Source organism: Ruegeria sp. HKCCD7559, from assembly GCF_013110575.1.
Taxonomy (GTDB): domain Bacteria; phylum Pseudomonadota; class Alphaproteobacteria; order Rhodobacterales; family Rhodobacteraceae; genus Ruegeria.
The window spans coordinates 1,364,867-1,476,819 of record NZ_WVQU01000001.1; the positions used below are offsets into that span (position 1 = coordinate 1,364,867).

A 111,953-nucleotide genomic window follows, 5' to 3' on the forward strand; every position below is an offset into this window, starting at 1 on the left:
TGTGCTGCTCGTCCGGGCATGCGGCACAGATCATGGCGCTGTTTCCGCTGATGGGGCCCGGCTGCAACGTGGTCGCCTCGACCCGTTTGTATGGCGGCACGGTCACGCAGTTCAGCCAGACGATCAAACGCTTTGGCTGGTCCGCCAAATTCGTGGACACCGATGATCTGGACGCCGTGAAGGATGCCATCGACGAAAACACCCGCGCCGTGTTCTGCGAATCCATCGCCAATCCGGGCGGTTATGTGTCTGATATCCGCGCGTTGGCGGATGTTGCTGATGCTGCGGGCATCCCGCTGATTGTCGACAACACCTCGGCCACGCCCTACCTGTGCCGTCCGATCGAGCATGGCGCGACACTGGTTGTGCATTCCACCACCAAATACCTGACCGGCAACGGCACCGTCACCGGCGGGTGCATCGTGGATTCTGGCAAGTTCGACTGGTCCGCGAATGACAAATTCCCGTCACTGAGCGAACCCGAGCCTGCCTATCACGGCCTGAAATTCCATGAGACTTTTGGCCCGCTGGCCTTCACCTTCCACGGCATTGCCATCGGTCTGCGTGATCTGGGCATGACCATGAACCCGCAGGCAGCTCATTACACGCTGATGGGGATCGAAACACTGTCGCTGCGTATGGAGCGCCACGTGGAGAACGCCCAGAAAATCGCGACGTGGCTGGAAGCGGATGACCGGGTGGAATACGTCACCTATGCGGGATTGCCGTCATCACCTTACAAGGACCGGGTCAAATCGCAGTATCCACGTGGCGCTGGCGCATTGTTCACTTTTGCGGTGAAGGGCGGCTATGACGCCTGTATCAAACTGGTCAACGCGCTGGAAATCTTCAGCCACGTGGCCAATTTGGGCGATGCCCGCTCGTTGATCATCCACTCGGCCTCGACCACCCACCGACAACTGACGCCGGAACAACAGGAAGCCGCGGGCGCAGGCCCCGGTGTCGTGCGGGTGTCAATCGGCATCGAAGACGTGAACGACCTGATCGCGGACCTTGATCAGGCCCTCGCCAAGGCCAGCGCCTGACTATGGCCGGGCACGACACAAACGACCTTGGCCAGCCCATCGGTTTGCCGGTGTCGGGTGACTTTCCGCGCCCGACGCCGCCTTACACACCGATGGAAGGCCGGTACTGTTCTGTCGTGCCACTGGATGTGAATCGCCATGCGCCCGGACTTTTTCGGGCGTTTGCCAATAACAGGGATGGCCGTAACTGGACTTACCTGCCCTATGGCCCGTTTGTCAGCGAACCGGAATTTGAAGACTGGGCCCGCGCCAACTGCATGGATGCGGACCCGATGTTTCATTCCGTATTGGATGCGGACGAAGTGCCAGTCGGCATGGCCTCTTATCTTCGGATCGAACCCGCAGCGGGTGCCATCGAAGTCGGCCACATCCACTTTTCACCGCTGCTGCAACGCAAGCCGCAATCGACCGAGGTCATGTACCTCATGATGAAGCGGGTTTTCGACGAGCTCGGCTATCGTCGGTACGAGTGGAAATGCGACGCACTGAATACACCGTCACGCAATGCCGCTGAACGGCTGGGATTTACTTTCGAAGGGGTGTTTCGACAGGCGACCCACTACAAGGGCCGCAATCGGGATACGGCGTGGTACGCGATCATCGACACTGAATGGCCGCGCATTCGCGATGCATTCGAAGCCTGGCTGTCGCCCGACAATTTTGACGGCACGGGCCAGCAGCGCAAACCGCTGATGGCCCGTGTGAAAGCGTGATCTTAGTCTGAAATCTCGAATTCCATCGAGACACTGACGGAAACCGACACCTCGCCGCCCGCGACGGGAACACCACCCGCATCCGCCATGCTCAGCGCGCGCATTTCTGCCATCGGACGAATGCCAGTTGTTTGCTCCGAGATCGACTGAACCGGACCAAGCGTCACGCCCGCTGCCTCTGCCAACTGCTGTGCTTTGGCCGTGGCTTCGCCAACGGCCTTGGCACGCGCCTGCGCCTCGATCGGTTTGGGATCCTGTACGCCAAAGCTCAAGCCCCCGAAATCATTGGCGCCGTCCTGAATGACCGCGTCCATGATCTTCCCCAGTTGGGTCAGGTCGCGTACGCGCACAAACACGCGGTTGGACGCCGTAAAGCCGGTGATTTCGGGCGTCTCCCCATTCTGTCCATGACGACCCGACCAGACGGGCGACAATGACAGGTCCCGTGTCTGGACGTCACGATCTTCGATACCCATCTCGGTCAGGCGCGCCAAGACTTTGGAAACGGCATCTGACGTCGCCCGCATCGCAGCCGAGGCTTCGGCGTCTTCGTTGGTCACGCCCAAGGTTATCGTCGCCATATCAGGCGCAATCTGCACTGTTCCGGTTGCATCAACGTTGATGCGACGTTCTTCCGCATGAGCGGCCCCGGCAGCCGTAGCCGCCATCATCGCGGCCAGAAAAGCGAATGTCTTCAAGGTTATCACTCCAAATTACTCTGCTTTTAGATGGGTTGACGGGCCCTTGCGATACAAGAGGAGATACCGCCTTTTTCTTTCCCTCGGCGGGTTCCTGCTTTAATGTCGGTCTGCAAACGCAAAGTCGTTTGCATTGACATTGATAATTATGGTTCCTCCGGAATATGAAACCCGCCTTTGCGCTGTCTTTTTCTGCGACCGGAATAACACTGCACCACCGTTCCGATGACGACTGGTTTGTTGTCGGTACGATTCCGCTGGATGTTCCGGACTTGTCCGCACAGATGCAGGCGTTGCGGGAAAAGGCATTTGCGCTGGAAAATGATCTGAGCTGCAAGCTTGTGCTGCCAGAGGATCAGATTCGGTTTCTAGAGCTTTCCACCAATAGGTTGCCGCCGGAAGACCGGGCTGAACGTATCGAAACTGCTCTGACCGAGGCCACGCCTTACGCCCTGTCGGAACTGAGTTATGACAGCCAGACCGAAGGCGACACGACCTTTGTTGCCGCCGTGGCGGTTGAAACTCTGGCCGAAGCGCGGACCTTTGCCTCGGAAAATGGTTTTGTGGTGGTGGCGTTCACCGCCGAAGACAAAGAGGGCGCGTTCCCGCGTGAGGCGTTGTTTCGCGAAACCTCGGACGCTTCCGATCTGTCACACCCGGAAAACCAGCCATCTCCGGTGGAAACGGACGCAGTTAAACAGGCTGATGATTCCGACCTGCCCACCCATCCGATTGCCGGAACCGCCGCGCCCGAGGCTTTCCGAGCACCCCGGGAAACAACGAACAATCTTGATGCATCTTCAGGGGTAAACCGGTCTGTCATTCCGGTCTTTGCCGCCTTGCTTCTCGTTGGTGGACTTGTTGGCGTTTGGCTGGCATCGGGGTCCGACCCTGAACAGGATCAGGCGGAAAAGAGCCCGGCTCAGGTTGCGGTTCCCGCCACTGAACCCGCCGTAGAGCCCCTGCCTGAATCGGAGCTGGACACGGCTGCGCTGGAAGCCCCGCAACAAACCGTTCCGGACCTTGCGACCGATGAAGCCGAAGTGCCTGCGAACGAGGCCTCGGAAACCGAGACCGGCACGCAGCCGGATCTGACTGCCACAGATGCAGCCATTCTGGAGGCCCTCAAAGTTGCCCCTACCGCGGTGGACTCCGTCGCTCAGGACCCCGAAACACAAAAAGGTGTCGAGGCCGTTACGGGCATAAGCACGACAGCGCCTGCGGCACCGGAAATACCTGAGACCGTGGAACCGCAGGAATTGTATCTGGCATCGCTGGACCACGCCGATCTGTTCGAGGATGCGGTTGCCTTACCGCCCGACCCCAGTTTTGACACCGACGCTCCTTTTGAACCCGACGTATCCCCCAACATTGCGGGCACTCGGTTTGATCTGGATGAGAACGGCCTGGTCGTGCCTACACCGGAAGGCACCGTGAATCCGGCGGGGGTCGTTGTTTATCTGGGGCGCCCTTCCAAGGTTCCACCTGAAACTCCAGTTCGTTTCGAAGAAGAACCTGTGGTTGACGAGGTCGACGACAGATTGGCAGGCATTCGGCCCAAGCCGCGCCCCGCTGATCTGGTCGAGAATTTCGAGCGCGGTCAACTGGGTGGCCGGTCATTAGAGGAATTGGCATCCAAGCGACCGAAAGCGCGCCCGGAAAACCTTCAGACCGAACCACAGGTCGATGAGGCACCAACGGCCTTGGCTGTCGTAAGAGTCCCGCGGCCCAAATCCCGCCCCGCCGGATTGGCCCCTGCCAAATCACCTGCTTCAAACAGTTCGAATCTTGGGTCCACAGCAGCATTGGATCAGAAATCCGATGACGCAGGATCGTTCCAACCAAAGACCGTCGCGCCCAAAATCCCTTCGACCGCGTCGGTCGCACGACAAGCCACGATCGACAACGCAATCAACCTGCGCAGGCTGAACCTGATCGGGGTCTACGGAACGCCGGCCAACAGACGCGCATTGGTGCGGCTTCCCAGCGGGCGTTACAAAAAGCTGAAAGTCGGAGACCGCCTTGATGGCGGGAAAGTCATCGCGATCAGCGACAGTGAGCTCCGATATCAGAAAAAGGGCCGCAACGTGACCCTGGCGATGCCGCGCAGCTGAAAACCGGCAATCGATCTTCTGACGCACCAACCGTCACATAAAAGCGCCGAAGGCAGATGAACTGCCCCCGGCGTGTCAGTGCGTTGCAATCAGGCTGCGGAAATCTCGCCGCTTTCGATCTGTTCGCGTTCGATGGATTCGAATAGCGCCTGAAAATTTCCCTCGCCGAAACCGTCGTCGCCCTTGCGCTGAATGAACTCGAAGAAGATCGGTCCGATGACGGTTTTCGAGAAAATCTGTAGCAGAATCCGGGTCTCACCACCGTCGACAACGCCTTCACCATCGATCAGGATGCCGTGTTTCATCATCCGGTCCAGCGGCTCCTCGTGGCCGGCCACGCGGGTCCTGGACATCTCGTAATATGCCTTGTTCGGGCCCGGCATGAATTTCAGACCGTTTTCCGCAATTGCATCGGTCGAGGCGTAAATATCGTCACTGCCGACAGCAATATGCTGAATGCCTTCACCTTTGTATTTCTTCAGGTAGGATACGATTTGCCCCGTCTCACCGCGGTCTTCGTTGATGGGGATGCGGATACGACCGCAAGGAGACGTCAGCGCCCGGCTGTACAACCCGGTGAACTTGCCCTGAATGTCAAAGAAACGAATTTCACGGAAGTTGAACAGGTCGCCGTAGAACTTGAACCACTTGTCCATGTTGCCCTTGTAGACGTTGTGCGTCAGGTGATCGAGATAGAAGAACCCCTCGCCCCGAGGTTTGGATTCTTTGATCCACTCGAATTCCTGATTGTATGGCGATGTGTCGTAATATTGATCGACGAAATAGATCAACGATCCGCCGATGCCCTTGATCGCAGGCACATTCATGGTTTTGTCAGCGCCGTCGTAAGGTTCCGCACCTTTTGATACGGCATGGTCATAGGCCTTTTGCGCGTCAACAACTCGCCACCCCATGGATGGCGCGCAAGGTCCGTGCTCGTCCACGAACCTCGCGGCAAAGCTGTCGGGATCCGCGTTCAGGATATAGGTGACATCCCCTTGCTGCCACAGCTCGACGGCGGGCTTTTCCTTGTGGTGGGCCACCAGGTCAAACCCCATCTTCGCGAACAGATCACGCAGCTCCTGCGGCTCAGGATGGGCAAACTCGACGAACTCAAACCCATCGGTACCGGCAGGGTTTTCTTCGCTGATAACAGATTTCGGGGCGTTGTGTGGGAAAGGACCCATGGCGCGTCTCCTTCGAAAACAGGAATTTCTTTGCTGATTCAAAAATATGACTTTTATGACGCTGTTTCTGCGCATTGTTTTCGTGTAAACTGCCGATAGGCGCGCAAAACGCGCATAAAAGTTAATAATGGCAGGATTTTTCCGCACATGCTGGACGCGACCGACAAGCGATTGCTTTCCGCCCTGCAAAAGGACGCACACCTGACCGCGCACCAACTGGGCGAAATGCTGAACCTGTCACCCAGTCAGGCAGGACGCCGCCGCCAGCGGCTTGAAGCCGAAGGGTACATAACCGGGTATGCCGCGCGGCTGGACCCGTTGAAACTGGGTCTGCAAGTGCAAGGCTTTGTTCAGGTCCATCTGGGAACTCATGGCCCTGAACAATCTGCAAGCTTCGCCCGCATGGTCGACACCCGCCCCGAAATTACCAGCGCATGGACGATGACCGGTGAGGCAGATTACCTGCTGCACATCTATTGTGACGATCTTTCCGCGCTCAACAGCTTGCTACATTCGGTCATCCTGCCGCATCCTGCCGTTGCAAGAGTTCAGAGCCAGATCGTAATGGACCAACTGAAACGCGACGCCCCCCTGCCCACCTGAACGGGCCCGAGAGGACACCTATGGACGTATTCCTATATCAGGCTTCAATCTATCTGGCAGCCGCAGTCATCGCCGTTCCCCTGTCTGCACGGCTGGGGTTGGGGTCGGTTCTGGGGTATCTGGCCGCTGGGATTATCATTGGTCCTGTTCTTGGCCTTGTCGGCGCGGAAACGGAAAACCTTCAGCACGTTGCCGAATTCGGTGTGGTGATGATGCTGTTCCTGATCGGTCTGGAACTGGAGCCGCGCGCTCTTTGGGATATGCGCGATAAGTTGCTGGGGTTGGGCGGGTTGCAGGTTGCGTTGTCGACGGCTGCGATTGCTGCCGTGGCAATGTACGCCAACCACCCCTGGTCGGTCGCCCTGGCCGTAGGGCTGACTTTGTCGCTGTCATCCACGGCAATCGTTCTTCAGACCCTTTCCGAAAAGGGCCTGATGCGAACAAATGGCGGTCGAGCTACGTTTTCGGTGCTGTTAACGCAGGACATAGCGGTCATTCCGATCTTGGCCTTGCTTCCACTTCTGGCCTTGCCGGCCATGCCTCAGATCAAATCGGATGGTTCGATTGACCGCGGGGCCGGAGGACTTCACGGCGCGGACCATCACAGCCTTTCTCTGGTCGAAGGTCTGCCGGGTTGGGCCGTCACGCTGGTTACGATCGGGGCAGTGGTGTTTGTCATTCTGGCCGGTGTCTACCTGACCCGTCCGCTGTTTCGCTTCATTCACGCGACCCGCCTGCGCGAGATGTATACCGCTCTGGCGCTTATGATCGTGGTCGGGATTTCCTTCCTGATGACCCTCGTCGGACTTTCCCCTGCCCTGGGCGCCTTCCTGGCGGGCGTGGTTCTGGCCAGTTCCGAGTTCAGACATGAAATGGAAAGCGACCTTGAGCCATTCAAAGGGCTTTTGCTTGGGCTTTTCTTCATCACGGTCGGTGCCGGGATCGATGTTGCCTATTTCTTTGATGACCCCCTTGACCTGATCGGTCTGGCGCTTCTTTTGATCCTTGCAAAAGGGATCATCCTGTATCTTGTGGGCAAGGCCTTCAAGTTGCGTGGGCGCGATCACTGGCTGTTTACCTTGGGCTTGGCGCAAGCGGGTGAGTTTGGCTTTGTTCTGCTGGCATTTTCCACGCAACAGAATGTCATCCCCCCCGACCTGTCCCAAAAACTGCTGATGATCATCGCTTTGACGATGCTGATCACACCGCTTCTGTTTATCATCTACGATCTTCTGTCGCGAAAGATCGGCGACACTTCCAAAGAACCCGAGCCGGATGAAATTGACGAAAAAGGCCCCGTCATCATTGCCGGGATCGGTCGGTTCGGGCAGATTGTAAACCGGCTGGTGCGGGCCAGCGGGTTCAAGACGGTTGTGCTGGACCACAACATCGAAACTATTCAGCTGATGCGCCGTTTCGGCGTCAAAGGGTTTCTGGGCGATCCAACACGCCCTGAATTGCTGCGCGCTGCGGGATTGGAAAAAGCGTCGGTCCTTGTCGCTGCCATGGATGACCACAAACAAGTCACGCGGCTTGTCGGGTATGCCAGACGGCAGCGCCCTGACCTGCACATCATCGCACGCGCCCGCGACCGGACTCATGTGTACGAGCTCTATCAGGCTGGTGCCAACGACATCGTGCGGGAACTTTTCGACAGCTCATTGCGCGCAGGCCGCTATGTTCTGGAGAATATCGGGCTGAGTGAGTACGAGGCCGCACAGGCGGAACAGACTTTTTATCATCATGACCGGATGTCTGTTCGCGATCTCGCCGAGCTGTGGGTCCCGGGTCTGCCAACTGCCGAAAACAAGAAATACATCGAGCGTGCACAGCAGCTGGAAAAGGATCTGGAAACCGCGCTGCTGGAACTGGCCGAAAAACACGCCAAGAAGTCCGCCTGACCCAAGCCTGTGCCCGGGTCAGGCAATGAATCAACCGTCAGACACTCCTGCCTCGGCAAAGGTTGCCATACCGGAATGGCAGGCCACGGCGCTTTTGAGAATATTGATCGCCAGCGCCCCGCCCGAGCCTTCGCCCAGCCGAAGACCAAGGCTCAGCAGCGGTTCCTTGCCCAGCTTCACCAATACGGCACCGTGTGCGGCCTCGGCGCTTTGGTGGCCGGCCACGGCGTGATCCAGCGCGGTGTCCGACAGCCTCCACAGGCAGGCAGCAGCAGCGGTACAGATGAAACCGTCCAGGATCACAGGAATGCGCAATATCCGCGCGGCGGCAATCGCCCCGGCCATCGCCGCAATCTCACGACCTCCGAGGCAGCGCAGAATTTCAAGGCCATCCTCTGACCTGTGCAACGCTACACCTTCGGCCACAACACGGGTCTTGTTGGTCAGCCCCGCATCATCGACGCCCGTCCCGCGACCTGTCCAATCGGCCGCGTCACCACCGAACAGCGCGCAGGCAATCGCGGCTGCCGGGGTGGTGTTGCCAATGCCCATCTCGCCCACGACCAACAGATCAGCCTGCGGATCCACGGCCTGCCAGCCAGTGCGCAGCGCGTCCAGCAATTCGGCTTCCGTCATGGCCGGTGCCCGGGTGAAATCTGCGGTCGGGTTGTCCAGATCCAGCGCGTGAACATCCATTGTTGCACCCGCCGCCCGGGCCAGCTGGTTGATCGCCGCACCGCCATGTTCGAAGTTCATCACCATCTGCACGGTCACTTCCGACGGAAAAGCCGAGACCCCCTGTGCGGTGACTCCGTGGTTTCCGGCAAAGACGATGACCTGTGGCGCCGCGATCTTTGGACGGGCATCTCCGCGCCATCCTGCGTACCAGATTGCCAAATCTTCAAGTCGCCCCAGCGCGCCCGGGGGTTTCGTCAGTTGTCCGTTTCGCTCTGCCGCGCCCTGCGCCGCGGTGGCATCCGGCCCCGGAGCCGCTGCAAGCGCAGCACGGAACGCGTTCAAATCATTCAGTTCAGGCAACATGAAAGCCTCATTGCATCAGAGTGGTCCTGTGTGTTTAACCGAAGCATCGAAACCAACAAGACCCCGAAAGGCACGGGCGTGCAGAAAAACGACACCAATCCCTTTTCCCTGTGGGATATTCCGCTGGCTCTGGTGCTGTTGACCCGCCTGCCCCTGCCCCGATTGCCGGAACCTGTATTCAAGCGGCAGGCACAGGCGGCATGGGCCTTCCCCATCGCCGGGCTGGCCGTCGGAGCGATCGCCTGTCTGGTCGGATGGTTGGCAATGGTCTTTCATCTGCCCCCTTTTGTTGCCGCGACACTGTTGGTTGCAATGTTGATCATGACGACGGGCGCGATGCACGAGGACGGTCTGGCCGATACGTTCGACGGCCTCTGGGGCGGGTTCACTGCTGAACGTCGACTTGAAATCATGAAAGACAGCCAGATCGGAACCTATGGTGTTCTCGCTTTGGTTGTTTCCCAGCTTGCTCGGGTTTCGGCAGTTGCCACGATTTTGGCAACCGGGTCGATTTGGGCGATTCTGGCAGCCTGCGTGTTCTCACGCGCCCTGATGCCGGTTTTGATGGCATCCCTGCCAAACGCCAGAAAATCGGGGCTGAGCCATTCGGTGGGAACCCCCGGCGCGATTTCGGTCAGCATGTCCTTGGGCCTGGCCGTTACAATCGCCGTTTTCATGTGCGGGGGTTCGGCGATCACCGCCATATTCTCTGCTGCCTTGGTTGCCGCCATCTTGGCGTTGACAGCGCGCAAGAAGATCGGCGGCCAGACCGGGGACATACTTGGGGCATCGCAACAACTGGCCGAGATCGCGTTTCTGCTTGCCATCAGCGCGCAGATTTAGGACGCGCCGCCTGTTTCGATCCGCAGTGTTCCACCGCAGTGCTTGCAATGCACGGCATCCGGATCATGCCGATACAACCCGCAGCTTGGGCATTTGTGACGTACCTTCTGCGGCATGAATATCGCCTGCGCCAAACGGACAAACAACGCGACGCCCACGACCATGATGAAGACCGAAAACAGCTTGCCCCAAGGTGTGCTCAGCGTGATGTCGCCGAACCCGGTTGTGGTCAGGGTGGCCATGGTGAAATACAGCGCGTCTATGTAAGGCGTCTGGGCGTCTTCCGGAATGAAGAACACCAATACCGCCGTAGAGGTGGCAAAGACGAAAACCATCAGATTGATTGCTGCAATCACCGCGTCTTCATGGGTGCGAAAAAAGGTACTGTCGCGTCGCAAGTCCCTGAGCAGGTGGTATGAATGGATCAGGCGCAAGGCCCGCAGAATCCTCAGGAAAGCCAGGTTGCCCGTCAGAAACGGATCCAGAACCAGCGAGACGATGACGACAATATCCGCCAGCGTATAAATCTGGCGCAGCAGCTTCCAACGATCCTTTGAAATCCAAAGCCGCGCTGAAAAGTCCAAGAAAATTAAAAAACCGATCAACTGGCTTGCAAGGATCAAGCCGGGACCATGAGGGACGTGAGCCGTTGCGACAAAGAAAATGATTGTCGCAACATCGAACAGGATCAGAGCGTACCGAAACCAGACCGAAATCGGGTCATGTCCGATATACAGATATCTAACTGTCTGCTTCATGTCCGCCCTGTAGCTTGTTGCATATACAGTAGAATTAGCGGTACTTGCGGAATTCACCAAGCCACGAAAAAGGCCGCCCCGATGGTGGAGCGGCCTGTTGTCATATCGAACTCGCTGTCAGGCAGCGCGAGAGGTCAGAACTTCGTCCACCTGTTTGGCGGCGGATACTTCGCCGGTGCCGGAAACCGCCGCAACCTCGCGGGTCAGGCGTTCCAGCGCAGCTTCGTACAGCTGACGTTCGGAATAGCTCTGCTCGCGCTGGTCGTCCGTGCGATGCAGATCGCGGACCACTTCCGCAATCGAAATCAAATCGCCCGAGTTGATTTTCTGCTCGTATTCCTGAGCACGGCGCGACCACATGGCGCGTTTGACCTTTGCCTTTCCCTTCAGCGTTTTCATTGCCTGACTGATCACGTCGGGCGAGCTGAGCGACCGCAGACCGGATTCGGTAACCTTGTTGGTCGGCACGCGCAGAGTCATCTTGTCTTTCTCAAATGAGATGACGAACAGCTCCAGAGAGAATCCCGCGACTTCCTGTTCTTCGATCGAGATGATCTGGCCTACGCCATGAGCGGGGTAGACAACATAGTCGTTCGGGCGGAACTCGAGCTTTTTCGACTTTGTCATTCAGTTTTTTCCTTGCTTGCGGACGGGACACAGACAACAAAAGCACCACATGCGGGGACTTTCTCAGCCCCGACAGGCGGCGATATTGTCACAAATTCAAATCTCCAAAGCGAGCATACTTGTGGAGCGCATCCCAATCTCGGTCATCATACAAGAACCAAGTATATCACAAAAATACGACACCCGAAAGTTTACCCGGCGGTAAATTTTCATATTAAACCTGTTTTCAACAGGTTGAGCCGCGTTCTTTTCGCATCAAACAGAGGTTTGAGCGCGAATCGTTCAACCACCCTCGCCCGGTGCTTCCGAGAAATACTTCTCCATCTTGCCTTCTTCACCGTCGCGTTCTTCCGCATCGGGAAGCGGATCTTTCTTGGTGACGATCACGGGCCACATTTCCGAGTACTTGCGATTGAATTCGACCCATTGATCCATGCCCGGTTCAGTATCGGGGCGGATCGCGTCGGCCGGGCATTCTGGTTCGCAAACACCGCAGTCGATGCATTCGTCGGGATGGATGACCAACGTGTTCTCACCTTCATAGAAACAGTCCACCGGACATACTTCGACACAGTCGGTATATTTGCAGGCGATACAGTTTTCGGTGACAACATAGGTCATGATCGGATTCCCGTTTGCGGTTTGAGCGTTTAGCTAATTCAGTCTGGCCTACTCTTCAAGATATGATCAGCGATCTTCGGTGCGAGAAAGATCAAGAGAACGGCGATCTTTCTTTGTCGGGCGACCTTTTCCCTCAAACCCCGGATTTTTGGGCGGAACGTCCTGTTTTTCGGTCATATCGAAATACAGCGTTTGCGCTTCGGGGGCCGGACCACGGCGATCCCCGATTTTTTCGATGCGCACAACGCGGACGATACGGCCCTGAGGAAAGGTCAGAACGTCGCCCGGGGCCACGGCCTGCGCCGGTTTTTGCACCCGGCTTCCGTTCAACCTGACATGGCCCCCGCTGACCTGTTTGGCGGCCAGGCTGCGGGTCTTGAAGAACCGCGCCTGCCACAACCATTTGTCAATCCGCAGCTTGGCCTCGGCCATTTCGGATCAGTTGCCGTCCTTCAAACCCATCAGCGCGGCTGCAAACGGGTTGTCGGGATCAATCGCCTTTTCCTTTTTCGGCGGCCGGGACGAGAAGGTCTTGGCGCCCTGAGGCTTGCCGCCCTTCTTGCCATGCGGTTTGCCACGGCCATCCTGCGGCTTGCCGCGCGGTTTGCCCTTGCCCTGCCCCTGCTCGCGGCGCGGACCTCGGTTGGGCTGTCGCTGACGGGCCCAGGTGAAGGTGTAGAACACTTCAACCTCGGGTTCGTCTGACACTGGTTCTGCGGGAAGGCTGTCCGCACCAGCCTCGGCTGCCGCCTCGGTGCCGTCGGTGGCCTCGGCTGCCGCCTCGGCGGGTGCGGCGACGTCTTCTGCCGCGACTTCACTTGCCGGGGCTTCTTCGGCGGTCGGTTTGTCCGCTTCAGCTGCCGCCGGCTGTTCGGCCGGTGCAGGTTTGACTTTCGGCCGCTCGCCGCGTTCCGCCTTGTATCCCAGCCCCTGCATAAGGTCTGCGAACTGATCCAGCGTCATACCGGTGATCGACAGCATATCGGGTTTGGCTTCGAAACCGCCGCGGCTGTCTTCTGCGCGCAGCATGTCCGCCAAACGTTCCAGCATGTCGATACGGATCGAACGCTCGCCTGCATCGCGGTAGCCACACATGGTGTCATAGCCCTGCGGCGCATCCTTGGCGACCGGCACGGTCACCAGGCCCGGAGGCGGCGCTTCGGGGAATTCCTGCAACCCGCTGGACAGCGCCCAAAGCACGAGACGCAGACGCGTCGGGGCCGGTTTCAGCAGCAGCGGCATGAAAATGGTGAACTGGCCGAACCGGATACCATGCTTGCGCAAGGCGCCGCGGGCGTCCTGATCAAGATCCTTGACCTCTTGTGCGACCTGTGCGCGGGGCAGGATACCCAGCGCTTCGACCATGCGGAAAGCAAAGCCTTTGGCAAGGCCGCTGAGTTCCTCATCGCGGGACAGGTTCAGCAGCGGCTCGAACAGAGCGGCCACCTTGCGGTCAATGAAGTGCTGCAAACGGCGCTGCACTTTCTGCTCGACATCCGGCCCCGCCGCTTCGTCAACGAACACTTCGACCATAGGTTTGAGAGGTTCCGCCCCGGCAACCAGCTTGCCAACGGCGTATTCACCCCACATCAGGCCACCCTGATCAGTGAAATCAATTTCAGTATCGGGCGCGTTGTAGAAGCGATCGGCGCGCAGATGGAATTGCGGCGCGAGTGCTTGCAGAGACGCCGATTTTAGAGCTTTTGCCTCGGTTCCCTGCGCGCTTTTGTCCGGGATGAACCGGAACCCTTCCAGACGACCGACGAATTCGCCTTCGACGGTCACTTCACCCTTGTCATTTACTTCGGCCAAAAGGGCCTCCTTCTGTTTGAGCCGGCGCAACAAAACGGATGTGCGCCGATCCACAAATCTTTGCGTGAGACGCTCATGCAGAGCGTCGGACAGTCTGTCTTCTACAGTGCGGGTTTCGTTACGCCAATGTGATTCGTCACGAACCCACCCTTTCCGCTGCGCAACATATGTCCACGTGCGAATATATGCCAATCTTTTAGATAAAGCGTCGATATCGCCGTGGGTCTGATCGATCCGTCTGATCTGCCGTGCCATAAACTCGTCGGGAATGGATCCCCGTTCATGCAGATGGCCATAGATCACCTCCAGCAAGCTGGCATGTTCCGCATGGCTGATACCGCGAAAATCAGGGATTCTGCACACATCCCACAGCAACCGGATGGACGGGCCGTCGCTTGCACGGGCAACAACTTCGGTCACTTGCGACAGCGATTTCAACGCGTTCAGGTCATCAGCAGGGCGGGCCTTGATCAGGTGTTCATCATCCGGGCCGACCTCAAGCGAGTCGATCAGCGCATCAATCGAGCCGAACCGAAGGGCGGCATTTCGCCAGTTCAGCTTTTTCATCGGCGTAAACCGGCTGTCCATGATCGCCTGCGCCACGCCCTCGTCCAGCGGCGGGGCCTCTCCGGTTACGCCGAATGTGCCATCCGACATCCCGCGACCTGCCCGGCCCGCGATCTGCGCCAGCTCGTTCGGCGCAAGCGGACGCATCCTGCGCCCGTCGAATTTGGACAGGGATGAAAACGCAACGTGGTTCACATCCAGGTTCAACCCCATCCCGATAGCGTCCGTGGCAACCAGGTAATCAACCTCACCGTTTTGGTACAGGTCCACCTGTGCATTCCGGGTCCGCGGGCTGAGCGCCCCCATGACCACCGCAGCTCCACCTTTCTGGCGGCGCAGCAATTCGGCAATGGCATAGACGTTTTCAACCGAGAACCCCACGATGGCGCTCCGCGCAGGCATCCGGCTGATCTTTCTGGAGCCCGAGTAAACCAGCTGCGACATCCGCTCTCGCCGCACGAACTGCGCCTGGGGGACCAGCGCCGAAATAGGGCCACGCATTGTGTCCGAGCCCAGGAACAGTGTCTCGTTCGTGCCGCGAGACCTAAGCAGACGGTCGGTGAAGACGTGACCCCGTTCCGGATCGGCACAAAGCTGAATCTCATCGATGGCAACGAAATCAGCACCCATGCCTTCCGGCATCGCCTCAACCGTACACACCCAATACTGGGCGCGAGGCGGTACGATCCGTTCTTCGCCCGTGACCAGCGCCACCACCGACGGCCCACGGATAGCAACGATCTTGTCATAGACCTCGCGCGCCAGCAGGCGCAGCGGCAGACCGATCACGCCGGTCCGATGGCCCAGCATGCGTTCGATAGCGTAATGGGTTTTACCAGTGTTGGTCGGGCCAAGTACGGCCACGATTCGGGATGACCCGCTCACATTCGCCCCCTGCCCCGAGCCTTACAGCGCCTTGCCTTCAACCTGAGGCTTCAGCCGATTCACGGCATTGGTTACTTCTTCGTGATGGGGATGTATAGCCAAGGCCCGAGAATAAGCCTCGTAGGCTTTCCGAGGTTCCCCGATAACCTCAAAGATCAGACCCAGACCGTAAATCGCCTCATAGTGATTTGGATTCAGCGTCAGCACATGTTCCAGATCGGCGGCCGCCATACCAAATCGCTCGACCCCGAAAAAGGCAGAGGCGCGCAGATGCCAGCCTTCGGCAAAATCAGGCGCGTGATCCGTCAGCGCGGTCAGGTGATCCAGAGCAGCGCCGACGTCGCCCTCATCCAAGGCTTCGCGTCCCCGCTCCAGCAGCAGATCAGCCGACGCAGACCCCGATTGCGACCACAGCGCCTGCAACTGCCGATCCAGTGCAATTGCCTGTTCCGGGGTCGACTGCGCCAGTTTTTGCACCAACTCATCCTCGTCCCGTGAATCCGCCTGCTGCGCGAAACAATTGGAGGAAAACGTGACTAGGACAAAAAGTGCCGCAACGGTACCTTTGAGATTGTGAATTGCAATGCTCATAACAATAGTCAGTGTAGCGTTGCGACCGGGGATGTCCATTCACGGCGCACTAACAATATGAGGAAAAGCATGAGCGAGACTCTTGAAAAGGCGGCTGCCGCACTTAACGAAAAACTGGATGGCGGCGCGTTTGATGACACGGCCAAGTTTGCCATCACCGATCTGGGTTCGATCGTTCTGGACGAAAACGGTGCGCGGGTCAGCGATGAAGAGGCCAGTGTCACCATGAGCGCTGATGCAGAGACGTTCGAACAGATCCTCAGCGGTGAGCTGAATCCGACCGGCGCGTTCATGTCCGGAAAGCTGAGCATTGACGGCGACATGGGTGTTGCCATGAAGCTTGCCTCGGTACTGGCCTGATGGAGTTGTCGCCGGCCCCCTTTTTTGAAGACGTGGCCGGCGGACCTGCCGGTGGAAAGGCCCACTGGTTGACGACGTCTGACCAAACACGCATTCGCGTGGGTCACTGGCTTCCGGATGATGGTGCACATGGCACCGTCATGATGTTCCCCGGACGCACCGAATATATCGAAAAATATGGCAGTACAGCCGGTGAATTCACGAAACGCGGCTTTGCGATGCTGGCCGTGGACTGGCGCGGTCAGGGTCTTTCGGATCGGCTGCTGGACAACCCACGCATCGGCCATGTCGATCATTTCACCGATTACCAATACGATGTTCAGTCAACCCTGGACCTTGCGAACGCTCTGGATCTGCCCAAGCCGTGGTATGTCGTCGGGCATTCGATGGGCGGTGCCATCGGGTTGCGTGCCGTCATCGAAAAAGGGTGTTTTGCCGCGTGCGCGTTCACCGGCCCAATGTGGGGAATTTTCTTCACTCCGGTCATGAAACCTCTGAGCCGCGTTACAGCGTATTGGGGCACCGCGCTTGGCCTTGGCGAACGCACCCCCCCGACCACAACGCTTGAAAGCTATGTCCTGTCGCAACCTTTCGATGGGAATATGCTGACCCGCGACCCGGACATGTACCGGATGATGCAAAATCAGCTGAATGCGCATCCCGAACTGGCTCTTGGTGCCCCTTCCAACCGCTGGCTGCGCGAGTCGCTGGACGAATGCGAATGGTTGATGGAACAGCCCGCCCCGAAGACACCCTGTCTGACTTTTCTGGGCAGCCACGAACAGATCGTCGATCGCAAGGCCATACGGGCGCGCATGGCCAATTGGCCGAATGGTACATTGATCGAAATCCCGAACGGTGAACATGAAGTGCTGATGGAAGCACCGGACGTTCGGGGCCCGGTTCTGGACCAGCTTGCCAGGCATTTCCGGGCCAACCAATCAAATGGGGCGTCCGAGCTGGTTTCCACGTAAACCTTTTCACCTTGGGATTGGCCGCTTGTGATCCGCGCGCGCCACCCCTAGATGTTTGCAAAAGCAGTCTACAAAAGGTGATCCATGCGCGACCTTCCCTTTCCCGTCCGTGACGCAAACGCAATGGGCGGCGCCGACAATCTGGGCAATCTCCCCGAATGGGATCTGACGGATCTCTACACATCCGAAGAAGCGCCCGAACTGGCGCGCGACCTGGACTGGCTGGAAGGCGGATGTGCCGCCTTTGCTGCCGAATATGAAGGCAAGCTGGCAGAGCTGGACGCCGCGGCCCTTTTGGCCTGCGTTCAGCGCAATGAAAAGATCAACGCCGTCGCGGGCCGTATCATGTCCTTTGCCGGTCTGCGTTATTACCAACTGACCACCGACGCAGAGCGGGCCAAGTTCCTGTCGGACATGCAGGAAAAGATCACCGTGTTCACAACGCCTCTGGTGTTTTTCACGCTCGAGATCAACCGGATCGAAGATGATGTGCTTGGGGCGCATTTTGCTGCCAACCCGGATCTTGCCCGATACGAGCCCGTGTTCCGGCGTATCCGCGCGATGAAGCCCTATCAGCTGTCTGACGAGCTGGAAAAATTCCTGCACGATCTGGGCGTTGTCGGCGACGCGTGGGAGCGTCTGTTCGACGAAACCATCGCCGGTCTGACGTTCAATGTGGATGGCAATGAACTGAACATCGAGGGCACCCTGAACCTGCTGACCGAACAGGACCGCTCCAAGCGCGAGGCAGCGGCGCGGGAACTGGCCCGCGTGTTTCAAGAGAACATTAAAACATTTGCCCGTGTCCACAACACGCAGGCCAAAGAGAAAGAAATCGTCGATCGCTGGCGCAAGATGCCGACCGCGCAAACAGGGCGTCACTTGTCGAACGATGTCGAACCCGAAGTGGTCGAAGCCCTGCGCGAGGCGGTCGTGGCCGCCTACCCCAAACTCAGCCATCGGTACTATGAGCTCAAGCGCAAGTGGCTGGGGCTGGATGTGATGCAGGTCTGGGACCGCAACGCGCCGCTGCCGATGGAAGACACCCGCACCGTGTCGTGGGAGGACGCCGAGAAAACCGTGATGGAGGCTTACGCCGCCTTCGATCCCCGTATGGCCGACATCGCGGCGCCGTTCTTCTCGAAAGGCTGGATCGACGCGGCGGTGAAGCCCGGCAAGGCCCCGGGCGCCTTCGCACATCCCACCGTGACCGAGGTGCATCCTTACGTGATGCTCAACTACCTGGGCAAACCGCGCGACGTGATGACCCTGGCGCACGAGCTGGGCCACGGCGTGCATCAGGTGCTGGCCGCCGATCAGGGCGAGATGCTGTCCTCGACGCCCCTGACACTGGCCGAAACCGCCAGCGTCTTCGGCGAGATGCTGACCTTCCGCAAGATGCTGGATCAGGCCGAAACGCCCGAACAGCGCAAGGTTCTGCTGGCCGGCAAGGTCGAGGACATGATCAACACGGTGGTCCGCCAGATCGCCTTCTATGACTTTGAATGCAAACTGCACGCCGCACGCCGCGAGGGGGAACTGACTCCGGATGACATCAACGCCCTGTGGATGAGCGTTCAGGCCGAAAGCCTTGGCCCCGCGTTTGAATTCATGGACGGGTACGAGACCTTCTGGGCCTATATCCCGCACTTTGTTCACTCGCCCTTCTACGTTTACGCCTATGCCTTTGGCGACGGGTTGGTGAACGCGCTATACTCGGTCTATGAAAGCGGCGCCGAAGGTTTCGAGGACAAGTATTTCGAAATGCTGCGCGCAGGTGGATCAAAGCACCACACGGAATTGCTGGCCCCGTTCGGGCTGGATGCCAGCGACCCGAACTTCTGGGACAAGGGCCTGTCGATGATCTCGGGCTTTATCGACGAGTTGGAGGCGATGGAGGGGTGACTGACCCGGGCGACAAGGGTCGCTGGCGGGCCATCCAGCACCGCCTGCACCCTGTCTTGGCCCGGATCCGCCGCAACGTCCCGCGGGGGCTGCGGTTTGTCGTGGGGCTATTGTTGATCGTCGCGGGCGTCTTCGGTTTTCTTCCTGTCCTGGGCTTTTGGATGATCCCTTTGGGCATCATGGTGGCCGCCATGGACGTCAACCTGCTGCGACGTTGGTGGCGCCGCCGGTAACTCGGGTTTGGCTTTCACCTAGTTTTTCCCGGTCGCCAGAAACACTGCGAAACGATCAAAGTCGCCCCCAGAGCGGCCACTTGGGATGATCGGTGCCCGTAGAAAAATAGCCGGATTGACGAAGGTGAACACCACTGAGGTGGCGACCAATCAGGTGGCCGTCAGGATCGAGACACGTGCGGCGGCCTCTTACCAAAGCAAATAGGCCAGCGCAGTCGACAATACGCCCAGAAAGGTCAGGAAGACCACATCGTTGACGGTTGGTTTTTGCTGCTAAAAAGCCGGTGGGTGGGATCATGCAGATTAGCAATGATCATGCATCGATGTGACAGTTCTGTTTAAAGTCTTGATTACTGACGCGATCGAAGCCCATGTACGTTTGGCTCATCGCGGCCATACCCAAGATCACTTCAACTGACTGTCCTTCGACCCCCGCCGATTGACGCCGCCGCGCGCCTTGAACGCGCCGTCCCGTTCCTGCTGGCAATCCAGGCAGAGCTTTACTCCGGGCAACGCGACGCGACGCTTTTCCGGGATAGGTTCCTCGCATTCGGCACAATGGGTCAAGCTTTCGCCCTGGGGCCGCTTTTGCGCCTGCATCCGCGCCAGTTCATCTGAGATCGACGCTTCGATCTGTTCGCTCACAGCGCCGTCGCGTGCCCAACCTCCGGCCATCGGTCATCTCCTGAAATTGTGACACTCAGGATAGCTTAGCCGTTGGCCGCAACGCAAGTTACAGCGAAATCGCGCCTTCGAATACACGATCAATCACCTCTTGCGTCCCGCGTGAGAATTCCAAAGGACAGGGATACTCCGCCCCGTCCCTGATTGATCGGCAAAAGGCCTCGACCTGCAACTTGTAATGGTCTGCTCCGGGGAAGCGGGTGACCTGAACTTCAAGCCCCGGCCGGTGCAGCTCGACCCGAGCCTCTCCGAACACACGTGCATTGAACGGGGTCGTCAGACGGATCAAACCGCTTTCGCCGTGAAACACCATCTCCTGATGGGGATGCATCCGTATGGAAACATAGCTGGAATAGGTAAATCCGGGGAACTGCGCGCGAATTTCAGTGAAGATGTCGATATCATCCTGCCAACGGATCGCGGATTGCACCGACACAGGCTCTTGCCCGGTTGCAAAGCGCGCCCCGCCGATCACGTAGACCCCGATGTCACGCAATCCGCCGCCGCCCGTTTCAGCGCGGTTTCGAATATTCTGGGTATCTGCCCGATTGTCGAAACTGAACGCCCCGGTCACATGTACCAAATTGCCGATGGCACCATCAGCGATCAGTTTCCTTGCAAGCTGCCATTGAGGGTGATGGACGATCATGTAGGCCTCGGCGGCCAGCAGGCCGCTTTGGTCCCGCTTTTGGATCAATGCGTCGAATTCATCCGCCTTCATGGTCATGGGCTTTTCGCACAGAACATGCTTGCCAGCGCTCAAAGCCTTAAGGCTCCATTCCGCATGCATATGGTTGGGCAACGGGATGTAGATTGCGTCGATTCCGGCGTCTGCCAACAACGCATCATAGCTGTCAAATACTTGCAAATCCGGGCAAAAGGACTGAAACGGTTCTGCTTTCGCTGCATCCGAGGTTGCCAGCGCGGCCAAGCGCGCCCCATTTGCAGCATGTATCGCCGGGGCCATGTATTCGCGGGCAAATTTCGCGGCACCCAATACACCAAATTGAACCGGTCTTTGCATTGCGCCCTCCGTACTCGGCTTGTTTCAAATTACGCGCTTCCCGAGGGGTCACCAGCGCTCGTTCTGCTGCGAAATCAAAGACAAAACACGTCTTTTCCTAACACAGCTTTCGACCTTCAGCCATTGATTTAGGCCTTTGGTTCAGTTTCCGCCAACATTCGCAAAAAACGCCCCCTGATCATCAGAAGGCGTTTTCCGTCATTGCTTGAACGCGAAGAATCTTCCTGCGAGGCAAGAAGGGCGCAACTGTTAGCTGACGCCCAACATGCCTTTTTCCCGCGCCAGATCCCGCATTTTCTTTTGCAGCTTCTCGAACGCGCGCACTTCGATCTGGCGAATGCGCTCTCGGCTTACGTTATACTGAGTGCTCAACTCTTCGAGCGTGACCGGCTGATCCATCAAACGACGCTGGGTCAGGATATCCTTTTCCCGATCATTCAGCACATCCAGAGCCGCCGCCAGCAATTCCCGACGCGCTTCCAGTTCATCGCGTGCTTCGTAGTCACCGGCCTGATCAGCATCCTCATCCTCAAGCCAGTCCTGCCATTGCATGGTGCCTTCGCCTTCGGACCCGACCGTGGCGTTCAGGGACGCATCGCCACCGGACATCCGGCGGTTCATGCTGATCACTTCTTCTTCGGTCACACCCAGATCAGTGGCGATCTTCTTGACGTTTTCAGGGCGCAGGTCGCCCTCTTCCAGTGCACCGATGCGGGCCTTGGCCTTGCGCAGATTGAAGAACAGCTTTTTCTGCGCCGAGGTCGTGCCCAGCTTCACCAATGACCACGACCGCAGGATGTATTCCTGGATCGAGGCACGTATCCACCACATGGCATAGGTCGCCAGACGGAAGCCTTTTTCAGGGTCAAACCGTTTGACAGCCTGCATCAGGCCCACATTGGCCTCGGAAATCACTTCGGCCTGCGGTAGACCATAGCCGCGATAGCCCATGGCGATCTTGGCCGCCAGACGCAGGTGAGACGTCACCATCTTGTGCGCGGCTTCGGTGTCCTGCTCTTCGACCCAGCGTTTGGCCAGCATGTATTCTTCTTCCGGCTCCAGCAGAGGAAACTTGCGGATTTCCTGCATATAGCGATTCAGGCCGCCCTCGGGCGTCGGTGCGGGAAGATTTGCGTAGTTTGCCATTATTGTGTCCCTCCGACAAATGTTTAGATGTTTAACATAGGATATGGGTAAGGAGCCCTTCCCATTCAAGAGGTGCTGCTAACAGTCTGGAATTAATCTTCCGTTAAGGAAAGGTGAAAAGCCCTTTTTCACAGGAGTTTGCTTATTATGACAGCGGTGTCCGCAGACGTTCGACAAGGCATTGCATATCTTGCGGTAAACCGGCCTCGAACCGCAGGGATTCACCGGTGACAGGGTGCTCGAATCCCAAAACGGCGGCATGAAGTGCCTGACGGGGAAAAGCGCCTGCAAAACCGGCGGCAGCGGCAGAGAACGCTTTGGCGGACAGCTTTCGCTTGCCGCCATAAACCGGGTCGCCCACCAGCCCGTGCCCCGCGTGGGCCATATGAACGCGGATCTGATGCGTTCGGCCGGTTTCAAGCCAGCACTCGATCAGGGCAAGACCCGCAGGCACTCCAAATGTCTCGACAACGCGCGCGCGTGTCACGGCATGCCGCCCGCCATGGAACAGAACCGCCTGTCTCTGACGGTCGGTCTTGTGTCGCGCAAGTTGCGTCGTAACGCGCATGATGTTGCCGGGTTCAAAGCTGATCCCTTTGACACCGCGCAACCGAGGATCGTTGGCATCCGGCACCCCGTAACACACCGCACGGTAATACCGCTCGACGCTATGCGCCGCGAACTGCTCGGCCAGCCCGTGATGCGCCGCGTCTGACTTTGCGACCACCAGAAGGCCACTGGTTTCCTTGTCGATGCGATGCACGATACCGGGGCGTTTCACCCCGCCGACGCCCGACAGATCGTCTCCGCAATGGTGGAGCAAAGCATTCACCAAAGTCCCGCTGGGTGATCCCGGCGCGGGGTGTACGACCATGCCTGCGGGTTTGTTGACGACGATTACGTCCGCATCCTCGAAGACGATCTCGAGCGGGATGTCCTCGGGGCCGATATGGCTGTCTTCGGCCTCGGCCACGACAATCGTGACACGCGCCCCTTCGGCCACCTTGGCCTTGGGGTCGCGTACCTCGGCACCGTCGATCTGTACCGCGCCCTCTTCGATCAGACGCGCAAGTCGGGTGCGCGACAGGCTTTCCCCGTCTGGCACATCGCGGGAAAGCGCCTTATCAAGGCGAGGCGGCGGATCGGCCGCGATCTGAAACTCAATCTGGCGGGTGCCCATGACTGTCCCTTCCGAACCTCAAGAACCGCAGGAAACTCCGCAACTGCGATTGCTGCGGCGGATGGTCATGCTGTTGACCACGGTGATGATTGGCGGGGTTCTAGTGACATTCGCCCTGATTGTCATCCGCCTATCGGACCGCACACCCACCTTGCCGGATCAGATCGCGCTGCCCGACGGCGCCCGGGCGCAGGCCCTGACCATCGGGGCAAACTGGTATGCCGTCGCAACCGATGACAATCGCATTCTGATCTTTGACAAAACAACTGGAAAACTGCGCCAGGAAATCGCGGTCGAATAGGCCCTGCCACCTGTTCCGGCGGCATGAAAGATCCGGGGATTGTCCAGCCTCAGCCGGGGAACAGCCGAGTTCCGGTCCACGCAGCACCCAGACGCTGATCCAGCGCATCCGACCGCATCTTGTGCTTGCCTGACACCGGCGCCAACATGATGTCACCCAAGCAAACTCTGTCACCAACCGGGAAAAGCTCTACGCTTGCGCATTCAAGGTCTTGCCCCAGGGTTTCAGCGACCCGGATCATGTCTTCAAAGCGCTCGGGTCGGGGTTCGACGGTGTTGCTGGTTGGTGAATACAACTCATCTGCAAGGTAATCGTAGTCGCGATCATGGAGCATCTGGATACGCCCACGCCCCCGGTCACGGTCAACCTGCACCAGCTGCACGCGTCCGGCGATCACCCAGAATTTCCAGGTGCCGGCCTGTCGATCCCCGGCGGACAAGTCTTCTTCGATGCAATAGAGGGGCTTTTGCTTGGCGCGCCACCATTCGCTTGTCCAGAAACCTTCGGGCGTTTTTGTCTTGTGCCACGCTGCCAGTTTCTGGTTGGCATCATCGCGCTGCGTGGCATCCAGCGGGAACGACAGGGCCAGCTTGTGACCATGGCTCATCGTTCCTTTCAACCAATACTGGCCGGGCCCGAGGTCGAGTGTTTCGGGCAATGCCGGAATGTGCGCCTCCCACATGCGCTGTGGGCAGGCGAGCAATTCAGAGGCGCTGCCCACGTATTTGGACCGGTCAGAAATCAACGCATCAGGGACTTCGCCAAACAGCTTCATGACCACCAGCTTTTCGGCAAATGTCTTTGGCGCGCGCAGGTCGGGTAAAAACCGATGACTATCCGCATAGTTGTACAAAGCCATACCAAGCGCATTCAGCCTAGCAGGGTCACTATCATAGTGTTCCCAACCGCGCGAAAAACCGACGCGTGGCGGGGTGTTGGCACCGTACAGGTTGTCAGTTGCAATCGCGTCGAGATCAGCCTGCGCCGCCTTGAGATAGTCTTCCCGGTCAGAGAGCAGAGCAACGGAAACAACGCCGCCGGTGGCGTCGTGGATTTCTTCGGTCGTAGCGCGCAACGTGGGCAGGTTTGCCGGAAACTCCACCGGTTTCAGGCCCCCTCGGCCGTGGCGCGGCAAAGGCGCGTCGCCCGGTCTAACCCCCAGGTTCCGCAAACGTCGATCCAGAAACGAATGCCGCTTGATACCGTTTGCAATCCACCATCGCATCCGACGCCCCCACAGATGTACGGCAAGCGTTTCCTCTTTGATATACGCGTCCCTGAACTCTCGGACGTGAATATCATTGGCCTGTCCTGCCCGTCTGAACGGCAAAGGATAAAAGACCGGTATGGGGCTGGCATGCTTCAACTCGTTAAAATGGCGCAGAAACCACGTCATGACACCGGGGCCGTACACGCTGTGTTCCTGATCTGACGCATGAGGCAACTCACCAGCCTGTTTCAGGCGTTCCAGTTCCTTCCGCTCCTCCCCTTCAACCCAAGGGCGGATCGGATAGGGGTCCTGGCAGTATTCGGAATACGCGTTCAACGTGGGGCTGTCGAAAGGCAGCCGCATAACAGCATTGCAGATGGTATCGCGGTTGAAATACCCAAAAACATGATCGGCCCTTGGGATCGGGGCAAGCGCCAAAACATCCGTGTCGCACCACAGAAAATCCGTTTTCTTCATCAGGTGCAATCTGAAGATATCGGATTGGGGCACCGGCGTCTTGAACTGGTTGTTCACGATGAACTGCCTGGGTTCGTGGATTTCATTTGCCGACACCAGTTCGATACCATCCGGAACGTTGTCGACTTGCCCATAGTGGAACAAAACGACCCTGTGACCGCATTCGACGAATGACAGCATGCACATCTGCTCCAGAAAGCTCAGGCTTCCTTCCATCCACAGCATCCCAATCGTCGGAAGAGAGTGATCCGCAACCATTCGTCTATTTCTCCAGGGGCTGTTTTGTCAGGACTCTGTCCGGTTTTCGTCAGTCGAAGACGGCGCGCTGGCCGACAGGCGTTCCCTTACGCCACGGTCCTTTGCGACAAAATCCACGGCCGGTTTTTCAAGAAGTTTCTGGTACAGCTCATCATACTCTGGCAGTTTCAGCAGATCGTTGATCAGGGCCTTGTGCCAGCGGAACGCTCTTCTATGTAGCCGTCGAAGCCTGTCGTCAGCGCGAAACTCTTCCAGCACCGCATCCACTTCGTCCTTGTACCGCAGGATTGTTTCATCCTTGGCACCGCCACGGTTCCAGCGGTCCCAATATTCGGTTCCAAGTGTCTGCGCGGAATGATTTGCCCGACCTCGGCTGCGCTTGGCCAAATAGGCCTGCGTGGATCTGACGGCATAGTGGTTGATCTGTGCGACTTCAAATCCAAACGGAGGCGAGACATGGTTGCCGAAGGGCGCAGGTTCCGTGGCGTGCCCTCCGGGCACGGACCGGAACACGCCGGCCTGAAGTTCGGGACGGGGGTGCGGGTTGTGCAACCCGAAACGAAGATAGAAATCGCCCTGCCTGAACAGGGATTTGACAAACCGGCGCCCTGCCCCGCCTTGTTCGAAATCCAGCTCACAATCGAAGAACTGCCGCGTCACCAGCGTATCGCGCATAACATGCCGACCACCGTTCGAGAATATCTTCCAGGGTATGGAAATAACGTCAACGCCGGGCGTTGCCTCGATCAGATCATCAACCCTGTTATTTCCAACGTGAATATTCAGGAACTCATCCGCGTCCCCGACGTATATCCACTTTGCGTCTTTCACTACCGGCAAGCGCCGTGCCTGCCTCAGCGCAGACCGGTGTATCCCTCCGGTTCCAACCCGGTTCCTGTGAAATTCCACATGGCCCAAGTCCTGCAACCGTCTCAGAATCTGGTTGGTGCCGTCTGTACAATCATTGGTGTAGACAATGATCCGGTCAAACCCCAGCACCTTGTGATGGGCCACCCATTCCAGAATATAGGGACCCTCGTTCTTCATCGCGGTGATGAGGACTTTTTCAGGCTTTTCCATCGCTGCCACTTATCCCCGCCGCCTAGTCGTTCTGACCTTTGCTGTCATCTTGCGGGACAATCTTTTCGATGGCGATCTGCGCGCCGGCAATCGCGCGGATGCGCAACTCTCGGGGGTGCTGGCCCAGAAACTCGTTGACCGCACGGATCACCCCGTCGCCCCACCAGCCGCGGCGGTGGTAGTCGTCGAATGCCATGATCCCACCGGGTTTGATCTTGGGAAACAAAGCGGCCAGATCAGCGGTCACGCCTTCGTATGAATGGTCTCCGTCGACATAGGCGAACGAGATGCTTTCATCATCAAAAAGCTTCAACGCAGGTACCGAAAAATCGCGTATAATACCAACCTTGCCTTCTTCGATCTCGGCCTCGAAAGTCTTTACGACCTTCTGGAAGATGGCCTCCATCTTTTCGTCTTCGGTCCGACCCACAAACGCGGTTGTGTGCGATTCCTCACCGATATGCTTCCATGGATCGATCAGAAAAAGCTGACTGGGCTCGATCAGTTTCAGAATGGTCGGAGAGAACTCACCCTGCCAGACACCGATTTCTACGGCTAGGCCCCCCTTTGGCAAACGGGAAAGGAATGTGCGGCGGATTGCGTCTTTGCTGTTTTTGCGCTTGGTCGCTTTGTCAGCCTTCGGTTTCTTCTGGCTGCCGGGCGCAACACCGATAACCTTGGATTCGTTTGACATCTCGACCTCACTCGCAGACGGGTATCCCATTTACTCAGAACCCGTTTTGTTCATTGCGCCATGGCTACCACGCCACAGCCTCAAGAACCAGAAGCTATGTGTCCTTTTTGCCAAGCGGTGGCAACTTGTCGATACCAAGCCACGGTGGCTGCAAGCTGGTTATCCGGTATCGTGCAGCATTACGCCCGAGGAAACTGTTTATCGCCGCATTCATACCCGTATACGACCCGCCTCCGTGACGGCGATAAGATGTGAACGCGATACTCCCCCCGGGCGCAAGAACCCGGTCGATCCGACGCAACAGCTGGTTCATCACCTGCTCTGCCCGCACCCCGCGGATGATGACGACGCCGACGCTTTCGTCTTCAAACAGCTTCAGCATCAAGGGGGGCAGCGCCCGGTAGACACGCAATTGTCCGGCAAGAATGGGGGCGCGGAAGTATTCCAGCAATGCATAAAACGTGCGATCCAAAGCCTGTAGCTCGGGATCCTGAGTTGCATCCGGACATGTGAAACCGTCCCATGACAGCCCCCACGGTCCTATGACCGTCAATTTCTCGACAGCGTCCAGATCAAGTATTTCTTCGATGATTTCAATCTCAACATGTCCGATCAGCACCCAATTCTTCTTACCACTGATTGATCGAAGAAAACTCTGCCGCTGGTCTTTTGTTCTTTCAACCTCCGGAGGGGCAGAAGGCAGGTAGACAGGATCCTTGGGGTCGAACGGCACCGAAACCTGTTTGGCATCCGTAATTTGCGCATGCTGCGCGGCGGCCTCTTCGTAATCAAACGAGGTTTCGAGGGCGTCGAGCCGAACGAACCAAGGAAAATTGTATGGCTTGGAGTTCTCGGGCTTGGACATCTTGCCGAGCCGCGTCCATTTCGCGACCTGGGCAAATGTGATGTCCGGATCCTTATACATTTCGGCGTTGAAAGACAGATCGCCATCTTCCATCACGCCGAGTTCCAGCGCCTTGACATAGCGCCCGCTGCGAAAGCGGCTGAACTTAGCGATAAAATCCTGCGCCACCTCGGTTTTTCTGAGGCTTGCGATGCGTTCCTTGTGAAATGCAACTGCCTGATTATGCAATTGCCCCAGAACAGTATCGGATCGCAGCTTTTCATAAACCTCCCGAAGTCGTGCAACTTTGGACAGGATCGAGGTTTCTTCGATGTCGTTATAGCAATGCAGCTTCCAGTAGGCCTGACCTGTTGCCTCCATCTTCGGATGAAAACTCGAGGTATTCACATCCCCACGCAACCGCTTCATCAGATAGCTTTCCACGGACCTCACCGCATAGTGGTTCATCCGAAAAAGCCTGCGCCCAAACCCGGCGCCCGTTGATGAATACGCCCACCCTCGTCTTCGCATGGCCGGCGGCAACGGATCACCGTCCCCGTCGACCCAGGCAAATCGATCCGCCTTGTTGGGTATCGGGCCGCGCGGTCGATGCGTGCTGATTGTGCGATACGATCCGTTGTTGCGAAAGAGCGATTTGAACGCCCGCAAGTTATGGGGGCTGACGGCGCCAAGCTCGCCCGCACGGGTGAATTGCTCGACAACGAACCTGTCTTCGAACTCGACGATTCCGTTGTGTCCGAACAACTGCCAGATTGCGGCAAATCCGTCCGCATGCGGCAATGCACGAAACAAATCGTCCAGTGTTCCGTCGCCGACGCGAATATCAAGAAATTCATCCACGTCGCAGACCAATATCCATTCGGCTTCTTTGCACCAGGGGTGTTCCATGGCGTTTACATAAGCTGAAGCCTGAGGTCCAAATTCCCACGGGCCGGGATTGTCGATATGCGCCAGAAACCCCAGTTCCTGGCACCGCTGAAGGATCGTGTCGGTGCCATCGGAACAATCGTTCGAATTGACGATAAAATGGGTGAAGCCGATCGAAAGATAGTATGCAATCCATTCCAGGATGAACGGCCCCTCGTCTTTCATCGTGGATATGACAAGTCTCATCGCGTCTACCTGTACCCGTGGCCCGCAAATTCAGGATAGCGGGAAAAAACGCATCTTTGCAGATGTATAGCGCGCATCCCTGCCTGCGGCTTTGTTACGGGCCCCGGAAATGCATTGCAAGTGGACGAGCCCGCCGGTTCAGCGACTGCCAACTCCAGATCCCGCAGACGGCCACGGCCCCGCAGGCAGCGATCACCAGCGTGTCTTCGCCTTGAAACCGTCATTCGGATTGCCATCGCGCGCCAACCATCTATAGCTGGTATTCACTGCTGCCGAAGTCATATGGCAGCAAAGGCGCGGCATCTCGAGTGGATCATGACAGGTAATCTTAAAGATCAAAGGGCACATGGCCTTGATGCATTGCGCGGTATCGCTGCGTCTGCGGTCGTGTTTGTACACGCGGTGCAAATTCATCCGCTTGGTGTCAGCTACAATAAGTGGATTGTCGACTATTTTTTGATGGGAGTGCCGCTGTTCTTCATAATCAGCGCAATGTCCATGTCGCTGGCTTATCCAAAAGGGATTTCTTTTGATCGAAGCTGGGCCTATGCCTTGCGCAGGTTTTTTCGAATTGCCCCACTCTTCTACGTGATGCTCTTTGCTTGGCTCTACGTAGGTCTCCAAGCTGAAACGGGTACGATCATCAGGAATATGACATTTTTGTTTGGTTTTTTCCCCAGTGAACAAACCAGTCTCGTTCCTGCGGGATGGTCAATTGGCGTCGAAGCTATCTTCTATCTTCTGTTCCCCTTCCTTTGGGTTTGGCGGAACATATGGGCGGCAGTGTTTCTCTTATTAATCACCTGCTTGGGATGGACGGCAGTAAACGCAAATGGCCAGGGCGAAGTTCCCGACTATTACTATTGGACCAGCTTTTTCACGAACGCCCCATATTTTGCGTTGGGCCTGATCATCTGGTGCATCTACCGTTCGACACCCACGTCGTTAAAGCGGCTAATTGGCTATTTGACCCTCGCTGCGGGAATGGCCGGATTGATTTGCCTATACTTGTATGGGCCAGTCGTTGATCAGACGCAAACGCAATACAAACCGGTTTCGCTCGTACTGGTTCTGGGTTGGGGCTTCGCCTTTGCAAGCCTTGCGCTATCGCAGGCACTTCGACCCGTTTCTTTTCTCTATAACCCTTTTACCCGCTTTCTTGGCAAGATCAGTTACAGCCTATATCTGATGCATCCGTTTCTTATCTATAATACTAACCTGACCCGATGGGCCGCAACGCTAACGGACAACCCGGATCTTGTGGTGCCCGTGGTCTGCGCAGTTACCCTTGCCGTAGCGATACCCATTGCAACTGTTATCTATTATGCTGTCGAAGTTCCGTTCATGCGTCTGGCCCGCCGGATAACCAAGCCAGATCTGAGAGAGACAATGTCACAACGACAGACCTCGTGACGGCAGAGCACACCCGCCGACACAATGCGGATTTATAGTACCAGGGGAATAATCTCGCCTCGATTGCGGGCGATCTCGGTAATGTCAAAAGCACCGCTTTTCAGTTCAGCCTCGCCCCGAACAACCATTGCAGAGTGATTTTTCACGATGACTTCGCGAACGATATCTGGCCGGCAGGCGCAGGACATGACGCATTGAAGCACCAGATTCGCCAGCGCCTTTTTCCCTTCGAAATAGTTGGAATTGTAATGTTCTTCCATCGTGGACCATTGCCAGTCTTCAAGGACGAAGACGCCGCCTTCCGACATGCGCGGAAAAACGAGGTTGAACGACAACAACGTTTCCAAATACTGGTGCGATGCGTCATCTATGACGAGATCAATCTTCTCGTCGCTGAACTCTGCGTCCAGCAATTCTCCGAACCGATTGATGTCCGCTTGACTTATCCCCTTGTACAGCCGCACGTTATCCTGCCGCGAGTACCTTTCGATATAGGCGTCAAGGTGAGGCAGTTCGCGCGTCGAATATTCAACTGCAACCAGTTTGTCAGGCTGAAATACACGATCGAGAAGCGCCACGCTCCCACCCTGCCATACTCCGATATCGACGATATTGTTAACATCTATCTTCGAGGTGCAATCCAGTTCAGCCTCGATCATTTCGCGGGTTTTCACCAGCAGAAACTCGTTATCGTTCGATGTGATTTCGTGGTATTCCGCAATATCGACCGTGGCGAAAAAATTGACGCCGTCAACGGTACATCTGTTCCGCTCGGACCAGGCTATCGGTTGAATTTTCTTCTGTTGCGAACCGCCTGAAACTGAGCGCAAGACAGTCGAGACAACTTCCGTAAATTTGCTCACCACTATGCCCTTACCTGATGGCTGGTGTGCTTCATCTCCTGAAAGGCACAGGTTTACAAGCTTCCTTTACATCAAACGCAGAAAGAAAGTGCGAGGCAGCCATTTCACGGCCTAACAAATGAGTTGGGTCCGACCATATTCGCCAAGACTGATGCTGAAGTCGGCGCAAACATTCGCGTAATTCGTAGCGTCAAAAAAGATATGTTTCATTCTGGACGTCAAAGCTGAGAGTTAAGGCACGTCTGAGTTGAAAAAAACGCAGTTCACAGGAAATGTGCCTCCATTTGACCAACCCTATAGGCGATTTCCAGCGAATCTTGTTGAAACTTCACAGCTGAGAGGTCAGAACCAGCCAGACATCTATGCAAGGTTATAATCTATGCTCGCGGAACTTCGGGAACAATATCTGACCACGGTTGCCCGTGCCCTGGATGGCACGATCTATGAAGACCCACCAATTCTGTTTGGAGACACCAAACCGGATTATGACTCCAAAAACCGTGAATACGGCTGGGATTGGCCGTCTGTTGCTTTCACTATGGTGGGCAGCAAGAGATTGGCCAATGTTCGCGCCATGGTGGAATCCGTCATCGGCAACCAGGTTCCCGGCGATTTTGTCGAAACCGGAGTATGGCGTGGCGGTGCCAGCATCTTTGCGAAAGCAGTTCTCTTTGCATATGGCCAGAATGACAGACGTGTCGTTCTGTGTGACTCTTTCAAGGGGCTGCCCGAGCCGAACGAGGAACTTTACCCTCACGACAAGGGGTCTGATTTCCACAAGTACGATGCCCTAGCCGTGTCAGCCGATTCTGTAAGGGCGAATTTTGAAAAGTTCGGGCTTTTGGACGATAATGTTGTGTTCATCGAGGGCTTTTTCAAGGACACCATGCCACTGGTGCCCAGTGAGCAGATTGCAGTGCTGCGTCTTGACGGCGACATGTATGAATCAACCATAGATCCTTTGCGGCACCTTTTTGGCAAGGTCTCGAAAGGTGGTTGGATCATCGTTGACGACTATCACGTGGTTCCCGCAGCCAAAGCTGCCGTTCATGACTATCTTGACGACGTGGGCTATCAGCCACCCGCGATCAACGAAATCGATGGTGTGGGCGTCTATTTCCAAAAGGTCTAGAGAGGACCGGGCCTTGGGTTCAGGTCACGGGTCAGGTTGCGCCCGTCACCTGAACACCTGAAATGTCACACTCAGCGAGACTGCGGCCTGTTCGTGTTTCAGAATGGCCGACCAAGAAAATACCCTAGGGGTGCTACCGGGCAGAAACCTCGGCATTCCGATGAACGTCCAAAATGCGGAACTGATTCAAGTTCTGAAAGCGGATCTTTCACATGGCACCTCTGTCTTCGGCAACCCTTTCGGACGTCGCACAGTGGGCACCACACCGAATGCAATCTTCGCACCCGCCCTAAACTACCTGTTCTTTCACTAAAAGTTGGTGCGGTCGAGAAGACTCGAACTTCCACGGGAGTTACCCCACAGCGACCTCAACGCTGCGCGTCTACCAATTCCGCCACGACCGCACTGCCAATGACTTGGTAACGCGGCGTATAGACGTTGGTGCGCGCGATGTGAAGAGGCAAAAACGCAGTGGTTTAAATTCCTTCGCCACGGGCATATCTCTCCAGTGGACAACACGCTATTGACCTGACAGGAGCCACACAATGCCACCGCCCGATAACCGCCCGATCGTTCAGATCGATATCGTCTCGGATGTTGTGTGTCCCTGGTGCGTTGTCGGGTTTCGACAGCTTGACATGGCGTTGCAGCAACAAGGTGTCCTTGCCCGGCTTCGCTGGCATCCGTTCGAGTTGAACCCGGACATGCCACCCGAAGGCCAAAACCTGCGTGAACATATCATGGCGAAATACGGCTCGACCGCCGAGCAAAGTCAGCAGGCACGGGACAAGCTTACCTCGATCGGGGCCAAGCTCGGCTTTGCCTTCAACTTCGACGATGACAGCAGAATGGTGAACACATTCGCGGCGCATCAGTTGCTGGATTGGGCGGAATCAGTCGGCCGACAGCATCCTTTGAAACTGGCTCTGTTCGACGCATATTTCACAGCGCAGCGGGATGTTTCCGATATGGATGTTCTGCTGGAGGCTGTTCGATCCATCGGGCTGGACGCGGATACGGCGCGACAAGCGCTTGAAAGCGGAGAACACATGGCCCCGGTGCGTGAAAAGCAGCTGTTCTGGACCAGCCGGGGCATTTCAGGCGTGCCATCCATGGTTTTTGGCGGGAAATACCTGCTGACCGGCGCGCAGGGGTCTGAAACCTATACCCAGGTGCTGCAACGTTGCCTGTCCGAGGCCGCCTGACCCCTTTTCTTGACCGATCCAGACGGATATGAGACCGGCATGGAATGGAAAATCACCGATGGTCTGACCAGCTATGACGACGCCGTTGCCTTTATGGAGGCGCGCGTCGCCGCAATCGCAAATGGCGAAGCCGAAGAATGTGTCTGGCTGCTGGAACACCCGCCGCTGTATACGGCCGGCACTTCGGCCAAGATCGAGGATCTGACCGACCCCGATCGTTTTCCGGTTTACGCAAGCAAACGCGGCGGCGAATACACCTATCACGGGCCCGGTCAACGTGTGGCCTATGTCATGCTGGACTTGAACAAACGTGGTCGCGACGTGCGTCAGTTTGTGAAACAGCTGGAGACCTGGGTGATCTCGGCGCTGGCGGAATTCAACGTGCAAGGCGAGATCCGTGATGGGCGCGTAGGGGTTTGGGTTCGGCGTGATGACAAGCCGTTGACAGTGACCGGCAAACCGGCAGAAGACAAGATCGCCGCCATTGGACTGCGCCTGCGCAAATGGGTCAGTTTTCACGGAATCTCGGTGAATGTCGAACCGGATCTGGAACATTTTTCCGGCATCGTCCCTTGCGGGATCAGCGAATACGGCGTGACCTCATTGGTCGATCTGGGCTTGCCGGTAACGATGGCAGACCTTGATGCCGCGCTGAAAAAGACATTCGCAGACGTTTTTGGCCCTGTGGCGCCCTGAATCCATCTGTCGATCACTGCGCAGCGAATCGCTGCGCGCCTCTGTTGCAAACAACAATCCCTGTGGCCGGCTGGCTCTGTTTCCCATGCGTAAGGCAATTAACCCTGAATTCGATGGATTTATGGAAGTCTTTAAGCATTTTTTAACTCAGGTAGATACAAAGGCCCTGTTAACGAGTAATATGGAACTGCCAATCAAGAGTGAGTGGTATGTTAACCGGTGATCCAGGGCTCGCCCTCGAAATCCGAGAAGTGTTTGGTTACGAGTCTGCCGTTCCGACCCCAAATCGGAACGGCAATTCTCTTTCAGACACTGCTATTCTTCCTGATGGCCAAATCGGGACGAACCGACGCAGGCGCGGTCGGCCTGTTCCAGTTCGAGCGTCGCATGCCCCACCCCGAAACGAACTTGCAGCGTCTGCCTGACACTGTCCCGTACCATTTCGGCATCTGCCCACGCGTTCGCATCGATGACCAGATGCGCCGTCAGCGCGGGCTGCCGTTCCTGCATGCTCCACAAATGCACGTGATGCACTTCGGCCACCCCATCCGTTTCTTCGATCGCCGCGGCAACCTGCTCTGGCTCTAGGTCGGGCGGAGCGCCCAGCATCAGAACGCGGACCGTCTCGCCTATCTCTTCTTTGACATGCCACATGATGTAGACCGAGATCAGGATCGTCACCGCCGGGTCCACCCATGTCCAGCCGAACAGGATCACTGCGGTGCCCGCTACGATCACGGCGATTGATCCCAAGGCGTCCGCAACATTATGGATGAATGCGGCCCGGATATTCATGCTGTCCTTGGCCATAGTATACGTCAGAGCAGCGGTTATGAGATCGACCACCAATGCCAGCGCGGCGACCCAGACCACAAGCCATCCGTTGATCGGCTCGGGTTCAAAAAACCGCATGACGCCTTCGTAGAACAGATAGACCGACAACACGATCAACGTGGTGTAATTGACCAAGGCCGCAACGACTTCGGCCCGGCCATAGCCAAAGCTCATCCGTGGATCGGCCGGACGCCGTGCAATCTTGCGGGCAAAAAACGCGATGATCAACGCAACAGCATCCGAAAAATTGTGCAGCGCATCGGCAATCAACGCCAGAGAACCCGAAATGATGCCCCCGATGACCTGAGCCAATGTCAGGAACATGTTCACCGCAATCGCCCAGGCGACGCGCGCATCGCCAGCGTCTGGATCAATGTGGTTGTGTTGGTGACCATGACCGGTGTGGGAATGCTGGTGTGCCATATCGTTTCATGTCCCTTGTTACGGCTTCCCAGAGCATGTAATTCCTCTAGCCACTAGAGGTTCAAGAGGTCAAAACCGAAAAATGTATTCGATCGGGGACTTATCGCGCCGAACCGGAGTGAAAATTCCGACAATCCGGTTCTATGAAGACAAAGGCCTGTTGCCCAAGCCAGAGCGAACGGCGGGCAATCAACGCCGGTATGACGATACCGCGTTGAAACGGCTGATCTTCATTCGCCATTGCCGTGATCTGGGATTGCCACTGGCCGACGTCGTGGGCTTGCTGTCCCTAGAAGGCGCGTCTGGCAGCGACCTTAACCGGGCGCACGAAATTGCCCAAAAACAACTGGCCGATCTCCGGGACCGGATCGCCCGTCTGCAAAACCTCCAGGCTGAACTGACCCGAATTACAGCGGCCTGCGACGGGCAGCACGATCATGTCTGTGCCGTGCTGCACGCGTTTCAGGATCATGGCGCATGCATGGGGCCCCATGGCGCCGAATGATCAGACGAGAGCGGCGCTGATCTTTTTCGCGTGTTCACCGATAAGCTCGAAATCCCCCATCTTGCCCGGCGGGCGCATGGAAACCCCTTCGTGGCGCGGCAGGACGTGGAAATGCAGGTGGAAGACTTCCTGCCCGCCTGCCGCCTCGTTGAATTGCTGAATCGTCACCCCGTCCGCGTCGAATGCAGACTTGACCGCCCGGGCCATCTTCTGCACCGTTTTTGTAACCGCCGTCAGTTGCTCGGGCGTGGCATCCAGTACGTTGCGGCATGGTGTTTTGGGGATCACCAAAAGATGCCCGTCCACGCGCGGCATGATATCCATGAAAGCCAGCGTTTCATCATCCTCGTACACGCGCATGCACGGGATTTCTTCGCGCAGGATTTTGGCAAAGATATTGTCGGGGTCGTAATCAGCCATCTCAAACCTCTGGATTGCGGGTGTTGGCACAGTTCTGAGACGCACGCGGGCAACGGTCAAGGCGGAACTCTGCCTACGCCCATGCCGCATCGACAGACTGGGCTTGAATTCTCATCCGCCATGCCCAGATACCCCACGTTCAAGGCCGGAAAGTCGTGCAGCACCCGCGTGCCCGCGACAATTAATCTTGATCCAGATCAAACTCGGCCATTGAAGGTGCCCTCTTCACATTCTAAAACCAGCAGGAATCCCGCGCGTTGGAGAGGTCCGACTGCGCGGTGCAGTTGCAACAGGAGGCACCTATAATGGCAGACGCAGCCATTCACGGTCACGACCATGAAGATCAGCGCAGCTTTTTCCAGCGCTGGTTCATGTCGACCAACCACAAGGACATCGGGATTCTGTACCTGGTCGTTTCGGCCCTTGCCGGTCTGATCTCGGTGGCGATGACCGTTTACATGCGGCTCGAGCTGATGCACCCGGGCGTTCAGTACATGTGCCTGGAAGGCTTCATGGCCGACCCATGTACCCCCAACGGACACTTGTGGAACGTGATGATCACCTATCACGGTGTTCTGATGATGTTCTTCGTTGTCATCCCTGCCCTGTTCGGCGGATTTGGCAACTATTTCATGCCGTTGCAGATCGGTGCGCCGGACATGGCGTTCCCGCGGATGAACAACCTGTCCTTCTGGCTGTATGTCGCCGGCACCTCGCTGGGTGTTGCCTCGCTGCTCAGCCCGGGTGGTAACGATCAGCTCGGCTCGGGTGTGGGCTGGGTTCTGTATCCGCCGCTGTCGACGACCGAAGGCGGCATGTCCATGGACCTGGCGATTTTCGCCGTGCACGTATCGGGTGCCTCCTCGATCCTCGGCGCGATCAACATGATCACCACCTTCCTGAACATGCGTGCCCCGGGCATGACCCTGTTCAAGGTACCGCTGTTCAGCTGGTCGATCTTCGTCACCTCATGGCTGATTCTGCTGTCGCTGCCGGTTCTGGCAGGCGCGATCACCATGCTGCTGATGGACCGCAACTTTGGCTTCACCTTCTTTGATCCGGCCGGTGGCGGTGACCCGATCCTGTATCAGCACATCCTGTGGTTCTTTGGTCACCCGGAAGTGTACATCGTGATCCTGCCCGGTTTCGGCATCATCAGCCACGTGATCGCCACCTTCTCGCGCAAGCCGATCTTCGGCTATCTGCCGATGGTCTGGGCGATCATCGCAATCGGCGTGCTGGGCTTTGTCGTGTGGGCGCACCACATGTACACCGTCGGCATGTCGCTGCGTCAGCAGGCCTATTTCATGCTGGCAACGATGGTCATCGCGGTTCCGACGGGGGTCAAGGTGTTCTCGTGGATCGCCACCATGTGGGGCGGCTCGATCGAGTTCAAGACACCGATGCTATTCGCCTTCGGCTTCCTGTTCCTGTTCACCGTCGGCGGTGTGACCGGTGTGGTTCTGTCGCAGGCCGGTGTCGACCGTGCCTATCATGACACTTACTATGTTGTGGCACACTTCCACTACGTGATGTCGCTGGGTGCTGTCTTCGCGATCTTTGCTGGGGTGTACTTCTACTTCAGCAAGATGACGGGCCGTCAGTACTCTGAGTTCTGGGGCAAGGTTCACTTCTGGCTGTTCTTCATCGGCGCCAACCTGACCTTCTTCCCGCAGCACTTCCTGGGCCGTCAGGGCATGCCGCGCCGCTACATCGACTACCCCGAGGCATTCGCCCAGTGGAACTTCGTTTCGTCGATCGGCGCATTTATCTCGTTCGCCTCGTTCCTGCTGTTCTTCGGTATCGTGTTCTACGCCCTGTTCCGTGGCGCGAAAGAGACACGTCCGAACCCGTGGAACGAATACGCGGATACGCTGGAATGGACCCTGCCGACGCCGCCGCCCGAACACACGTTCGAGCAGCTGCCCAAGCAGGAAGACTGGGACAAAGGCCACGCGCACTGATCCCGATCTGATCCAAGGAAACCCCGCCCACGTGGCGGGGTTTTTTCGTTTCCACCTCTGCCGGTTCGCCAAGTGTACCAAAATCCGCTATGATACCCGCACAGAACAGTCGGAGGATCGGCAATGCCGGAAATCGACTTTTGGTATTCAATCGGCAGCACTTACAGCTTCCTTACCGTGATGCGTCTGGACGACTGGTGCGCTGAACATGACGCCACCGTTAACTGGCGGCCCTTTAATGTGCGCACGGTCATGTCAGCCCAGCAGAATATCCCGTTCGCCGGAAAACCCGAAAAATCCGCATATATGTGGCGTGATATCGAACGGCGCTGTGCCAAGTATCACATCCACGCCAGCCTGCCCGCACCCTATCCGATTTCCGATCTTGCCCTGGCCAATCAGGTCGCTTTGCTTGGTATGACGGATGGGTGGGGCAAGTCATTTACCCAGAACCTATACCGCATCTGGTTCGAGGATGGCGTCGAGGCGGGCAGCGAAAGCGCCCTGTCCGAAGCTTTGCTACGGTGCCAGCAGGACCCTCGTCTGACACTGGCCCGCGCGCGCAGCCCGGATATCGTCACCGCGCTGGAAGCTGAAACAGACATCGCCGTGAAACTGGGTGTTTTCGGCGCCCCCAGCTTCGTGGTGAGGCAAGAGGTGTTCTGGGGCGACGACCGTTTGGATGACGCCTTGTCCTGGGCGCGTGTGGGCCACGTGGTCTGATCAAAATCCGTCGACATGAGGCGGCACTGCGATATGTTTCCGGTATGCCATACAAATGGAATCAGACATCCGAAACCGAACAGGAACTGCGCCTCTGGCCGCATAACTCTCTGCCGCGACGTGGGGCAATGATTGCCATCCTGTCTGTATTTCTGTTCGGTTTGATCCCATTGTTGGCCGTGCTTGGGTCGGTCGTGTTGTGGGGCCTGTTACCGTTTCTGCTGTTGACGGTGCTTGGGCTTTGGCTGGGGATTCAGGCGAACTATCGCGCGCGCAGTGCGTTTGAGGTTTTCACCTTGTCCGGTTCACAAGCCCGCCTGGTGCATCACACCCCGGGCAAGGACCAACAGGAATGGTCGTGCAATCGCTATTGGGCACGACCTGAGATGTACGAAAAAGGTGGTCCGGTGCCACACTACGTCACGCTCGTCGGAGACGGGCGTGAGGTCGAAATCGGGGCGTTTTTGTCGGAAGACGAGCGTATCACGCTCTACGACGACCTGGCCAGAAAACTGCGCGATCCTGTCGCGCAGTAGGTGTCTCAGCAGTCGCCGTTTGATGCGGCGCAGAGTTGGTCCTTGACCATGGGTCCGACCTTGCCGAAGTCCATCTGTCCGGTATAGCGGGTCTTCAGCTCGCCCATGACCTTGCCCATGTCCCGAATGGAACCGGCACCGGTTGAAGTAATCGCGGCATGAATCGCCTTTGACACTTCATCATCATCCAGCTGCTTCGGCAGAAACTCTTCGATGACGGTGACTTCCTGCATCTCGCGCTCGGCCAGGTCCAGGCGTCCGCCCTCTTCATAGGCGCGCGCACTTTCCTTACGTTGCTTGGTCATTTTACCAAGTATTTCAAGCACCTCTGCATCACCGCAGCCCTTGACCTCTTCATTGTCCGAGGCGCGCGCGGCGATGTCGCGGTCCTTGATGGCCGCGTTGATCAACCGCAGTGTCGACAGACGCTCGGCTGCTTTGTCTTTCATTGCTTGCTTCAGGGCGGCATTCACCCGTGATCGCATGTCCATTTGGCTTGTCCATCCCCATGACAACGGAACCCCGAACATATCTAAACAAAAAGCGTGTTACAACCGGGGGCGACCAAGCTTAACCCATTGAAAAATAACAATAGCCCAAAAATTGAACAGACTTGACCCAAGCGCTTAACCCCCTTAGGTATGCGCCGGTTTACCTTGCAGGAGAGTCGCGCCATGGCCCAGAACGCCCCGTCCAAGCCCACCGCATGTCTGGCTTTGGCCGACGGAACGCTGTTTTACGGCATCGGTTTCGGAGCAACCGGACAGACCGTGGCTGAGCTCTGCTTCAACACAGCGATGACCGGATATCAGGAAATCATGACCGATCCATCCTATGCCGGGCAGATCGTCACCTTTACCTTCCCCCATATCGGCAATGTTGGCGTGAACCCGGAAGATGACGAAACCGGTGATCCGGTCGCCGCTGGAATGGTCGTCAAATGGGATCCGACCGAGCCGTCCAACTGGCGCTCGGCCGAAGAACTCAAGGGCTGGCTTGCCCGCCGTGGACGCATCGCCATCGGCGGCGTTGATACCCGCCGTCTGACCCGCGCCATCCGCCAGCAGGGCGCGCCGCATGTGGCGCTGGCTCATGATCCCGAGGGCAATTTCGACATCGAAGCACTGGTTGCTGCGGCCCGCGGCTTTGCCGGGCTGGAAGGTATGGACTTGGCCAAGGAAGTCACCTGTGCCCAAAGCTACCGCTGGGATGAAATGCGCTGGGCCTGGCCGGAAGGATACAAGCGGCAAGAGGCCCCCGCCCACAAAGTCGTGGCTGTCGACTATGGTGCAAAGCGCAATATTCTGCGCTGTCTCGCCTCGGCTGGATGTGATGTAACCGTTTTGCCAGCGACGGCGACGGCTGCCGAAGTGCTGGCCCATCAGCCGGATGGCGTTTTCCTGTCGAACGGCCCCGGCGACCCGGCCGCAACGGGTGCCTATGCTGTGCCGATGATCAAGGAAATTCTGGATACAACCGATCTGCCCGTCTTTGGTATCTGCCTTGGCCACCAGATGCTGGCGCTGGCGTTGGGCGGTCAGACAGTCAAGATGAACCACGGCCACCACGGCGCGAACCACCCGGTCAAGGATCTGGAAACCGGCAAGGTCGAAATCACGTCGATGAATCACGGTTTCGCCGTGGACGCACAGTCTTTGCCGGAGGGCGTGGTCGAGACCCACAGATCACTTTTTGACGGCTCGAACTGCGGGATCCGCATGACTGACAGACCTGTATACTCGGTACAATACCACCCCGAAGCGTCGCCCGGACCCCAGGACAGTTTTTACCTGTTCGAACGTTTCGCCGATGCGATGGAAAAGAAAAACGAGCAGGCATAAACCCTTAAGTTACCAGAGTTAACGGCACATTAACCTTGTTTGATCAACCCTGAGCGCAGGTAACTGTGCCAGGGTTTCTTTATGGTTGAACTTAACCTTCAGAATTTTACAACCGCCACCCCGATTCCTGCGCCCGGTTTTCGCAAACCGCTGGGCGCTTGCCTGCTGGAAACCGAGGTTATCACGCGCTCGCAACTGGACCATGCGTTGAGCTTGCAGACCAGGCAGAAAGCGCCGCTTGGCGAGATTCTGGTTGGCGAGGGGTATGCCACCAGGCAGGACGTTCTGAAGGCCCTGTCGACGCAGTTCGGGTGGCAGATCGCGGACCTCGAACAAATTCCACCGATGCCCGGATTGTGCAACCTGAAGCCGGTAGATTTCTGGCTTGAGAACAATGTCATTCCTTGGATGCGCATCGGCCCTCTGGTTTTGGTCGCCACTGCCCGGCCCGATCGTTTTGCAACCGTGGCAGCCGAGATGCAGGATTGCGACTGTGCCATCCTGCCGGTTCTTGCGGATTCTCATCAGATCGACAGGGTCATTGCACAGCACTTCGCGCGGACGCTCGCAAAAGCGGCCGAAACCCGTGTGAACGCGGCACAAAGCTGCCGCAACTGGACCGCCGGGTCCCGGCTCGTATCATCAGCAACAACGCTGGGTGTGCTGTGTCTTTTCGCCCTGTTCCCTTCGTTTGGATTGATGGTTTTGTTGGGCGCGGCCGTAGGTAGTTTGGTTCTTTTTGCAGCCTTTCGGATAATGGGCGCCCTGGCCTGTCTCAGCGACCGCATGAAAAAGCCGACCCAGCCAACAGAGGCGGCGATCGCGCTGCGTCACCCCTGCGTGTCCATCATGGTGCCGTTGTACAAGGAGCGAGAAATCGCGAGTGCTCTGGTGCAACGGCTTCAAAGGCTGACCTATCCCAAAGCGCTGCTGGACGTCATTCTCGTGCTCGAGGCGACCGATGACGTGACGCGCGACGCCCTTGCGCGAGTGGCTCTGCCCAGTTGGATGCGTGTTGTTGAAGCCCCGGAACTGAACGGGTTGACCACCAAACCGCGCGCCATGAATTACGCGCTGGATTTTTGCCGTGGTGACATTGTTGGCGTTTGGGATGCCGAAGACGCACCACAGCCAGATCAGATTGAACGAGTGGTTGCGCATTTCACCCAAGCTTCGCCCGAGGTGGTTTGCCTGCAAGGTGTTTTGGACTACTACAACCCTCGCACGAACTGGCGGTCACGCTGTTTCACCATCGAATACAACGGCTGGTTTCGCGTGATCCTACCGGGCATCGCACGTATGGGGCTGGTCGTCCCGCTTGGGGGAACGACGTTCTTTTTCCGCCGCGAAAAGCTGTTGGAACTGGGCGGTTGGGACGCCCACAATGTCACCGAAGATGCCGATTTGGGCGTGCGGCTTTGCCGGGCGGGTTACCGGACCGAGATGGTGGACACCGCCACCTTCGAAGAGGCGAATTTCCGTGCCTGGCCGTGGGTGAAGCAACGCTCACGCTGGCTCAAGGGGTTCATGGTCACCTATCTTGTGCACATGCGGGACCCGCGGAAACTGTATGCAGATTTGGGTGCGGCCCAGTTTATCGGCCTACAGGCATTCTTTCTGGGCACTCTGGGTCAGTTCCTGCTGGCCCCTGTTCTATGGATTTTCTGGTTGTACGCCCTGGGCATGCCCAATCCGATGGAGCAGATCCTGCCGCAGCAGATCACGACGGCGCTGATCTGGCTGTTTCTGGCAACCGAGGCCCTGAACATATGCGTCGGGATCATCGCTGTATCCGCGCGTGAACGTCGGTTTTTGCTGCCGTGGGTCCCGACGATGTGTCTGTATTTCCCGCTGGGGGTGGTCGCCGGTTACAAAGCCCTGTGGGAACTGGCGACAAATCCGTTTTTTTGGGACAAAACCCAACACGGGCAGGCCAGCGAAGACGTTCCGCTGGCCTGACGTTCACTTGTCGCGTCGACTGGCATCCTGTTTCAGACGTGTCATGAAGGCGATTGAAATATGTTCCTTCAACGCCTGCCCAGCGGCTTCTTCGTCTCGGGCCGCGATGGCCTCGACGATTCCCTTATGCTCACTTTGCGCAATCTCGCCACGACCCTGAACAGCCAGCGAAGTGGTCGCCATCAAAGCCATGGTCCGGTGAACCAGATCAAGCTGCTGAACCAGATAGCGATTGTGTGACGCCAGATGAATCTGTTCGTGAAACCGCCGGTTGGCGCGCGACAAAGCCGTTGGGTCATCGATCAACTTGTCATCTTCGACGACCATGTCCTGAAGAACCTTGATTTCTTCCTCAGTGGCGTGCTTTGCGGCAAGGCGCGCAGCCAGCCCTTCAAGTTCCCGGCGCACGATGTAAAGCTCGGCCATCTGGTTGTGATCCAGGGACGCGACGATCAACGACCGCCCGTCCCGTTCCAGCAAAGACTGGGTTTCCAACCGTTGCAACGCTTCGCGGATCGGGGTGCGTGACACTCCGAAACGCTCTGCCAGTTCGCTTTCCACCAACCGATCACCGGGTTTGTAGACACCCACATCAATGGCTTCCAGGATAAGGCTGTAGGCGTCCTTGGTCGGGGATCGGGTCTGGCTCATGGGATCGTTTGTCTCCTCGTTCGGACATGTCTAGCCGTGACAGGGGGCGGCGATCAAGTACAGCATTGAAAACCGACCGACTGCGCCCTAAACCCAAGCCATGGTCAAACCTTCGTTTAGTCATGTCACACAATGGGTGTTCGATCTGGACAACACCCTATACCCACCGCATATGCGGCTGTTCGATCAGATAGAAGTTCTGATGACGGATTATGTGGTGCAAGCCATCGGTGTTGACCGGGCCGAGGCCGACCGGCTGCGCGCGCATTACTGGCGGGAATACGGGACCACGCTGGCCGGGTTGATGGCCGAACATGATCTGGACCCCGACCCCTACCTGCACGCGGTACATCAGGTTGACATGAGCCACATGGACCCGGATGCGGAACTGGCCGATCACATCCGCGCTCTTCCCGGCCGGCGGATCGTCTACACCAACGGCAGCGCGCCCTATGCGGAACGGGTCCTCGAGGCACGCGGCCTGACAGGCCTGTTCGACGCGATATACGGTGTTGAACATGCAGGGTACCGACCAAAGCCCGAAAAAGCTGCGTTCGAAGCGATTTTTGAAAAAGACGGTCTTCAGACAGAAACGGCGGCCATGTTCGAAGATGAACCACGCAATCTCGCGGCCCCGCACGAGATGGGAATGCGTACGGTTCATGTTTCCCCCGACCCGCATGAAGCCGATCACATCCACCATCACACGGACGATCTGACCGCGTTTCTGTCGCGCCTGCGATAGGCTGTCACACTGCGACGATCTGCACGTTCTGCACGCGCTTCCACACCCCTATATGCGCGGCAGCGACGAACAGATGGAGACCCCGATGAGCGCGATTGACATGCCGCTGCGCCTACCGATTTGGCAGCGCCTTTTCTTTGCAATTCCCGTCTTTGGATGGCTGGCGCGCGACGCGGTCAACGCCAAGGCAGAAGACTTGTATTACACCGCCGCTGCGATTTTCAGCATGTGGGGCTGTTCCATCATGTTGTTCGGCCTTCCCGGCCTCTACATCCCTGCCCTTATGATGGTGCCGCTGATGTTTCTGATCCTCATCCTGATTTCACGGGGCTGAAATACGGGACAGGATGTCACTTGGCACTTGGGGCAGATCCGAACTAGGTTCTGCCCAGAATGATGAGAGGCGCCATGTCCGACAGCTGTGACATCCTGATTTCCGGTGGCGGGATCGCCGGTCTGACCGCTGCGGCGGTATTCGGAACAGCAGGTTTTGAAGTGATCTGCGTTGATCCGAGCCCTCCGATCACCGAGCGGGACGTGGACGGGTCGGACCTGCGTACGACGGCTTTCTTGCAGCCTGCGCGCGGCCTGCTGGAACAATGCGGTCTGTGGGCAAGACTGGATGCACAGGCAGCCCCGTTGCAAGTCATGCGGATCGTTGACGCCGGGGGCGACTTGCCCGAGCCACGCGTCGTTCGCGACTTCAACGCGGCCGACATCTCCGAACAACCTTTCGGCTGGAACCTGCCCAACTGGCTGTTGCGCCGTGAAATGGTGGCACGACTGGCCGAGTTGCCGAATGTCGATTTCCGCCCCGGCACCGCGACCACCAGCCTGTTCACCCGAACCGCCGAGGCCCGCGTGGGCCTGAGCGATGGCCGCCGCGTTCGGTGCAGACTTGTGATTGCTGCCGATGGTCGCAATTCGCCAATGCGCGAAGCGGCCGGCATCGAGGTGCACACAACTCGATATGGACAAAAAGCGTTGGCATTTGCGGTGACGCACCCCATTCCGCACGAGAATGTCTCGACTGAGATTCACAGATCCGGGGGGCCGTTCACGCTGGTGCCTCTGCCGGACTGGAACGGGCAGCCCTCGTCCGCTATCGTCTGGATGGAGCGCGGCCCGAAGGCCGTTGAACTTCTGAACTTGGAACCCGAGGCATTCGAGGCCGCCATGACCTCTCGGTCCTGCGGTTTGTTCGGCCCGCTGAAATTGGCATCCCGCAGAACGATCTGGCCTATCATCAGCCAATCGGCGGAACGGTTGGCGGGTGAACGCATTGCGCTGATGGCCGAGGCGGCGCATGTGGTGCCTCCCATCGGGGCACAGGGATTGAACATGTCTCTGGGCGACCTGCGTTGCCTGCTGGATTTGGCACAGGCCCGGCCCGAAGGTCTGGGAGACGAACAGATGCTGGGTGCCTATCACAAGGCCCGTCACACCGAGGTCCAGATGCGCGTCAAGGGCATTGATCTGCTGAACCGTGCCTCGATGATCGAGACGCGGCCGCTGCGGGATGCACGGGCGATGGGGCTGAACGCGCTCTATTCCCTGCCCCCCGTGCGCAAGACTTTGATGCAGATGGGCCTCGGCGTTCGCTAAGGCCCGGTCCGCTTAAAGAACCTGATCCAGCACCCGTTTCAAACGCGCGATGGTGCCGTCCACGTCGTACAGCTTGTCGAGCCCGAACAGACCCAACCGAAACGTGCTGAACCCTTCGGGCTCATCACATTGCAACGGAACACCTGCGGCAATCTGCATACCAAGTGCCGCAAATTTCTTGCCGTTCTGGATTTCGGGATCCGAGGTATAGCTGACCACAACTCCGGGCGCGCCGAAACCGTCGGCCGCAACCGAAACAACACCCTTGTCCTTCAGCATCGACCGCACACCGTCACCCAGCGCCCATTGCGCCGCACGCAACTTTTCGAACCCGTATTCACGAGTCTCTGCCATGGTGTCGCGGAAGGCCAGCAACGCATCGGTCGGCACCGTGGCGTGGTAGGCGTGGCCGCCGTTTTCATAGGCTTGCATGATCTGCCGCCATTTCTTCAGATCAAGGGCGAAACTGTCGGAACTGGTCTGTTCCAGACGTGCCTCTCCGCGTTCAGACAACATGACCAGACCGGCACATGGCGAGGCGCTCCACCCTTTCTGCGGCGCCGAGATCAGAACATCGACACCGGTGGCTTTCATGTCCACCCAGGCGCAACCCGACGCAATGCAATCCAACACCATCAGCGCACCCACTTCATGCGCCGCGCTTGCCAGCGCGGTCACATAATCATCCGGCAGAATGACCCCCGCCGACGTTTCGACATGCGGAGCAAAAACAACACCGGGCTTTTGTTCGCGAATCGCGGCGACGACCTCTTCGAGTGGAGCAGGCGCAAAAGGCGATGGGCTGGAATTGCCAGTCTCGCGCGCCTTCATGACCGTGGTCGAGTTTGTCAGAGAACCGCTTTCAATGATCTGGCTCCACCGGTACGAAAACCAACCATTGCGAACCACAAGCACATCTGCGCCGCGCGCAAACTGTCGGGCGACCGCTTCCATGGCATAGGTTCCACCACCGGGAATAACGGCAACGCCATCCGCGTTGTACACGCCCTTCAACATATCCGAAATGTCGCGCATCACCTGCTGAAACTTTTGCGACATATGGTTCAGCGAGCGGTCGGTAAATACGACCGAGAATTCTTCGAGCCCGTCCGGGTCAACGGTTTCCAGCAAGCCTGGCATGGCGCATCCTCTCCAAAGCGTTTTCGAAGTCTTGTCCGCTTTGTCAGTGCGGGTAAAGCCCTTTCGCTGCAAAACTTGACCCAACGTAAAGCTTAACAAACACTTAATTTTTCTCACTAAGTTTCCTGAAAACAGAAAAATGACGCCAACCAGTGTCACTTCCCCTTTACACTTCTACTTGCTTCTGAACAGATGCGCACACTTTATACTTGAAGGGATAGATTCACCCGTGACGATACAAAAGCGGATCAGCTTCCAGTTCGTTCGAGACGAAGTAAAACGACGCATTGAAAGCCGTGTCTGGCCACAAGGATCGCTTTTGCCGACGGAGACCCAGCTGGCAGAGGAGTTCAATTGCGCCCGGGCCACTGTGAACAGAGCCTTGAGAGAACTGGCCGACCAGGGCTTTGTCGAGCGCAAACGCAAGAGCGGGACACGTGTCAAGAAAGAGCCCAGCAAACACGCCAAACTTGAATTGTCACTGGCGCGGCAAGTGGTCGAAAACCAGAATGCAAACTATCGCTATGCGCTTGTTGAAAGGAATGTGGTCACCAGCCCAGGATGGCTTTCCTCGCAGATCAACGTGGCACCGGACGCGCGTGTTCTACATGTAATTTGTATGCACTATGCAGATAATCGGCCCTTCCAGATGGAAGAACGATGGATCAACATCGAGGCCGTACCTGACGTGGAGGACGCGGACCTGTTCGAACAGGGGCCACATGAATGGCTGTTGACGGCCGCACCTTTCACCGATGCCGAGGTCGCTTTCTGTGCCATTTCCGCAGATGCGCGACTGGCAGAATTCATGGGCACCACGGCGGGAACATCCATGATTCAAATGGAGCGCACCACCTGGAAAGAAGACAGGCCGCTTACCTTTGCGCGCATGACGCATCATCCGGGCTATTGCATCCGCACGAAATACTGACTCTGTTCAGCCGATGGGACCGGGCAGACGTTCTTCGCTCAGCAGAACGTTGGCCTCGACGTCGCCTGCACCCGGCAGAGTCATGATCCGACGCCGCAAAACACGTTCGAAATCGGCCAAGTCCCGGGCTACGACACGCAGTCGATAATCATACAGCCCCAGCACGTGTTCGACTGTCTGCACCTCGGGCACGGCACTGACAGCGCGCTCAAAATCTTCAAGACTGACTTGGCCCTTGCGCCCCAGCTTGATGCCCAGAAAGACTGTGACACCGAACCCCAGCGCCTCGGCATTCAGACGCAGCCGACGGCCCTTGATTATTCCTGCCTCTTCCAGCCGACGAATGCGGCGCCACGTGGCGGGTTGGGACAACCCGAACCGGCGCCCCAATGCTCCGGCACTTTGCGTGGCATCCTGTTGCAGCGCGCGAAGAAGACGGCGATCAATCTCATCCAGTTCGATCATACCGGCAGCACCTCGTCCCGCTTGACCCGCGCGATGTGCATAAGGGCCTCGATATCGGCAATATGAGGCAGGGTCAGAATCCGGTCGCGATAAAGCTGCTGATAATGCTTCATATCTCTTGCAATGACGGAAAGACGAACATCGACACGACCCAGAAAGGTCTGGATTTCGATTACCTCTGCCACGTCACGCGCCGCCTGCGTGAAATCGTCGAAAGCTCGGGCCTGCGTCTTGTCGAGCGTGATCCGAAGCGAAACTTCGACAGCATATCCCATCGCGGCCCAGTCTATCACGGCCTCCTGCCCTTCGATGATCCCTGCGGTCTGCATCTTTTCGATTCGCCGCCAGCAGACGCCCACGCTGATCCGGCAAAGATCGGCCAGTTCCGCTGTTGTCAGGCTCGGGTCTGCTTGAAAGTGGCGCAGAATGCGCCGATCAATATCATCAAGCATGATTTTTTCACTTTCTCTAACTATTGCGAATTATTCTTCATCTTTTTTGCAAATACTCAAGCCCAACCCTATCGCCATTGCGCGAACAGGCAGATACAACCGCCGCAATCAAACCAGAAAGGACCGGCGAAATGCGCGTCTATTACGATCGCGATTGCGATATCAACCTGATCAAAGACAAGAAAGTGGCTATCCTGGGCTATGGCTCGCAAGGTCACGCCCACGCGCTGAACCTGCGCGATTCAGGCGCAAAGAACCTGGTCATCGCCCTGCGCGAAGGCTCGCCCTCGGCCAAGAAAGCCGAAGCGGAAGGTCTGCAAGTGATGGGCATCGCCGAAGCTGCTGCCTGGTGTGACGTGATCATGTTCACCATGCCCGACGAGCTTCAGGCCGAGACCTACAAAAAATATGTCCACGACAACATCAAGCCGGGCGCGGCCATCGCCTTTGCCCACGGCCTGAACGTCCATTTCGGCCTGATCGAGCCGAAAGAAGGCGTCGACGTCATCATGATGGCCCCCAAGGGCCCCGGCCACACCGTGCGCGGCGAATACACCAAAGGCGGCGGCGTGCCCTGCCTGGTCGCTGTCCACAACGATGCAACCGGCAAGGCACTGGAAATCGGCCTGTCCTACTGCTCGGCCATCGGTGGCGGGCGCTCGGGCATCATCGAAACCAACTTCCGTGAAGAATGTGAAACCGACCTGTTCGGCGAACAGGCCGTTCTGTGCGGTGGTCTGGTCGAACTGATCCGCTGCGGCTTTGAAACTCTGGTCGAAGCCGGTTACGCCCCTGAAATGGCGTATTTCGAGTGCCTGCACGAAGTGAAGCTGATCGTTGACCTGATCTATGAAGGCGGCATCGCCAACATGGATTATTCGATCTCGAACACCGCCGAATACGGCCAGTACGTCACCGGGCCGCGTATCCTGAAATACGACGAAACCAAAGCGCGCATGAAAGCGGTTCTGGACGACATCCAGCAGGGTAAATTCGTTCGTGACTTCATGCTGGAAAACGCCGTTGGCCAGCCGACCATCAAGGCGGCGCGCCGTGCCAATGACGAGCATATGATCGAAGAAACCGGCGCCAAGCTGCGCGGCATGATGCCGTGGATTTCGGCCGGGAAGATGGTTGACAAAGAAAAGAACTAAGTAGGGCGGAAGCCTTTCACAGGGCGGCCCGCGTGGCCGCCTTTTTCGTTTGAACAAAGGTCCGGCAAGGCACATAAACAGCCGGTCAGGTTAAATTTTTTGGCGCACCCGCGCGTTCCGACAGGACAATCAATGGTTCAACAGCCGACAAGACAGGACTGGAGCGGCGTCTTCACGCTGGGCCTGATCTGGGGCGCGACCTTCATGGTCGTTGCCATGGCGCTTGAAGGGTATGGCCCAATCACCGTTGCCACCTCACGAACCACGCTGGGCGCTGTTACCCTGTTGCTGATGATGAGGGCGACCGGTCGCAAGCTGCCGGTTCTGACGCCGGCGCTGAGTGTTTCGATTGTCCTTATTGGCGTGCTGTCCACTGCCGTGCCATTCATGTTGCTGAGCTGGGGGCAGCAATTTGTGCCATCTGCCTTTGCGGGGCTGTCCATGGCTGCTATCCCGCTGATGGTGCTGCCGCTTGCGCATTTCTTCTCGGATGAACCACTGAACCTGCGCCGATTTATGGGGGTGTGCCTTGGCTTTTCCGGGGCCCTGGTTTTGATCGGACCCGGCCTTGCACAATTGGGCCAGGGGGCAGAACCCGTCGCACAACTGGCCTGCATCACGGCAGCGTTGTGTTATGCAAGTTCATCCGTGCTGACGCGACGCTGTCCGCCGGTTGACCCTTTGGTACTGGCTGCTCTGACGCTGGTTGTCGGGGCCGTGCTTCTTCTGCCCATAATGCTGGTCACCGAGGGGCTGCCGACCTGGCAAGGCCCACGCCCGACAATCGCCCTGATCGTTCTGGGATTGCTGCCAACCGCGTTTGCCACCCTTTTGCGCGTTTCGATCACCCGCAGCGCCGGGTCGGTTTTCCTGACATTGGTGAATTACCAGGTGCCGATCTGGTCGATGGTGTTCGGCGCATGGATCCTGTCCGAGGCCCTGCCCCTGCGCTTTTACATCGCTTTGGCGCTGATCCTGACCGGCATGGCCATCAGCCAGTGGTTCAGCCTGCGAAAGGTATTGTTCGGGCACTAGCTTGTGGCGGCTTCGACCTCTGCCACGATGCTGTCGACAACTTGGGTCAGCAACCCATCGTCTTCGCATTCAGCCATCACGCGGATCAGAGGCTCGGTCCCGGATTTGCGGATCAACAAACGGCCCTGCCCGTTCAGCCGCGCCTCGGCATCGGCGATGGCCGCCTGAACACTTTGAACCTCCAACGGTGTTTGATCGCTGGAATAGCGCACATTCTTCAGCAACTGCGGAACGGTTTCGAACTGCTTGGACAGATCAGATGCCTTGCGCCCCGACAAAACCATTTCCGCCAGGAAATGCAGCCCAGCCATCAACCCATCACCGGTTGTGGCATAATCGCTCATAACGATATGGCCGGACTGTTCCCCACCAAGGTTGAACCCACCTTCACGCATCCGTTCGACCACGTAGCGATCACCGACGGCCGTTCGCTCCAGACGCAAACCCTGCGCTGTCAGATGGCGTTCCAAGCCCAGGTTGGACATGACGGTCGCGACCAGGGCGTCGCCTTTCAACTGGCCCGATTTCTTCCATGCCGTTGCCAGCAAAGCCATAAGCTGATCGCCGTCAGCCACCTGGCCGGTTTCGTCGACCACAACCACCCTGTCCGCGTCGCCGTCCAGACAAATGCCCACGTCGGCGCCATGCGCGACAACGGTTTCTGCGGCCAGTTGCGGCTTGGTCGATCCGCAGTTGAGATTGATATTCTTGCCGTTGGGCGCGATTCCCACGGGGATCACTTCTGCGCCCAGCTCCCACAGAACTTCTGGCGCGGTGCGGTGGGCTGCGCCGTTCGCACAATCGATCACCACCTTCAAACCATCCAGACTGACGTTCCGCGGCAACGACGACTTCACACGTTCGCCATAGCGAAACCGTGCGTCATCAACCCGGCGCGCCCGGCCGATATTCTGCGCCTGGGCGGGTCTGACGCCTTCGTCGATCAGCCTTTCGATCTCGACCTCGGCCTGATCGGACAGTTTATAGCCGTCCGGCCCAAAGAACTTGATTCCGTTGTCTTCGGCAGGGTTGTGGCTGGCCGAGATCATGACGCCCAGATCAGCCCTCATGGACCGCGTCATGAGGCCAACGGCGGGCGTCGGAACGGGCCCCAGCAGCAGCACGTTCATTCCAGTGGATGTCAAACCGGCCGTCAGCGCGTTTTCCAGCATATAGCCGGACAAACGCGTATCCTTGCCGATAACAACCCGGTGCACCCCTGTCGCGTCGCGTCGGAAATACCGCCCTACAGCGGCCCCGATGCGCAACGCCATCTCTGCCGTCATCGGATGCGTGTTGGCGGTGCCCCGCACCCCGTCGGTTCCGAACAGCTTGCGCATAGGTGTTACTCCGTGATTTGCCGTGCGACCGGATTACCGGACAGCAGCCCATAGGCGCAAGGCCTGAGAGGTCTCGGCCACGTCATGAACGCGGATGATCTGCACGCCCTGAGACAATCCGGCCAGAGCCACCGCGATTGATCCCGGCGCGCGGGCAGTCTTGCAAGGCTCTTTTCCGATGGCGCCAATAAAGCCCTTGCGCGACACGCCCAACAGGATCGGGCAGCCTAGGCCGTGGAACAGGCTGAGATTTCGCAGAAGGATCAGGTTGTGATCCTCGGTCTTCCCAAACCCGATCCCGGGATCCACAACGACCTGACCGCGGCTCAGGCCAAGACGTTCCAGCAACGCAATCTGGCCTTCGAGAAAATCGTAAACATCCAGCAATACATTGTCGTATTGCGGATTGATCTGCATCGTCGCCGGATCACCCTGCATGTGCATGACACAGACAGGCACTCTCTGCGCGGCACAGAACGGTGCCAATGCCGGATCGAAGGTGAAGCCCGAGACATCGTTGACCAACCCTGCCCCGGCCGCGCAGGCAGCCTTGGCGACATCGACCTTTCGTGTATCGATGGAAATCAAAGCGCCTGTTTCCGACCGGATCGCTTCGATCAACGGGCGGGTTCGCGCGATCTCTTCCCCGGCCGGGACAAAATCCGCCCCCGGACGGGTGGACTCTCCGCCGATATCCAGAATCGTGGCACCATGCGCCACCATATTCACCGCAGCCACGCGAGCAGCATCTACCGAGCTGTGAACACCGCCATCCGAGAAACTGTCCGGCGTGGCATTCAGAATCCCCATGATATGAGGCACCTGCATATCAAGGCCCGCCACGTCAGCCCGCGGTTGGATCAAACGGCTCAGGTAATCTGACGGAACGTCCGAGGCCGCGACGATTTCGGGTTCTGACCCGCGCCGCAGGGCCTCGGCATGAGTGAACCAAAGGGGTTGGCCCGCCAGCGGCACAGCGCCTGCCGGACGGGTCGCTCCATGCTGAACCAGTGGTCTGAAATAGGTTCTCACAGCTGGGCCTGATCCACCGCAACAGCACGCAAGGGCGTTTTGGGTTCCGTCGGCAATGCGCCGCCGATCACCATCATTTCGCTCGCTTCAAAGGTCGCCGCGAACCATGCAGCCAGCGCCACGGCATCCGACGGGGCGGCAGACGGGCCGTCAACGGCGTCCAATACGATCTTGGATGGGGCCCAGACACAGATCTGGCCGTTCTTCATCGCCCAATCCAATTCGGTCCGCGTTGAGACCACCACACAGCGATGGTCCCGTGCCGCCAGAACCCAGGCATTCTGTTCAATTGCCAACAGGTCAATTCGGCGTTGCGTCATCGCATGACCCGTTTGCGGAGCGGCCAGTTCGGACGCCCCGACACACAGGATCAGCGGGCGCTGGCGGTTCTCCAACTGATCGATCCAACCCTTCAGGTTTTCCGAGGCGATGGCGTCATTCGACAGGAAGACAAGGCGGGGATGCGGGCGTTCTTCTTCGGCCACCTCATGATGGACCGAGTCTTTTCCACGCACGATCTCAACCCCCAACGCACCCGGGCCTCGATCCAGTTTTTCGATGCGAACAAAGACCCTTACAGCCTGAGGTTCAAGCAATATGCGTTCCGCAACGCGTTCGGCCAATGTCTCAAGCAGGTTCAGGCGCTCGGCCGCCAGCTCATAGGCGATGGATTCCGTTACGCGGTCATATGACAGGATGCGGTCCACATCATCATCAATCGGGTCTGTCAGAGGCCGGACTTCGACCACGATGTTGAAACAGATCCGCTGGGTTGTTCCCCGCTCGGCCTGGAAGGCACCGATTTCGACTTCGACGATATGGTCGCGCAAAGAGATACGATCCAACGGCCCCCGAGGAGACGTCGCTTCGGACCGTTCGGACGGGTGTGCGAATGCCAAGCGGATTTCAGAACTCATGGGTCAGGCCTTTTCGGGCTCGTTGCATAGTTTGCCTACTATAGGCGTCGCGAGGGCCTATAGCATTCAAACAAGCGCCATTCCAACCGCCGAATGCGGCGTCACGAGACCCGAAACCAGCTCATCATCCCGGAAGCAGCATGCCCAAGCATATGACAATGCAGCAACCAGTTCCCGGGATTGTCCGCGATCAATGCGATTTGGCGAGTCTGTCCCCGCCCGACCAGAACGGTATCACGCCAGGGGCCCAGAGAGCCATCGTCCATGATCAGCCGGAAGTGATGCCCGTGCAGATGCATTGCGTGCGGAAATGCGGTTTCATTTACGAACTCGATCCTGTGCAAACTGCCGACGGCCGCATCCAGAAACGGATCTTCGGGGCGCTCGGCGTAACCGTTCAGCGCCCAGAATTTGCCCAACTGCGCCAGTTCGCGGCCTGACAGTTCCGTTCCACCCAGCCGGCCGCTTTCCAGCCACCGCATTGCGCCACCTTGCAGAACCATCTGGTGCGCTCTGGCACGTTGAAAATTCCCGATCTCAGGCAGAGGGTTAGGCGGCAATGCTGACACGCCCTGCCTGTGCGCCCCGGCAGCGTTTCCACCAACCTCGAACCGCGCCAGCCCAAAGGAACCATCTCTTTCGACGCTGACCAGGCTTGCCGTTTCGCCCTCGGTGACGACATCCACAATCAGATCCGCGCGCTGCGCAGGTGCCAGCGGGAAAGAGCCCGACAGCCGCAGCGGTGTGTCCAAGGGCATTCCATCCAAGGCGACGATCCACCCTGAAAGACCATCAAGATCCAGGTCAAATATCCGGGCATTTGAGGCGTTGACCAATCGCAGTCGCAAACGCTCGTTTCTGCGTACCGCAAACGCGGGATCGAATGATCCGTTGACGGTCAGGATGTTCCCAATCCGACCTGCATGGCTCAGATCATGGCCATTGTCGAAATCATCCGTGATCTGGGCGGTTTCCGGATCAAGCCGCCAGTCGTCCAGCATCAGCACCAAATCCTGATCCACATCGGGGGCCACGGTTTCTTCGACGATCAGCGGCCCATAAAGCCCGCGCGCAACCTGTTCAATCGACTGGTTATGCGCATGGTACCAATAGGTCCCTGCATCGGGAACGACGAAGGAGTAATCAAAGCTTGCGCCCGCTTCCACCGCGTCCTGCGTCAGGCCGGGCACGCCGTCCATGGCGTTTTCGATGCGAATGCCGTGCCAATGGACCGACGTGGCTTGCGGGAGCTGGTTCATCAGGGTGCGCTGGATGCGGTCGCCCTGCCTGACGCGCAGTTCAACGCCGGGAACAGACCCGTCATATGTCCAGACTACCGTTTCAGGATAACTTGCTGGCGCGATCGGGTATTTGGCTACACGCGCATTAAGCGGTGCAAAACCCGCGCTGGCCACACGCGGCATCAGAAATGCTGCGGCGGCGGATTGCAAAAGATGTCTGCGGTTCAAAATCATTGCGGGCCTCCTGGCCCGCAATATAGGATGCAACCTGCCCCACGCCAGCAAGCTTCCAGCGCGGGTGCGTCAATCAGTTGCTCGCTGTCCGATAGTTGTGGCGGTAGAAAATGTGCACGCCGATTTTCGCCGTCTGTTTATAGACCCGCGACCAGGACGGGCGGACCGATGTCGTGTGATAGTGCGTCGCCCCTTCGGTCAACTCATCCGCCACACCATCAATAGCTGCCCGCGCGACTTTTGCCACACGCTCATACGCCGTTTTCTCGTGGATGACCTCTTTGCGGCCATCACAGGTGTATGTAAATTGGCACTGGTATTTCTTGCCGGTCCCCTGATGGATCACCCCGCACAGGGAATCCGGGAAACGGCTGCTTTTGACCCGGTTCAGGATCACCTCGGCAACCGCGAACTGGCCGCGCACGCTTTCGCCGCGCGCCTCGAAATACAGGGCTTCGGACAGGCATTTCCAGTTTTCACCACCGGAGGCCTTTGGTTGCTGGTCAAGCCAGTCTTTGGAGAAGGACACTTCGACAGGTTCAGCCGCCTTGCGGGGCTGGAACAGCTTGAAATAGTCCCGGAAGCTTTGCGCCGGCAGCTCACTGCGGGCGACAAGTTCTTTCTTTGCAGTATCAATTGCTTCCCTCTCGGCGAAGGACGCACTCGGCAGCACGGTTGCCGCCATTGTAGCAACAGCCATTATGTAACGTAGCATCAGATAACCTCGCACAGGCACATCACGCGCCATACCCTCCCCCGGCGGGCGCGACGAGGCATCTAACGCAATCCTGCGCAAAGGTCCAGTATCCTAAAAAAAGCAAGTGGAAAATTGCCCGTGGCGAAAATAATTTTCGCCTACGAATGACCGAATAACCCACTATTCCTTGGGGTTCAGCGCGGTGTCAACCCCCAAGTCTGGAGGAAATCGCCAGTTGAGCGGCAGCCAGCCGAGCGACCGGAACCCGGAACGGCGAACACGAAACATAGTCAAACCCCAAATCCCTGCAAATGGCGATTGATTCGGGGTTCCCGCCGTGTTCGCCACAGACCGAAAGGGTCACATTCGGTTTCGCGGCACGCCCTCGTTCCGCCCCGAGTTTCAGCAATTCCCCGACCCCATCCGGATCAAGAACGTGGAACGGATCTTCGCCAAAGACTCCCTGCCGAACATAGGCGGACATGAAACGACCGGCATCGTCGCGGGACAGGCCGTAGGTCATCTGTGTCAGGTCGTTTGTACCAAAACTCATGAAGGCGGTCTGCGGCGCGATTTCTTCCGCGCGCAGACAGGCGCGTGGTGTTTCGACCATGACGCCCAGCCGATATTCGAACTTCTGTCCCCGTTCAGATTCAACGGCGGCGGCGACCGAATCGATGCGGGATTTGACCAGTTCAACCTCGCGCTTGGCAGATACCAGCGGGATCATCACTTCGGGCACCACCGGGGCACCGTTTTTTCTGGCCTCCAGCGTGGCTTCGAAAATCGCGCGCGCCTGCATGTCGTAGATCTCGGGCACGGTGACACCCAGACGAACGCCGCGCAGGCCCAGCATTGGGTTGTATTCGGTCATCGCCTCAACCCGGCGTTCAACGTCGGACACAGGAAGGTCCAGCGCCTCTGCCAGTTCCCGTTGCCCGGTGCGCGTTGTCGGCAGAAATTCATGCAAGGGTGGATCGAACAGGCGGATGCAGACAGGCTGGCCTTCCATGATCCTGAACAGCTGAACAAAATCCTCGCGCTGCATCGGAAGCAGGCGTTCCAGCACCGCCGCCCTGCCCGCCGAGGTTTGCGCAAAGATCATTTCACGCATCACGATCAGACGGCCGGGATCAAAGAACATATGTTCTGTCCGGCACAGACCGATCCCCTGAGCCTGAAAGTTCCGGGCTGTCTGCGCGTCAGCCGGTGTGTCGGCGTTGGCGCGGATGTCGATGTCACGCTCGGCATCGGCCCAGCCCATCAGCGTCTGGAAACAGTCATCCAATGCGGCCTCGAGCATGGCGGGTTGACCGGCCAGCACCTGACCCGAGCTGCCATCAATGGTGACAATATCACCGGTTTTGAACACCCGCCCATCCGGTGCGGTCAGCATCTTGTCTTTCGTCTGAAACCGCATTTCCGAGGCCCCGACGATACAGGGCAGGCCCAATCCGCGCCCGATCACGGCCGCGTGGCTGGTCATGCCGCCCTTTTCCGTCAGAACCGCAACGGCGGCATGCATCCCGCGCACATCCTCGGGCGAGGTTTCCCGGCGCACCAGAACACACGCCTCGCCACGGGCGGCACTGGCCTGCGCTTCGGCCGAGGTGAACACGATCTTGCCGGTCGAGGCACCGGGGCTGGCACCAATGGCGGTGGTCAGCACATCGCGGCGCGCATCGGGGTGGACCTGACGGTGCAGTAATTCGTTCAGCGCGTGCGGGTCGACACGCATCACCGCCTCTTGCGGCGGTATGATACCGTCTTCGGCAAGACGTACGGCAATGCGCATGGCCGCGCGGGCCGATCGCTGCACCCGGACGCCATCCAGAATATGCACTTTGCCGTTTTGAATGACGAACTCGACCTGCATTTCTTCACGCAGTTTTTCGCGCATCAGGACGGCATGCGTTTTGACGTCGGCAAAGGCTTTGGGCGCAACCTCTTCCAGCGAGGGGCCGCGCGGGTCTTTTTCAAGAAACAGGGCTGCCACATCTTTGCCTAGCGCGTCGCGCCCCTGGCTCTGGCTTAGGTAGCGACCGGTGATCTGTGGCATTCCTGTTGTGGAATCAACCAGTTGAAGCACGCCTGATCCGCATTCACCCTGCCCGACGCCCGGGATCATCTCTTGAATGACAAGCCCAAGACCCGCATCTGCCGGGGCACCCTTGGCCTGCCGCAGCAGCCGGGCGGACGTCCCGTCCCATGCACGTGCCATCGAGCGCAGAACGCCGATCAGCTGTTCACCCCGGTCCTGCGGGAAGGCTTCATCCGTTTCATCTTCGTAGGCGCGCAGGGAGTGGCGCAAGCCTTCGCTGCCATCCATGTCGATGTCATCAAACACATCCGCGTCCAGCCGCGCCACGTGGATCGCATAGCTTTGAACGAACCTGAGATACAGCGCAGCAGCGGCCTCTGCCCCCATGGTATCGGACAGATCCACATAGCGGGCATCATTCATGCCAATGTTCAGAACCGCACCGGGCCCGCCCCAATCGGGATCTTCAGAACTTGGTCGGACGCATAGCAAGGTCGTGGAGTCGAATTGCTCAAGGATCGCGTCAAGGTTCGGAACGTCGCCTTCCGCAATCTGATGGACCGCATCAAACGACAAGGCGACGGTCCGGGGCACCGGCAGGTCCAGTCGGACCAGCCGTTGCAGACACTTGGCCCGCCCGCCATGGGTATGGGCCGTGACCGGCGCATCGGATGTAATGAGCGTGGTATGCGGATTATTCTGCACTGCAGCACCTTTTGATTTGCCTGCAGCATAAGCGCTTGCGCCCTTCGTGCAAGGGCGTTGTGGGCACGCATCGCTGCGTGCCCGAGGTTTTAACCTTCGATCCGCGACAGATCGGCCACGCTAGAACAAACCTGCCTGATCTGACTGAGCAGGTTCAGCCGGTTGCGGCGGATCACGTCATTGTCGGTGTTGACCTGCACGTCCTCAAAAAACGCATCCACCGGCCCGCGCAGCCCCGCCATGGCCGCCATTGCAGTTGGAAAGTCTTCGGATTTCAGGGCCACGTCGATTTGCGTCTGCGCCCCATCCAAAGCCATGAAAAGCGCCTTCTCGCTGTCGGTCTCGGCGAATTTCACATCCGCACCGTAAGAGTATTCCACGCCGTCCTTTTCCTCGGCCTGGGTCAGGATGTTGTTGGCCCGCTTGAACCCCTGTACGAGGTTTTCCCCATCTTCGGTCGCGATCACGGCATTCAACGCGCGGGCACGTTTGACCAGCAGGTTGAGGTCGTCATTCCCCTCCATCGCGATGCACGCATCGATGATGTCGTGGCGGATGCCCTCGTCACGCAGAAAGACTTTGAGGCGGTCGTGGAAGAAGGACAAAAGGTCATCGGACGTATCGGGTACCTTCCGTTCAAGACGCAGAAAGTCCGTCATTTGGTGCGTCCCGGCCTTGTCGCCCGCAAGCTTCTCCTTCACCGTACGGAACGCCGTTCCGAAAACACCGTGGTCGGCAATCTCATCCAACAGCTCTGCGACATGCCCGTCGTGCAAGGCTTCGTTGGAAGCCGCTTCGGCCCGAACGAGTTGCGCGTCGAAGAAACGATCCAGCTTCAGCCGCAGATCATTGTTCAGGATCAACCGGATCACCCCCAATGCCGCGCGACGCAGCGCGAACGGGTCCTTCGACCCGGTGGGCTTTTCGTCGATCGCCCAGAACCCTGCCAGAGTATCAAGTTTGTCCGCAAGCGCCACGGCGACCGACAGGGGTGCCGCAGGCACATCATCCGACGGCCCCAGCGGCGAGTAATGTTCCTGCGCAACAGCAGCCACCGCGGCATCCTCGCCGGCGGCTTCGATGTAATACCGCCCCATGAGCCCCTGAAGTTCGGGGAATTCATAGACCATCTCTGAACTCAGATCGGCCTTGGCCAGACGCGCGGCTTTCTCGGCCTGATCCGGGTCGGCGCCCGTCACCAGAGCCAGTTCGCGGGCCAGCGCGGCGATGCGCTCGATACGTTGGGCCTGAGTGCCCAGTTTGTTGTGGAAGGTCACGTTCTCCAGCGCGCGGGTCCATTGGGCGATGTCCGATTTGGCAACGCGCAGGTCGTTCTCCCAGAAGAATTTCGCATCTGCCAGACGCGCCGACAGCACCTTCTGGTTGCCCGCCAGAATGGTCGCGCCATTGTCGGCGGTTTCGCGGTTGGCGACGGTGATGAAACGCTCGATCCGACCGGTCTTGTGGTTTTTTACGGAAAAGAACTTCTGATGCTCTTTCATCGAGGTCTGCAACACCTCGGGCGGCAATTCGAGGAATTCCTCGTCGATTTTCCCCATCAACACCACAGGCCATTCCACCAGCCCGGCAACCTCGGCCAACAGTCCCTTGTCTTCGACGATTTCCAGACCGGCGGCAAAAGCCATGTTCTGTGCATCATTCCAGATGTGTTCGGCACGTTCATCCTGTGACAGCAAAACGAATGCGCGTTTCAGCTTGGCGGCATAGTCCTCGAAAGACGTAACCGAGAACCGGTTGGGGGCCATGAAACGATGACCGGCTGTGGTATCACCGGAACGGATGCCATCGACCTGCATCGGAACAACCTGCGCCCCTGATTGATCCGACAGGATGCACAGAATCGAATGCAACGGGCGCACCCACCGCAGACTGCCACTGCCCCAACGCATGGATTTGGGCCATGGGAAGTTGCGAATAGTGGCTTCCAGCACTTCGGCAATGATCTCGGCGGCCGGACGGCCCGGTTTCTCGATGGTGGCGAAGTAAACGGCGCCCTTGGGGGTCTCGCGCTCTTCCAGTTGGTCGCGGGTCAGGCCAGCACCCCGCAGAAATCCTTCAATCGCCTTGTCCGGCGCGCCGACCTTGGGCCCTTTGCGCTCTTCCCGGATTGTCGGGCTTTGCGCCAGCAGACCTTCCACCGCCAATGTCAGACGGCGGGGTGTCGTCAGTGCGGCCGCGTTTGAATAGGTCAAACCGGCCTCGACCAGACCATCGGTAATCCGCTTTTTCAGATCCTCACCGGCACGGGTTTGCATCCGCGCAGGAATTTCTTCGGAAAACAGTTCGATCAGCAGGTCGGGCATAGTCGGTCCTTAGAAGTTCACAATCGTCTGAATGACGATGGCATTGGCGATATCCACAAAGAAGGCGGATACAAGGGGCAACACGATAAAGGCAATAGGCGACGGCCCATATCGCTTGGTTACAGCCGTCATATTTGCAATCGCCGTGGGTGTGGCGCCCAGGGCAAAGCCTCCGAAGCCCGCGGCCAGCACCGCTCCGCGATAATTCGAGCCCATCAGGGGAAACAGTACCCAAATCACGAAGGCAACCGTAAACACCGTTTGCGCCGTCATGATCACGGCAATTGCCACACCCAGTTCCGCGATGGTCCACAACTGCAAGCTCATCAGTGACATTGCCAGAAAGGCCCCAAGCGCAAATTCAGACAGCAATGCCAGCGACGGTGTCCGTGCAACCGGCGGCGCGGACGGAGCGATGGCCGCCCGGACATTCGAAATCACGATGCCCATGATCAGACAGGGCACAAACAGCGGCAGTTTAAGCCCGGCTGCCGAAATCGCCTCGCCCAGCGCATAGCCCAGAATAATAGCAAGGTTCAGATGCAGCAGCACGCGCATGATGGTCATATGGTCAATTTCGGTGGCTGCGGTCGTTTCTTCCGGCAGTCCAACGGTATGTTCTTCGCCAGGTCGGTCCGGCGACAGGCCTCGTGTTTCCACCAGAAGACGCGCGATGGGGCCCCCGACCAGCGCTGCAAGCACCAGTCCGAGCGTCGCCACGGCAACGCCAAGTTCAGTTGCACCGTCCAGACCCGTAGCGCTGGCAACTTCGGGTGCCCATGCAATTGCGGTTCCGTGTCCACCAATCAACGCGGCCGAACCGAACAGAACGCCTGCTTGCGCCGGATAGCCAAACAAGGAAGCCCCTGCCGCGCCGATAACGTTCTGCGCAACAATCGTGACAAGCGTCAAAATCAACAGGATCAACAAAGGCTTACCACCGGCAATCAAGTCAGAAAGCCGCGCGTTCAATCCGATTCCGGCAAAGAACAAAACCAGCAGAGCGTCCCGGGTCTGCAACTCGAATGACAGCTCTACATTGGCACCAAGATACAGAAGCAAGACCACGAGCGAGGCCAAAAGGCCGCCCGTGACCGGTTCAGGAATATTGAACTGCCTCAGAACTGCGACTTTGCTGTTGATCCGGGCACCCAACAAATACACCGCAAACCCCAGAGTTGCAGTAATGAAGTCCGGGATTAAAACGGCGTCAGCCATGGTTTTCCTCAGTTTTCAGGGCGCGTCGGGCACTCCTCACCCACCACCGTACCGTCATAGGCTTTTTCACCGCAGTTGTTCAACGCGTGCCAGACATATCCCTTGCCATCCCTGGTAATCGCCACGATCCGGTCGACGCCGAAATGGATGTTCTTCTCACTCAAAAACGCCTGCGCCTGCCCCGATTTCAGCGCATCGCCTAACGACACGGCGTCGTAACAGTCAAACCAACCCGGCGCGGTCAAGGGTTCGGGGTTTTCGACAGCAAAAAACCCGGCCATCTGATCCGGTTTCAGATTCGTTTCAAAACAGCCACGGTAGCGGATCGGAGAACTGTCTGCATCGATCGCCTGAAAGTCTGAATAGGTGATCGGGACAGGCGCATCGCTTTGGTCCGTCATCAGGACCACGTCCTGGCCGGGTTGAGGTTCGACCTCGTAGTAGAAACCGTAAATCTGCAAATAATACATCCCGGCCCCGGCCACCAAGGCCGACAACAAAAGAACAATTGCCAGCAGTTTTCCCGTCATGTTTCAGGCTGCCTCTTTCAAGTTCTTGTAAAATAGGACAGGTTTCGTCCGGGTACAGGCATCAATGAGGTCAACACCATGGAATCCACGCTTGCTGTCGGTTTTTTCGGCGCATTGTTTGCCATCATGAACCCGGTTTCCAACCTGCCGGTGTTTCTGAGCGTCACTCAGGATCTGCCTGCCGCCGACCAGCGCAAGATTGCGGTGAAGACGGTGATCTATTGCCTGATCCTTGGCGGTGCCTTTGCGCTGGTCGGAAGTCAGGCGCTTGGCCTTTTTGGCATCAGCGTCAATCACCTGCGCGTCGCCGGCGGCCTGGTCGTCATGATGATCGGTCTCAACATGCTGAACGGAAACGAAAGCACCTCTCATCACGGAACAAAAGGAGAGAAGGAAGCTTACCCCGAAACCGATACGGTGGCCTTTTACCCGCTGGCCTTTCCCATTCTCGTGGGCCCCGGCACGATAACCACCCTGATCTTGTACGCACATCAGGTTAAAACTGCGGTCGAGGCCTTTGTTTTTGCAGGCGTATTTCTCGTTGTGGTCGGCCTGCTTCTGATCACGTTCTGGAACGCCGCCTGGCTGGCTGAACGCCTGTCCAGCAACGCGCGCGTGATTATGAGCCGCTTCATGGGTATGATCCTTGCCGCCATTGCCGTCAGCATGATCGCAGACGGGCTCAAGGCGCTTTTGCCCGGGCTGGCCTGATTGCCTCATCAGGCCTGAAACCCGGCGGCCTCGGTCTGCACAAACGCATCCGCACATTGTTTGGCCAACGCCCGGACGCGCCCGATATAGGCCTGCCGTTCAGTCACCGAGATCACGCCGCGCGCGTCCAGCAGGTTGAAGATGTGACTGGCCTTGATGCATTGATCATAGGCAGGGTGCGCCATGATGATGCGTTTGCCCGTCTTCGGGTCCACATGCGCCTGGCTCAGAATCGCCGCGCACTCGGTCTCGGCCTCTTCGAAGTGGCGCAGCAGAACTTCGGTGTTGGCCACGTCAAAGTTCCAGCGGGCGTACTCCTCTTCGGTCTGCTTGAAGATATCGCCGTAAGTCAAAGGACTGGGCGACTGGGGGTCATTGAACGGCATGTCCATCACGTGATCGATGCCGAGCACATACATGGCCAGACGCTCCAGCCCATAGGTCAGCTCGCCTGATACCGGCGCGCAGTCATGGCCGCCAACCTGTTGGAAATAGGTGAACTGGCTGACTTCCATTCCGTCACACCAGACTTCCCAACCCAGACCCCAAGCGCCAAGTGTCGGGCTTTCCCAGTCATCTTCGACAAAACGGATGTCGTGCAGGTCCATGTCGATGCCAATCGCCTCGAGGCTTCCAAGATACAACTCCTGCAAATCCGGTGGGCTGGGTTTGATCAGCACCTGGTACTGATAATAGTGCTGCAACCGGTTCGGGTTCTCTCCATAACGCCCATCCGTCGGGCGGCGTGACGGCTGAACGTAAGCCGCAGCCCAGGCTTTCGAGCCAAGCGCGCGCAGGGTGGTCGCGGGATGGAACGTTCCGGCCCCGACTTCCATGTCATAGGGCTGTAGAATGGCACAGCCTTTAGACGCCCAATAGGTCTGAAGCCGCAGGATGATCTCCTGAAATGAACGCGGTGCGCTGGTCGGTTCGGTCATGGCATTCCCTCTGGGCGCCTTTGCGCCCGGTTCCGGTCGGTTTTGCCCTTCCTATGCAAGGGGCAAAGGGGCGTCAACGGGGCTTGGGGCCAAGCCTGTATCTGCAGAGCCACACCGTAAATTCCCCGCATTCGCGGCATGGCGTTTCGCAAATGAATTCGCGTATTCTGCGCCAAAGCACGAACACTGCATAAGACGGGCAGACTATGACACGCGTATTTTCAGCAATCCTATTGTTTCTTCTGGTCGGCCTGCGCGCCGCAACCGCACAACAAGATCCCGGCGTCTGGGTCCAGGTCGAGGCCCAGCCCTCGCTGCGCGAAGCGCAGGAACGGGCACAGGCCTATGCCGGTGCTTTGCCGGATGTGAACGGGTTTCGCCTGAACAGCGGCTGGTACGCGATCGTGATCGGCCCCTACGCGCGGACCGACGCCGAACAGGTGCTGCGCGTCTATCGGGCCGAAGGCCAGATACCGCGCGACAGTTACATCGCGTTTTCCAGCGCGATGGGGCAACAGTTCTGGCCCATCGGGGCAAACGTGCTGAACCGTGGCACCGTCGCGGCACCGATTGAACCTGTGGCACAACCGGAAGAGGCTCCGGCGGTTACCACACCACAGGATTCGGATGAAACCCGTGCGCAGGCGCTTCAGTCCGAACGTCTGTTGACCGCGCGGGAACGCAAGGATCTGCAAACGGCTCTGCGCGCGGCGGGGTTTTACAACTCGACCATCGATGGTGCGTTCGGGCAAGGCACCCGCCGTTCGATGAGCGATTGGCAGCGCTATAACGGGTTTGACGCCACGGGCATTCTGACCACTTTGCAGCGCAAGGCCCTGATGGATGAATACAACGCGCCGCTGATCTCTGTTGGAATGGAGCGGTATTCCGACGACAAGGCCGGGATCGTGCTCGACATGCCTCTGGGCGCTGTCAGCCTTGATCGCTATGAGGCCCCCTTCGCACATTTCAAAAGCACCTCTGACCTGAACGCCAAGGCGCTGCTGATCAGTCAGGAGGGGGACAAGAACACGCTCCGCGCGTTGTACGAGGTGATGCAATCGCTTGAGATCGTTCCAATGAATGGCCCTCGTGAACTGGGCCGCGACCGGTTTACCCTTGAAGGTCGCGGCAACGGCATAGTGTCCTTTACGCAAGCGCAATTGGCCGATGGAAAAATCAAGGGCTTCACCCTTGTCTGGCCCGAAGGAGACGAGGCACGTCGCCTGCGTGTCCTGTCAGCGATGACATCCAGCTTCAGCACGACGGATGCGGTTCTGGATGCCGCCGCCGGTGCATTCGCAGAACAGCGCATCGATCTGGTGTCGGGCCTTCAGGTCCGTAAGCCCCGACTGACGCGCTCTGGCTTTTTCGCGGATGAGAATGGGACAGTACTGACGGTTTCCGAGGCCGCAGACAGCTGCACGCGGATCACGCTGGATGGCGATCACGAGGTTCAACTGGCCCTTACGGACCCTGAACTTGGCGTGGCGGTCCTGCGCCCTGCAAAAACGCTCGCCCCCATGAGCGTCGCCGCGTTCAGTGCGGCCAAGCCGCAGATCAAGTCAGAGGTGGCCGTGTCCGGCTATTCCTATCAGGGCGCATTGGGTGGCCCCACCCTGACCTACGGGCAGGTCGCGGACATTCGTGGGCTGAACGGTGAGACCGGCGTCAAGCGTCTGGCGCTGAACGCCCAACCCGGCGATGCAGGCGGCCCCGTCTTCAATGACAGCGGTAACGTCGTCGGAATGTTGTTGCCCACACCGTCCGAAGGGCGCACCCTGCCCGCTTCGGTCAGCCTTGCGGCCACCGTTGATAGGTTGACCGAAATTCTTGCAGAGGCCGGAGTGTCCGGTCAGTCGAGCGAAGAAACCACACGGATCTCACCCAATGAGCTGAACCGGCGCGCAACCGGCATGACGGTTCTGGTTCACTGCTGGGATTGATCCGACAGCACCTCAAAAAAAAGCGCCGCATGAAAGTGCGGCGCTTTTTCGTTACAGAATGTCAGGTGTCACGTGGATCAAGGTCGGCACAGGCGCATCGAATGCGGCCCTTACTGCACTTTGCATCTCTGCTACATTCGAAGGCGCCGAGGAGCGCGCACCAAAGGCTTCGGCAAGTTTGCAGAAATCGGGATTGTGCGCCATGACCGCGTTGGGCGCGATCTGGCTGCGCACCATACTGTCCTCGATTTCCTTCAGTTTGCCATTGTCCCATAAAATGATTGGAAGCGACAATCCCAACTCAACTGCCACGCCCAGTTCCTGCATCGTGTAATGGAACCCGTAATCCCCGGCGATAACCGCCGTGGGTTTGCCGCGCCGGGCAACCGCCCCGCCAATACCGGCGGGCAACCCATAGCCAAGAGTGCCAAACCCCGTCGGATGATGCCAGTGATGAGGATAGGCCATGTCCCACACCTCTTTGGCGACATAGGCAAACTGCGTCATGTCCGAATAGATCATGGTGTCGGCCGGCATGGCCGCGCGCAAAGCGTCCGCGATCGGCACGATTCCGGGCCGCTCTGCATCCACCTCGGCACGCCAGCGGGCGCGCATCTCGGCGACTTCCTCGGGTGACCAGCCTGTTGCCGGTTTCATGTCCTGAGTTGCGTGCCACAAGGCGCGGGCAAAGCTCTGGCTGTCGACTTGCAGCTTGATGGCGGCGCGATGGCAATCGGAAAGAACCTCGGGGTCGAGGTCGACGCGTATCAAGGTCGCCTTGTGCCCCAAATCCTGCCGCCACAAATCGACCTCGCCCAGCTCGGCCCCGACCGCAACGACCAGATCCGCCGACGCGATTACCTCGGCGCTGCCGGGACGCGGCAACATGGACCCGAAGTCCAGCGGATAATTTGCGCCCGGCAGCCCGCGCCCGGCATAGGTGGTAAAACAGGCCGCCCCCAGCTGTGACAAAATCTGACGCCAATCATTCGACCTGCATCCGCCACCAAGGATGAACAGCGGCCTGCGGGCAAGGTTCAACATGGACACGACCGATGACACGTCAGGCGGCAAGGCTTTGGTGCGCAGCGCGGGCTGGTTGGGGAACGGCGCGGGGTCGGCCTCGGCCTGCAACTGCGCGATGGGCACCTGAATGTGCTTGGGGCGCGGGCGCGAAAGCTCGAATTCTTCAAACGCCCGTTCTATCAGCCCATAGGCAGCTTCGGCGGAGTTGGCCTGTACGGACCAATCCGCAACCGTACCGGCGGCGGCACCTTGATCTTTCATCTGGTGCAACTGACCCCGGACAGCCTGCGTTTCATCCAGGCATGAGGACAGAATCAGCATCGGAACCGAGTCGCTGTAGGCCTGTCCGATCGGGGTCATGATGTTGCACAGGCCGGGACCGGTGATCACATAGGCGACGCCGGGCTGCCCGGTCGCGCGCGCGTAACCGTCAGCCATGAATCCGGCCCCCTGCTCGTGCCGGGCCAGAACATGCGTGATCCCGGCCTCTTCGATACCGCGATACATTTCCTGATTATGGACACCGGGAATGCCGAATATCACATCCACACCGCGATCCTTGAGCATATGCGAGATTTGCGCGCCAAGGGGTCTTTTCATCAGCCTCTCCAGAATTGAACGGTAAAGATCGCATATACGGCCAAAAGTTCGAGCCGCCCGGCCAGCATCCCGAAAGTCAGCAGCCACTTGGCCGTATCGTTGAGACCTGCGAAATTGCCCGCCGGTCCGATCTGATCGCCGAGTCCCGGTCCGACATTGGCCAGCGCCGTCGCGGCCCCGGATACGGACGTGACGAAATCCAGACCTGTCAGCGCCAACGCCCAGGACAACACCCCCATCGACAAAACGAAGAACATGAAAAAGCTCATCACCGATGTCAGAACGTCCCGCCCGACCGGCCTTCCATCATAGAGCGGCATGAACACGCCATGCGGGGACCGGATCCGTTTGATCTGGCTTTTGATCGAGGCGAACAACAACTGATAGCGGAAAATCTTGATCGAACACGCCGTCGACCCCGCACATCCACCGATCAATCCGATCAGGAAAAACAACATGATCGGAAAGCTGCCCCACCCCATGTAATCGACACTGGCATATCCTGTCCCCGAGATGATCGAGGTGATGTTGAACAATGACTCGCGGAACGCCTGTTCCCAGTGATGCGGAAAGACCGAGGTCAGAAAGACTGACATGATGACAACCAGAACCAGAATGGTCGCCAGAAATGCCCGGATTTGACTGTCTTTCCATAAGGACGCCGTATGACCATTGGCCAATTGGACATATCGCACAAAGGGCAGAGCCGCCAGAATCATGAAGACGGATGCAGCATATTCGGCCGGGCCTGAAAATGTTCCAAACGAGGCATCATAGTTCGAGAAACCACCCGTGGACACCGTCGTGAAAGCATGCACCAACGCGTCAAAAAAACTCATCCCCAATGCGGCATAGACCAGCACGCATACGAGTGTCAGGAAGACGTAGATCAGGGAAATCTGTCCCGCAATCTCCTGCGCGCGAGGCAGGATTTTCCCCATGGTCTCAAACCCTTCCGATCGGAAGATTTGCATGCCACCAACCCGCAATTCCGGCAGGAACACCATCGCAACAACGATAATGCCGATGCCCCCCAGCCATTGCAGGATACCGCGCCACAACAAAAGCCCCTGCGGCAGCGTGTCCAACCCTGATATCACAGTCGAACCGGTCGTCGTAAGGCCCGACATCGCCTCGAAATAGGCATCGACAAAGCGCAGTTCGGTTTCACCGAACAGAAACGGGATTGCACCAAACACCGGCAGCGCGACCCAAACGCCGGTTGTCAGCAAAAAGGTCTGCCGGATGGTCAGACCCTCGCCCACGCCGTTGGAACAGCTCATCGCAAGAACGGATCCGGTCAGCATCGTGATTATCGCGCTTTCCAGAAATACATTCCATTCGCCGCGACCTTCGATAATGTCCGCGAGCATAGGCAGCAGCATGGTCGCCCCAAGAATGGCGACCAGCAAGCCAATCACATATCCGACCGGGCGAAGATCCATCATGACGCGCAGCGTTGGCGCGCCAACCCGACCGTGTCAAGCAGATGATCCCGGTTTACCCGTCAGTTTTTACATCTGCTTCGGGCATCACGGGTGGTTTGGACGGGGCACGAGTTTTTCGCGCCTGCGGTTTGCGCGGTTCCGTCACCGGGGCTGGTTTTGCCTGCACCTTGGCCGGGGCAGGATCGGCCGGTGTCGGCTTGACCTGCGCTGCCTGGACAGGCGCCGGTTTTGCGGGGGCGGGCTTGGGTGTTACGGGCAACACGGTTTCGGCCGCAGGTGTCGCCGAGGGTTCAACAGGTTTTACCGCTGTTTTGTCACTAACCGTAGGTGTCGGTTTGGCTGCTGCCGGGGGTGCTGCCGTGGGCCGCGGACTGGCTGAAAACTCAACCGGTTTTGCCGCCGGCTTGGTCACCGGTTTGGTCGGTACAGGTTTGCGGGCCAGCTTGTTCTTGGTCGTTGACGATTTCGCCGGTACGCGTTTCTTGCGCGTCGCAGCGGGTTTGGCCACCGGTTTTGCCGCCGGAGTTTCCACCGCTGGACCCGGTGCTGACGCTGCCAGGTGTAGCGCGTGGACCGACACCATCGGCAGTTCAAGTGCTGAACGAGTCATGATCTGTGCGATCTTGATCTGGTTGACGATCGCATAGCCAGCCATGCGTAAAGCCGCGGCCTGAAGCTCCAGCGGTTGGGTAATCGAATTCATTCCATAGATCTCCTGTGAAAACGATGCAGCCCGAAGAGAGAGGGTAAAGCGCCCTGCCCGCTCGGGGGATCCGGGCGGAGGTTGGGGTCTTGCAGTCCAAGGCGTCTCACGTCTCGGCTTCCTTTTGGGGTGACACACCATTGAGCGCGCCGGTGTGCCGAAGCTGCATTCCCCGTCAGGATACAGGAGTTTCTCACGCAATTGCAGCATTTTTGCTGCATTGCGGCGAATGAGCGCCGATCAGATAATTCTCTGATTAAATTCTAGCCACTTACCCGAGAAGTTCAGCCAACGTGAAACAGGGTCGTGAACAGTTTCGGGTCCAGGCTGGACGCGGCGAAGGTTGGGCCTTCGGTCAGAATCGACACGGCGTCATGGCTGTGCAGGCTTTCCTGATGGCTTGCGACAACGCGAAAATCACCGACATGATGATCGGCCAGCAATTCCGCGCAGAACAAGCGCGCCGCATCTTCGACAAAAATCGGATTGGCTGCGTTCAACTCGGCAAAAGCCTGTTCGTCTTCACGTTTGACCATGACCTGAGTTTCGGTCGGCACCGCGCGTCGGCACAACTCGATCAGGTCTTCAAACCAAAGACAATCGGCATCGCAATCCACGACCACGGAAATTCGCGCGACGGAACGTTGCGAATGCGGTGTTGCCAATTGTCCCCGCATGGCACGGGCATGTTCGCTCAGCTCCAGAGAGCACGGGCAGGTCGAGGAATAGACATAGTCCAGATGCATGATCTTCTGGCGCACGCCGCCGGACTCCACCAGTTCCAGAGCGATGTCGTAATACTGATACCCTTCCAGACCCGATCTCAGGCTCTTGACCCTGTCGGGGTAAGAAAACCGCATTTGGATACGCGCGTCAAAGCTGTCCAGGTCGGTCATATAGTCGTCAAGCGCCGCCTGCATGACTTCAAAGCTGAAAGTACGCTCGGCATGTTTGTAAAAAGACCGCATGATCCGGGACATGTTGATGCCCTTTTTCTCAGCCTCAAGGCTGACGGTGCCCGTAACAGACGTCTCAAGCGTCAGGTCTTCCCCATCTTTCCGATGGAAACGGATCGGCAGGCGAAAGTTCGAGATGCCAACATGCTGGATCTGCTGCTTGGCACCGCGTATCAAGCTGGACGGGCCGTTTTGCAAGTCGGGCAAAGACGCGCGGTAATTCGCGTCAACCGAGAAACCCTCCGGGTACTCGCGCGAAAGCGAAGGATAGTTCACCTGCGTCAGGCCGGGCACCAGCCGCGCAATAGCCGGATCCAGCTGGGTGATCTCGGATGCCGTCGCAGATTCCGCCCATTGCCGCAGAACCTTCAGGGCCTCGGCGGCTTGTTCTTTATCCGGGGTCTCATCAATGTCGCGCGGGTGAATGTTCATCGGCTGCGGTTCCTCGATTGGTCGTAGGAATATATACGACTACAGGTGATTTACCAGTTTAACCCAATACGCAGGCAATAGCAGTCCGGATTGAAAAAACCGGCGCAAAACCGTCATTCTGCAACGAAATACGCCTTTCGCAGACATAAAGGCCAGGCTTCAACCGCGAATACCACCCGAAAAGACGCCGCGTTCACAGACAACGCGACGGCCCCGACGGGCAAGAGGCTTTTCACTGTGCTGCTGTTTGCTTCTGCGAAGCCTCCAATGCCTGCTGGATGTCAGCCAGCAGGTCTTCGGCGTCTTCCAGGCCTACGGAAAAACGGATCAGGCCCGGCGTAATGCCCAGCTCGTCCTTCTGCGCATCGCTCAGACGCTGGTGCGTTGTGGTCGCCGGGTGCGTCGCGATCGACTTGGCATCGCCCAGGTTGTTCGAGATCACAGGAATGGTCAGCGCATTCAGGAAAGCAAAAGCCGCGTCCTTGCCGCCCTTGATATCCAGGGACAACACAGTCCCGCCCTTTCCGCCAAGTTGCGATTGAACCAGAGCATTTTGCGCGTGGGTCTTCAAACCTGGGTAAAGAGTGCGCGCCAGCGCCGGGTGCCCTTCCAGCGCCTCGGCGATCCTTTGTGCACTGTCGGCCTGCGCATTGACGCGCAGCGCCATGGTTTCCAGACCTTTGAGCATGACCCAGGCATTAAACGGGCTGAGCGCGCCGCCGGTGTGCTTCAGATACGGCTCAACGGTTCCGCGGATGAACTCCCTGGTGCCGATGATGACGCCGCCCAGCGCACGGCCCTGTCCGTCAATATGCTTGGTCGCCGAATAAACGACCACATCCGCGCCCTGTTCTATCGCGCGCGAAAGGACGGGCGTCGAAAACACGTTGTCCACCACCACAATCGCCCCGACGGCATGGGCCAACTTGGACACGGATGCGATGTCGATCACTTCAAGAGTCGGGTTCGACATCGATTCGAAGAAGACCGCCTTGGTGTCCGGGCGGATCGCTGCCTGCCATTGCTCCAGATCGGTGCCGTCCACAAAGGTCACCTCGACGCCAAAACGGGTCAGGATGTTCTCGAGGATGTACAGGCAGGACCCGAACAATGCCTTTGCTGAAACAACATGGTCCCCGGCCTTCAGCATAGAGGTCAGCGCACCGTTCACCGCTGCCATGCCCGAAGCCGTCGCAAACGCATCCTCGCCACCTTCAAGGGCCGCGATGCGCTGTTCGAACATCGAGACCGTCGGATTGCCATAGCGGGCATAAATGAACTCATCAGGGCCGCATTCCAGAAACCGGGCTTCGGCCTGTTCGGCGGTTTCGTACACAAAGCCCTGCGTCAGGAAAATCGCCTCGCTCACCTCGTTGTACTGACTGCGGCGGACACCGCCATGGACGGCTTGGGTGCGTTTGTTCCAGTTCTCGCTCATCTCATTCCCTTTCAGCCTCCGGCGGAGGCAAACAAAAAACCCCAGACGCGGCCAAGCGAAAGGGGTCTTTCATCCTGACCTTTTAGCGGTGTTGTTTAGCGTGGCCCGCAATCCGGTAACAAATCGCCACGAAGCTCTGGGATGGCAATACGCCTCGGGCGGTTTGCGGTCAAGCCCGGCCTGCGTTTCGGTCACGCTTTCGTAAGCGGTACTTGCCGAACCGGCAGAAACCCGCATGATCCCTTCAACATCAGGAGAACGCATGGCCGACCCGATTGATCTGTATTTCTGGCCCACACCGAACGGCTGGAAAGTGTCCATCGCCCTGGAGGAGATGGAGCTGCCCTACACCACGCATCTGGTCAATATCGGAAAGGGCGATCAGTTCGACCCGCAGTTCCTGAAGATCGCCCCGAACAACCGGATGCCCGCAATCGTGGACCCTGACGGGCCGGATGGTGCACCGATCTCGGTTTTTGAAAGCGGGGCAATCCTGATGTATCTGGCCCGCAAGACCGGGCAGTTCTATGGCAGGACCGAGCGTGACCGGATCGCCGTCGAAGAATGGCTGATGTGGCAGATGGGCGGTGTTGGCCCGATGGCCGGTCAGGCGCATCACTTCCTGAAATACGCCCCGCAACTGAACCCGCCACAGGACCTGCCCTATGCCAAAGATCGTTACCGGGCCGAGGTCGGTCGTCTGTACGGGGTGCTCGACAGACGGCTGGCCGAGAACGAATACGTTGCCGGAGATTTCTATTCAATTGCAGACATGTCGATCTGGGGCTGGGCCAGCCTGTGGGAAGGGCAGCAGCAAGTGCTGGAGGACAAACCCCACTTTGCGCGCTGGCTGAAGACCGTCGGCGCCCGCCCCGGTGTTCAGGCCGGGCGCGCTCTGCACGCAGAGCTGCGAGGAGACAATCGTGACAAGCAGGCGCAGGAGGTCTTGTTCAAACGATGACTGCGTTAAAAACCCGTTTGGATTGACGCGGATCATCAACCCTGTCCGCCTTGGCCACGGCAGGTTCGGCTAGCGAAACTTGAATTCGGGTTCTGCCGGGAAAGGCATCGGGGTGTTCCTCCAAGCTCCACTGCGCAGCGCGGCAGGATTTCTGTGGTCAACGCGCATCCGGGGCGTCAGGACAAAAGCCGCTTGCTTCTTACCATCCGTTTCCCTCACCAAGCGTGTCATCTCTTTGCGCTTTAGACGCTGCAATTCCGAGAGGTATTTTTGGGTGTTCCCAAGGTGTCTGCGCTCGAAAGAGTGGGCACTCAATGCTTCCTCGATCATTCTGGCGGTATGCACGTATCCTTTTGAACGCGTATGCTCCAACAGTTCGCCAAGGCGACCGGCAATCTGGCTCTCATCCAGCTGGACGTTTTTTTTGAACGATCCATTTCGTGTTACTTCGGGCATCTGAACTGACTCTGAGAAGGTGTTGAGTAGCGTTCCGTCGCGCCTGCGTTCAGACACAGGCCGACGCATAGAGATGCCCGCAGTACTAACACGACATCAAAGAGTCGACCGACCAATGCCGAATTGGCGGAAAAGCGCCTTTGACCCAGCGTGATATGCGGAAACTTACCGACATTCATCGGCGCACAGGTCTTGCTGGGCGTAAGGCGGCAAGGCAGCCGCTCGCTATTGTCCGTCACAGCAGGCCGCCCCTGCGCCCTGCACCAGCATATCCAGCATCCCCGAAATATCCTCGATTTCTTCCGCAATCACATGGGTCACTGAATGCGCCCGCTGCATCCGGCCTGTCACCTTCAGCAACCGCCCCGAAATCACCGCACGGCGGAACCGTTCGTAGATTTTGCGCCAGACCACCACATTCACGATCCCGGTCTCATCTTCAAGCGTCAGAAAGATCACGCCCTTGGCCGTCCCCGGCCTCTGCCGCAGGATCACAAGCCCGGCCACAGCCACGCGCGCGCCCTCGGGCGGGGAATCCAGTTGGCTGGAAGGCAGACAGGACGGCGGGCGCGGCCAATCCCGGTTTGAAACCACAGGGCGAATGGGTGTAACAAGCATGAGAACAAAAATAGAACAAATGACAAGAAAGTCCAGACACGGCGCGCTGAGTCGCAAATGAGGCTGGAAAGACCTAAATGCCTTCACTAAGGAAGAAATCGAACATCGCAAAAGGAAGACGCACGCAATGGCAAAGATCACCTATGTCGAGCACGGCGGTACCGAACACACAGTCGAGGTCGCCAACGGACTGACCGTCATGGAAGGGGCCCGTGACAACAACATTCCCGGCATCGAGGCCGATTGTGGCGGCGCCTGCGCCTGCTCGACCTGCCATGTTTACGTCCACCCCGACTGGGTCGAGAAAATCCCGGCCAAGGATGACATGGAAGAAGACATGCTGGACTTTGCCTATGAGCCCGACCCGGCCCGCTCACGCCTGACCTGCCAGATCAAGGTCACCGACGCGCTGGACGGTCTGGTCGTTCAGATGCCCGAAAAACAGATCTGATGCACAACAATGTGCCGCGCCTGCCCCGCCGCTTTTGTCAACGCCGGGCACGCGGCGCTTTGCTATCTTTCGGACTTTGGCTCTCGCTGCAACCGGCTGGCGCGGCGGAAACCATCAACGACGCCCGCTTCACAGAGCCAACCACCCGTTACGCCCATGGCGTCCTGGGTGATACGATCGAATATGGCGCGGTGGAATTCACGACCGACACTACGGTCGTAACTGTTCGACTGCCGCAGGATCGCGTGTTCGAAGACCTCGCTCCGCGTTTGGCAGACGTCAACCTGGACGGCGCGCGCGAAGCAATTGTCGTTGAATCCCACGACAAATCAGGGGCTCAACTTGCGATCTACGACGCCGCCGGAGACAAGATCGCGGCCACGCCTCATATCGGTACCCGCTTCCGCTGGCTCGCCCCGATCGGGGCAGCCGACCTGGACGGCGACGGACATGTCGAGATCGCCTATATTGATCGTCCGCACCTTGCCAAAACGCTGCGCATCTGGCGCTACAAAGACAACGCCCTGAGCGAAGTCGCGGCTCTGCCCGGATTGACCAACCACAGGATCGGTGAAGATTTCATTTCCGGTGGCCTGCGCACCTGCGGCGACCGACCGGAACTGATCGTGGCCAGCGCCGACTGGACGCGGATCGTCAGCGTCTTCTACGACAACGGCTGGATCACATCCGACCGGGGCCCGTTCCACGGCCGCAAAAGCCTTGCCCAAGCCCTGAACTGCTGATCCGCCTCTTCATCTGGCCAAAAATATCCCGGGGCGTGAGCGGTTGAAAGGAATTCGTCCAATGGACGATTTCGACCGCGAACGCGCGCAGCGCCGGGAAGCCGCAAAGCCGAGGGGTCAACCGCCCTGCCCCGTCAACCTTCCAGGGCACGCCATCCGATATCGCGCCGGTAAAACCCGTCAGGCCAATCCACAGCTTCAACCATTTCATAGGCCCGGTCGCGCGCCTCTTTCAGCGTGTTCCCACGGGCGGTCACGTTCAGCACACGCCCGCCCGATGCAACCACCTGCCCATCGACACTCTTTGTACCAGCGTGGAACACCATGTTCTGGCTGTCTTCCGGCAGGCCTTCAAGCCCTTTGATCGCAGTGCCTTTCTTGTAAGCACCCGGATAACCATTGGCCGCCATTACAACCGTGATCGCATGGTCATCCGCCCAATTCACCCGCATTTCACCCAACCTGCCCTCGGCCGCGGCGTGCATCAGGTCCATCGCCTGCGCGCCCAACCGCATCATCAACACCTGACATTCCGGATCACCGAAGCGGACGTTGTATTCAACCAGCCTTGGCTGCCCGTCCTTGATCATCAAACCTGCATAAAGAACGCCCTGAAACGGCGTTCCCCGGCGCTTCATCTCGGCGATGGTGGGGCGCACGATCTCTTCCATCGCCCGCGTCTCCACCTCTTCGCTCAACACCGGCGCCGGAGAATACGCGCCCATCCCGCCCGTGTTCAGCCCGGTATCGCCCTCGCCAACCCGTTTGTGATCCTGGGCCGTGCCGACTGAGAGAATGTCCTCACCATCACACAGAACGAACAGCGAGGCTTCTTCCCCATCCATGAATTCTTCAATGACGACTTCCGCACCAGCACCGCCAAACGCACCGCCAAACATGTCGTCAATGGCGTCCAGTGCGGTCGTTTCGTCCATCGCAACGATAACGCCCTTGCCCGCGGCCAGACCATCGGCCTTGACCACAATCGGTGCGCCCTGTTCGCGGATATAGGCTTTGGCGGGTTCGGCTTCGGTAAACCGGGCATAAGCTGCGGTGGGGGCGTTGGCCGCGTCGCAGATTTCCTTGGTGAAGCTTTTCGACGCTTCCAGCTTCGCCGCCTCGGCTGAGGGCCCAAAAACCAATACTCCGGCTTCGCGCAACCGATCAGCCACACCGGCCGCCAAAGGCGCCTCGGGCCCAACGATCACGAAATCAATCGCATTTTCTTCGGCAAAGCCGACAACAGCCCCGCCGTTTTCAACATCCAGAGCGGCACAGTCAGCGATCTGCGCGATCCCCGCATTTCCCGGAGCAACGATCAGGCGATCACATTTGGGGTTTTGCAGCACTGCCCATGCCAGGCTGTGTTCGCGCCCTCCGCTGCCGAGAATGAGGATATTCATGAAAGCTCTCCGATCTGCTTGGCCTTGCCTGCGCGGCGTTCTAAGCTGGGCGCGCATTTGAAACAAGGCGCTGAAATGTCCGACCTGCTTGATGACCCGATTCCGGGCCAAAACACCCCTGAATACACAGTGTCCGAAATTTCGGGTGAGGTGAAACGGACGCTGGAAGGCTCATTCGGCCGAATCCGCGTGCGCGGTGAGGTTGGGCGCGTGTTCAAAGCCCGATCCGGGCATCTGTATTACGACATCAAGGACGACCGGAACGTTTTGGCCTGCACGACATGGAAAGGTCAGGTTTCCAGCCTCTCGGTCGTGCCAGAGGAAGGGCTGGAGGTTGTCGTCACCGGTCGCCTTACGGCTTTCGGGGCGCAATCCAAATACAACCTGAACGTCGATGAGGTTTCCGTCGCGGGTCAGGGCGCTCTTATGGCGCTGCTGGAGAAGCGCAAGAAACAACTGGAATCCGAAGGTCTGTTCGCGCCGGAACGCAAGAAACCCCTGCCGTACCTGCCGCAGATCATTGGCGTTGTGACATCCCCTTCCGGTGCCGTGATCCGCGACATTCTGCATCGGCTCAGGGACAGGTTTCCGCGCAAGGTGCTGATCTGGCCTGTGGCGGTTCAAGGAGCCAACTGCGCGCCCGAGGTCGCCCGCGCCATCGAAGGCTTCAACCAACTGACACCCGGCGGCGCGTTGCCCCGGCCCGACCTGATCATCGTCGCCCGTGGCGGCGGATCGATCGAAGACCTCTGGGGCTTCAATGAAGAGATCGTCGTCCGCGCCGCAGCCGCGTCGGACATACCGCTGATTTCGGCCGTTGGGCATGAAACCGACACCACCCTGATTGATTTTGCCTCGGACCGCCGCGCGCCTACACCCACGGCTGCGGCAGAGCTGGCCGTGCCGGTCCGCATCGAACTGCTCGCCTGGACCGAAGAACAAGCTGCGCGCCTGTCGCGCGCGGCAACGGACGCGGTGCAGCGCCGTTCGCAAAGGCTGCGCGATTTGTCCCGCGCCCTGCCGCGCCCGGACAGTCTGTTGAACTCCCCCAGACAACGCCTTGATTTGATAGCAGATCGCCTCACACCCGCCTTGATACGCGGGGTTCAGAACCGTCGCCTGCAAGTGGTGGAATTGTCTGCTCATCTGCGCCCCTCGACCCTGCGAAGCTTGATATCGACGCGACAGGAATCGCTGCGTAACCTGTCATCGCGCCTGTCCTTGCGACCGATCCAAAGGGAAATCGATCAACAGCGGCAAAACCTAGATCGTTTGCGCGATCGAATGCACACGGCCCAAACCACGCGACTGGACCGCCTCAAACAGCAACTCGAAGCGACGGATCGCCTGCGCGAGACGCTGAGCTACAAAGCCACTTTGGACCGCGGATACGCGGTCGTCCGGGCCGAAGGGAATGTGATCACCACCAAGGCTCAGGCCACCAAACAAACGGCGCTCGAGATCGAATTCGCCGATGGCGTTCTCAGCACCGGCCCGGGCGCGAAATCACCCTCGAAGAAACCCAGGCCGGACACCCCGGATCAGGGATCACTCTTCTGAGCCATGCTGACCATCTGGGGCCGAAGAACATCATCAAATGTACAGGCCCTGATGTGGTGTGTGGGTGAGCTGGCGCTGGAGTTTCAGCGCCACGATGCCGGGCACAGGTTCGGTTTGCTGGACACCGATGAGTTTCGCAAGCTGAACCCGAACGGCACCATCCCCGTGATACAGGACGGCCCAAATCCCTCGCTGTGGGAGACGGGGCCGATCCTGCGCTACCTTGCCTCCATGTATGGAGCGGATGATTTCTGGCCACACGATCCGACCCGGCAAGCCGAAGTGGACAAATGGGCGGAATGGGCCAAGATCAATGTCGCGATGGCCTTCACGGTACCTGTGTTCTGGCGGGTCGTGCGGACCCCGCAGACAGAGCGCGATCACCAAGCGATCGAAACGGCCGTCACAGCACTCGAGAACACGCTGGCGATCGCCGATGCGCAACTTTCTGAAAACGCTTTCCTGTGCGGTTCCTGCCTGACTTTGGCCGATATCCAGTTGGGGCACATACTCTATCGCTACTATGACATCGATATTTCGCGCGCATCACTGCCCAACTTGCGCCGCTATTACGAAGGCTTGACGGACAGGACAGCTTACCAAACCCATGTCATGATCAATTATGATGAGCTGCGCGCAAACTGATCAAACGCCAACGTCCGGTCCATAACAAACCATTTCTTCCCCAAGATCCTCGGCCTCATACAGTTCAGTCGCTTGCGGATTACCTTCGAACTGCGCAATCAAACCGCCACCGGATTCAGTGAAAACCCAGCATTGCGGATCCAGCCTGTCTTCGTAGACAAAGCAGATCTGCTCGCCCTGCTGATACCATATACCTTCCTTGCAATTCCCGTCGAGAAAAGACCAGATCACACGACGGTTCGGAAGATACCGCTCCACCCCGTAAACCTGACCTTCGAACCCGTAGAACAGAGTTTTGCCCTGCGTATACTTGTCGAACTCCGAGCCAGACAAAGGCGTTTGTGCCGCCACGGAATGTGCGGCCAAAGTCGCGAGAATCATCAGGAACCTGAACATGTTTCCATTTTGTCAGAAGCGCTTCGGTCATGCCATTCGCCTGTTGAACCGGTGCCTTCACAAGGCGCTTAACTCAACGTAAGCGGTTGATTTCACGCCACGCCCCAGATCAGATCATTCTGAACCGGCGAGGAGATGACATGACAACCCTACTGTTCTGGATCGCCTGTGGCTGCGCCCTTGGTTACCTGCCACTGACCTCCTGGCCCGTCGGTTCTTTGCGCACTGTACTGAAAACCGCATCAGTCGCCCTGTTGGCGGTCATCGCCATCATGAACGGTGAGCCTTGGCTGTTGGTTCTTGCGCTCGCTCTATGTGCGACAGGCGACGCGCTGCTGTCGCGCGAAACAGATGCCACCTTCATGATGGGCATCGCCGCATTTGCCGCCGGGCATCTGACCTATATCGCTCTGTTCCTGACTCTGCCGATCAGTTCTGCCGGGCTGATCCTCAGCGCGCCTGCGATTGTATGGTCCTTGATCATTCTGGGCATCATCATGGCCACTTTGCTCGCGCCCCGCGCCGGAGACCTGAAGGGGCCCGTTCTGGCATATATCCCCATCATTCTTGGCATGGGGGTCACGGTGCTGGCACTGCCGGATGCCGGTCCCCTTCGGTGGGCCTTTCCCGCCGCCATGGCCTTCATCGCGTCAGATCTGATCCTCGCAACCGAGAAATTCCTGCTGCCGCCACACCATCCGGCCCTCAAGGTGACGCCCTATCTTGTATGGCCCCTTTACTGGGGTGCTCAGCTTGGCTTTGTCCTTGCATTTGCGTGACCCTTTGCAACTGCCGCAAATCCGCATTAGGTGAAAGGAACACCTGTGGAGACCAAGTATGGCGTTTTTCTCAAAGCTAAAGGACAAGCTGTTCAAATCTTCATCTCGTCTTGAAGAAGGGCTGGAAGCCATCGTCGAGGATGGCGGCGAGGAGACGGCGGCTCCGGACCCTGTGATCCCCCAGCCGCAGCCAGATCCGCAACCGGTTCCAGAAGTGCCAGAGCCTGCCCCGGCCCCGCAACCGGCTGAACCGCCGGCACCGATCCCGGCTGACCCCACGCCTGTCGCTCCACCGCCGGAAATACCGGAAGCCAAGGGCATCCTGAACCGCCTGTTCAATCGAGGCGCCGTCACGGAAATGCGCCGCACCCTGGACGATGACATGCTGGAGCAGCTCGAAGAACTGCTGATCGCCTCGGACATGGGCGTCGACACAGCCTTGCGTGTCACATCGAACATGGCCGAGGGCCGCTTTGGCCGCAAACTGTCGACCACAGAGATCAAGCAACTTCTGGCACAAGAAATCGCCCGCGTTATGGAGCCTGTGGCCAAGCCTCTGCCGATCTATCCCAAACGACCACAAGTGGTACTGGTCGTCGGCGTCAACGGCTCGGGCAAGACCACGACAATTGGAAAACTGGCCAGCCAGTTCAAAGAGGCCGGCAAAAAGGTCGTCATCGCCGCCGGCGATACCTTCCGCGCTGCGGCCGTGGAACAGTTGCAGGTCTGGGGGGATCGCGCCGGAGTTCCGGTTCTGACCGCCCCCGAAGGCTCGGACCCCGCCAGCCTCGCCTTTGACGCGCTGACCCGTGCACAGGCAGAGGGCGCTGATCTGCTGATGATAGATACGGCGGGCCGCCTGCAAAACCGCACCGACCTGATGGAGGAACTCGCCAAAATCGTCCGCGTCATCCGCAAGGTTGATGACACTGCTCCGCACAACACTTTGCTCGTACTCGACGCCACCACCGGTCAGAACGCGCTGAGCCAGGTGGAAACGTTCCGCAAACTGGCGGACGTTTCCGGTCTGGTCATGACCAAGCTGGATGGCACGGCCAAGGGAGGTGTTCTTGTTGCCTTGGCAGACAAATTCGGGTTGCCCATCCACGCGATCGGCGTCGGCGAACAGATCGACGACCTTGCCCCTTTCGACCCCGAAGAATTTGCTGCCGCCCTCACCGGTCTCGACAAAGGCTGATCTTAGGCTTCATCTGGCCCCAAATATCCTCGGGGGGTGTGGGGGGCAGACAGCCCCCCACCTTCTCCGCTCCGCAAAAGGTCCGCGTATTTGAGCGACTGGCTGATCTCTCTCGAAGGCACCGAAGCCGGACACCAGCTGGCATTGGCGCTGGCTTTGATGGCGGCGTTCCTGCACGCGGTCTTCGGTGCACTGCAAAAAGGCAGACACGACCCGTGGCTGTCCCGCGGCGCCATCGACGCCTGCTATTGCCTCATGGCCGCCCCCTTCGCCTTTTTCGTGGTGCCCTGGCCCGAACCTCATATGTGGCCGATCTTCGCGCTCGTATGGCTGATCCACATCGCCTACAAAACCCTGCAAGCCATGGCATATACCAAAGGCTCTTACACCGTCGTCTATCCGGTGGTGCGCGGTACGGGTCCGCTATTCACCGTCATCGGTGCCTATCTTCTGTTCGGCGAAACATTCTCGGCCGTTCAATGGCTGGGCGTGGCCACCTTGCTGGCCGGGATATTTGGGTTGGCCGCCTACAACTTCAGGTTCCTGGAAACCAACAGGGATACGCTGGGTATCGCGCTGACACTGGCGATCATCACTGGCCTGTTTGTGGCCCTGTACACCACCTATGACGCCTATGGCATTCGCGCCACCGCCGATCCGTTCACCTTTCTGGCCTGGTTCTTCATGATCGACGGCGCGGCCATGCCGATCTACGCATATCTCAGGTGGCGCGTGATGGCACACAGACCTGCACCTGGCCCGCTGATGCTGCGCGGCCTCGCTGGCGGTATCATCGCTCCTTTGTCCTTCGGGGCAATCATGCTGGCCACCCGGCTGGACAAGGTCGGTGAAGCAGCCGTTCTGCGCGAAACCTCAACAGTCTTCGCTGCGCTGATCGGCTGGCTTGCGCTAAAGGAAACGGTTGGCCCAAGACGCATTGCCCTGATGGCATTGATTGCACTTGGCGCCGTAATAGTTGAAATGGGCGGGTAAGCAGCAGGAAGTACAGATGACAGGCAAAAAAGACATCAACCCGTTTCTGAAACAGATTCTGGAACTTGGCCCCCCGCTGGCCTTCTTCTTCATCTACCTGCGCCTGCGCGACGACAGTTTTCTGATCGGCGGGATCGAGTATTCCGGCTTCATTGTCGCCACGATTATCTTTGTCCCCCTGATGCTGGGGGCAATGGGTATCCTGTGGTATCTGACCGGCAAACTCAGCCGGATGCAGATCTTCACGGCCTTCATGGTGATTTTCTTCGGCGGTCTCACGGCCTGGTTCAATGACGAGCGGTTCTTCAAGATGAAAACCACACTTGTCTATGGTCTGTTTGCCTTGATCCTCGGCATTGGCCTGATGCAGAAAAAATCCTATCTCGCCTATGTGCTGGATGAGATGCTGCCGATGAAGCACGAAGGCTGGATGATCCTGACACGCCGCCTGTGCGCCTGTTTCGCCGTTCTGGCCGCCGCAAACGAATTCGTCTGGCGCACCATGTCGACGGATCTGTGGGTCAAGATCGAGACCTTCGGCTTTCCCATCGCTCTGATGGCCTTCCTGATGCTTCAGTTCAGCATTCTGCAACGCTATATGGACGATCCCGAGCAGAAATAACGGCCCCTGCACCCGCCAGACCTGCCAAAACAAACAAAATTCTTGGCTTGAGCGCCGAGCTATGGGAAGTTGTGCCACCACCCACACTCACAGCTTGCCCAAGATCGGTGCACACATGACGGCCTTTCCCAACAGCGGCTTCCTTTCCGAAGCCTCCGACGGGCTCAGAGAAATGCTTTCGGCGCAAGCGACCGACATATCTCTGTCCCAAGGTGAAATACTTTTTGAACAAGGTGACGAGGGCGACTCTCTCTTTGCCATTCTGGAAGGCACGTTAGAGGTTTCCTTTCTGGCCATGAGCGGCCGCAAACTGACGCTTACCCTGATGCGCCCCGGCGAAGTCTTTGGTGAGATCGCGTTGTTCGACAATGGTCCGCGTACGGCCACCATTGCGGCGGCAGAACAGTCGCGTGTACTGCGTGTGCGCCGCAACGACGTTATGAACCAGATCAGACAACAGCCTGACCTTGCCGTGGATATGATCCGTCTGGCCGGATTGCGGATGCGATGGATGGGGCTGCAACTGAACGAGCAGGTCTTTCTGCCCATGCCTATTCGGCTGGCCCGCAAGCTGCTGCACCTGTCCAGTTTACAGGACGACCCGGCCGCGCGCATCACCCTGTCGCAGAGCGAACTGGCCGAATTTGTCGGTGCCACACGCGAGGCAGTATCCAAAACCATCTCGATCTGGAAACGCGACAACATGGTCGAAGCCTCTCGTGGCGGTTTGCTGATCCAGGATTTTGAAGCCCTGCGAGAACTGGCTGATTCAGATCTTATTTGATCCGGTGTGATCTTGTTCACAGACCATCGATTACGCTTTGACCTAACGTGAGATTGTTACCGTAGGAGGTCAGAGAATCATCCCCGATATCTGTCCACTGACCTCTCCCTGTATCTGAGCCATACGCATTCACTGCGTGTGGCTCATTTTTTGCGTGGCGGTGATACCCGGTCTGGCCCGCAATAAAAAAAGGCCGGGAGGTTGTCCCGGCCTGTTCAATCAGTTCTCAAGGCTCAGCGCCACAAAACGCGGATCGCCGCCCCTGCGCACCAACAGCAGCAGAGATTTGCGACCAGCTTCGCGCGATTCTTCCATACGGGCTTCGAGATCTCCGATGGTTTCCACCTTTTGCTGGCCTGCTTCGGTGATCAGATCACCTGCCCGCATTCCCTTGGCATACGCCTCAGATGCTTCATCGACATCTGTAATCACAAGGCCGTCTGCATCACCATCCAGCCCCAAATCTGCACGCAGCGTATCGGTCAGGGGGGAAATCGTCAGGCCCAGAATATCCGCATTCTCATCAATCGGAGCTTCCTGCGGTTCCTCCTCGCCATTGTCAGCGCGTTCCGCATCTTCCCGACGCCCTAGTGTCACAAGTACGGTCTGGGTTCCGCCGTCGCGGTGCACGACCACTCTGACCGACTTGCCAACTTCTGCTTCACCGACCTGACGCACCAGACCTCGGGTGTCTTCCACCTCGACGCCATCAAAGCTGAGGATCACGTCACCCGCCTTCAACCCAGCTTCCTTGGCGGGGCCGTCCGGTACATCGCTGATCAGCGCGCCGCCAGGTTTTTCCAGACCCATGGCCTCGGCCATGTCCTCGGTTACGTCCTGAATGCGAACGCCCAACCAACCCCGACGGGTCTCGCCATATTTCCGCAGTTGATCCACGACCTTCACGACAACATTCGACGCCATCGAGAATCCGATGCCGATCGAACCGCCGTTAGGCGACAGGATTGCGGTGTTCACACCGATCACTTCGCCTTCCATGTTGAACAGCGGCCCGCCCGAGTTGCCCCGGTTGATCGCCGCGTCCGTTTGAATGTAATCGTCATAGGTTCCGCTCAGCGCTCGGTCGCGGGCTGAAACGATCCCTGCCGATACCGAAAAGCCTTGCCCAAGCGGGTTGCCCATGGCGATAACCCAGTCACCCACGCGCGCGACGTCGCTGTTGCCGAACTTCACGTATTTCAGCGGGCCCGAAGCCTCGACCTTGAGCAACGCGATATCTGTTTTCTCGTCCGTTCCAATAACCTTGGCCACCAGTTCTTTCTTGGGCTGGCCATCGCCGGGGAAGAATTCCACAAGGATCTCATCAGCTTCGGCAATTACATGGTTGTTCGTGACGATGAAACCGTCCTCCGAGATCACGAACCCCGACCCCAGCGCATTGCTGCGACGCGGCGCGTTGTCGTTATCTCCGCCGTTTCGGTCCTGGAACTCGCGAAAGAAATCTTCGAACGGAGAACCTTCGGGCACGATGCCCTGCGGGCCAGTCCGGCCCTCGATCAGGGTGCTGGTGGTGATGTTCACAACCGCCGGGCTGACTTTCTCGGCCAGTGGTGCCAGGCTTTCGCCCCTGGCCTGTGCCATCGCCGATTGCGCCAGCAAAAGCAATGAACCGGCAAAGGCCAGCCACATAAGCCGCATCCAAACACTCACTTCGTCCCACCGGACGGATACACTGCGCGCTTTCGCCTGCACTAGAGCTCTCCTTGTCGACATTCACGCCAAGACCGCTTGTTCACGGCCTTTCTTACAAACCAATGTAGTCAGTTTGACCCCACGAGCAACTCGGGATCGCAACGAAATCACCGGCAAGTGAAACCGCAGCGTCAAAATCCCAGGTGTTGCGCGCCCCAAAGCAGGATCAGCCCGCTGATCACACACAGCAATCCGACCAGGCGCCGGGCTTGCTCTGGCATGTCCCGCAAGGCTTCCAGCATCCGCTCGATAAGCGAAGGGGCCAGCGCATAGGCCAGCCCCTCAACAATCAGTACCAGCCCGAAAGCCAGAAGGATCATACCCATTATTCAGACGCCGCAGCCGCCGGTGCCCGCCGTCCGGTTGGTGAAGCGAGGTAGTTGAAAAACTCGGAATCCGGGCTCAGGATCATTGAGCTATTACCACCTTGCAGCGCATTTTCATACGCGGTCAGCGAACGGTAGAATTCGAAGAACTCCGGGTCTGCACCATACGCTTCTGCAAAGATGGCGTTGCGTTCGGCGTCAGCTTCACCGCGAATGATCTCGGCCTCGCGGTTGGCGTCCGACACCAGTTCCACCACGGTCCGGTCGGCCTGCGCCCGCACGCGCTGCGCGGCTTCGTTACCACGTGCGCGTTCATCGGTGGCTTCACGCTCACGCTCGGCTTTCATCCGGTCAAACGTGGCCTCAAGGTTGGCCTGAGGCAGGTCGGTCGCCTTCAAACGCACGTCGATCACATTCACGCCCAACGCGCGCGCTTCGGCAATCGCGCTGTTGCGGATGCGCAGCATCAGCGCGGCACGGTCTGAACTGAGGATGTCACGCGAGGACACCGAACCCAGTACTTCGCGGGTTTCAGCGCGCAGGATACGATCCAGACGGTCTTCGGCGACCGGAATACCACCCACACCAACGGCCTGACGGAACTGTTCCAGATCGGAAATCCGATAGCGGGCGAAGGCATCAACCACCAGTCGGCGATCATCCAGAGGCGTAACCTCCAACGGCTGAACGTCGATGGACAGGATCCGGTCGTCATAGCGGACAACTTCCTGTATCAGCGGGATCTTGAACGCCAGACCCGGCTCTTCCTTGACCGCAACAACGCGGCCAAATTGCAGAACCAACGCGCGCTCACGTTCATCCACGATAAAGATTGAGGACAGTACACCAACAATCGCGATGAAAACGATCGGCAGAATAAAGGTCGCTTTACGCATCAGTTGCTCTCCTGTCCGGAATTGCGGCGCAGTTCGTTCAGCGGCAGGTAAGGCACGACGCCCTGCCCCGATCCGGTCGAGTTTTCGTCCAGAATGATCTTGTCCACGTCACCTAGAACCTGCTCCATCCGCTCCAGGTACAGACGTTTGCGGGTCACATCAGGCGCTTTGGAATATTCTTCCAGAACCGCGCTGAAACGGCTCGCCTCACCCATAGCGCTGTTGATCTGCTGTGCGCGGTAGGCTTCGGCTTCTTCCAGTACCTGGGCAGCTTCACCGCGCGCCTCAGCCAAAACCCGGTTGGCGTAGGCGTCGGCGACGTTTTGCAGCCGGTCACGCTCCTGCGCGGCGGCCTGAACATCGCGGAAGGCGGCGATCACGTCCTGCGGCGGGTCGGCCTTGTCAAAGTTCACGCGGATGATGTTCACACCCGAATCGTAGCTGTCCATCGTCGTCTGGATCAGTTCCTGAAGGCGTTCGGCAATGATACCGCGATCCCGGTTCAGGATTGGTGCCAGCTCGCTCTGCGCGATAATCTCGCGCATCGCCGATTCCGACACGGCGCGGATCGTCTGACGCGGATCACGCAGATTGAACAGGAACTTGGCCGGGTCATTGATGTTCCAGACGACCTGATAGTCGATATCGACCACGTTTTCGTCGCCGGTCAGCATGAGGCCATCGTCGCTGCCCCGGGCTCCGCCCATATCTTCGGTCTGTTCGCGGGTGACCGGAATCACCTCGGCAGTGACAAACGGCCATGGCGCAAAGTTCAGACCCGGATTACCCACGGCCGAAAACTCGCCCAGAAACAGCTCAACTGACTGTTCTTCCGGTTTTACAGTATAAAAGCTGGCCAGCCCCCACAAAACGGCAGCTGCCACCAGACCAATCGCAACCGTACCTTTGGTAAAGGCCGGGCCTCCACCGCCCTGACCACCGCTGCCACCACGGCCACCGCCGCCGCGACCGCCCATCAGGACGCGCAGCTGCTCCTGGCCTTTTTTCATCAGCTCATCAATCTCGGGGATCTGCGGGCCTTCGCCTTCGGGGGGCTTGCGCCCGTCACCGTTGTTGCCCCGATTTCCTCCACCTCCGGATGAGCCTCCGCCCCCCCAGGGGCCACCGCTGTTGCCCGCCATATGTATCAATTCCTTCGTTTAGGCCCGTGTGATCACGGGCACACTTGTAACTTGTGTGCGCGCGCTTGCAAATCAAGCACAGCGTACAGGTTGCCGCATTGTCACCAGTTCTTCCGCCATAACGGGATGTACTGCAACCGTGCGATCGAAATCTTCCTTTGTCGCGCCCATCTTTACGGCAATTCCGGCCAGCTGGATCATCTCTCCTGCTCCGGGGGCGACAATATGGCAACCCAGTACCTTGCGCGTGGCCTGAGACACGATCAGTTTCATCAGAACCCGTTGCGTGCCACCGGCAAACGCCTTCTGCATCGGTTTGAACGAAGTGGCATACACCTCGATCGGTTCCTGGGCCGAGGCTTCTTCCTCGCTCAGGCCGACTGTGCCGAATTCCGGTTGGGTGAAAATGGCGGTTGGGATCAGCGCGTGATCCACAGGGGTTGGGTTGCCTTTGAAGACGGTTTCCACAAAAGCCATACCCTCGCGGATGGCCACGGGTGTCAGGTTGACCCGGTCGGTCACATCGCCAATGGCATAGATCGACGGAACGGCGGTCTGGCTGTATTCATCCACGACGATCTCGCCCTTGCGCCCACGTTCAACGCCCAGCTCTTCCAGCCCGAGGTTATCGGCATTCGGTGCCCGGCCCGTGGCGTACATGACCACGTCAAAACGATCCTCGGTGCCGTCCGTCGCCTTTACACGTATCTGGTCGCCATCTTTGGCCATTTCCAGCACATTGGTGCCCAGACGGACATCGATGCCGTTCTGGCGCATCTCTTCGCAGATCAGCCCACGCGCTTCTTCATCAAAGCCACGCAGGATCTGCGCACCGCGGTAGAATTGCGTGGTCTTGACACCCAGACCGTTCATGATCCCGGCAAACTCGCTGGCGATATAACCGCCACCAACAATCAGAATGCTTTCGGGCAGCTTGTCCAGATGGAAAATCTCATTCGACGTGATCGCAAGATCCGATCCCGGGAAGTCCGGCACCACCGGTCGACCGCCTGTTGCAATCAAGATGTGTTTGGCGGTTTTTCGGGTGCCATCGGCCAGCTCGACCGTGTGCGCATCCACCAGGCGCGCGCGCTGATCAAAGCTTTCAACGCCGTTGTTTTTCAGGATGCTGCGATAAATCCCTTCCAACCGGTCCAGTTCGGCAACCAGTTTGCCGTGAAACATGCCCCAATCAAACGCGCCGGGCTGAACATCCCAACCATAAGCTTGCGCATCTTCGATCATGCCCGAGTATTCACTGGCAAAGACCATCAGTTTCTTAGGCACGCAGCCCCGGATCACACAGGTGCCGCCATAGCGGTCTTCTTCAGCCAGCGCGACCTTTGCACCGGCTTCACCCGCCGCCACGCGTGCCGCCCGGACCCCGCCCGAGCCTCCGCCGATGACAAAAAGATCATAGTCAAAGCTCATGCCGGGTTCCTTCGTTCAACTTGCAAAATTCCTCTGGATATCTGGGCGCGAAAACCCCGGTGCCAACCCCCGGGCGCGGAATTTTCGATCTTTTGCCGACGCTTGTCCGATTGGCTTGCATAAAACTCAGTCCGTTTGGTCGGAAAACAGGTTTTCACGGGATCCGCTCAGCAGCTGATCCAGTTCCAGGGTGCCCGCGTTGATATCCCGCAGTTCGACCCGCCCGTCGCCGTGGCCGATGATGACCTTGTCACAAATATCGATAAACAGGCCGTTTTCCACCACGCCAGGAACCTGGTTGAGGATCAGGGCCATCTGACGGGGATTGCCGATGCGTTTCAGGTGCAGGTCCAGAATGTGATTGCCTTCATCCGTCACGAACGGGGCCGCGCCATTCATACGCAGCGCCGACGAGGTTCCAAGTACATCCATCGCGTCCAGCGCTTCTTCGATCAGTGTTCGCGTGGTTTGCCAGCCAAATGGAACAACCTCGACCGGCAAGGGGAAAGCACCCAGCGTTTCCACCTCTTTCCCGGCATCTGCGATGACAACCATCTGATCGCTGGCCGTGGCAACGATCTTTTCCTGCAAATGCGCGCCGCCGCCGCCCTTGATCAGGTTCAGGTCAGGGTCGAATTCATCCGCGCCGTCGATGGTCATGTCCAGCCACCCGGCCTGATCCAGAGAAATGACTTCGATCCCGACTTCGCGTGCCAGCTGCGCGGTGCGGGTGGACGTGGGAACGCCCTTGATCCGCAGACCTTCGTCTTGCACCCGTTCGCCCAAACGACGGACCAGCCAGGCCGCAGTGGATCCCGTTCCAAGACCCACGCGCATGCCGTCCTCGACCATCTCGGCGGCACGACATGCGGCCACGTATTTTGCGGTGTCGATGGGCGACAGTTCTCCGGTCATGGCAGCTTTCCCAGTTTGGCCTGCCGGAGTTATAGGGAATGCGCCGCGCGACTGCGACCACATTTTGCGGTTCGGCAAGCGTAAAGATGCCTGAAGACTGCGCGTTTCCTATCGGAAACGTCGCAATCATGTCTTACGCCCTCATCTTTGTCATATAGATTGCCCGCATGTTGAACCGATACCGCCTGCACTACGCCCCTGACAACGCCTCGCTGGTGATCCGGCTGGTGCTGGAAGAAATGGGTGTGCCCTATGAAGCTGTGCTGGTCGATCGCCGTCGAAACGAACAGGATAGCGCGGCGTACAGGTCATTGAACCCCAACGGGCTGATCCCGGTGCTTGAAACTCCGCAAGGGCCGATCTTTGAAACGGCGGCAATTCTGCTGTGGCTGTCCGAGCGCCACGGGCAACTGGCCCCGGCGGCAGACGCCCCCGAACGCACCGAGTTTTTGAAATGGCTGTTCTTTGCGTCCAACACGCTGCACGCCGATCTGCGCATTCTGTTCTATGCCGAGAAATACATCACCCCGCCACAGGCTGATACCCTGCGTGCAGGCATCCGACCCCGTTTGAAGCAGCACCTGCAACTGCTGGACGCGCTGGCAAAACGCGCACCAGCCTGGTTTTGCGCGGAATGCCCGTCGGTTTTGACCTATTATGTCGCCTGCATGATGCGTTGGATGGCCTTGTATCCGGCCGATGCGGATCGCAGTTGGTATGCGCTGGCCGACACCCCGGCCCTGCAAACCATCCTGGCACAGCTCGAGACACGCCCTGCCACCCACACGGCCATCGTGGCTGAGGGCCTGGGCCCCGCACCGTACACCTCTCCTATTTACGCCAACCCCTTAGAAGGCTCAGCTACCTGACATGTTCCTCTCTGTCTTCGATATGTTCAAAGTGGGCATCGGCCCGTCCTCCTCGCACACCATGGGCCCCATGGTGGCAGCGGCGCGCTTTCTGGATATGATGCGTGCTTCACCTTTCGAATTTGCGGGTCTGAAGGGCTCGCTGCATGGCTCGCTCGCCTTTACCGGCGTCGGCCATGCGACCGACCGGGCGACCATTCTGGGCCTGGCCGGCTTTGTTCCGGACACCTATGACAACAACAAGGCCGAGGCCGCATTGGCGGATATCGCCAAGACGCACACGGTTACCCCCGACGGCCTGCCGACGCTTCAGTTCGATCCCAAAACAGACCTGATCTTCGACTATGACACCAACCTGCCGGGACACGCCAACGGGATGATCCTGATGGCCACGGACGCGCAGGGGGACGTGATCCTGCGCCAGGTATTCTATTCCATCGGTGGCGGCTTTGTCCTGACCGAAGAAGAACTGGCCGAAGGCAAGGCAACGGATGAGGGCGCACCGGTGCCGTTCCCGTTCAAATCCGCGGCTGAAATGCTTGAGATGGCCAAGTCCAGCGGCAAAACCATCGCCGAGATGAAGCGCGCCAATGAGATCGCGCGCGGCTGCGCCGACAGTTTCGCCAAAGGATGCGCTCGTCTGTGGGACGTCATGAATGCCTGTATCGAACGGGGTTTGAGGACCGACGGCATTCTGCCCGGCGGGCTGAAAGTGCGACGCAGGGCAAAGGGTATCTATGACGCGCTGATCGCCGAACGCGGCATGAACCTGACCGCGCCGCACACGATCAACGACTGGATGAGCGTCTACGCCATGGCGGTCAACGAAGAAAACGCCGCCGGTGGGCAAGTCGTAACGGCACCGACCAACGGGGCAGCGGGCGTTCTTCCTGCGGTGCTGCGCTATTACCTGGATCACGTTCCCGGTGCCTCGGAGAGCCATATCGAAGATTTCCTTCTGACCGCGGCCGCGATTGGCGGGCTGGTCAAATACAATGCGTCCATCTCGGGTGCCGAAGCGGGGTGTCAGGCCGAGGTCGGCAGCGCATCAGCCATGGCCGCGGCGGGGCTCTGCGCCGTGATGGGCGGTACGCCCGAACAGGTTGAAAACGCCGCCGAGATCGCGTTGGAGCATCATCTGGGCATGACCTGCGATCCCGTCGCAGGGCTGGTTCAGGTGCCCTGTATCGAACGCAACGGGCTGGGGGCCATCAAGGCTGTGTCCGCTGCGTCTTTGTCCCTTCGCGGGGATGGAGAGCATTTCGTGCCGCTGGATGCGGTGATCGAGACGATGCGTCAGACCGGCCATGACATGCACGAAAAATACAAGGAAACCTCGCTTGGCGGATTGGCCGTGAACGTGCCAAACTGCTGATATCGCAACAAATGGGGGTCGATATGCGTGGACATTGCCTGTGCGGCAGCATCAAGTACGAGATCGACCCTCCTTCCCTGTCCTGCGTCACCTGTCATTGCGACAGCTGCCGACGACAATGCGCCGCGCCGATGACAACCTATTTCGCAGTTCGTGACGGTCACTGGCGCTGGATCGGAGAAGAGCCGAAACGCTTCAACTCTTCGCCCGGAGTCGAGCGCAGCTTTTGCCCGGATTGTGGCACGCCAATCTCGTTCCGCTCGGCCAAAATGTCGGATGTGCTGCATCTATACGTCGCCACTTTGGAGACCCCCGAGGCAATGCAGCCCACATTGCACGTGGCTCATGAGGAAAGACTGAGCTGGCTGCATCTGGATGACAACCTGCCCACCTGCACCGGACCGGATTACACAAAGGTTCACCCCCTGCCCGACGCCTGACATTCGACCTTTCCACCGCGCCGCGAAGCAGATAGCGTCGCGCGCATGACTCAGGATCGTCCCGTCTTGGGCATCTTTTTGATGCTCGGTTTTTGCGTGCTTGCACCCTTGGGGGATGCGATGGCAAAGCTGTTGGGCGAAACGACACCGTTGGGTTTGCTGGTTGCAGCCCGGTTCGCGGTGCAAGCGCTGATTCTCATTCCGCTGGTGATGATGACAGGCCGGCCCTGGCGGATGCACGGGCGCATCCTGCGCCTGACAATCATCCGCACGCTGCTGCACATCATCGGCATAACCGCGATGTTCAGTGCGTTGCAGTTCCTGCCCCTGGCTGATGCGGTCGCCATTGCCTTTGTCATGCCGTTCATCATGTTGCTGCTGGGCAGATACGTTCTGGGCGAAGAGGTCGGCGCGCGGCGCCTCGTGGCCTGCATCGTCGGTTTCATCGGCACACTTCTGGTCATCCAGCCCAGCTTTGCCGAGGTGGGCTTACCTGCCCTGCTGCCGTTGATCGTTGCCGTGGTCTTTGCCCTTTTCATGCTGGTCACGCGGCAAATCGCCAAGGAAACTGATCCGATTTCCTTGCAGGCGGTGTCTGGTGTCATGGCCACTGTGGGGCTGGTTCCTGTCCTTGTGATCGGAACATCGCTTGGTATCTGGAACCTGTCAGCCGCCTTGCCCGCCCCCGACATGTTTTGGCTGCTGATCGCTATCGGCATTCTGGGAACTGTCGCGCATCTGCTGATGACATGGTCGCTGCGCTATGCACCTTCGGCCACGCTGGCCCCGATGCAATATCTGGAAATCCCGGTGGCAACCCTGATTGGCTGGGCAATCTTCAGCGACCTGCCTGACGGACTGGCAGCGGTTGGGATCATGATCACCGTCGCCGCCGGTTTGTACGTTATTCTTCGCGAACGGGCCACCGCTCGCTCTGCCCCGACAGAAACACCTGCATGAGCGGATCGAGTGCGGCGCGGGGAACCATCACCAACAGGCCCGGGCCATCCATCTGCAATTCAACCACTGACAGCGCGCGATTAGAGGTGCCCACCCGGTCGTCCGGTTGCAACCGCAGGCCGTCGATGGGCCATTCCAGCCCGGTGCTGCGCCCGGTCACAGGGCGCATTGGAAACAGCGACACCACATCCCCGGGCAAAACCGGCAGCCGGATTTGGCGAGGCGCGTGAAACACCACCTCATGCGCGCCCAGCAGAATGCAGGCCTGTTCCTGACGTCTGACCAGCACGTTCAGAACAGCAAGCTGATGATCAAGCCGTCCGCCCAGAAAACCGGCCCCCAAAACCAGTGGGGCCTGCACATTGCGCAAGGCCTTGTCGAAATCGGTGCTGTCCTGTTCACGAATGGCAAAAAGCCGGTCAGACGGGATTTTGGCTTTTGTTGCTTTGTCCAGCGAATCGAAATCCCCGATGACCGCGTCCGGAATCCGGCCTGATTCTGTCAGAACTGCCGCCCCACCATCCGCCGCTACGACTGAAGTGACGCGGTTCAGCACCAAATTCAGGTCCTCGGAACCTACAAAACCACCCCCAAACAGCCCGATTGGATCGGCAGAGCGTACAATTGGTTCATTTTTCCTAAGATTGGCCATTTTTCCCGGATTTGGACACATTAAGACCACAAAATGATAGGTTCATGCATAAAGTTCAGAGCCTTCGTGTGCTCCCGATTCCGGGTAAGTGGGCTCTCGTAGTTTGTAAAGGACGTGCGTCTGATGGTACAGAATAACAAGGTATTAACCGTTTCATATGGAACCTTCTCCTGCACTTTGGAAGGATTCGACGATTCCTTTGAAACGATGAAAGCCATTGCCGAATATTTCCGCGATCTTGCCGCGGATGATCGTTACTTCGGCTCAGAGCCTCCACAACCAGACGCCGAAATGCTGACCCGTATCGCACGCCGCGACGCATCGCAACGCGTCGAAGCCAGCCAAAACGAATCCGGGCTTCTGCTGCGTGCCGCTCCAAACACCGAAGCCCCGGCACCGGTCGCGTCTGACGCACCGGTCCCGCAAGCGCAAAATGCAGATGCCATGACCACCCCCCCTCCCGAATATACCCAAGCAAGCCCGGGGCGGACCGCGTTCACGGACGCGGAGGCCGTCGACGCCACCACATCTCCGCCGGCCGACAGCATTGCCGCAAAACTGCAACGCATCCGGGCCGTTGTTTCCCATTCGGACGTCCCCTCCACTGCCTATTCCGAAGACGAGGAATCTTCGCTGCTGGCCAACACCGCCCCCCCAGTGGACGCCGTGGCCGCCGCGTTCGAAGCAGGCGCTCTCAACGAAGAAGACTTTGCTGAACCTACCCGGCCCGAGGCTTCGGAAATCGAGGATCTGCAAGCGCTTGACGCCGAAGACGTACAAGACGACGCGCCGGCAGTATCTGAAAACCAGGCCTTCGAATCCGCCGAGCCGAAAATCGAAAACAATTCCGAACAGCAGGTGCAGCTGACCCCCGACCACCTGCGGGATGAAGATATCAAGGTCGCAACCGACTCCGCGCAGCTTCCTGCTGAGCCCCTGTTCTCGGATCTTGAAGAGGATACCGACGAGGAGGATGTTCCAAACATCCTCAACGTCGAAGACGTGGCGATCGAATCCGAAGATGAAGCAAGTGACGAGCCGCAAGACGATCAGGCGCAAGGAGTATTGTCGGAAGAGGACGAAATTCAGCTGCTGTCCGAGATTTCCGAAATCGAAAAAGACATGGCAGGCCGTTCTAGCCAAAAACTGACGGATGACGCCGATCCTGATCAGGATATCTCGCGACTGATGGCCAAAACCGGTGAACATATGGAGGATCCGTCCAGCAGCGACGCGCGAGAAACCTATTCGCACCTTCGCACCGCCGTTGCCGCGACCGAGGCCGACCGTGATGACCAACCGGCCCCGAACACCTCGCCTGTTGATGAGTATCGCGTTGATCTTGCGTCAGCGGTCAGCCCGCGCCGCCCCGAAGTAAACGTGACCAGCATACGCCCGGAAGCAGACGCTCCGGCTCCGTTGAAGCTGGTTGCCGAGCAGCGCGTGGACGATCAAAGCGAATCCAACGGCCCCGTGATGCCGCGTCGCGTGACCACTCAGGCAGAAGAAACCGGGTCGGAAGAAGGCGGTTTTGCGCAATTCGCACAAGATCAGGGTGCACAGTCGCTTCAGGACCTGCTTGAAGCGGCTGCGGCCTACCTGTCTTTCATCGAAGGACAGCAACAATTCTCGCGCCCGCAACTGATGAACAAGGTTCGTTCTTTGAAGCAGGATGAGTTCAATCGCGAAGAAAGCCTGCGTTCCTTCGGACAGCTGCTGCGCGATGGAAAAATCGAAAAAGCCGGCGGCGGCCGTTTTGCGGCCTCTGACCTGATCGGCTTCCGTCCTGATGATGAGCGCGCAGTCGGCTGACTGCCGCGCCAATTGACAAAAAGGGCCGGGTGAACCCCGGCCCTTTTGCTATGGCACGTCCAGAGACAAACGCCCGCTGTTAAACACGACCCAGCGTTGCCCATTGTGCCGGGCCCGACCAGCCGCCTTGGTCCGAGCAATAGCCCGGCTCAATTCAGCAAAGTCACAGAACCCACGTATAATTGCGCGCGTTTACACGCACGGCGTTTGCCCGCTTAATCTTTTGCAGTGCCAAGCCCGGCTCAGGATTGATCCGGGTCCTCTTTGCCAACGCCGCGAAAAACGAACTTGAACGGCAGGGCCCAAAGAATGCCAAGAACGATATAGACCAGAAGTTCCACCCATATCGGGGGGCGCTCCAGCCAGTTCAAAACCGTCACCACCGCCACAATGTAAAGTGGCAGGCCGATCACAAGTATAACCAACGACCAGCGCCGGCGCGCTTTGTAGCTCAGGCCTGTTTTCTGCTCTTTGTTCATCAATCTGCAAACGGGTCGGTCACCAGAATGGTGTCGTCCCGCTCCGGGCTGGTGGACAAAAGGGCCACAGGGCATTCGATCAGCTCTTCCACCCGGCGCACATACTTGATTGCGTTGGCGGGCAATTCGGCCCAGCTGCGCGCGCCTTCAGTGGATTCGCTCCAGCCCGGCATTTCTTCATAGATGGGGGTGCACCGTGCCTGTTGATCGGCCGCGGTGGGCAGATAGTCCAGCCGTTGGCCATCCAGCTCATATCCGGTGCAGATTTTAAGCGTTTCAAACCCGTCCAAAACATCCAGCTTTGTCAATGAGATACCGTTCACGCCACTGGTCGCGCAGGTCTGACGGACCAGGCACGCATCAAACCAGCCACAGCGGCGCTTGCGACCTGTCGTTGTTCCGAACTCATGCCCGCGTTCCCCAAGGCGCTGACCATCCGCATCCTCAAGTTCGGTCGGGAATGGGCCTTCACCGACACGGGTGGTGTAGGCTTTTACAATCCCCAGCACAAAGTCGATCGATCCCGGTCCAATCCCCACCCCTGTCGCGGCCTGGCCTGCGATCACGTTGGACGAGGTCACAAATGGATAGGTGCCGAAATCGATGTCCAACAGCGCGCCTTGCGCCCCTTCGAAAAGGATGCGTTTTCCGGCTTTGCGCTTTTCGTTCAGCACTTTCCACACAGGTGCGGCAAAAGGCAGGATGCTCTGCGCGATCTCTTTCAATTGGGCAATCAGCGCGTCGCGGTCGACCGGTTCGATTCCCAGACCTTTGCGCAGCGGGTCATGGTGCTGCAAAGCACGGTCCACCCGAGCCTCGAGCGTGGCTTCATCCGCCAGATCCGCGACACGAACAGAACGACGCCCGACCTTGTCTTCATAGGCCGGTCCAATCCCACGACCTGTTGTGCCGATCTTGGTCCCCTTGCTGGCCGCCTCTTCACGAGCGCGATCCAATTCACCGTGGATCGGCAGGATCAACGGGGTGTTCTCGGCAATCATCAGCGTATCGGGGGTGATCTCTACACCTTGTGCCTGGATGGTCGCGATTTCCTTGACCAGATGCCAAGGGTCCAACACCACGCCGTTGCCGATGACGCTCAGCTTACCGCCGCGCACGACACCGGACGGCAGAGCGTGCAGCTTGTAAACTTCGCCATCAATCACCAGCGTATGTCCGGCATTATGCCCGCCCTGAAAACGCGCGATCACGTCCGCCCGTTCGCTGAGCCAGTCGACGATCTTGCCTTTTCCTTCGTCACCCCACTGGGCGCCGACAACAACCACGTTGGCCATATCCGGTCCTTTTGCGCTGAGTTATCAAACCCGGCTCATATAGCTGGGCGGAAACGGCAGGGAAACCGATATTTCGCCGCAGATGAAAATCGCGCGAACACGCGATGCCTCCGGCGGGGATATTTATGGCCAGATGAAAAGCGGATCCCCTGCTTCATCTGGCTGAAAATATCCCGGGGGAGCCGCACGGAACGGGCGGCGGGGGCAGAGCCCCCTGCCCGGCATCAACGCAGATGCACCGGTTGCCCATGAGGTGTCGTCAGATAAGCCTTTTCCCAAGATTTATGTAGCCCTTTCACCTCCTGCGGCGACGAGACGCCCTGCTCGGCCAGCAACCCTTCGAGCGTTTCCAGCCATGCACGGAAATAGTCGTCGCCGCCGTCCAGCTCTCGCGCGAGCCCGTGGCGCTTCAACGTGTCCGAGAACCGGGCCGCCCAATCCGCCCATTCGAACCGCCCGGCCTCGTTCAGGGCAACGGTGACGGCAAAGACCTGAGCGTGCCAGGGTTCGGCAAACACCGGTTCTGGGGCTGAATGTTCGTTGCAGCCGCTCATGCCGGTTCCAGATAGCTTTGCCAGAGATCCAGTACCACTTCGTCATCCGGATGCTCCGGGCTGGTCCAAAGTTCCGATGCGGGGAAGACCACGGCATAGATCGGTTCAGGCGCTTCGCCCAGCCCATGAGCATTGGAATCGGGCAGGACATGGGTTCCGTGCAGGCGCAGTATTCGCCCCCTGGCACCGGACGCATAATTCGGCAGGCGCGTGTGCCCGCCATCCACAATGCGATTTCCCGCCGGACGGGTCGTGACCACCTGTTGACCGACAGAAAACTGCACCGCCACGTTCGAAGATCTGTCCGCCGGTCCACCTTTGGCCAGAGCGGCTGACACGGCGTCCGCCTTGAGCATCCGTTCTGCCAACGGATGCGGCCCATCCTCTCCGCCGCTGCGCAGGTCATCCAGGGAAAGAACGCCGTGTTCTACCAACAGGTCCGCCAGGCCCGAAATCCATTTCTCGTAATATGAAAACCGGGTATAGTCCTTTGGCGACAACCGTTCCCTTGCGTGGCGGGATACGTCGATATTCCACTGCCCCAGAAAGCCGGATGCAAGTGTCACTGCCAGCGCCCGTGCGTGCCAGTCTTCGGCAAAAACCGGCGCGTCCTCGGCCTCGGGATTTATCGGACCATCTCCAAAGCGGCCGCCCATATCGTGAACGCGGGTCATGAAGGGGCCTTCGGCAAACCCGTGCCGATCATGCTGTCACGTGTCACAAGTGCGGCAAGCGCCTCCTCGCTCATCCCATCAGTTCCATCGGGACGCATCGGCAGAACGAGATAGCGAACCTCGGCGGTCGAATCCCACACCCGCACCGAAGTGTCTTCAGGCAGGGTGAGGCCGAATTCGGCCAGTACCTTGCGGGGTTCACGCACCGCTCGGGCACGGTAGGCATCAGATTTGTACCAGCCCGGCGGGATACCCAGCAACGGCCAAGGATAGCAGCTGCACAAGGTGCAGACGACCATGTTGTGTCGGGTTGGCGTGTTCTCGACAACAACCATGTGTTCGCCCTGGCGTCCATAGTAACCAAGATCCGCGACCATCGAGGTGGCGTCTTCCAGCAGAGCGGCCTTGAAAGCTGGGTCGCTCCAGGCTTTGGCAACCACCCGCGCGCCGTTCTGCGGGCCAATCCTGTTCTGATAGGTGTCTATGATTTCGTCCAGAGCCGCCGGGTCGATCAAGCCCTTGCGGGTCAGAATCGTTTCCAGCGCTTTGACGCGCAGCGCGGGTTCGGGCGGCAAAAGGGCGTGCGGGTGGTCGTGGTCGTCATGAGGCATGGGCCGCAGCCTGCGTCACGCATCGGCGTTCTGTCCAGTCCCTTTGACGTGATATGACATATCACGTGCGGTGATGCGAACTCCTTACTTGCCCCCGCTGGCAAACTTGCATAGATACCACGCGATACACGCCACGCTGTACAGGAACACCATGGAAAACGTCGTTCTCATCATCCACCTTCTTTTGGCCCTAGGCTTGATTGCCGTTGTTCTGATGCAGCGGTCCGAAGGCGGTGGCCTTGGCATGGGTGGCGGTGGTGGCGGAGCCATGACAGGCCGTGCAGCAGCGACCGCTTTGGGCAAACTGACCTGGATCCTTGCCGCTTGCTTCATCGTGACCTCGATCACGCTGACCATTCTGGCGGCGCAGAAATCTTCGGGCAGCTCGGTGATCGACCGTTTGGGCGTGCCGGCTCCGGCTTCAAACGAAGAAAATACTCCGGCAATTCCGTCGGCGGATGACCTTCTGCCGCCTGCACAGGGCGACAACGCGCCGCTGATCCCGCAGGCCGACTGACCTACAAAACCTAGAAACATGGAAGAGGACTGCAACAGCATCTTGCGGTTCTCTTGCGCTTTTGGCGCGAATCCTTTATACGTGAAGTCCCGTGATGCAGCGGTTTTTCGAAACCGTCGGGCAGCTGATTTTGACGTCTCACGGGAGCAGCCGAAAAACTATGGCGCGATTTATTTTCATCACTGGTGGTGTGGTTTCGTCCTTGGGCAAAGGACTGGCTTCGGCGGCGTTGGGCGCGCTTTTGCAAGCCCGGGGATATTCGGTGCGGCTGCGCAAGCTGGACCCCTATCTGAACGTCGATCCCGGCACGATGTCTCCGTTTGAACATGGCGAAGTGTTCGTCACCGATGACGGGGCCGAAACCGATCTGGACCTGGGCCATTACGAACGATTCACCGGCGTGGCCGCGCGCAAGACCGACTCGGTCAGTTCGGGGCGGATCTATTCCAACGTGCTCGAAAAGGAACGCCGCGGGGACTATCTGGGTAAGACCATTCAGGTGATCCCGCACGTCACCAACGAGATCAAGGATTTCATCGCCATCGGCGAGGATGAGGTTGATTTCATGCTGTGCGAAATCGGTGGCACCGTGGGCGATATTGAGGGCCTACCGTTTTTCGAGGCGATCCGCCAGTTCAGTCAGGACAAGCCGCGCGGGCAGTGCATCTTCATGCACCTGACGCTGCTGCCTTATATCAAGGCCTCGGGCGAGCTGAAAACCAAACCGACTCAGCACTCGGTGAAGGAACTGCGCTCGATCGGTCTGGCGCCGGATATTCTGGTCTGTCGCTCTGAAGGTCCGATCCCGACCAAGGAGCGCGAGAAACTGGCGCTGTTCTGTAACGTGCGCCCCGACAGCGTGATCGCAGCGCAGGACCTGAGCACCATCTATGACGCGCCGCTGGCCTATCACCGCGAAGGTCTGGATCAGGCCGTTCTGGACGCGTTCCAGATCAGCCCAGCGCCCAAACCCGATCTGGCAAAATGGGAAGACGTCAGCGACCGCATCCACAACGCCGAGGGCGAAGTGAAGGTCGCCATCGTAGGCAAGTATACGCAGCTTGAAGACGCCTATAAATCGATTGCCGAGGCGCTGACCCATGGCGGCATGGCCAACCGGGTCAAGGTCAAGGTCGAATGGGTTGACGCCGAGGTGTTCGACAACGAAGACGTCGCCCCCCATCTTGAGGGTTTCCACGCCATCCTCGTCCCCGGAGGCTTTGGCGAACGCGGCACAGAGGGCAAAATCAAGGCCGCGCAATATGCGCGCGAGCAAAAAGTCCCCTACCTGGGCATCTGCCTTGGGATGCAGATGGCCGTGATCGAGGCCGCCCGAAATGCGGCTGGCATCAAGGAAGCTGGTTCGGAAGAATTCGACCACGAAGCCGGGAAGAAACGTTTTGAACCTGTCGTGTACCATCTGAAGGAATGGGTGCAGGGCAATCACAAGGTCGAACGCAAGGTCGGTGACGACAAGGGCGGCACCATGCGCCTGGGCGCTTACAATGCGGTGCTGGCAGAAGGATCGAAAGTCGCTGAAGTTTATGGCGGCACACAGATCGAAGAGCGCCACCGTCACCGCTATGAAGTGGACATCAAGTACCGTGAGCAGCTTGAAAAGGCCGGGCTCAACTTCTCGGGCATGTCGCCGGACGGACGCCTGCCAGAAATCGTAGAATGGTCAGATCACCCATGGTTCATCGGCGTGCAGTACCACCCGGAACTGAAGTCCAAACCGTTCGACCCGCATCCCCTGTTCCGCGATTTCGTGCGCGCTGCGAAAGACACTTCTCGCCTGGTCTGACCCTGGGCTGTGTCGGACTGTCACCCCGCGTTGTTTTGTGCGGGCTGATCTCTTAACTGTATGTGCAAGCAGAATTTCTGCTTCGCAGGCTCTATGCCGTTCAGAGTTTCAGGAGATTTCCGATGAGCAACGCAACAACGATTACCAACCTCCAGCAAGCGCTTCATATGGAGCTGACGGCAGCGCACCAGTACCAGCTGCATGCCCATGTGCTGGAGGACTGGGGGCTGGACATCCTTGCCGAAAAAATGCGCGCTGAAATGCAGGAAGAATTGGGTCACTCCGACGCGTTCATCGAGCGTATCCTGTTCCTTGGCGGCGTGCCCGAGCTTGCGTTTCAGAAAAGTCCAGTCGCAGCGGGGTCTCTGGAAGACATGTTTGCCGCGGACCTGAAGGATGAAACCGAGGCGGTCGACTTCTATACCAAGGCCGCGTTGCAGGCCGCCGAGGTCGGCGATGTCGGGTCAAGGACCCTGTTCGAACGCATCTTGCTGGAAGAAGAAGGCCACAAGGACTGGCTGGACACTCAGCTGAACCTGTTGAAGCGTTTGGGTGAGGCCAACTTCAGCGCAAAATTTGTATCCGGCGCGGCAGAAGAAGCCTGAGGCACGCACCGCCGTTTGCCCATGCACCAGCATGGCCCGGACCATCTTGCCGTGGACCGGGCCGTGCGGTTTCCGTCACTTCAATGTGACGCTGCCGAGCAAAAAAACCTCTACTCGGTCTGCCCTCATGGGGTTAACTGTTGATCACACCACGACAGGAGAGCCTCGATGAGCGATCAATCCCAACGCGCGAAGACCTTTGCCAGCCTTCACAAAAAGGGCGACCCCGTCATTCTGTTCAACATCTGGGATGCCGGCAGTGCCGGCGCGGTGCGGGATGCTGGCGCGCAAGCCATTGCCACAGGCAGCGCACCTGTCGCCATGGCACAGGGTTTTGGCGACGGTCAGAACATCCCGCTTGAGACCGCATTGGACAATGCGCGCCGCATCGTTGCAGCGGTTGATCTTCCGGTGACACTGGATTTCGAAGGGGCATATGCCGAAGATCCACAGGGCATTGCGCAAAACGTCAAGCGTGCGCTGGATTGCGGCGTGGTTGGTTTCAACTTCGAAGATCAGATCATCGGCGGCGACGGGCTGTACGATACAGCGGTTCAGGCCAAACGTATCGAAGCCATGCGCGCGGCCTGCGAAGACGTGGGCATACCTGCCTATGTCAACGCAAGAACTGACATTTTCCTGAAGGCCCCGGCAAAAACACATGATGAGGCCATGCTGAACGACGCCATTGCCCGTGCTTCGGCCTATGAGGCAGCGGGTGCCAGCGGTTTTTTTGCTCCGGGGCTGAAAGACGAGGCGATGATCGGCCATCTGTGCGAGCGTACCAACCTGCCAGTCAACATCATCGCCCTGCCCGGCACCCCCGGCACTCTCCGCCTGGCTGAACTTGGGGTGGCGCGCGTCAGCTATGGCCCGGTTCCTTATCGTCAGATGATCAAGTGGTTAACAGATCAGGCACACGCCGCTATTCACTACCGCGACTGATCACCCTGAAGTTGTGGGATTGCAATTGCCGCCACTTCTCATCACCCTGCTTTTGAAACCGAACAGGAGGCAAGCCTGATGAAAGGCTATTGGGTTGCACATGTCGATGTGGACGACATGGACACGTACAAGACCTACATTGCTGCAAATGCGGAGCCCTATAAAGCTTATGGTGCGCGCTTTCTGACACGCGGAGGAAAGCGCGAAGTGAAGGAAGGCGCAGCGCGCGCCCGGACCGTTGTGATCGAATTTCCCAGCTATGAGGATGCGCTTGCCTGTTACGAAAGCGAAGCATACCAGAAAGCCAAAGCACTGCGCGCCCCGGTATCGATGGGCGATCTTGTGATCATTCAGGGCTATGACGGGTAGACTACGCTTGGCGCACCACAAAATATGGAATAATCTTTTACCATGTTGAAAAAGTTCCTTCAGGCGCTCAGACCGCCCCAGCATGAACATCTTCCGGACCCGGATGCCGAACTTGCTCTGGGCGCGCTCATGGTGCGCGTGGCGCAGGCTGATCGGGACTACAAGCTGGAAGAGATCCGCCTGATCGACAAAATCCTGGCCCGTCTTTACCAGCATAACGCAATCGAAGCAGCCAAGGTGCGCGCCACTTGCGAAAAGCTTCATGCGGCCGCGCCGGATACCGATACCTTCGGCAAGCTGATCCGCGAGACCACGGATCTGAAGGAACGCCTGGCCGCTCTGGATGCGCTGTGGGAAGTTGTCCTGGCAGATGGAAACACCGACGAAGGCGAGGTGAAAATCGTCGAGGAAGCCCGCGTTGCCATGGGGTTAAGCTTTAACGACAGCAAGGCTGCGCGTGAACGCGTTCAAAGCCGCTTGGATGTGGGTTAGACGCTCGCTATATCTAACGCATGTTCAGTGAGTTTCTTTCCAGGCTTACGCAGCCTCAGCCCGATCCTCTTGTCGACGATGATGCCCGCCTGGCCCTTACGGCCCTGCTGGTGCGTCTGGCGCGGTCCGACAATGACTATTCCGATACCGAAATGGCCCGTATCGACCGAATTTCGGCGCAACGCTATGGCCTGTCCCCGTTCGAATGCGCCGCCCTGCGTGCCCGCGCCGAAGATCTTGAGGCCGAGGCCCCGGACACCGTCCGCTTTACCCGAGCCATCAAAGAGGCGGTTGCCTATGAAGATCGGCTTGCGGTCGTTCAGGCGCTGTGGTCCGTGGCATTGGCCGATGGGCACCGCACCAGCGAGGAAGATTCGCTGCTGCGTCTGGTGGTCAGTCTTCTGGGCGTAAGTGACGTGGATTCCGCTTTGGCACGGCAAAAGGCTGCAAAATCGTGATTGCCATGCTGGGCATGTATGACATGCCCCCCCTGCAAGCCGCCAATGACAGGTTCTGGAGCTTGATTCGCGCGCAACTTGAGTCAGGCCCCCAAACCCTTACCCGCGATAAAGACGAATGGGCGGTCTGGCAGGACCCAAACCTGATTCTGGCACAAACCTGCGGCATGCCGTTTCGAACCCGATTGCATGGTCACGTGCAACTGGTTGGCACTCCGGACTATGACCTGCCTGGATGTCCCCCCGGATACTATTGCTCGGTCTTTGTGGCACGGAATGACGACGACCGGGATCTGGCGGGGCTGAGCACAGGGGTTTTCGCGTATAATGAGGGCTTGTCCCAATCCGGCTGGGCAGCCCCGATCACACATATGATCCAGGCAAACCTGCACCCCGCCGGACTGTTGGAAACCGGCGGGCATGCGCTGTCTGCCCAAGCCGTCGCAGGTGGCAAAGCGGACTTTGCCGCGCTGGACATGTTGACGTGGCTGATGCTGCAACAACATAGCAATTTGGGAACCAAACTGCGCGAACTGGCAACAACGACTCCGACTCCGACCCTTCCTTACATCACATCGATGAGTCAGAATCCGCAGGTCATTGCAGGCGCTGTTCGGGCCGCAATTGACCAGCTGTGCGACGACGACCAACAATTTCTGCATATACGCGGGTTGATCGATATTCCCGCGGCGCACTACCTGGCGGTCCCCACTCCGCCTTCTCCCAAAGATAGCGGATCAGCGACTGCCCAATTTGACGACTGATTTTGGCCAGTTTGGATGTTTCTCCGCTTGATTCTGTCATTTGCGCATTGCATTGACCTTTTTTTTCGGTCCTAGTACCGCACCAACACCACCAACCACTGGACTGCCCGTGACAGAAACTGCCCCCGTCATCGAAATCAAAGACCTTCACAAAAGCTTCGGAAATCTAGAGGTGTTGAAGGGGGTCGATATCACGGCACATCGCGGTGACGTGGTATCACTGATTGGGTCGTCTGGATCCGGCAAATCGACGCTTTTGCGGTGCTGCAACCTTTTGGAGGACAGCCAGCAAGGAGAAATCCTTTTCAAGGGTGAGCCTGTCAAATGGTCCGGGGAAAAGTACGGGCGCCGCCCCGCCGACTCCAAACAGGTTCTGCGCATACGCACCAACCTGTCGATGGTGTTTCAACAGTTCAATCTTTGGGCTCATATGACCATCCTGCAAAATGTGATGGAGGCCCCAGTGACCGTTCTGGGGCGCGACAGGGCCGAGGTTGAAGACAGCGCGCGCAAGTATCTGGACAAAGTTGGCATCGGCGACAAATGCGACGCCTATCCGGCGCAATTGTCGGGCGGGCAGCAACAACGCGCCGCCATCGCCCGCGGCCTGTGCATGGAACCCGAAGCCCTGCTGTTTGATGAACCGACTTCGGCTTTGGACCCTGAACTGGAACAGGAAGTGATAAAGGTGATCAAGGACCTGGCCGCCGAAGGGCGCACCATGATCATCGTAACGCATGACATGAAAATGGCCGCCGACATTTCAAGCCACGTGGTGTTCCTGCACCAGGGCCTGATCGAGGAAGAAGGCACGCCGGAAGATATCTTCACATCTCCTGAATCCGTACGGCTTCGGGGTTTTCTCTCCGCCACTCAGGCGGCTTAACTTCAAAAACAGAACCAAACTGGGGAGCAACCAATGAAAAATCTGATTCTGTCCACTGCCGCACTGGCCCTGACCGCCGGTATCGCCATGGCCGACACGGTCCGCATGGGGACCGAGGGCGCCTACCCTCCGTACAACTTCATCAATGATGCGGGCGAAATCGACGGCTTCGAGCGTGAAGTCGGCGACGAACTGTGCAAGCGCGCAAATCTGGAATGTGAATGGGTCAAGAACGACTGGGATTCGATCATTCCGAACCTGGTCTCGGGCAACTACGACACCATCATCGCAGGCATGTCGATCACCGACGAACGTGACGAAGTCATCGACTTCACCCAGAACTACTTCCCGCCTGCGGCTTCGGCCTATGTCGGTGCGTCCGAGGATGTTGATGTCTCCACCGGCGTCGTTGCCGCACAGACCGCCACCATTCAGGCAGGCCACGTAGCCGAGTCGGGCGCGACACTAGTCGAGTTTGCAACTCCGGAAGAAACCATCGCAGCCGTGCGCAACGGTGAAGCCGATGCCGTGTTTGCCGACAAGGACTTCCTGGTGCCGATCGTCGAGGAATCCGCCGGAGAGCTGGTCTTCGTGGGTGATGACGTGCCGCTGGGCGGTGGCATCGGGCTGGGCATCCGTGAATCGGATGGCGAACTGCGTGGAAAGTTTGATGAGGCGATCACATCGATGAAAGCGGACGGTTCGTTGAATGAACTGATCATCAAGTGGTTCGGCGAAGGCGTTCCGACCTACAACGCTGACGGTTCGGTCGTTACAAACTAATCCGTATCAAGCGGTTCGGCGCGTCCATCGCGCCGAACCCTGCCCGGTGGAATAACCGGGTATGACGTTCGAAAGACGCTTCATGTTTTCCTATTGCGCTGACCCTGACACGCTCGGAACATTCCGCTGGTTCTCCTGCTACCTGACCAACGGCGTGCACTGGTCCTTCTACCTGTCGTTCCTCAAGGTGTTGGGATTGCTGGCGGTGACCGCGCCGGTCGCATTGGCGTTTGGTTTTGTTGGCGCAATGGCCGCCCGATCACATTTCCCGCCCCTGAGCTGGCTGGGCAAAGGGTATATTGCCATCGTGCGCGGTGTCCCGGACATCGCTTTCTTCCTGTTTTTCGTGATAGCGTTGGATCAGGCGTTCGAATGGACGCGGCACAAGATATTGTGCCCCGAATGGACCGACCCGATCCGGCAGGGAAATGACTTTATCGTCTGTCAGGCGGCCAAGCTGCCATTGGGGACTGCACCGGAATGGGTGCATGAAACCTATGGCTTCTTCCTGGCCGTCGTTACCTTCTCGATTGTTTTCGGGGCGTTTGCGGCAAACGTTCTGTTTGGTGGAATGCGCGCCGTGCCCCACGCGCAGCTTGAAACCGCCGAAGCATATGGCATGTCCCGTCGTCAGACCTTCTGGCGCATCCTTGTGCCGCAGATGTGGGTTTATGCCCTGCCCGGCCTGTCGAATCTTTGGATGGTTCTCATCAAGGCTACTCCGCTGCTGTTCCTGCTGGGGATCGAAGACATCGTATATTGGGCCCGCGAACTTGGCGGCACCAAGACGTCCAAGTTCACCCAGTATCCGCATGGCGACTGGCGCATGTGGTACTTCCTGTTCCTGCTTGTCTTCTACCTCGGCATGACGCGCGTGTCTGAACTTGGGCTTGAAAAGCTGATGCGGAAACTATCCCACGGGCAGGCCACGTCCGGCGGCGAGCTTCTGCGCAAGGAGACCACGGCATGAGCTGCTTGCAGACGATTCAAGATTACGGCCTTCGGTCCGTGGGTCTCGGCGAGCGGCTACTGCCCAAAAGTGACTTCACCCTGTGCGAACAGTTCACGCTGATCGGGTCGGGGATGATCTGGAATGTCTATTTCGGGATCGTGGCGCTGGCGACCGGCTTCTTTCTGGCCACGGCCCTGGCCGTCGGCAAGGCGTCAGCAAACAAATGGCTTCGCAAGCCTTCGGAATGGTTCATTTTCCTGTTTCGCGGCTCGCCCTTGTTTATCCAGTTTTTCTTCGCTTATTTCCTGTTCCTGTCGCTGAAGAAATCCAACCCGATGTTCGACGCCTTCACCTCGGCCTGGCTGGGGGCGCTGATCGTGCTGTTCCTCAACACTGCCGCCTATTCAGGCGAGATCTTTTACGGAGCGCTAAGGTCCATTCCCAAGGGCGATATCGAAGCCGCAGATGCCTATGGCATGTCAGGCTGGGCCCGTTTTCGCCGGATCGTCTGGCCCACCATGTTGCGGCTTGCCTGGCCTGCCTACACAAACGAAGCAATCTTTCTTTTCCACGCGACAACGCTGGTCTTCTTTTCAGCCTTCCCGGCCTGGCAGCAACGCGGAGACGCCCTGTATTACGCCAGTTACTTTGCGGACAAGACGTTCAACCCGTTCATCCCATACCCGATACTGGCGTTCTATTTCATCCTGCTGACGCTGGTAATCGTCGGGGGCTTTGGCCTGATAAACAAACGCCTGAACCGGCACCTACCGGTCGCAAAACGGGCCAAAATGCGGTTCAAATTGAACCTGGCGCGCTGAGTTTCGGCGCGCCAGTCACGTCTGGACACCAAACCAAATCAACGCCAATCACCGCGCGCCCACACGTTTTTTAGCACATTCAAAAGGGGAGAAGTGGTACCGCCTCCCTGGCTTGAACAGGGGA

At 58.3% G+C, this 111,953-nt stretch carries 112 protein-coding genes, 2 tRNA genes and 1 riboswitch (2 of these 115 running past the window's edge); of the genes, 56 read left to right on the forward strand and 58 right to left on the reverse strand.

All coding sequences use genetic code 11. From position 1 onward, the window contains the following. Nucleotides 1-1,046: the 3' portion of an O-acetylhomoserine aminocarboxypropyltransferase/cysteine synthase family protein gene (locus GS605_RS06805; protein ID WP_171633102.1), read on the forward strand. It extends 247 nt beyond the left edge of the window; only the last 1,046 of its 1,293 coding nucleotides appear in the window; its start codon lies off the left edge, out of view; its stop codon occupies nucleotides 1,044-1,046. Between the two features lie 2 nt (nucleotides 1,047-1,048). After that, the gene (locus GS605_RS06810; RefSeq protein ID WP_171723453.1) at nucleotides 1,049-1,759 is read left to right on the forward strand and encodes a GNAT family N-acetyltransferase; all 711 of its coding nucleotides are present in this window, start codon (nucleotides 1,049-1,051) and stop codon (nucleotides 1,757-1,759) included. A 2-nt stretch (nucleotides 1,760-1,761) separates the two neighbouring features. Here GS605_RS06810 and GS605_RS06815 read toward each other — a convergent pair whose 3' ends face one another. Continuing rightward, on the reverse strand, nucleotides 1,762-2,466 hold the full coding sequence (locus tag GS605_RS06815) for an SIMPL domain-containing protein (RefSeq protein WP_371807730.1): 705 nt from the start codon (nucleotides 2,464-2,466) through the stop codon (nucleotides 1,762-1,764). A gap of 155 nt (nucleotides 2,467-2,621) precedes the next feature. On the opposite strand from GS605_RS06815, the gene GS605_RS06820 reads away from it, so the two are divergent. After that, nucleotides 2,622-4,571 carry a hypothetical protein gene (locus GS605_RS06820; RefSeq protein ID WP_171723455.1) on the forward strand — a complete coding sequence of 650 codons (1,950 nt, stop codon included), beginning with the start codon at nucleotides 2,622-2,624 and terminating at the stop codon, nucleotides 4,569-4,571. An 89-nt stretch (nucleotides 4,572-4,660) separates the two neighbouring features. On the opposite strand, the gene hppD is transcribed toward GS605_RS06820, so the two are convergent. Further along, nucleotides 4,661-5,758 (reverse strand): 4-hydroxyphenylpyruvate dioxygenase, encoded by a 1,098-nt coding sequence (gene hppD / locus GS605_RS06825; protein WP_171633112.1) that lies wholly within the window; start codon nucleotides 5,756-5,758, stop codon nucleotides 4,661-4,663. 147 nt (nucleotides 5,759-5,905) lie between these two features. Between hppD and GS605_RS06830 the strand changes: the two genes are divergently transcribed. Both GS605_RS06830 and GS605_RS06835 read left to right on the forward strand, forming a co-directional pair. Then, nucleotides 5,906-6,361 carry an Lrp/AsnC family transcriptional regulator gene (locus GS605_RS06830; RefSeq protein ID WP_171633115.1) on the forward strand — a complete coding sequence of 152 codons (456 nt, stop codon included), beginning with the start codon at nucleotides 5,906-5,908 and terminating at the stop codon, nucleotides 6,359-6,361. 20 nt (nucleotides 6,362-6,381) lie between these two features. Further along, nucleotides 6,382-8,262, forward strand: a complete 1,881-nt coding sequence (locus GS605_RS06835; protein WP_171633117.1) for a monovalent cation:proton antiporter-2 (CPA2) family protein — start codon at nucleotides 6,382-6,384, stop codon at nucleotides 8,260-8,262. A 30-nt stretch (nucleotides 8,263-8,292) separates the two neighbouring features. Here GS605_RS06835 and cobT read toward each other — a convergent pair whose 3' ends face one another. Beyond that, nucleotides 8,293-9,303 (reverse strand): nicotinate-nucleotide--dimethylbenzimidazole phosphoribosyltransferase, encoded by a 1,011-nt coding sequence (gene cobT / locus GS605_RS06840; RefSeq protein ID WP_171723456.1) that lies wholly within the window; start codon nucleotides 9,301-9,303, stop codon nucleotides 8,293-8,295. 78 nt (nucleotides 9,304-9,381) lie between these two features. On the opposite strand from cobT, the gene cobS reads away from it, so the two are divergent. After that, nucleotides 9,382-10,146 carry an adenosylcobinamide-GDP ribazoletransferase gene (gene cobS, locus GS605_RS06845; RefSeq protein WP_171723655.1) on the forward strand — a complete coding sequence of 255 codons (765 nt, stop codon included), beginning with the start codon at nucleotides 9,382-9,384 and terminating at the stop codon, nucleotides 10,144-10,146. Here the strand turns inward: cobS and GS605_RS06850 are convergent. The 6 genes from GS605_RS06850 to GS605_RS06875 all read right to left on the reverse strand — a co-directional run bounded on the left by GS605_RS06850 (nucleotide 10,143) and on the right by GS605_RS06875 (nucleotide 16,046). Continuing rightward, complete coding sequence (locus GS605_RS06850) at nucleotides 10,143-10,904, reverse strand: ion channel (protein WP_171633123.1); 762 nt, start codon at nucleotides 10,902-10,904, stop codon at nucleotides 10,143-10,145. The two genes, cobS and GS605_RS06850, sit on opposite strands and share 4 nt — an antisense overlap. Nucleotides 10,905-11,021: 117 nt before the next feature. After that, nucleotides 11,022-11,531: a CarD family transcriptional regulator gene (locus GS605_RS06855; RefSeq protein ID WP_171116428.1), complete on the reverse strand. Its 510-nt coding sequence runs from the start codon at nucleotides 11,529-11,531 to the stop codon at nucleotides 11,022-11,024. 282 nt (nucleotides 11,532-11,813) lie between these two features. After that, nucleotides 11,814-12,152 carry a ferredoxin FdxA gene (gene fdxA, locus GS605_RS06860; RefSeq protein ID WP_152457680.1) on the reverse strand — a complete coding sequence of 113 codons (339 nt, stop codon included), beginning with the start codon at nucleotides 12,150-12,152 and terminating at the stop codon, nucleotides 11,814-11,816. A 66-nt stretch (nucleotides 12,153-12,218) separates the two neighbouring features. Next, nucleotides 12,219-12,584, reverse strand: a complete 366-nt coding sequence (locus GS605_RS06865; RefSeq protein ID WP_171633125.1) for an RNA-binding S4 domain-containing protein — start codon at nucleotides 12,582-12,584, stop codon at nucleotides 12,219-12,221. 6 nt (nucleotides 12,585-12,590) lie between these two features. After that, nucleotides 12,591-15,416 carry a helicase-related protein gene (locus GS605_RS06870; RefSeq protein WP_171723457.1) on the reverse strand — a complete coding sequence of 942 codons (2,826 nt, stop codon included), beginning with the start codon at nucleotides 15,414-15,416 and terminating at the stop codon, nucleotides 12,591-12,593. Between the two features lie 21 nt (nucleotides 15,417-15,437). Then, complete coding sequence (locus GS605_RS06875) at nucleotides 15,438-16,046, reverse strand: tetratricopeptide repeat protein (protein WP_171723458.1); 609 nt, start codon at nucleotides 16,044-16,046, stop codon at nucleotides 15,438-15,440. Between the two features lie 30 nt (nucleotides 16,047-16,076). Between GS605_RS06875 and GS605_RS06880 the strand changes: the two genes are divergently transcribed. From GS605_RS06880 to GS605_RS06895, 4 genes are all read left to right on the forward strand, one after another. Further along, nucleotides 16,077-16,367, forward strand: a complete 291-nt coding sequence (locus GS605_RS06880) for an SCP2 sterol-binding domain-containing protein (RefSeq protein ID WP_152457676.1) — start codon at nucleotides 16,077-16,079, stop codon at nucleotides 16,365-16,367. Further along, nucleotides 16,367-17,341 carry an alpha/beta fold hydrolase gene (locus GS605_RS06885; RefSeq protein WP_171723459.1) on the forward strand — a complete coding sequence of 325 codons (975 nt, stop codon included), beginning with the start codon at nucleotides 16,367-16,369 and terminating at the stop codon, nucleotides 17,339-17,341. The genes GS605_RS06880 and GS605_RS06885 overlap by 1 nt, the downstream gene beginning before the upstream one ends. 84 nt (nucleotides 17,342-17,425) lie before the next feature. Continuing rightward, nucleotides 17,426-19,246, forward strand: a complete 1,821-nt coding sequence (locus GS605_RS06890) for a M3 family oligoendopeptidase (RefSeq protein ID WP_171723460.1) — start codon at nucleotides 17,426-17,428, stop codon at nucleotides 19,244-19,246. Beyond that, nucleotides 19,243-19,479 carry a hypothetical protein gene (locus GS605_RS06895; protein ID WP_171633140.1) on the forward strand — a complete coding sequence of 79 codons (237 nt, stop codon included), beginning with the start codon at nucleotides 19,243-19,245 and terminating at the stop codon, nucleotides 19,477-19,479. The genes GS605_RS06890 and GS605_RS06895 overlap by 4 nt, the downstream gene beginning before the upstream one ends. 405 nt (nucleotides 19,480-19,884) lie before the next feature. Here the strand turns inward: GS605_RS06895 and GS605_RS06900 are convergent, their stop codons facing one another. The 4 genes from GS605_RS06900 to GS605_RS06915 all read right to left on the reverse strand — a co-directional run bounded on the left by GS605_RS06900 (nucleotide 19,885) and on the right by GS605_RS06915 (nucleotide 23,513). Continuing rightward, on the reverse strand, nucleotides 19,885-20,154 hold the full coding sequence (locus GS605_RS06900; RefSeq protein WP_170346639.1) for a DksA/TraR family C4-type zinc finger protein: 270 nt from the start codon (nucleotides 20,152-20,154) through the stop codon (nucleotides 19,885-19,887). A gap of 58 nt (nucleotides 20,155-20,212) precedes the next feature. Continuing rightward, on the reverse strand, nucleotides 20,213-21,187 hold the full coding sequence (locus GS605_RS06905; RefSeq protein ID WP_171723461.1) for a Gfo/Idh/MocA family protein: 975 nt from the start codon (nucleotides 21,185-21,187) through the stop codon (nucleotides 20,213-20,215). A gap of 249 nt (nucleotides 21,188-21,436) precedes the next feature. Continuing rightward, on the reverse strand, nucleotides 21,437-22,333 hold the full coding sequence (gene rpoH / locus GS605_RS06910) for an RNA polymerase sigma factor RpoH (RefSeq protein ID WP_171116444.1): 897 nt from the start codon (nucleotides 22,331-22,333) through the stop codon (nucleotides 21,437-21,439). Nucleotides 22,334-22,478: 145 nt separating this feature from the next. Continuing rightward, nucleotides 22,479-23,513, reverse strand: coding sequence for an RluA family pseudouridine synthase (locus GS605_RS06915; RefSeq protein WP_171633146.1), 1,035 nt, complete (start codon nucleotides 23,511-23,513; stop codon nucleotides 22,479-22,481). Here GS605_RS06915 and GS605_RS06920 point away from each other — a divergent pair. After that, a complete protein-coding gene (locus tag GS605_RS06920) occupies nucleotides 23,512-23,814 on the forward strand; it encodes a DUF6476 family protein (RefSeq protein ID WP_171723462.1) in 303 nt (100 codons plus the stop codon). The genes GS605_RS06915 and GS605_RS06920 overlap by 2 nt on opposite strands. Nucleotides 23,815-23,863: 49 nt before the next feature. Here GS605_RS06920 and GS605_RS06925 read toward each other — a convergent pair whose 3' ends face one another. The 4 genes from GS605_RS06925 to GS605_RS06940 all read right to left on the reverse strand — a co-directional run bounded on the left by GS605_RS06925 (nucleotide 23,864) and on the right by GS605_RS06940 (nucleotide 29,511). After that, nucleotides 23,864-25,759, reverse strand: coding sequence for an ATP-grasp fold amidoligase family protein (locus GS605_RS06925; protein WP_171723463.1), 1,896 nt, complete (start codon nucleotides 25,757-25,759; stop codon nucleotides 23,864-23,866). A 27-nt stretch (nucleotides 25,760-25,786) separates the two neighbouring features. After that, on the reverse strand, nucleotides 25,787-26,839 hold the full coding sequence (locus GS605_RS06930) for a glycosyltransferase family 2 protein (RefSeq protein WP_171723464.1): 1,053 nt from the start codon (nucleotides 26,837-26,839) through the stop codon (nucleotides 25,787-25,789). 22 nt (nucleotides 26,840-26,861) lie between these two features. Continuing rightward, the gene (locus GS605_RS06935; RefSeq protein ID WP_171723465.1) at nucleotides 26,862-27,533 is read right to left on the reverse strand and encodes a class I SAM-dependent methyltransferase; all 672 of its coding nucleotides are present in this window, start codon (nucleotides 27,531-27,533) and stop codon (nucleotides 26,862-26,864) included. 94 nt (nucleotides 27,534-27,627) lie between these two features. After that, nucleotides 27,628-29,511, reverse strand: a complete 1,884-nt coding sequence (locus GS605_RS06940) for a glycosyltransferase family 2 protein (protein ID WP_171723466.1) — start codon at nucleotides 29,509-29,511, stop codon at nucleotides 27,628-27,630. 315 nt (nucleotides 29,512-29,826) lie between these two features. On the opposite strand from GS605_RS06940, the gene GS605_RS06945 reads away from it, so the two are divergent. Further along, entirely contained in the window at nucleotides 29,827-30,924 is a 1,098-nt protein-coding gene (locus GS605_RS06945; RefSeq protein ID WP_171723467.1) for an acyltransferase, read from the forward strand. A 32-nt stretch (nucleotides 30,925-30,956) separates the two neighbouring features. Here the strand turns inward: GS605_RS06945 and GS605_RS06950 are convergent, their stop codons facing one another. Beyond that, on the reverse strand, nucleotides 30,957-31,787 hold the full coding sequence (locus GS605_RS06950; protein WP_171723468.1) for a class I SAM-dependent methyltransferase: 831 nt from the start codon (nucleotides 31,785-31,787) through the stop codon (nucleotides 30,957-30,959). A 379-nt stretch (nucleotides 31,788-32,166) separates the two neighbouring features. Here GS605_RS06950 and GS605_RS06955 point away from each other — a divergent pair, with 379 nt between their 5' ends. Further along, entirely contained in the window at nucleotides 32,167-32,919 is a 753-nt protein-coding gene (locus GS605_RS06955; protein ID WP_171723469.1) for a TylF/MycF/NovP-related O-methyltransferase, read from the forward strand. A 317-nt stretch (nucleotides 32,920-33,236) separates the two neighbouring features. On the opposite strand, the gene GS605_RS06960 is transcribed toward GS605_RS06955, so the two are convergent. Next, nucleotides 33,237-33,323 (reverse strand) — tRNA-Leu (locus tag GS605_RS06960). A gap of 141 nt (nucleotides 33,324-33,464) precedes the next feature. Between GS605_RS06960 and GS605_RS06965 the strand changes: the two genes are divergently transcribed. Together GS605_RS06965 and lipB are read left to right on the forward strand one after the other, a co-directional pair. Then, nucleotides 33,465-34,124, forward strand: a complete 660-nt coding sequence (locus GS605_RS06965) for a DsbA family oxidoreductase (protein ID WP_171723470.1) — start codon at nucleotides 33,465-33,467, stop codon at nucleotides 34,122-34,124. Nucleotides 34,125-34,163: 39 nt separating this feature from the next. Beyond that, nucleotides 34,164-34,820 carry a lipoyl(octanoyl) transferase LipB gene (gene lipB, locus GS605_RS06970; RefSeq protein ID WP_171633236.1) on the forward strand — a complete coding sequence of 219 codons (657 nt, stop codon included), beginning with the start codon at nucleotides 34,164-34,166 and terminating at the stop codon, nucleotides 34,818-34,820. A 315-nt stretch (nucleotides 34,821-35,135) separates the two neighbouring features. Here the strand turns inward: lipB and GS605_RS06975 are convergent, their stop codons facing one another. Continuing rightward, nucleotides 35,136-36,077: a cation diffusion facilitator family transporter gene (locus GS605_RS06975; RefSeq protein WP_171723471.1), complete on the reverse strand. Its 942-nt coding sequence runs from the start codon at nucleotides 36,075-36,077 to the stop codon at nucleotides 35,136-35,138. A gap of 82 nt (nucleotides 36,078-36,159) precedes the next feature. Between GS605_RS06975 and GS605_RS06980 the strand changes: the two genes are divergently transcribed. After that, a complete protein-coding gene (locus tag GS605_RS06980) occupies nucleotides 36,160-36,582 on the forward strand; it encodes a helix-turn-helix domain-containing protein (RefSeq protein WP_171723472.1) in 423 nt (140 codons plus the stop codon). Here the strand turns inward: GS605_RS06980 and GS605_RS06985 are convergent, their stop codons facing one another. After that, nucleotides 36,583-37,002, reverse strand: coding sequence for an HIT family protein (locus GS605_RS06985; protein WP_171723473.1), 420 nt, complete (start codon nucleotides 37,000-37,002; stop codon nucleotides 36,583-36,585). A gap of 305 nt (nucleotides 37,003-37,307) precedes the next feature. On the opposite strand from GS605_RS06985, the gene ctaD reads away from it, so the two are divergent. The 3 genes from ctaD (at nucleotide 37,308) to GS605_RS07000 (ending at nucleotide 40,225) form a co-directional block, all read left to right on the forward strand. Further along, entirely contained in the window at nucleotides 37,308-38,966 is a 1,659-nt protein-coding gene (gene ctaD, locus GS605_RS06990) for a cytochrome c oxidase subunit I (RefSeq protein WP_170346621.1), read from the forward strand. A 123-nt stretch (nucleotides 38,967-39,089) separates the two neighbouring features. Next, nucleotides 39,090-39,689, forward strand: a complete 600-nt coding sequence (locus tag GS605_RS06995; RefSeq protein ID WP_171723474.1) for a 2-hydroxychromene-2-carboxylate isomerase — start codon at nucleotides 39,090-39,092, stop codon at nucleotides 39,687-39,689. Between the two features lie 44 nt (nucleotides 39,690-39,733). After that, nucleotides 39,734-40,225, forward strand: coding sequence for a DUF2244 domain-containing protein (locus GS605_RS07000; protein WP_171633245.1), 492 nt, complete (start codon nucleotides 39,734-39,736; stop codon nucleotides 40,223-40,225). A 5-nt stretch (nucleotides 40,226-40,230) separates the two neighbouring features. On the opposite strand, the gene GS605_RS07005 is transcribed toward GS605_RS07000, so the two are convergent. Further along, on the reverse strand, nucleotides 40,231-40,716 hold the full coding sequence (locus GS605_RS07005) for a GatB/YqeY domain-containing protein (RefSeq protein ID WP_171633249.1): 486 nt from the start codon (nucleotides 40,714-40,716) through the stop codon (nucleotides 40,231-40,233). Nucleotides 40,717-40,899: 183 nt separating this feature from the next. Here GS605_RS07005 and carA point away from each other — a divergent pair, with 183 nt between their 5' ends. Both carA and GS605_RS07015 read left to right on the forward strand, forming a co-directional pair. After that, complete coding sequence (gene carA / locus GS605_RS07010; RefSeq protein ID WP_171723475.1) at nucleotides 40,900-42,066, forward strand: glutamine-hydrolyzing carbamoyl-phosphate synthase small subunit; 1,167 nt, start codon at nucleotides 40,900-40,902, stop codon at nucleotides 42,064-42,066. A gap of 81 nt (nucleotides 42,067-42,147) precedes the next feature. Beyond that, nucleotides 42,148-44,025, forward strand: a complete 1,878-nt coding sequence (locus tag GS605_RS07015) for a glycosyltransferase (RefSeq protein ID WP_171723476.1) — start codon at nucleotides 42,148-42,150, stop codon at nucleotides 44,023-44,025. Between the two features lie 3 nt (nucleotides 44,026-44,028). Here the strand turns inward: GS605_RS07015 and GS605_RS07020 are convergent, their stop codons facing one another. After that, on the reverse strand, nucleotides 44,029-44,676 hold the full coding sequence (locus GS605_RS07020; protein WP_171633258.1) for a GntR family transcriptional regulator: 648 nt from the start codon (nucleotides 44,674-44,676) through the stop codon (nucleotides 44,029-44,031). Between the two features lie 100 nt (nucleotides 44,677-44,776). On the opposite strand from GS605_RS07020, the gene GS605_RS07025 reads away from it, so the two are divergent. The 3 genes from GS605_RS07025 (at nucleotide 44,777) to GS605_RS07035 (ending at nucleotide 47,026) form a co-directional block, all read left to right on the forward strand. Next, nucleotides 44,777-45,421 (forward strand): pyrimidine 5'-nucleotidase, encoded by a 645-nt coding sequence (locus GS605_RS07025; protein WP_171723477.1) that lies wholly within the window; start codon nucleotides 44,777-44,779, stop codon nucleotides 45,419-45,421. Between the two features lie 85 nt (nucleotides 45,422-45,506). Next, a complete protein-coding gene (locus GS605_RS07030; protein ID WP_171228521.1) occupies nucleotides 45,507-45,755 on the forward strand; it encodes a hypothetical protein in 249 nt (82 codons plus the stop codon). 74 nt (nucleotides 45,756-45,829) lie between these two features. After that, nucleotides 45,830-47,026 (forward strand): UbiH/UbiF family hydroxylase, encoded by a 1,197-nt coding sequence (locus GS605_RS07035; protein WP_171723478.1) that lies wholly within the window; start codon nucleotides 45,830-45,832, stop codon nucleotides 47,024-47,026. A gap of 12 nt (nucleotides 47,027-47,038) precedes the next feature. Here GS605_RS07035 and GS605_RS07040 read toward each other — a convergent pair whose 3' ends face one another. Continuing rightward, a complete protein-coding gene (locus GS605_RS07040; protein ID WP_171723479.1) occupies nucleotides 47,039-48,166 on the reverse strand; it encodes an aminotransferase class V-fold PLP-dependent enzyme in 1,128 nt (375 codons plus the stop codon). 229 nt (nucleotides 48,167-48,395) lie between these two features. On the opposite strand from GS605_RS07040, the gene GS605_RS07045 reads away from it, so the two are divergent. After that, nucleotides 48,396-49,097, forward strand: a complete 702-nt coding sequence (locus GS605_RS07045; protein ID WP_348539704.1) for a GntR family transcriptional regulator — start codon at nucleotides 48,396-48,398, stop codon at nucleotides 49,095-49,097. Nucleotides 49,098-49,103: 6 nt separating this feature from the next. Here GS605_RS07045 and GS605_RS07050 read toward each other — a convergent pair whose 3' ends face one another. Both GS605_RS07050 and GS605_RS07055 read right to left on the reverse strand, forming a co-directional pair. Beyond that, nucleotides 49,104-49,562 (reverse strand): Lrp/AsnC family transcriptional regulator, encoded by a 459-nt coding sequence (locus tag GS605_RS07050; protein WP_152457626.1) that lies wholly within the window; start codon nucleotides 49,560-49,562, stop codon nucleotides 49,104-49,106. Beyond that, nucleotides 49,559-50,014, reverse strand: coding sequence for an Lrp/AsnC family transcriptional regulator (locus GS605_RS07055; protein WP_171723480.1), 456 nt, complete (start codon nucleotides 50,012-50,014; stop codon nucleotides 49,559-49,561). Before GS605_RS07055 ends, GS605_RS07050 begins: the two co-directional genes overlap by 4 nt. A 131-nt stretch (nucleotides 50,015-50,145) precedes the next feature. Here GS605_RS07055 and ilvC point away from each other — a divergent pair, with 131 nt between their 5' ends. Together ilvC and GS605_RS07065 are read left to right on the forward strand one after the other, a co-directional pair. After that, nucleotides 50,146-51,168 carry a ketol-acid reductoisomerase gene (ilvC, locus tag GS605_RS07060; protein WP_171633271.1) on the forward strand — a complete coding sequence of 341 codons (1,023 nt, stop codon included), beginning with the start codon at nucleotides 50,146-50,148 and terminating at the stop codon, nucleotides 51,166-51,168. 132 nt (nucleotides 51,169-51,300) lie between these two features. Next, complete coding sequence (locus GS605_RS07065) at nucleotides 51,301-52,203, forward strand: DMT family transporter (RefSeq protein WP_171633273.1); 903 nt, start codon at nucleotides 51,301-51,303, stop codon at nucleotides 52,201-52,203. On the opposite strand, the gene glmM is transcribed toward GS605_RS07065, so the two are convergent. The 9 genes from glmM to GS605_RS07110 all read right to left on the reverse strand — a co-directional run bounded on the left by glmM (nucleotide 52,200) and on the right by GS605_RS07110 (nucleotide 64,482). After that, nucleotides 52,200-53,543, reverse strand: coding sequence for a phosphoglucosamine mutase (gene glmM / locus GS605_RS07070; protein ID WP_171228515.1), 1,344 nt, complete (start codon nucleotides 53,541-53,543; stop codon nucleotides 52,200-52,202). The genes GS605_RS07065 and glmM overlap by 4 nt on opposite strands. Nucleotides 53,544-53,576: 33 nt before the next feature. Next, nucleotides 53,577-54,575 carry a dihydropteroate synthase gene (folP, locus tag GS605_RS07075; protein ID WP_171723481.1) on the reverse strand — a complete coding sequence of 333 codons (999 nt, stop codon included), beginning with the start codon at nucleotides 54,573-54,575 and terminating at the stop codon, nucleotides 53,577-53,579. Then, nucleotides 54,572-55,492: a dihydroneopterin aldolase gene (locus GS605_RS07080; protein ID WP_170346604.1), complete on the reverse strand. Its 921-nt coding sequence runs from the start codon at nucleotides 55,490-55,492 to the stop codon at nucleotides 54,572-54,574. Before GS605_RS07080 ends, folP begins: the two co-directional genes overlap by 4 nt. Nucleotides 55,493-55,593: 101 nt before the next feature. Continuing rightward, a complete protein-coding gene (locus GS605_RS07085; RefSeq protein WP_171723482.1) occupies nucleotides 55,594-56,967 on the reverse strand; it encodes a multicopper oxidase family protein in 1,374 nt (457 codons plus the stop codon). Nucleotides 56,968-57,040: 73 nt separating this feature from the next. Then, a complete protein-coding gene (locus GS605_RS07090; RefSeq protein ID WP_171723483.1) occupies nucleotides 57,041-57,682 on the reverse strand; it encodes a cell wall hydrolase in 642 nt (213 codons plus the stop codon). Between the two features lie 187 nt (nucleotides 57,683-57,869). Further along, the gene (locus GS605_RS07095) at nucleotides 57,870-60,410 is read right to left on the reverse strand and encodes a putative PEP-binding protein (RefSeq protein ID WP_171723484.1); all 2,541 of its coding nucleotides are present in this window, start codon (nucleotides 60,408-60,410) and stop codon (nucleotides 57,870-57,872) included. An 89-nt stretch (nucleotides 60,411-60,499) separates the two neighbouring features. Then, nucleotides 60,500-62,734 carry a glycine--tRNA ligase subunit beta gene (gene glyS / locus GS605_RS07100; protein ID WP_171723485.1) on the reverse strand — a complete coding sequence of 745 codons (2,235 nt, stop codon included), beginning with the start codon at nucleotides 62,732-62,734 and terminating at the stop codon, nucleotides 60,500-60,502. 9 nt (nucleotides 62,735-62,743) lie between these two features. Then, entirely contained in the window at nucleotides 62,744-63,952 is a 1,209-nt protein-coding gene (gltS, locus tag GS605_RS07105; RefSeq protein WP_171723486.1) for a sodium/glutamate symporter, read from the reverse strand. Nucleotides 63,953-63,960: 8 nt separating this feature from the next. Then, the gene (locus GS605_RS07110) at nucleotides 63,961-64,482 is read right to left on the reverse strand and encodes a DUF6446 family protein (protein ID WP_171723487.1); all 522 of its coding nucleotides are present in this window, start codon (nucleotides 64,480-64,482) and stop codon (nucleotides 63,961-63,963) included. A gap of 78 nt (nucleotides 64,483-64,560) precedes the next feature. Between GS605_RS07110 and GS605_RS07115 the strand changes: the two genes are divergently transcribed. After that, nucleotides 64,561-65,193, forward strand: a complete 633-nt coding sequence (locus GS605_RS07115) for a MarC family protein (protein WP_171633290.1) — start codon at nucleotides 64,561-64,563, stop codon at nucleotides 65,191-65,193. An 8-nt stretch (nucleotides 65,194-65,201) separates the two neighbouring features. On the opposite strand, the gene GS605_RS07120 is transcribed toward GS605_RS07115, so the two are convergent. Next, nucleotides 65,202-66,131: a glycine--tRNA ligase subunit alpha gene (locus GS605_RS07120; RefSeq protein WP_171633292.1), complete on the reverse strand. Its 930-nt coding sequence runs from the start codon at nucleotides 66,129-66,131 to the stop codon at nucleotides 65,202-65,204. A gap of 206 nt (nucleotides 66,132-66,337) precedes the next feature. Here GS605_RS07120 and GS605_RS07125 point away from each other — a divergent pair, with 206 nt between their 5' ends. Next, a complete protein-coding gene (locus GS605_RS07125; RefSeq protein WP_171723488.1) occupies nucleotides 66,338-68,077 on the forward strand; it encodes a trypsin-like peptidase domain-containing protein in 1,740 nt (579 codons plus the stop codon). A 51-nt stretch (nucleotides 68,078-68,128) separates the two neighbouring features. Here GS605_RS07125 and GS605_RS07130 read toward each other — a convergent pair whose 3' ends face one another. From GS605_RS07130 to metZ, 5 genes are all read right to left on the reverse strand, one after another. Beyond that, nucleotides 68,129-69,703, reverse strand: coding sequence for a thiamine pyrophosphate-binding protein (locus GS605_RS07130; protein ID WP_171723489.1), 1,575 nt, complete (start codon nucleotides 69,701-69,703; stop codon nucleotides 68,129-68,131). Further along, nucleotides 69,703-71,151, reverse strand: coding sequence for a TrkH family potassium uptake protein (locus GS605_RS07135; protein ID WP_171723490.1), 1,449 nt, complete (start codon nucleotides 71,149-71,151; stop codon nucleotides 69,703-69,705). Before GS605_RS07135 ends, GS605_RS07130 begins: the two co-directional genes overlap by 1 nt. A 52-nt stretch (nucleotides 71,152-71,203) precedes the next feature. Next, entirely contained in the window at nucleotides 71,204-71,854 is a 651-nt protein-coding gene (locus GS605_RS07140; RefSeq protein WP_171723491.1) for a hypothetical protein, read from the reverse strand. A 284-nt stretch (nucleotides 71,855-72,138) separates the two neighbouring features. Then, nucleotides 72,139-73,242 (reverse strand): GTP cyclohydrolase FolE2, encoded by a 1,104-nt coding sequence (gene folE2, locus GS605_RS07145; RefSeq protein ID WP_171633305.1) that lies wholly within the window; start codon nucleotides 73,240-73,242, stop codon nucleotides 72,139-72,141. 232 nt (nucleotides 73,243-73,474) lie between these two features. Next, on the reverse strand, nucleotides 73,475-74,680 hold the full coding sequence (metZ, locus tag GS605_RS07150) for an O-succinylhomoserine sulfhydrylase (RefSeq protein WP_171723492.1): 1,206 nt from the start codon (nucleotides 74,678-74,680) through the stop codon (nucleotides 73,475-73,477). A gap of 62 nt (nucleotides 74,681-74,742) precedes the next feature. Next, a riboswitch (SAM riboswitch) is annotated at nucleotides 74,743-74,820 on the reverse strand. 122 nt (nucleotides 74,821-74,942) lie between these two features. On the opposite strand from metZ, the gene GS605_RS07155 reads away from it, so the two are divergent. Continuing rightward, nucleotides 74,943-75,641: a glutathione S-transferase N-terminal domain-containing protein gene (locus GS605_RS07155; protein ID WP_171723493.1), complete on the forward strand. Its 699-nt coding sequence runs from the start codon at nucleotides 74,943-74,945 to the stop codon at nucleotides 75,639-75,641. Nucleotides 75,642-75,710: 69 nt separating this feature from the next. Here the strand turns inward: GS605_RS07155 and GS605_RS07160 are convergent, their stop codons facing one another. Together GS605_RS07160 and GS605_RS07165 are read right to left on the reverse strand one after the other, a co-directional pair. Then, the gene (locus GS605_RS07160; protein WP_171723494.1) at nucleotides 75,711-76,097 is read right to left on the reverse strand and encodes a hypothetical protein; all 387 of its coding nucleotides are present in this window, start codon (nucleotides 76,095-76,097) and stop codon (nucleotides 75,711-75,713) included. Nucleotides 76,098-76,322: 225 nt separating this feature from the next. After that, nucleotides 76,323-76,715 carry an OB-fold nucleic acid binding domain-containing protein gene (locus GS605_RS07165; RefSeq protein WP_171723495.1) on the reverse strand — a complete coding sequence of 131 codons (393 nt, stop codon included), beginning with the start codon at nucleotides 76,713-76,715 and terminating at the stop codon, nucleotides 76,323-76,325. Between the two features lie 127 nt (nucleotides 76,716-76,842). On the opposite strand from GS605_RS07165, the gene GS605_RS07170 reads away from it, so the two are divergent. Both GS605_RS07170 and GS605_RS07175 read left to right on the forward strand, forming a co-directional pair. Further along, nucleotides 76,843-77,166, forward strand: a complete 324-nt coding sequence (locus tag GS605_RS07170; protein WP_152457603.1) for a 2Fe-2S iron-sulfur cluster-binding protein — start codon at nucleotides 76,843-76,845, stop codon at nucleotides 77,164-77,166. Next, on the forward strand, nucleotides 77,166-77,909 hold the full coding sequence (locus GS605_RS07175) for a VCBS repeat-containing protein (RefSeq protein ID WP_253283242.1): 744 nt from the start codon (nucleotides 77,166-77,168) through the stop codon (nucleotides 77,907-77,909). The genes GS605_RS07170 and GS605_RS07175 overlap by 1 nt, the downstream gene beginning before the upstream one ends. Nucleotides 77,910-78,043: 134 nt before the next feature. Here the strand turns inward: GS605_RS07175 and purD are convergent, their stop codons facing one another. Further along, nucleotides 78,044-79,312 (reverse strand): phosphoribosylamine--glycine ligase, encoded by a 1,269-nt coding sequence (purD, locus tag GS605_RS07180; protein ID WP_171723496.1) that lies wholly within the window; start codon nucleotides 79,310-79,312, stop codon nucleotides 78,044-78,046. Between the two features lie 75 nt (nucleotides 79,313-79,387). On the opposite strand from purD, the gene xseA reads away from it, so the two are divergent. Further along, complete coding sequence (xseA, locus tag GS605_RS07185; RefSeq protein WP_171723497.1) at nucleotides 79,388-80,872, forward strand: exodeoxyribonuclease VII large subunit; 1,485 nt, start codon at nucleotides 79,388-79,390, stop codon at nucleotides 80,870-80,872. 3 nt (nucleotides 80,873-80,875) lie between these two features. Next, nucleotides 80,876-81,517 carry a glutathione S-transferase family protein gene (locus GS605_RS07190; protein WP_171723498.1) on the forward strand — a complete coding sequence of 214 codons (642 nt, stop codon included), beginning with the start codon at nucleotides 80,876-80,878 and terminating at the stop codon, nucleotides 81,515-81,517. Here GS605_RS07190 and GS605_RS07195 read toward each other — a convergent pair whose 3' ends face one another. Beyond that, nucleotides 81,518-81,898, reverse strand: coding sequence for a hypothetical protein (locus GS605_RS07195; RefSeq protein WP_171633322.1), 381 nt, complete (start codon nucleotides 81,896-81,898; stop codon nucleotides 81,518-81,520). It lies immediately after the preceding gene. A gap of 155 nt (nucleotides 81,899-82,053) precedes the next feature. Between GS605_RS07195 and GS605_RS07200 the strand changes: the two genes are divergently transcribed. From GS605_RS07200 to GS605_RS07220, 5 genes are all read left to right on the forward strand, one after another. Then, nucleotides 82,054-82,692, forward strand: coding sequence for a lysoplasmalogenase (locus GS605_RS07200; RefSeq protein ID WP_171633324.1), 639 nt, complete (start codon nucleotides 82,054-82,056; stop codon nucleotides 82,690-82,692). A gap of 58 nt (nucleotides 82,693-82,750) precedes the next feature. Continuing rightward, nucleotides 82,751-83,890 carry a signal recognition particle-docking protein FtsY gene (ftsY, locus tag GS605_RS07205; RefSeq protein ID WP_171633327.1) on the forward strand — a complete coding sequence of 380 codons (1,140 nt, stop codon included), beginning with the start codon at nucleotides 82,751-82,753 and terminating at the stop codon, nucleotides 83,888-83,890. A gap of 90 nt (nucleotides 83,891-83,980) precedes the next feature. After that, complete coding sequence (locus GS605_RS07210) at nucleotides 83,981-84,883, forward strand: EamA family transporter (protein WP_171633329.1); 903 nt, start codon at nucleotides 83,981-83,983, stop codon at nucleotides 84,881-84,883. A 16-nt stretch (nucleotides 84,884-84,899) separates the two neighbouring features. Further along, entirely contained in the window at nucleotides 84,900-85,505 is a 606-nt protein-coding gene (locus tag GS605_RS07215) for an inner membrane-spanning protein YciB (protein WP_171633335.1), read from the forward strand. 115 nt (nucleotides 85,506-85,620) lie between these two features. Beyond that, on the forward strand, nucleotides 85,621-86,289 hold the full coding sequence (locus GS605_RS07220; protein ID WP_171723499.1) for a Crp/Fnr family transcriptional regulator: 669 nt from the start codon (nucleotides 85,621-85,623) through the stop codon (nucleotides 86,287-86,289). Between the two features lie 219 nt (nucleotides 86,290-86,508). On the opposite strand, the gene GS605_RS07225 is transcribed toward GS605_RS07220, so the two are convergent. The 6 genes from GS605_RS07225 to rpiA form a co-directional block, all read right to left on the reverse strand. Continuing rightward, nucleotides 86,509-88,023, reverse strand: a complete 1,515-nt coding sequence (locus GS605_RS07225; RefSeq protein ID WP_171723500.1) for a Do family serine endopeptidase — start codon at nucleotides 88,021-88,023, stop codon at nucleotides 86,509-86,511. A 110-nt stretch (nucleotides 88,024-88,133) separates the two neighbouring features. Then, nucleotides 88,134-88,328 (reverse strand): DUF2065 domain-containing protein, encoded by a 195-nt coding sequence (locus GS605_RS07230; RefSeq protein WP_171633344.1) that lies wholly within the window; start codon nucleotides 88,326-88,328, stop codon nucleotides 88,134-88,136. Then, nucleotides 88,328-89,224 (reverse strand): protease modulator HflC, encoded by an 897-nt coding sequence (gene hflC, locus GS605_RS07235; protein WP_171633347.1) that lies wholly within the window; start codon nucleotides 89,222-89,224, stop codon nucleotides 88,328-88,330. The genes GS605_RS07230 and hflC overlap by 1 nt, the downstream gene beginning before the upstream one ends. Next, nucleotides 89,224-90,366, reverse strand: a complete 1,143-nt coding sequence (gene hflK, locus GS605_RS07240; RefSeq protein WP_171723501.1) for an FtsH protease activity modulator HflK — start codon at nucleotides 90,364-90,366, stop codon at nucleotides 89,224-89,226. Before hflK ends, hflC begins: the two co-directional genes overlap by 1 nt. A gap of 72 nt (nucleotides 90,367-90,438) precedes the next feature. Further along, on the reverse strand, nucleotides 90,439-91,797 hold the full coding sequence (gene gor / locus GS605_RS07245; protein WP_171723502.1) for a glutathione-disulfide reductase: 1,359 nt from the start codon (nucleotides 91,795-91,797) through the stop codon (nucleotides 90,439-90,441). A 126-nt stretch (nucleotides 91,798-91,923) separates the two neighbouring features. After that, the gene (gene rpiA / locus GS605_RS07250; RefSeq protein ID WP_171723503.1) at nucleotides 91,924-92,712 is read right to left on the reverse strand and encodes a ribose-5-phosphate isomerase RpiA; all 789 of its coding nucleotides are present in this window, start codon (nucleotides 92,710-92,712) and stop codon (nucleotides 91,924-91,926) included. A gap of 167 nt (nucleotides 92,713-92,879) precedes the next feature. On the opposite strand from rpiA, the gene GS605_RS07255 reads away from it, so the two are divergent. Genes GS605_RS07255 through GS605_RS07270 form a run of 4 tightly spaced genes read left to right on the forward strand, consistent with a single transcriptional unit; the run spans nucleotide 92,880 to nucleotide 96,356 of the window. Continuing rightward, on the forward strand, nucleotides 92,880-93,581 hold the full coding sequence (locus tag GS605_RS07255) for a glutathione S-transferase family protein (RefSeq protein ID WP_171633358.1): 702 nt from the start codon (nucleotides 92,880-92,882) through the stop codon (nucleotides 93,579-93,581). Between the two features lies 1 nt (nucleotide 93,582). Continuing rightward, entirely contained in the window at nucleotides 93,583-94,956 is a 1,374-nt protein-coding gene (locus GS605_RS07260; RefSeq protein WP_171633361.1) for an L-serine ammonia-lyase, read from the forward strand. Between the two features lie 23 nt (nucleotides 94,957-94,979). Beyond that, nucleotides 94,980-95,396 (forward strand): GFA family protein, encoded by a 417-nt coding sequence (locus GS605_RS07265; protein WP_171633363.1) that lies wholly within the window; start codon nucleotides 94,980-94,982, stop codon nucleotides 95,394-95,396. Between the two features lie 45 nt (nucleotides 95,397-95,441). Then, nucleotides 95,442-96,356 (forward strand): DMT family transporter, encoded by a 915-nt coding sequence (locus tag GS605_RS07270; protein ID WP_171723504.1) that lies wholly within the window; start codon nucleotides 95,442-95,444, stop codon nucleotides 96,354-96,356. Here the strand turns inward: GS605_RS07270 and GS605_RS07275 are convergent. Continuing rightward, on the reverse strand, nucleotides 96,301-97,008 hold the full coding sequence (locus GS605_RS07275) for a thiamine diphosphokinase (protein WP_171633369.1): 708 nt from the start codon (nucleotides 97,006-97,008) through the stop codon (nucleotides 96,301-96,303). The two genes, GS605_RS07270 and GS605_RS07275, sit on opposite strands and share 56 nt — an antisense overlap. Before the next feature lie 123 nt (nucleotides 97,009-97,131). Between GS605_RS07275 and GS605_RS07280 the strand changes: the two genes are divergently transcribed. Further along, complete coding sequence (locus GS605_RS07280; RefSeq protein WP_171723505.1) at nucleotides 97,132-98,820, forward strand: hypothetical protein; 1,689 nt, start codon at nucleotides 97,132-97,134, stop codon at nucleotides 98,818-98,820. A gap of 242 nt (nucleotides 98,821-99,062) precedes the next feature. Here the strand turns inward: GS605_RS07280 and GS605_RS07285 are convergent, their stop codons facing one another. The 5 genes from GS605_RS07285 to nthA all read right to left on the reverse strand — a co-directional run bounded on the left by GS605_RS07285 (nucleotide 99,063) and on the right by nthA (nucleotide 102,433). Next, a complete protein-coding gene (locus GS605_RS07285) occupies nucleotides 99,063-99,299 on the reverse strand; it encodes a DUF2842 domain-containing protein (RefSeq protein ID WP_171228487.1) in 237 nt (78 codons plus the stop codon). Further along, a complete protein-coding gene (locus GS605_RS07290; RefSeq protein ID WP_171723506.1) occupies nucleotides 99,299-100,594 on the reverse strand; it encodes an adenylosuccinate synthase in 1,296 nt (431 codons plus the stop codon). The genes GS605_RS07285 and GS605_RS07290 overlap by 1 nt, the downstream gene beginning before the upstream one ends. Before the next feature lie 224 nt (nucleotides 100,595-100,818). Then, nucleotides 100,819-101,148: a nitrile hydratase accessory protein gene (locus GS605_RS07295; protein ID WP_171723507.1), complete on the reverse strand. Its 330-nt coding sequence runs from the start codon at nucleotides 101,146-101,148 to the stop codon at nucleotides 100,819-100,821. Further along, nucleotides 101,145-101,822: a nitrile hydratase subunit beta gene (gene nthB / locus GS605_RS07300; protein WP_171723508.1), complete on the reverse strand. Its 678-nt coding sequence runs from the start codon at nucleotides 101,820-101,822 to the stop codon at nucleotides 101,145-101,147. The genes GS605_RS07295 and nthB overlap by 4 nt, the downstream gene beginning before the upstream one ends. Beyond that, complete coding sequence (gene nthA, locus GS605_RS07305; protein WP_171633382.1) at nucleotides 101,819-102,433, reverse strand: nitrile hydratase subunit alpha; 615 nt, start codon at nucleotides 102,431-102,433, stop codon at nucleotides 101,819-101,821. The genes nthB and nthA overlap by 4 nt, the downstream gene beginning before the upstream one ends. A 151-nt stretch (nucleotides 102,434-102,584) precedes the next feature. Between nthA and secG the strand changes: the two genes are divergently transcribed. From secG to GS605_RS07365, 12 genes are all read left to right on the forward strand, one after another. Beyond that, nucleotides 102,585-102,950: a preprotein translocase subunit SecG gene (gene secG / locus GS605_RS07310; protein WP_171723509.1), complete on the forward strand. Its 366-nt coding sequence runs from the start codon at nucleotides 102,585-102,587 to the stop codon at nucleotides 102,948-102,950. A gap of 160 nt (nucleotides 102,951-103,110) precedes the next feature. Beyond that, nucleotides 103,111-104,754, forward strand: coding sequence for a CTP synthase (locus GS605_RS07315; protein ID WP_171723510.1), 1,644 nt, complete (start codon nucleotides 103,111-103,113; stop codon nucleotides 104,752-104,754). Between the two features lie 122 nt (nucleotides 104,755-104,876). After that, nucleotides 104,877-105,359 carry a bacterioferritin gene (locus GS605_RS07320; RefSeq protein ID WP_152457573.1) on the forward strand — a complete coding sequence of 161 codons (483 nt, stop codon included), beginning with the start codon at nucleotides 104,877-104,879 and terminating at the stop codon, nucleotides 105,357-105,359. Nucleotides 105,360-105,527: 168 nt separating this feature from the next. Beyond that, entirely contained in the window at nucleotides 105,528-106,304 is a 777-nt protein-coding gene (locus GS605_RS07325) for an isocitrate lyase/phosphoenolpyruvate mutase family protein (RefSeq protein ID WP_171723511.1), read from the forward strand. 75 nt (nucleotides 106,305-106,379) lie between these two features. After that, on the forward strand, nucleotides 106,380-106,673 hold the full coding sequence (locus GS605_RS07330; protein WP_171723657.1) for a DUF1330 domain-containing protein: 294 nt from the start codon (nucleotides 106,380-106,382) through the stop codon (nucleotides 106,671-106,673). Between the two features lie 42 nt (nucleotides 106,674-106,715). Continuing rightward, nucleotides 106,716-107,165, forward strand: a complete 450-nt coding sequence (locus tag GS605_RS07335; RefSeq protein ID WP_171633393.1) for a TerB family tellurite resistance protein — start codon at nucleotides 106,716-106,718, stop codon at nucleotides 107,163-107,165. Between the two features lie 20 nt (nucleotides 107,166-107,185). Further along, the gene (locus GS605_RS07340; RefSeq protein ID WP_152457569.1) at nucleotides 107,186-107,623 is read left to right on the forward strand and encodes a TerB family tellurite resistance protein; all 438 of its coding nucleotides are present in this window, start codon (nucleotides 107,186-107,188) and stop codon (nucleotides 107,621-107,623) included. A gap of 5 nt (nucleotides 107,624-107,628) precedes the next feature. Continuing rightward, nucleotides 107,629-108,387, forward strand: a complete 759-nt coding sequence (locus tag GS605_RS07345; protein ID WP_216600134.1) for a phosphate/phosphite/phosphonate ABC transporter substrate-binding protein — start codon at nucleotides 107,629-107,631, stop codon at nucleotides 108,385-108,387. Nucleotides 108,388-108,496: 109 nt separating this feature from the next. After that, the gene (locus GS605_RS07350; RefSeq protein ID WP_171723513.1) at nucleotides 108,497-109,273 is read left to right on the forward strand and encodes an ATP-binding cassette domain-containing protein; all 777 of its coding nucleotides are present in this window, start codon (nucleotides 108,497-108,499) and stop codon (nucleotides 109,271-109,273) included. 33 nt (nucleotides 109,274-109,306) lie between these two features. Next, on the forward strand, nucleotides 109,307-110,056 hold the full coding sequence (locus GS605_RS07355) for a transporter substrate-binding domain-containing protein (RefSeq protein ID WP_171723514.1): 750 nt from the start codon (nucleotides 109,307-109,309) through the stop codon (nucleotides 110,054-110,056). 82 nt (nucleotides 110,057-110,138) lie between these two features. Continuing rightward, a complete protein-coding gene (locus GS605_RS07360) occupies nucleotides 110,139-111,026 on the forward strand; it encodes an ABC transporter permease (protein WP_171170555.1) in 888 nt (295 codons plus the stop codon). Next, nucleotides 111,023-111,829 carry an ABC transporter permease gene (locus GS605_RS07365; RefSeq protein ID WP_171723515.1) on the forward strand — a complete coding sequence of 269 codons (807 nt, stop codon included), beginning with the start codon at nucleotides 111,023-111,025 and terminating at the stop codon, nucleotides 111,827-111,829. Before GS605_RS07360 ends, GS605_RS07365 begins: the two co-directional genes overlap by 4 nt. A gap of 94 nt (nucleotides 111,830-111,923) precedes the next feature. Here the strand turns inward: GS605_RS07365 and GS605_RS07370 are convergent. Next, a tRNA-His gene (locus GS605_RS07370) sits at nucleotides 111,924-111,953 on the reverse strand (it continues 47 nt past the right edge of the window).

Bases quoted from the DNA above. Each gene is read 5' to 3' on its own strand.
- GS605_RS06810 (WP_171723453.1), top strand. From the start codon at position 1,049: ATGGCCGGGCACGACACAAACGACCTTGGCCAGCCCATCGGTTTGCCG.
- GS605_RS06820 (WP_171723455.1), top strand. From the start codon at position 2,622: ATGAAACCCGCCTTTGCGCTGTCTTTTTCTGCGACCGGAATAACACTG.
- hppD (WP_171633112.1), bottom strand. From the start codon at position 5,758: ATGGGTCCTTTCCCACACAACGCCCCGAAATCTGTTATCAGCGAAGAA.
- GS605_RS06830 (WP_171633115.1), top strand. From the start codon at position 5,906: ATGCTGGACGCGACCGACAAGCGATTGCTTTCCGCCCTGCAAAAGGAC.
- GS605_RS06835 (WP_171633117.1), top strand. From the start codon at position 6,382: ATGGACGTATTCCTATATCAGGCTTCAATCTATCTGGCAGCCGCAGTC.
- cobT (WP_171723456.1), bottom strand. From the start codon at position 9,303: ATGTTGCCTGAACTGAATGATTTGAACGCGTTCCGTGCTGCGCTTGCA.
- GS605_RS06850 (WP_171633123.1), bottom strand. From the start codon at position 10,904: ATGAAGCAGACAGTTAGATATCTGTATATCGGACATGACCCGATTTCG.
- GS605_RS06855 (WP_171116428.1), bottom strand. From the start codon at position 11,531: ATGACAAAGTCGAAAAAGCTCGAGTTCCGCCCGAACGACTATGTTGTC.
- fdxA (WP_152457680.1), bottom strand. From the start codon at position 12,152: ATGACCTATGTTGTCACCGAAAACTGTATCGCCTGCAAATATACCGAC.
- GS605_RS06865 (WP_171633125.1), bottom strand. From the start codon at position 12,584: ATGGCCGAGGCCAAGCTGCGGATTGACAAATGGTTGTGGCAGGCGCGG.
- GS605_RS06875 (WP_171723458.1), bottom strand. From the start codon at position 16,046: ATGGACATCCCCGGTCGCAACGCTACACTGACTATTGTTATGAGCATT.
- GS605_RS06880 (WP_152457676.1), top strand. From the start codon at position 16,077: ATGAGCGAGACTCTTGAAAAGGCGGCTGCCGCACTTAACGAAAAACTG.
- GS605_RS06885 (WP_171723459.1), top strand. From the start codon at position 16,367: ATGGAGTTGTCGCCGGCCCCCTTTTTTGAAGACGTGGCCGGCGGACCT.
- GS605_RS06890 (WP_171723460.1), top strand. From the start codon at position 17,426: ATGCGCGACCTTCCCTTTCCCGTCCGTGACGCAAACGCAATGGGCGGC.
- GS605_RS06900 (WP_170346639.1), bottom strand. From the start codon at position 20,154: ATGGCCGGAGGTTGGGCACGCGACGGCGCTGTGAGCGAACAGATCGAA.
- GS605_RS06905 (WP_171723461.1), bottom strand. From the start codon at position 21,187: ATGCAAAGACCGGTTCAATTTGGTGTATTGGGTGCCGCGAAATTTGCC.
- rpoH (WP_171116444.1), bottom strand. From the start codon at position 22,333: ATGGCAAACTACGCAAATCTTCCCGCACCGACGCCCGAGGGCGGCCTG.
- GS605_RS06920 (WP_171723462.1), top strand. From the start codon at position 23,512: ATGACTGTCCCTTCCGAACCTCAAGAACCGCAGGAAACTCCGCAACTG.
- GS605_RS06915 (WP_171633146.1), bottom strand. From the start codon at position 23,513: ATGGGCACCCGCCAGATTGAGTTTCAGATCGCGGCCGATCCGCCGCCT.
- GS605_RS06925 (WP_171723463.1), bottom strand. From the start codon at position 25,759: ATGGTTGCGGATCACTCTCTTCCGACGATTGGGATGCTGTGGATGGAA.
- GS605_RS06930 (WP_171723464.1), bottom strand. From the start codon at position 26,839: ATGGAAAAGCCTGAAAAAGTCCTCATCACCGCGATGAAGAACGAGGGT.
- GS605_RS06935 (WP_171723465.1), bottom strand. From the start codon at position 27,533: ATGTCAAACGAATCCAAGGTTATCGGTGTTGCGCCCGGCAGCCAGAAG.
- GS605_RS06940 (WP_171723466.1), bottom strand. From the start codon at position 29,511: ATGAGACTTGTCATATCCACGATGAAAGACGAGGGGCCGTTCATCCTG.
- GS605_RS06945 (WP_171723467.1), top strand. From the start codon at position 29,827: ATGACAGGTAATCTTAAAGATCAAAGGGCACATGGCCTTGATGCATTG.
- GS605_RS06955 (WP_171723469.1), top strand. From the start codon at position 32,167: ATGCTCGCGGAACTTCGGGAACAATATCTGACCACGGTTGCCCGTGCC.
- GS605_RS06965 (WP_171723470.1), top strand. From the start codon at position 33,465: ATGCCACCGCCCGATAACCGCCCGATCGTTCAGATCGATATCGTCTCG.
- lipB (WP_171633236.1), top strand. From the start codon at position 34,164: ATGGAATGGAAAATCACCGATGGTCTGACCAGCTATGACGACGCCGTT.
- GS605_RS06975 (WP_171723471.1), bottom strand. From the start codon at position 36,077: ATGGCACACCAGCATTCCCACACCGGTCATGGTCACCAACACAACCAC.
- GS605_RS06980 (WP_171723472.1), top strand. From the start codon at position 36,160: ATGTATTCGATCGGGGACTTATCGCGCCGAACCGGAGTGAAAATTCCG.
- GS605_RS06985 (WP_171723473.1), bottom strand. From the start codon at position 37,002: ATGGCTGATTACGACCCCGACAATATCTTTGCCAAAATCCTGCGCGAA.
- ctaD (WP_170346621.1), top strand. From the start codon at position 37,308: ATGGCAGACGCAGCCATTCACGGTCACGACCATGAAGATCAGCGCAGC.
- GS605_RS06995 (WP_171723474.1), top strand. From the start codon at position 39,090: ATGCCGGAAATCGACTTTTGGTATTCAATCGGCAGCACTTACAGCTTC.
- GS605_RS07000 (WP_171633245.1), top strand. From the start codon at position 39,734: ATGCCATACAAATGGAATCAGACATCCGAAACCGAACAGGAACTGCGC.
- GS605_RS07005 (WP_171633249.1), bottom strand. From the start codon at position 40,716: ATGGACATGCGATCACGGGTGAATGCCGCCCTGAAGCAAGCAATGAAA.
- carA (WP_171723475.1), top strand. From the start codon at position 40,900: ATGGCCCAGAACGCCCCGTCCAAGCCCACCGCATGTCTGGCTTTGGCC.
- GS605_RS07015 (WP_171723476.1), top strand. From the start codon at position 42,148: ATGGTTGAACTTAACCTTCAGAATTTTACAACCGCCACCCCGATTCCT.
- GS605_RS07020 (WP_171633258.1), bottom strand. From the start codon at position 44,676: ATGAGCCAGACCCGATCCCCGACCAAGGACGCCTACAGCCTTATCCTG.
- GS605_RS07025 (WP_171723477.1), top strand. From the start codon at position 44,777: ATGGTCAAACCTTCGTTTAGTCATGTCACACAATGGGTGTTCGATCTG.
- GS605_RS07030 (WP_171228521.1), top strand. From the start codon at position 45,507: ATGAGCGCGATTGACATGCCGCTGCGCCTACCGATTTGGCAGCGCCTT.
- GS605_RS07035 (WP_171723478.1), top strand. From the start codon at position 45,830: ATGTCCGACAGCTGTGACATCCTGATTTCCGGTGGCGGGATCGCCGGT.
- GS605_RS07040 (WP_171723479.1), bottom strand. From the start codon at position 48,166: ATGCCAGGCTTGCTGGAAACCGTTGACCCGGACGGGCTCGAAGAATTC.
- GS605_RS07050 (WP_152457626.1), bottom strand. From the start codon at position 49,562: ATGATCGAACTGGATGAGATTGATCGCCGTCTTCTTCGCGCGCTGCAA.
- GS605_RS07055 (WP_171723480.1), bottom strand. From the start codon at position 50,014: ATGCTTGATGATATTGATCGGCGCATTCTGCGCCACTTTCAAGCAGAC.
- ilvC (WP_171633271.1), top strand. From the start codon at position 50,146: ATGCGCGTCTATTACGATCGCGATTGCGATATCAACCTGATCAAAGAC.
- GS605_RS07065 (WP_171633273.1), top strand. From the start codon at position 51,301: ATGGTTCAACAGCCGACAAGACAGGACTGGAGCGGCGTCTTCACGCTG.
- glmM (WP_171228515.1), bottom strand. From the start codon at position 53,543: ATGCGCAAGCTGTTCGGAACCGACGGGGTGCGGGGCACCGCCAACACG.
- GS605_RS07080 (WP_170346604.1), bottom strand. From the start codon at position 55,492: ATGAGTTCTGAAATCCGCTTGGCATTCGCACACCCGTCCGAACGGTCC.
- GS605_RS07085 (WP_171723482.1), bottom strand. From the start codon at position 56,967: ATGATTTTGAACCGCAGACATCTTTTGCAATCCGCCGCCGCAGCATTT.
- GS605_RS07090 (WP_171723483.1), bottom strand. From the start codon at position 57,682: ATGCTACGTTACATAATGGCTGTTGCTACAATGGCGGCAACCGTGCTG.
- glyS (WP_171723485.1), bottom strand. From the start codon at position 62,734: ATGCCCGACCTGCTGATCGAACTGTTTTCCGAAGAAATTCCTGCGCGG.
- gltS (WP_171723486.1), bottom strand. From the start codon at position 63,952: ATGGCTGACGCCGTTTTAATCCCGGACTTCATTACTGCAACTCTGGGG.
- GS605_RS07110 (WP_171723487.1), bottom strand. From the start codon at position 64,482: ATGACGGGAAAACTGCTGGCAATTGTTCTTTTGTTGTCGGCCTTGGTG.
- GS605_RS07115 (WP_171633290.1), top strand. From the start codon at position 64,561: ATGGAATCCACGCTTGCTGTCGGTTTTTTCGGCGCATTGTTTGCCATC.
- GS605_RS07120 (WP_171633292.1), bottom strand. From the start codon at position 66,131: ATGACCGAACCGACCAGCGCACCGCGTTCATTTCAGGAGATCATCCTG.
- GS605_RS07125 (WP_171723488.1), top strand. From the start codon at position 66,338: ATGACACGCGTATTTTCAGCAATCCTATTGTTTCTTCTGGTCGGCCTG.
- GS605_RS07130 (WP_171723489.1), bottom strand. From the start codon at position 69,703: ATGAAAAGACCCCTTGGCGCGCAAATCTCGCATATGCTCAAGGATCGC.
- GS605_RS07135 (WP_171723490.1), bottom strand. From the start codon at position 71,151: ATGATGGATCTTCGCCCGGTCGGATATGTGATTGGCTTGCTGGTCGCC.
- GS605_RS07140 (WP_171723491.1), bottom strand. From the start codon at position 71,854: ATGAATTCGATTACCCAACCGCTGGAGCTTCAGGCCGCGGCTTTACGC.
- folE2 (WP_171633305.1), bottom strand. From the start codon at position 73,242: ATGAACATTCACCCGCGCGACATTGATGAGACCCCGGATAAAGAACAA.
- metZ (WP_171723492.1), bottom strand. From the start codon at position 74,680: ATGAGCGAGAACTGGAACAAACGCACCCAAGCCGTCCATGGCGGTGTC.
- GS605_RS07155 (WP_171723493.1), top strand. From the start codon at position 74,943: ATGGCCGACCCGATTGATCTGTATTTCTGGCCCACACCGAACGGCTGG.
- GS605_RS07160 (WP_171723494.1), bottom strand. From the start codon at position 76,097: ATGCCCGAAGTAACACGAAATGGATCGTTCAAAAAAAACGTCCAGCTG.
- GS605_RS07165 (WP_171723495.1), bottom strand. From the start codon at position 76,715: ATGCTTGTTACACCCATTCGCCCTGTGGTTTCAAACCGGGATTGGCCG.
- GS605_RS07170 (WP_152457603.1), top strand. From the start codon at position 76,843: ATGGCAAAGATCACCTATGTCGAGCACGGCGGTACCGAACACACAGTC.
- GS605_RS07175 (WP_253283242.1), top strand. From the start codon at position 77,166: ATGCACAACAATGTGCCGCGCCTGCCCCGCCGCTTTTGTCAACGCCGG.
- purD (WP_171723496.1), bottom strand. From the start codon at position 79,312: ATGAATATCCTCATTCTCGGCAGCGGAGGGCGCGAACACAGCCTGGCA.
- xseA (WP_171723497.1), top strand. From the start codon at position 79,388: ATGTCCGACCTGCTTGATGACCCGATTCCGGGCCAAAACACCCCTGAA.
- GS605_RS07190 (WP_171723498.1), top strand. From the start codon at position 80,876: ATGCTGACCATCTGGGGCCGAAGAACATCATCAAATGTACAGGCCCTG.
- GS605_RS07195 (WP_171633322.1), bottom strand. From the start codon at position 81,898: ATGATTCTCGCGACTTTGGCCGCACATTCCGTGGCGGCACAAACGCCT.
- GS605_RS07200 (WP_171633324.1), top strand. From the start codon at position 82,054: ATGACAACCCTACTGTTCTGGATCGCCTGTGGCTGCGCCCTTGGTTAC.
- ftsY (WP_171633327.1), top strand. From the start codon at position 82,751: ATGGCGTTTTTCTCAAAGCTAAAGGACAAGCTGTTCAAATCTTCATCT.
- GS605_RS07215 (WP_171633335.1), top strand. From the start codon at position 84,900: ATGACAGGCAAAAAAGACATCAACCCGTTTCTGAAACAGATTCTGGAA.
- GS605_RS07220 (WP_171723499.1), top strand. From the start codon at position 85,621: ATGACGGCCTTTCCCAACAGCGGCTTCCTTTCCGAAGCCTCCGACGGG.
- GS605_RS07225 (WP_171723500.1), bottom strand. From the start codon at position 88,023: ATGTCGACAAGGAGAGCTCTAGTGCAGGCGAAAGCGCGCAGTGTATCC.
- GS605_RS07230 (WP_171633344.1), bottom strand. From the start codon at position 88,328: ATGGGTATGATCCTTCTGGCTTTCGGGCTGGTACTGATTGTTGAGGGG.
- hflC (WP_171633347.1), bottom strand. From the start codon at position 89,224: ATGCGTAAAGCGACCTTTATTCTGCCGATCGTTTTCATCGCGATTGTT.
- hflK (WP_171723501.1), bottom strand. From the start codon at position 90,366: ATGGCGGGCAACAGCGGTGGCCCCTGGGGGGGCGGAGGCTCATCCGGA.
- gor (WP_171723502.1), bottom strand. From the start codon at position 91,797: ATGAGCTTTGACTATGATCTTTTTGTCATCGGCGGAGGCTCGGGCGGG.
- rpiA (WP_171723503.1), bottom strand. From the start codon at position 92,712: ATGACCGGAGAACTGTCGCCCATCGACACCGCAAAATACGTGGCCGCA.
- GS605_RS07255 (WP_171633358.1), top strand. From the start codon at position 92,880: ATGTTGAACCGATACCGCCTGCACTACGCCCCTGACAACGCCTCGCTG.
- GS605_RS07260 (WP_171633361.1), top strand. From the start codon at position 93,583: ATGTTCCTCTCTGTCTTCGATATGTTCAAAGTGGGCATCGGCCCGTCC.
- GS605_RS07265 (WP_171633363.1), top strand. From the start codon at position 94,980: ATGCGTGGACATTGCCTGTGCGGCAGCATCAAGTACGAGATCGACCCT.
- GS605_RS07270 (WP_171723504.1), top strand. From the start codon at position 95,442: ATGACTCAGGATCGTCCCGTCTTGGGCATCTTTTTGATGCTCGGTTTT.
- GS605_RS07275 (WP_171633369.1), bottom strand. From the start codon at position 97,008: ATGGCCAATCTTAGGAAAAATGAACCAATTGTACGCTCTGCCGATCCA.
- GS605_RS07280 (WP_171723505.1), top strand. From the start codon at position 97,132: ATGGTACAGAATAACAAGGTATTAACCGTTTCATATGGAACCTTCTCC.
- GS605_RS07285 (WP_171228487.1), bottom strand. From the start codon at position 99,299: ATGAACAAAGAGCAGAAAACAGGCCTGAGCTACAAAGCGCGCCGGCGC.
- GS605_RS07290 (WP_171723506.1), bottom strand. From the start codon at position 100,594: ATGGCCAACGTGGTTGTTGTCGGCGCCCAGTGGGGTGACGAAGGAAAA.
- GS605_RS07295 (WP_171723507.1), bottom strand. From the start codon at position 101,148: ATGAGCGGCTGCAACGAACATTCAGCCCCAGAACCGGTGTTTGCCGAA.
- nthB (WP_171723508.1), bottom strand. From the start codon at position 101,822: ATGACCCGCGTTCACGATATGGGCGGCCGCTTTGGAGATGGTCCGATA.
- nthA (WP_171633382.1), bottom strand. From the start codon at position 102,433: ATGCCTCATGACGACCACGACCACCCGCACGCCCTTTTGCCGCCCGAA.
- secG (WP_171723509.1), top strand. From the start codon at position 102,585: ATGGAAAACGTCGTTCTCATCATCCACCTTCTTTTGGCCCTAGGCTTG.
- GS605_RS07315 (WP_171723510.1), top strand. From the start codon at position 103,111: ATGGCGCGATTTATTTTCATCACTGGTGGTGTGGTTTCGTCCTTGGGC.
- GS605_RS07320 (WP_152457573.1), top strand. From the start codon at position 104,877: ATGAGCAACGCAACAACGATTACCAACCTCCAGCAAGCGCTTCATATG.
- GS605_RS07325 (WP_171723511.1), top strand. From the start codon at position 105,528: ATGAGCGATCAATCCCAACGCGCGAAGACCTTTGCCAGCCTTCACAAA.
- GS605_RS07335 (WP_171633393.1), top strand. From the start codon at position 106,716: ATGTTGAAAAAGTTCCTTCAGGCGCTCAGACCGCCCCAGCATGAACAT.
- GS605_RS07340 (WP_152457569.1), top strand. From the start codon at position 107,186: ATGTTCAGTGAGTTTCTTTCCAGGCTTACGCAGCCTCAGCCCGATCCT.
- GS605_RS07345 (WP_216600134.1), top strand. From the start codon at position 107,629: ATGCTGGGCATGTATGACATGCCCCCCCTGCAAGCCGCCAATGACAGG.
- GS605_RS07355 (WP_171723514.1), top strand. From the start codon at position 109,307: ATGAAAAATCTGATTCTGTCCACTGCCGCACTGGCCCTGACCGCCGGT.
- GS605_RS07360 (WP_171170555.1), top strand. From the start codon at position 110,139: ATGTTTTCCTATTGCGCTGACCCTGACACGCTCGGAACATTCCGCTGG.
- GS605_RS07365 (WP_171723515.1), top strand. From the start codon at position 111,023: ATGAGCTGCTTGCAGACGATTCAAGATTACGGCCTTCGGTCCGTGGGT.